This is a genomic window from Cellvibrio polysaccharolyticus, assembly GCF_015182315.1.
GTDB classification, from domain to species: Bacteria; Pseudomonadota; Gammaproteobacteria; order Pseudomonadales; family Cellvibrionaceae; genus Cellvibrio; species Cellvibrio polysaccharolyticus.
The window spans coordinates 3,742,501-3,857,843 of record NZ_PRDL01000001.1; the positions used below are offsets into that span (position 1 = coordinate 3,742,501).

Annotated in this window: 107 protein-coding genes and 1 riboswitch (2 of these 108 only partly in view); of the genes, 56 read left to right on the plus strand and 51 right to left on the minus strand. The window is 52.6% G+C overall.

What is annotated here, in order from left to right:
* Positions 1 to 379, minus strand: partial view of a CDP-diacylglycerol--serine O-phosphatidyltransferase gene (gene pssA / locus C4F51_RS15785; RefSeq protein WP_193911418.1) — the 5' portion only. The gene continues 458 nt to the left of window position 1, outside the view; 379 of the gene's 837 nt are visible here — the first part of the coding sequence; the start codon lies at positions 377 to 379; its stop codon lies beyond the left edge, outside the window.
* A gap of 134 nt (positions 380 to 513) precedes the next feature.
* Positions 514 to 1,530: a ketol-acid reductoisomerase gene (gene ilvC, locus C4F51_RS15790; RefSeq protein ID WP_193912631.1), complete on the minus strand. Its 1,017-nt coding sequence runs from the start codon at positions 1,528 to 1,530 to the stop codon at positions 514 to 516.
* 169 nt (positions 1,531 to 1,699) lie between these two features.
* Between ilvC and ilvY the strand changes: the two genes are divergently transcribed.
* Both ilvY and C4F51_RS15800 read left to right on the plus strand, forming a co-directional pair.
* Positions 1,700 to 2,602, plus strand: a complete 903-nt coding sequence (gene ilvY, locus C4F51_RS15795; protein WP_193911420.1) for an HTH-type transcriptional activator IlvY — start codon at positions 1,700 to 1,702, stop codon at positions 2,600 to 2,602.
* 211 nt (positions 2,603 to 2,813) lie between these two features.
* Positions 2,814 to 4,736 carry a polysaccharide biosynthesis protein gene (locus tag C4F51_RS15800; RefSeq protein WP_193911422.1) on the plus strand — a complete coding sequence of 641 codons (1,923 nt, stop codon included), beginning with the start codon at positions 2,814 to 2,816 and terminating at the stop codon, positions 4,734 to 4,736.
* Between the two features lie 49 nt (positions 4,737 to 4,785).
* On the opposite strand, the gene C4F51_RS15805 is transcribed toward C4F51_RS15800, so the two are convergent.
* The 4 genes from C4F51_RS15805 to C4F51_RS15820 form a co-directional block, all read right to left on the minus strand.
* On the minus strand, positions 4,786 to 5,796 hold the full coding sequence (locus tag C4F51_RS15805) for an MraY family glycosyltransferase (RefSeq protein ID WP_193911424.1): 1,011 nt from the start codon (positions 5,794 to 5,796) through the stop codon (positions 4,786 to 4,788).
* A complete protein-coding gene (locus C4F51_RS15810) occupies positions 5,797 to 6,765 on the minus strand; it encodes a UDP-glucose 4-epimerase family protein (protein ID WP_193911426.1) in 969 nt (322 codons plus the stop codon).
* A 279-nt stretch (positions 6,766 to 7,044) separates the two neighbouring features.
* On the minus strand, positions 7,045 to 7,536 hold the full coding sequence (gene ilvN / locus C4F51_RS15815) for an acetolactate synthase small subunit (RefSeq protein ID WP_193911427.1): 492 nt from the start codon (positions 7,534 to 7,536) through the stop codon (positions 7,045 to 7,047).
* A 1-nt stretch (position 7,537) separates the two neighbouring features.
* A complete protein-coding gene (locus C4F51_RS15820) occupies positions 7,538 to 9,271 on the minus strand; it encodes an acetolactate synthase 3 large subunit (protein WP_193911429.1) in 1,734 nt (577 codons plus the stop codon).
* Positions 9,272 to 9,860: 589 nt separating this feature from the next.
* Between C4F51_RS15820 and C4F51_RS15825 the strand changes: the two genes are divergently transcribed.
* Complete coding sequence (locus C4F51_RS15825) at positions 9,861 to 10,304, plus strand: DUF4124 domain-containing protein (RefSeq protein WP_193911431.1); 444 nt, start codon at positions 9,861 to 9,863, stop codon at positions 10,302 to 10,304.
* A 40-nt stretch (positions 10,305 to 10,344) separates the two neighbouring features.
* Here the strand turns inward: C4F51_RS15825 and clpB are convergent, their stop codons facing one another.
* Positions 10,345 to 13,020 carry an ATP-dependent chaperone ClpB gene (gene clpB, locus C4F51_RS15830; protein ID WP_193911433.1) on the minus strand — a complete coding sequence of 892 codons (2,676 nt, stop codon included), beginning with the start codon at positions 13,018 to 13,020 and terminating at the stop codon, positions 10,345 to 10,347.
* A gap of 245 nt (positions 13,021 to 13,265) precedes the next feature.
* Here clpB and C4F51_RS15835 point away from each other — a divergent pair, with 245 nt between their 5' ends.
* Positions 13,266 to 15,122, plus strand: a complete 1,857-nt coding sequence (locus C4F51_RS15835) for a hypothetical protein (RefSeq protein WP_193911435.1) — start codon at positions 13,266 to 13,268, stop codon at positions 15,120 to 15,122.
* A gap of 207 nt (positions 15,123 to 15,329) precedes the next feature.
* The gene (locus tag C4F51_RS15840; RefSeq protein ID WP_193911437.1) at positions 15,330 to 17,423 is read left to right on the plus strand and encodes an EAL domain-containing response regulator; all 2,094 of its coding nucleotides are present in this window, start codon (positions 15,330 to 15,332) and stop codon (positions 17,421 to 17,423) included.
* On the opposite strand, the gene murU is transcribed toward C4F51_RS15840, so the two are convergent.
* Both murU and C4F51_RS15850 read right to left on the minus strand, forming a co-directional pair.
* Positions 17,399 to 18,109 (minus strand): N-acetylmuramate alpha-1-phosphate uridylyltransferase MurU, encoded by a 711-nt coding sequence (murU, locus tag C4F51_RS15845; RefSeq protein WP_328701436.1) that lies wholly within the window; start codon positions 18,107 to 18,109, stop codon positions 17,399 to 17,401. The genes C4F51_RS15840 and murU overlap by 25 nt on opposite strands.
* Before the next feature lie 5 nt (positions 18,110 to 18,114).
* Positions 18,115 to 19,185, minus strand: a complete 1,071-nt coding sequence (locus C4F51_RS15850; protein ID WP_193911441.1) for an aminoglycoside phosphotransferase family protein — start codon at positions 19,183 to 19,185, stop codon at positions 18,115 to 18,117.
* Positions 19,186 to 19,422: 237 nt separating this feature from the next.
* Here C4F51_RS15850 and C4F51_RS15855 point away from each other — a divergent pair, with 237 nt between their 5' ends.
* The 8 genes from C4F51_RS15855 to C4F51_RS15890 all read left to right on the plus strand — a co-directional run bounded on the left by C4F51_RS15855 (position 19,423) and on the right by C4F51_RS15890 (position 28,687).
* Complete coding sequence (locus tag C4F51_RS15855; protein WP_193911443.1) at positions 19,423 to 21,987, plus strand: LPS-assembly protein LptD; 2,565 nt, start codon at positions 19,423 to 19,425, stop codon at positions 21,985 to 21,987.
* Between the two features lie 17 nt (positions 21,988 to 22,004).
* A complete protein-coding gene (locus C4F51_RS15860; protein WP_235992349.1) occupies positions 22,005 to 23,318 on the plus strand; it encodes a peptidylprolyl isomerase in 1,314 nt (437 codons plus the stop codon).
* Between the two features lie 172 nt (positions 23,319 to 23,490).
* Positions 23,491 to 24,498: a 4-hydroxythreonine-4-phosphate dehydrogenase PdxA gene (gene pdxA, locus C4F51_RS15865; RefSeq protein WP_193911445.1), complete on the plus strand. Its 1,008-nt coding sequence runs from the start codon at positions 23,491 to 23,493 to the stop codon at positions 24,496 to 24,498.
* A gap of 13 nt (positions 24,499 to 24,511) precedes the next feature.
* The gene (gene rsmA, locus C4F51_RS15870; RefSeq protein WP_193911447.1) at positions 24,512 to 25,354 is read left to right on the plus strand and encodes a 16S rRNA (adenine(1518)-N(6)/adenine(1519)-N(6))-dimethyltransferase RsmA; all 843 of its coding nucleotides are present in this window, start codon (positions 24,512 to 24,514) and stop codon (positions 25,352 to 25,354) included.
* 74 nt (positions 25,355 to 25,428) lie between these two features.
* A complete protein-coding gene (apaG, locus tag C4F51_RS15875; protein WP_202987706.1) occupies positions 25,429 to 25,800 on the plus strand; it encodes a Co2+/Mg2+ efflux protein ApaG in 372 nt (123 codons plus the stop codon).
* A gap of 38 nt (positions 25,801 to 25,838) precedes the next feature.
* A complete protein-coding gene (locus tag C4F51_RS15880; RefSeq protein ID WP_193911449.1) occupies positions 25,839 to 26,654 on the plus strand; it encodes a symmetrical bis(5'-nucleosyl)-tetraphosphatase in 816 nt (271 codons plus the stop codon).
* 312 nt (positions 26,655 to 26,966) lie between these two features.
* Positions 26,967 to 27,686 carry a putative porin gene (locus C4F51_RS15885; protein ID WP_193911451.1) on the plus strand — a complete coding sequence of 240 codons (720 nt, stop codon included), beginning with the start codon at positions 26,967 to 26,969 and terminating at the stop codon, positions 27,684 to 27,686.
* 182 nt (positions 27,687 to 27,868) lie between these two features.
* On the plus strand, positions 27,869 to 28,687 hold the full coding sequence (locus C4F51_RS15890; RefSeq protein ID WP_193911453.1) for a LysR family transcriptional regulator: 819 nt from the start codon (positions 27,869 to 27,871) through the stop codon (positions 28,685 to 28,687).
* Between the two features lie 71 nt (positions 28,688 to 28,758).
* Here C4F51_RS15890 and C4F51_RS15895 read toward each other — a convergent pair whose 3' ends face one another.
* Positions 28,759 to 28,959 (minus strand): PA3496 family putative envelope integrity protein, encoded by a 201-nt coding sequence (locus tag C4F51_RS15895; protein WP_193911455.1) that lies wholly within the window; start codon positions 28,957 to 28,959, stop codon positions 28,759 to 28,761.
* A 337-nt stretch (positions 28,960 to 29,296) separates the two neighbouring features.
* Here C4F51_RS15895 and C4F51_RS15900 point away from each other — a divergent pair, with 337 nt between their 5' ends.
* Together C4F51_RS15900 and rimK are read left to right on the plus strand one after the other, a co-directional pair.
* Complete coding sequence (locus C4F51_RS15900; protein WP_193911457.1) at positions 29,297 to 29,764, plus strand: ATP-dependent zinc protease family protein; 468 nt, start codon at positions 29,297 to 29,299, stop codon at positions 29,762 to 29,764.
* Positions 29,765 to 29,813: 49 nt separating this feature from the next.
* A complete protein-coding gene (gene rimK, locus C4F51_RS15905) occupies positions 29,814 to 30,719 on the plus strand; it encodes a 30S ribosomal protein S6--L-glutamate ligase (protein ID WP_193911459.1) in 906 nt (301 codons plus the stop codon).
* Between the two features lie 49 nt (positions 30,720 to 30,768).
* Here the strand turns inward: rimK and C4F51_RS15910 are convergent, their stop codons facing one another.
* Positions 30,769 to 33,069 carry a putative bifunctional diguanylate cyclase/phosphodiesterase gene (locus C4F51_RS15910; RefSeq protein ID WP_193911461.1) on the minus strand — a complete coding sequence of 767 codons (2,301 nt, stop codon included), beginning with the start codon at positions 33,067 to 33,069 and terminating at the stop codon, positions 30,769 to 30,771.
* Positions 33,070 to 33,554: 485 nt separating this feature from the next.
* Positions 33,555 to 34,613, minus strand: coding sequence for a histidinol-phosphate transaminase (gene hisC / locus C4F51_RS15915; RefSeq protein ID WP_193911462.1), 1,059 nt, complete (start codon positions 34,611 to 34,613; stop codon positions 33,555 to 33,557).
* Between the two features lie 238 nt (positions 34,614 to 34,851).
* Here hisC and C4F51_RS15920 point away from each other — a divergent pair, with 238 nt between their 5' ends.
* Together C4F51_RS15920 and hemL are read left to right on the plus strand one after the other, a co-directional pair.
* Positions 34,852 to 36,048, plus strand: a complete 1,197-nt coding sequence (locus C4F51_RS15920; protein ID WP_193911464.1) for an amino acid aminotransferase — start codon at positions 34,852 to 34,854, stop codon at positions 36,046 to 36,048.
* Between the two features lie 34 nt (positions 36,049 to 36,082).
* Positions 36,083 to 37,363, plus strand: a complete 1,281-nt coding sequence (gene hemL / locus C4F51_RS15925; protein WP_193911466.1) for a glutamate-1-semialdehyde 2,1-aminomutase — start codon at positions 36,083 to 36,085, stop codon at positions 37,361 to 37,363.
* A 95-nt stretch (positions 37,364 to 37,458) separates the two neighbouring features.
* On the opposite strand, the gene C4F51_RS15930 is transcribed toward hemL, so the two are convergent.
* From C4F51_RS15930 to C4F51_RS15955, 6 genes are all read right to left on the minus strand, one after another.
* Positions 37,459 to 37,923, minus strand: coding sequence for a hypothetical protein (locus C4F51_RS15930; protein ID WP_193911468.1), 465 nt, complete (start codon positions 37,921 to 37,923; stop codon positions 37,459 to 37,461).
* Positions 37,924 to 38,018: 95 nt separating this feature from the next.
* Positions 38,019 to 41,006: a response regulator gene (locus C4F51_RS15935; protein WP_193911470.1), complete on the minus strand. Its 2,988-nt coding sequence runs from the start codon at positions 41,004 to 41,006 to the stop codon at positions 38,019 to 38,021.
* A gap of 22 nt (positions 41,007 to 41,028) precedes the next feature.
* Positions 41,029 to 42,894, minus strand: coding sequence for a methyl-accepting chemotaxis protein (locus C4F51_RS15940; protein ID WP_193911472.1), 1,866 nt, complete (start codon positions 42,892 to 42,894; stop codon positions 41,029 to 41,031).
* Between the two features lie 71 nt (positions 42,895 to 42,965).
* Positions 42,966 to 43,556 (minus strand): chemotaxis protein CheW, encoded by a 591-nt coding sequence (locus C4F51_RS15945; protein WP_193911474.1) that lies wholly within the window; start codon positions 43,554 to 43,556, stop codon positions 42,966 to 42,968.
* A gap of 23 nt (positions 43,557 to 43,579) precedes the next feature.
* Complete coding sequence (locus C4F51_RS15950; RefSeq protein WP_193911476.1) at positions 43,580 to 43,951, minus strand: response regulator; 372 nt, start codon at positions 43,949 to 43,951, stop codon at positions 43,580 to 43,582.
* Positions 43,952 to 43,999: 48 nt separating this feature from the next.
* Positions 44,000 to 44,890, minus strand: coding sequence for a response regulator (locus C4F51_RS15955; protein WP_235992496.1), 891 nt, complete (start codon positions 44,888 to 44,890; stop codon positions 44,000 to 44,002).
* Between the two features lie 459 nt (positions 44,891 to 45,349).
* On the opposite strand from C4F51_RS15955, the gene C4F51_RS15960 reads away from it, so the two are divergent.
* Positions 45,350 to 46,129 carry an MHYT domain-containing protein gene (locus tag C4F51_RS15960; protein ID WP_193911480.1) on the plus strand — a complete coding sequence of 260 codons (780 nt, stop codon included), beginning with the start codon at positions 45,350 to 45,352 and terminating at the stop codon, positions 46,127 to 46,129.
* A 16-nt stretch (positions 46,130 to 46,145) separates the two neighbouring features.
* Here C4F51_RS15960 and C4F51_RS15965 read toward each other — a convergent pair whose 3' ends face one another.
* The 4 genes from C4F51_RS15965 to thiD all read right to left on the minus strand — a co-directional run bounded on the left by C4F51_RS15965 (position 46,146) and on the right by thiD (position 50,178).
* Positions 46,146 to 46,619: a DUF1249 domain-containing protein gene (locus C4F51_RS15965; RefSeq protein ID WP_193911482.1), complete on the minus strand. Its 474-nt coding sequence runs from the start codon at positions 46,617 to 46,619 to the stop codon at positions 46,146 to 46,148.
* A 21-nt stretch (positions 46,620 to 46,640) separates the two neighbouring features.
* Complete coding sequence (locus C4F51_RS15970) at positions 46,641 to 47,273, minus strand: NUDIX domain-containing protein (RefSeq protein WP_193911484.1); 633 nt, start codon at positions 47,271 to 47,273, stop codon at positions 46,641 to 46,643.
* Between the two features lie 93 nt (positions 47,274 to 47,366).
* The gene (thiC, locus tag C4F51_RS15975) at positions 47,367 to 49,277 is read right to left on the minus strand and encodes a phosphomethylpyrimidine synthase ThiC (protein ID WP_193912634.1); all 1,911 of its coding nucleotides are present in this window, start codon (positions 49,275 to 49,277) and stop codon (positions 47,367 to 47,369) included.
* Between the two features lie 55 nt (positions 49,278 to 49,332).
* Positions 49,333 to 50,178 carry a bifunctional hydroxymethylpyrimidine kinase/phosphomethylpyrimidine kinase gene (thiD, locus tag C4F51_RS15980; protein ID WP_202987707.1) on the minus strand — a complete coding sequence of 282 codons (846 nt, stop codon included), beginning with the start codon at positions 50,176 to 50,178 and terminating at the stop codon, positions 49,333 to 49,335.
* Between the two features lie 110 nt (positions 50,179 to 50,288).
* Positions 50,289 to 50,377, minus strand: a riboswitch (TPP riboswitch).
* A 483-nt stretch (positions 50,378 to 50,860) separates the two neighbouring features.
* On the opposite strand from thiD, the gene C4F51_RS15985 reads away from it, so the two are divergent.
* Positions 50,861 to 52,240, plus strand: coding sequence for a TolC family outer membrane protein (locus C4F51_RS15985; protein ID WP_193911485.1), 1,380 nt, complete (start codon positions 50,861 to 50,863; stop codon positions 52,238 to 52,240).
* A 166-nt stretch (positions 52,241 to 52,406) separates the two neighbouring features.
* On the opposite strand, the gene C4F51_RS15990 is transcribed toward C4F51_RS15985, so the two are convergent.
* From C4F51_RS15990 to C4F51_RS16000, 3 genes are all read right to left on the minus strand, one after another.
* A complete protein-coding gene (locus C4F51_RS15990) occupies positions 52,407 to 54,494 on the minus strand; it encodes a cation:proton antiporter (RefSeq protein WP_193911487.1) in 2,088 nt (695 codons plus the stop codon).
* Positions 54,495 to 54,831: 337 nt separating this feature from the next.
* The gene (gene waaA / locus C4F51_RS15995) at positions 54,832 to 56,121 is read right to left on the minus strand and encodes a lipid IV(A) 3-deoxy-D-manno-octulosonic acid transferase (protein WP_193911489.1); all 1,290 of its coding nucleotides are present in this window, start codon (positions 56,119 to 56,121) and stop codon (positions 54,832 to 54,834) included.
* Positions 56,122 to 56,131: 10 nt separating this feature from the next.
* Positions 56,132 to 57,220 carry an SGNH/GDSL hydrolase family protein gene (locus C4F51_RS16000; RefSeq protein ID WP_235992350.1) on the minus strand — a complete coding sequence of 363 codons (1,089 nt, stop codon included), beginning with the start codon at positions 57,218 to 57,220 and terminating at the stop codon, positions 56,132 to 56,134.
* Positions 57,221 to 57,527: 307 nt separating this feature from the next.
* On the opposite strand from C4F51_RS16000, the gene C4F51_RS16005 reads away from it, so the two are divergent.
* The 8 genes from C4F51_RS16005 to C4F51_RS16040 all read left to right on the plus strand — a co-directional run bounded on the left by C4F51_RS16005 (position 57,528) and on the right by C4F51_RS16040 (position 62,935).
* Positions 57,528 to 58,805, plus strand: a complete 1,278-nt coding sequence (locus C4F51_RS16005) for an NAD(P)/FAD-dependent oxidoreductase (RefSeq protein WP_193911491.1) — start codon at positions 57,528 to 57,530, stop codon at positions 58,803 to 58,805.
* Positions 58,792 to 59,601, plus strand: coding sequence for an aldo/keto reductase (locus C4F51_RS16010; RefSeq protein ID WP_193911493.1), 810 nt, complete (start codon positions 58,792 to 58,794; stop codon positions 59,599 to 59,601). The genes C4F51_RS16005 and C4F51_RS16010 overlap by 14 nt, the downstream gene beginning before the upstream one ends.
* A 17-nt stretch (positions 59,602 to 59,618) precedes the next feature.
* Positions 59,619 to 60,014 (plus strand): phosphoribosyl-AMP cyclohydrolase, encoded by a 396-nt coding sequence (hisI, locus tag C4F51_RS16015; protein WP_193911495.1) that lies wholly within the window; start codon positions 59,619 to 59,621, stop codon positions 60,012 to 60,014.
* Between the two features lie 25 nt (positions 60,015 to 60,039).
* Positions 60,040 to 60,378 carry a phosphoribosyl-ATP diphosphatase gene (locus tag C4F51_RS16020; protein ID WP_193911497.1) on the plus strand — a complete coding sequence of 113 codons (339 nt, stop codon included), beginning with the start codon at positions 60,040 to 60,042 and terminating at the stop codon, positions 60,376 to 60,378.
* Between the two features lie 32 nt (positions 60,379 to 60,410).
* A complete protein-coding gene (gene tatA, locus C4F51_RS16025; protein ID WP_193911499.1) occupies positions 60,411 to 60,647 on the plus strand; it encodes a twin-arginine translocase TatA/TatE family subunit in 237 nt (78 codons plus the stop codon).
* Positions 60,648 to 60,679: 32 nt separating this feature from the next.
* Positions 60,680 to 61,099 carry a Sec-independent protein translocase protein TatB gene (gene tatB, locus C4F51_RS16030; protein ID WP_193911501.1) on the plus strand — a complete coding sequence of 140 codons (420 nt, stop codon included), beginning with the start codon at positions 60,680 to 60,682 and terminating at the stop codon, positions 61,097 to 61,099.
* Complete coding sequence (gene tatC, locus C4F51_RS16035; RefSeq protein ID WP_193911503.1) at positions 61,096 to 61,851, plus strand: twin-arginine translocase subunit TatC; 756 nt, start codon at positions 61,096 to 61,098, stop codon at positions 61,849 to 61,851. The genes tatB and tatC overlap by 4 nt, the downstream gene beginning before the upstream one ends.
* Positions 61,852 to 62,293: 442 nt before the next feature.
* A complete protein-coding gene (locus tag C4F51_RS16040) occupies positions 62,294 to 62,935 on the plus strand; it encodes a peroxiredoxin (protein WP_193911505.1) in 642 nt (213 codons plus the stop codon).
* Positions 62,936 to 63,224: 289 nt separating this feature from the next.
* On the opposite strand, the gene C4F51_RS16045 is transcribed toward C4F51_RS16040, so the two are convergent.
* The 3 genes from C4F51_RS16045 to C4F51_RS16055 all read right to left on the minus strand — a co-directional run bounded on the left by C4F51_RS16045 (position 63,225) and on the right by C4F51_RS16055 (position 65,758).
* Positions 63,225 to 63,611: a nuclear transport factor 2 family protein gene (locus C4F51_RS16045; RefSeq protein WP_193911507.1), complete on the minus strand. Its 387-nt coding sequence runs from the start codon at positions 63,609 to 63,611 to the stop codon at positions 63,225 to 63,227.
* A 152-nt stretch (positions 63,612 to 63,763) separates the two neighbouring features.
* Positions 63,764 to 64,126 carry a PilZ domain-containing protein gene (locus C4F51_RS16050; protein WP_193911510.1) on the minus strand — a complete coding sequence of 121 codons (363 nt, stop codon included), beginning with the start codon at positions 64,124 to 64,126 and terminating at the stop codon, positions 63,764 to 63,766.
* A gap of 150 nt (positions 64,127 to 64,276) precedes the next feature.
* Positions 64,277 to 65,758, minus strand: a complete 1,482-nt coding sequence (locus tag C4F51_RS16055; RefSeq protein WP_193911512.1) for an AAA family ATPase — start codon at positions 65,756 to 65,758, stop codon at positions 64,277 to 64,279.
* Positions 65,759 to 65,941: 183 nt separating this feature from the next.
* On the opposite strand from C4F51_RS16055, the gene coq7 reads away from it, so the two are divergent.
* Positions 65,942 to 66,589 (plus strand): 2-polyprenyl-3-methyl-6-methoxy-1,4-benzoquinone monooxygenase, encoded by a 648-nt coding sequence (gene coq7, locus C4F51_RS16060; protein ID WP_193911514.1) that lies wholly within the window; start codon positions 65,942 to 65,944, stop codon positions 66,587 to 66,589.
* Between the two features lie 123 nt (positions 66,590 to 66,712).
* On the opposite strand, the gene C4F51_RS16065 is transcribed toward coq7, so the two are convergent.
* Positions 66,713 to 67,135, minus strand: coding sequence for an OsmC family protein (locus C4F51_RS16065; protein WP_193911516.1), 423 nt, complete (start codon positions 67,133 to 67,135; stop codon positions 66,713 to 66,715).
* A gap of 257 nt (positions 67,136 to 67,392) precedes the next feature.
* Between C4F51_RS16065 and crp the strand changes: the two genes are divergently transcribed.
* Entirely contained in the window at positions 67,393 to 68,028 is a 636-nt protein-coding gene (crp, locus tag C4F51_RS16070; RefSeq protein ID WP_193911518.1) for a cAMP-activated global transcriptional regulator CRP, read from the plus strand.
* A gap of 144 nt (positions 68,029 to 68,172) precedes the next feature.
* Here the strand turns inward: crp and trpC are convergent, their stop codons facing one another.
* From trpC to rpe, 5 genes are all read right to left on the minus strand, one after another.
* A complete protein-coding gene (gene trpC / locus C4F51_RS16075; protein ID WP_193911520.1) occupies positions 68,173 to 68,970 on the minus strand; it encodes an indole-3-glycerol phosphate synthase TrpC in 798 nt (265 codons plus the stop codon).
* Positions 68,971 to 69,041: 71 nt separating this feature from the next.
* Positions 69,042 to 70,073, minus strand: coding sequence for an anthranilate phosphoribosyltransferase (gene trpD / locus C4F51_RS16080; RefSeq protein ID WP_193911522.1), 1,032 nt, complete (start codon positions 70,071 to 70,073; stop codon positions 69,042 to 69,044).
* A 98-nt stretch (positions 70,074 to 70,171) separates the two neighbouring features.
* Positions 70,172 to 70,756, minus strand: coding sequence for an anthranilate synthase component II (locus C4F51_RS16085; protein WP_193911524.1), 585 nt, complete (start codon positions 70,754 to 70,756; stop codon positions 70,172 to 70,174).
* Positions 70,753 to 72,234, minus strand: coding sequence for an anthranilate synthase component I (gene trpE / locus C4F51_RS16090; protein WP_193911526.1), 1,482 nt, complete (start codon positions 72,232 to 72,234; stop codon positions 70,753 to 70,755). Before trpE ends, C4F51_RS16085 begins: the two co-directional genes overlap by 4 nt.
* A 300-nt stretch (positions 72,235 to 72,534) precedes the next feature.
* Positions 72,535 to 73,215 (minus strand): ribulose-phosphate 3-epimerase, encoded by a 681-nt coding sequence (gene rpe / locus C4F51_RS16095; protein WP_193911528.1) that lies wholly within the window; start codon positions 73,213 to 73,215, stop codon positions 72,535 to 72,537.
* 113 nt (positions 73,216 to 73,328) lie between these two features.
* On the opposite strand from rpe, the gene C4F51_RS16100 reads away from it, so the two are divergent.
* Positions 73,329 to 74,528, plus strand: coding sequence for a DUF3530 family protein (locus tag C4F51_RS16100; protein WP_193911530.1), 1,200 nt, complete (start codon positions 73,329 to 73,331; stop codon positions 74,526 to 74,528).
* 3 nt (positions 74,529 to 74,531) lie between these two features.
* Here C4F51_RS16100 and serB read toward each other — a convergent pair whose 3' ends face one another.
* Positions 74,532 to 75,746: a phosphoserine phosphatase SerB gene (serB, locus tag C4F51_RS16105; RefSeq protein WP_328701404.1), complete on the minus strand. Its 1,215-nt coding sequence runs from the start codon at positions 75,744 to 75,746 to the stop codon at positions 74,532 to 74,534.
* Between the two features lie 444 nt (positions 75,747 to 76,190).
* On the opposite strand from serB, the gene C4F51_RS16110 reads away from it, so the two are divergent.
* The 14 genes from C4F51_RS16110 to C4F51_RS16175 all read left to right on the plus strand — a co-directional run bounded on the left by C4F51_RS16110 (position 76,191) and on the right by C4F51_RS16175 (position 90,631).
* Entirely contained in the window at positions 76,191 to 77,360 is a 1,170-nt protein-coding gene (locus C4F51_RS16110; protein ID WP_193911534.1) for a hypothetical protein, read from the plus strand.
* A 116-nt stretch (positions 77,361 to 77,476) separates the two neighbouring features.
* Positions 77,477 to 79,252, plus strand: a complete 1,776-nt coding sequence (locus C4F51_RS16115) for a GNAT family N-acyltransferase (RefSeq protein WP_193911537.1) — start codon at positions 77,477 to 77,479, stop codon at positions 79,250 to 79,252.
* Positions 79,253 to 79,474: 222 nt separating this feature from the next.
* Positions 79,475 to 79,978, plus strand: a complete 504-nt coding sequence (locus C4F51_RS16120; RefSeq protein ID WP_193911539.1) for a sigma-70 family RNA polymerase sigma factor — start codon at positions 79,475 to 79,477, stop codon at positions 79,976 to 79,978.
* 3 nt (positions 79,979 to 79,981) lie between these two features.
* On the plus strand, positions 79,982 to 80,941 hold the full coding sequence (locus C4F51_RS16125) for a FecR domain-containing protein (RefSeq protein ID WP_193911541.1): 960 nt from the start codon (positions 79,982 to 79,984) through the stop codon (positions 80,939 to 80,941).
* Between the two features lie 111 nt (positions 80,942 to 81,052).
* Positions 81,053 to 83,521: a TonB-dependent receptor domain-containing protein gene (locus C4F51_RS16130; RefSeq protein WP_193911543.1), complete on the plus strand. Its 2,469-nt coding sequence runs from the start codon at positions 81,053 to 81,055 to the stop codon at positions 83,519 to 83,521.
* 8 nt (positions 83,522 to 83,529) lie between these two features.
* Positions 83,530 to 83,793 (plus strand): iron transporter, encoded by a 264-nt coding sequence (locus tag C4F51_RS16135; RefSeq protein WP_193911545.1) that lies wholly within the window; start codon positions 83,530 to 83,532, stop codon positions 83,791 to 83,793.
* Entirely contained in the window at positions 83,790 to 85,373 is a 1,584-nt protein-coding gene (locus tag C4F51_RS16140) for a PepSY-associated TM helix domain-containing protein (RefSeq protein WP_193911547.1), read from the plus strand. Before C4F51_RS16135 ends, C4F51_RS16140 begins: the two co-directional genes overlap by 4 nt.
* Positions 85,373 to 85,648 (plus strand): DUF3325 domain-containing protein, encoded by a 276-nt coding sequence (locus C4F51_RS16145; RefSeq protein WP_193911549.1) that lies wholly within the window; start codon positions 85,373 to 85,375, stop codon positions 85,646 to 85,648. Before C4F51_RS16140 ends, C4F51_RS16145 begins: the two co-directional genes overlap by 1 nt.
* Positions 85,649 to 85,837: 189 nt before the next feature.
* On the plus strand, positions 85,838 to 86,476 hold the full coding sequence (locus tag C4F51_RS16150) for an RpiB/LacA/LacB family sugar-phosphate isomerase (RefSeq protein ID WP_193911551.1): 639 nt from the start codon (positions 85,838 to 85,840) through the stop codon (positions 86,474 to 86,476).
* Between the two features lie 196 nt (positions 86,477 to 86,672).
* Positions 86,673 to 88,043: a UDP-N-acetylmuramate:L-alanyl-gamma-D-glutamyl-meso-diaminopimelate ligase gene (mpl, locus tag C4F51_RS16155; protein ID WP_193911553.1), complete on the plus strand. Its 1,371-nt coding sequence runs from the start codon at positions 86,673 to 86,675 to the stop codon at positions 88,041 to 88,043.
* A gap of 17 nt (positions 88,044 to 88,060) precedes the next feature.
* Positions 88,061 to 88,672, plus strand: coding sequence for a flavin prenyltransferase UbiX (locus tag C4F51_RS16160; protein WP_193911555.1), 612 nt, complete (start codon positions 88,061 to 88,063; stop codon positions 88,670 to 88,672).
* Positions 88,673 to 88,726: 54 nt separating this feature from the next.
* Entirely contained in the window at positions 88,727 to 89,026 is a 300-nt protein-coding gene (locus C4F51_RS16165) for a DUF2288 domain-containing protein (RefSeq protein WP_193911557.1), read from the plus strand.
* Positions 89,027 to 89,051: 25 nt separating this feature from the next.
* Entirely contained in the window at positions 89,052 to 89,471 is a 420-nt protein-coding gene (locus C4F51_RS16170) for a DUF6524 family protein (RefSeq protein ID WP_193911559.1), read from the plus strand.
* 71 nt (positions 89,472 to 89,542) lie between these two features.
* Positions 89,543 to 90,631, plus strand: a complete 1,089-nt coding sequence (locus tag C4F51_RS16175) for a glycoside hydrolase family 43 protein (protein WP_193911561.1) — start codon at positions 89,543 to 89,545, stop codon at positions 90,629 to 90,631.
* A 16-nt stretch (positions 90,632 to 90,647) separates the two neighbouring features.
* On the opposite strand, the gene C4F51_RS16180 is transcribed toward C4F51_RS16175, so the two are convergent.
* On the minus strand, positions 90,648 to 91,574 hold the full coding sequence (locus C4F51_RS16180; RefSeq protein ID WP_193911563.1) for a LysR family transcriptional regulator: 927 nt from the start codon (positions 91,572 to 91,574) through the stop codon (positions 90,648 to 90,650).
* A 130-nt stretch (positions 91,575 to 91,704) separates the two neighbouring features.
* Here C4F51_RS16180 and C4F51_RS16185 point away from each other — a divergent pair, with 130 nt between their 5' ends.
* The 3 genes from C4F51_RS16185 (at position 91,705) to C4F51_RS16195 (ending at position 93,521) form a co-directional block, all read left to right on the plus strand.
* Positions 91,705 to 92,121: a RidA family protein gene (locus C4F51_RS16185; RefSeq protein WP_193911565.1), complete on the plus strand. Its 417-nt coding sequence runs from the start codon at positions 91,705 to 91,707 to the stop codon at positions 92,119 to 92,121.
* Between the two features lie 161 nt (positions 92,122 to 92,282).
* On the plus strand, positions 92,283 to 92,447 hold the full coding sequence (locus C4F51_RS16190) for a hypothetical protein (protein ID WP_193911567.1): 165 nt from the start codon (positions 92,283 to 92,285) through the stop codon (positions 92,445 to 92,447).
* A 291-nt stretch (positions 92,448 to 92,738) separates the two neighbouring features.
* Complete coding sequence (locus C4F51_RS16195) at positions 92,739 to 93,521, plus strand: MerR family transcriptional regulator (protein ID WP_193911569.1); 783 nt, start codon at positions 92,739 to 92,741, stop codon at positions 93,519 to 93,521.
* A gap of 77 nt (positions 93,522 to 93,598) precedes the next feature.
* On the opposite strand, the gene C4F51_RS16200 is transcribed toward C4F51_RS16195, so the two are convergent.
* The 3 genes from C4F51_RS16200 to smrA form a co-directional block, all read right to left on the minus strand.
* Entirely contained in the window at positions 93,599 to 94,543 is a 945-nt protein-coding gene (locus C4F51_RS16200; RefSeq protein WP_193911571.1) for a general secretion pathway protein GspB, read from the minus strand.
* Positions 94,543 to 96,216 (minus strand): ExeA family protein, encoded by a 1,674-nt coding sequence (locus tag C4F51_RS16205; RefSeq protein WP_193911573.1) that lies wholly within the window; start codon positions 96,214 to 96,216, stop codon positions 94,543 to 94,545. The genes C4F51_RS16200 and C4F51_RS16205 overlap by 1 nt, the downstream gene beginning before the upstream one ends.
* A gap of 258 nt (positions 96,217 to 96,474) precedes the next feature.
* Positions 96,475 to 97,053 carry a DNA endonuclease SmrA gene (smrA, locus tag C4F51_RS16210; RefSeq protein WP_193911574.1) on the minus strand — a complete coding sequence of 193 codons (579 nt, stop codon included), beginning with the start codon at positions 97,051 to 97,053 and terminating at the stop codon, positions 96,475 to 96,477.
* A 291-nt stretch (positions 97,054 to 97,344) separates the two neighbouring features.
* On the opposite strand from smrA, the gene C4F51_RS16215 reads away from it, so the two are divergent.
* A complete protein-coding gene (locus C4F51_RS16215; protein WP_193911576.1) occupies positions 97,345 to 98,217 on the plus strand; it encodes a GGDEF domain-containing protein in 873 nt (290 codons plus the stop codon).
* Positions 98,218 to 98,321: 104 nt separating this feature from the next.
* On the opposite strand, the gene acs is transcribed toward C4F51_RS16215, so the two are convergent.
* From acs to panC, 4 genes are all read right to left on the minus strand, one after another.
* Entirely contained in the window at positions 98,322 to 100,259 is a 1,938-nt protein-coding gene (gene acs, locus C4F51_RS16220) for an acetate--CoA ligase (protein WP_193911578.1), read from the minus strand.
* Between the two features lie 227 nt (positions 100,260 to 100,486).
* Positions 100,487 to 100,696: a hypothetical protein gene (locus C4F51_RS16225; protein ID WP_193911580.1), complete on the minus strand. Its 210-nt coding sequence runs from the start codon at positions 100,694 to 100,696 to the stop codon at positions 100,487 to 100,489.
* A 305-nt stretch (positions 100,697 to 101,001) separates the two neighbouring features.
* The gene (gene panD / locus C4F51_RS16230) at positions 101,002 to 101,382 is read right to left on the minus strand and encodes an aspartate 1-decarboxylase (RefSeq protein ID WP_193911581.1); all 381 of its coding nucleotides are present in this window, start codon (positions 101,380 to 101,382) and stop codon (positions 101,002 to 101,004) included.
* Between the two features lie 32 nt (positions 101,383 to 101,414).
* Entirely contained in the window at positions 101,415 to 102,266 is an 852-nt protein-coding gene (gene panC, locus C4F51_RS16235; RefSeq protein ID WP_193911583.1) for a pantoate--beta-alanine ligase, read from the minus strand.
* 664 nt (positions 102,267 to 102,930) lie between these two features.
* On the opposite strand from panC, the gene C4F51_RS16240 reads away from it, so the two are divergent.
* The 5 genes from C4F51_RS16240 to C4F51_RS18040 all read left to right on the plus strand — a co-directional run bounded on the left by C4F51_RS16240 (position 102,931) and on the right by C4F51_RS18040 (position 108,212).
* Positions 102,931 to 104,082 carry an HlyD family secretion protein gene (locus C4F51_RS16240; protein WP_193911585.1) on the plus strand — a complete coding sequence of 384 codons (1,152 nt, stop codon included), beginning with the start codon at positions 102,931 to 102,933 and terminating at the stop codon, positions 104,080 to 104,082.
* A gap of 421 nt (positions 104,083 to 104,503) precedes the next feature.
* Positions 104,504 to 104,839: a hypothetical protein gene (locus tag C4F51_RS16245; RefSeq protein WP_193911587.1), complete on the plus strand. Its 336-nt coding sequence runs from the start codon at positions 104,504 to 104,506 to the stop codon at positions 104,837 to 104,839.
* Positions 104,840 to 104,898: 59 nt separating this feature from the next.
* A complete protein-coding gene (locus tag C4F51_RS16250) occupies positions 104,899 to 106,053 on the plus strand; it encodes a JmjC domain-containing protein (protein WP_193911589.1) in 1,155 nt (384 codons plus the stop codon).
* Positions 106,054 to 106,087: 34 nt separating this feature from the next.
* Positions 106,088 to 107,227: a peptidase domain-containing ABC transporter gene (locus C4F51_RS18035; RefSeq protein WP_202987708.1), complete on the plus strand. Its 1,140-nt coding sequence runs from the start codon at positions 106,088 to 106,090 to the stop codon at positions 107,225 to 107,227.
* Positions 107,193 to 108,212 (plus strand): peptidase domain-containing ABC transporter, encoded by a 1,020-nt coding sequence (locus C4F51_RS18040; protein WP_202987709.1) that lies wholly within the window; start codon positions 107,193 to 107,195, stop codon positions 108,210 to 108,212. The genes C4F51_RS18035 and C4F51_RS18040 overlap by 35 nt, the downstream gene beginning before the upstream one ends.
* Before the next feature lie 33 nt (positions 108,213 to 108,245).
* On the opposite strand, the gene dnaB is transcribed toward C4F51_RS18040, so the two are convergent.
* From dnaB to rpsF, 4 genes are all read right to left on the minus strand, one after another.
* Positions 108,246 to 109,640 carry a replicative DNA helicase gene (gene dnaB / locus C4F51_RS16260; protein WP_193911591.1) on the minus strand — a complete coding sequence of 465 codons (1,395 nt, stop codon included), beginning with the start codon at positions 109,638 to 109,640 and terminating at the stop codon, positions 108,246 to 108,248.
* A 129-nt stretch (positions 109,641 to 109,769) separates the two neighbouring features.
* Entirely contained in the window at positions 109,770 to 110,216 is a 447-nt protein-coding gene (gene rplI / locus C4F51_RS16265; RefSeq protein ID WP_193911593.1) for a 50S ribosomal protein L9, read from the minus strand.
* 67 nt (positions 110,217 to 110,283) lie between these two features.
* Positions 110,284 to 110,511 carry a 30S ribosomal protein S18 gene (gene rpsR / locus C4F51_RS16270; protein WP_007643439.1) on the minus strand — a complete coding sequence of 76 codons (228 nt, stop codon included), beginning with the start codon at positions 110,509 to 110,511 and terminating at the stop codon, positions 110,284 to 110,286.
* Between the two features lie 3 nt (positions 110,512 to 110,514).
* Positions 110,515 to 110,955 carry a 30S ribosomal protein S6 gene (rpsF, locus tag C4F51_RS16275; RefSeq protein ID WP_193911595.1) on the minus strand — a complete coding sequence of 147 codons (441 nt, stop codon included), beginning with the start codon at positions 110,953 to 110,955 and terminating at the stop codon, positions 110,515 to 110,517.
* A gap of 300 nt (positions 110,956 to 111,255) precedes the next feature.
* On the opposite strand from rpsF, the gene C4F51_RS16280 reads away from it, so the two are divergent.
* Positions 111,256 to 111,636, plus strand: coding sequence for a termination factor Rho (locus C4F51_RS16280; protein ID WP_193911597.1), 381 nt, complete (start codon positions 111,256 to 111,258; stop codon positions 111,634 to 111,636).
* A gap of 9 nt (positions 111,637 to 111,645) precedes the next feature.
* On the opposite strand, the gene C4F51_RS16285 is transcribed toward C4F51_RS16280, so the two are convergent.
* Entirely contained in the window at positions 111,646 to 112,383 is a 738-nt protein-coding gene (locus C4F51_RS16285; protein WP_193911598.1) for a nuclear transport factor 2 family protein, read from the minus strand.
* A gap of 176 nt (positions 112,384 to 112,559) precedes the next feature.
* Between C4F51_RS16285 and C4F51_RS16290 the strand changes: the two genes are divergently transcribed.
* Together C4F51_RS16290 and C4F51_RS16295 are read left to right on the plus strand one after the other, a co-directional pair.
* Positions 112,560 to 112,826, plus strand: coding sequence for a hypothetical protein (locus C4F51_RS16290; RefSeq protein WP_193911600.1), 267 nt, complete (start codon positions 112,560 to 112,562; stop codon positions 112,824 to 112,826).
* A 48-nt stretch (positions 112,827 to 112,874) separates the two neighbouring features.
* Complete coding sequence (locus C4F51_RS16295; protein WP_193911602.1) at positions 112,875 to 113,696, plus strand: DODA-type extradiol aromatic ring-opening family dioxygenase; 822 nt, start codon at positions 112,875 to 112,877, stop codon at positions 113,694 to 113,696.
* A 4-nt stretch (positions 113,697 to 113,700) separates the two neighbouring features.
* Here C4F51_RS16295 and C4F51_RS16300 read toward each other — a convergent pair whose 3' ends face one another.
* The 3 genes from C4F51_RS16300 to rnr form a co-directional block, all read right to left on the minus strand.
* Positions 113,701 to 113,871, minus strand: a complete 171-nt coding sequence (locus C4F51_RS16300) for a DUF3012 domain-containing protein (RefSeq protein ID WP_202987710.1) — start codon at positions 113,869 to 113,871, stop codon at positions 113,701 to 113,703.
* A 177-nt stretch (positions 113,872 to 114,048) separates the two neighbouring features.
* The gene (gene rlmB, locus C4F51_RS16305; RefSeq protein ID WP_193911604.1) at positions 114,049 to 114,795 is read right to left on the minus strand and encodes a 23S rRNA (guanosine(2251)-2'-O)-methyltransferase RlmB; all 747 of its coding nucleotides are present in this window, start codon (positions 114,793 to 114,795) and stop codon (positions 114,049 to 114,051) included.
* Between the two features lie 188 nt (positions 114,796 to 114,983).
* Positions 114,984 to 115,343 carry the final stretch of a ribonuclease R gene (rnr, locus tag C4F51_RS16310; protein ID WP_193911606.1) on the minus strand. 2,502 nt of this gene lie beyond the right edge of the window, so the window shows 360 of its 2,862 coding nt (coding positions 2,503-2,862); its start codon lies beyond the right edge, outside the window; the stop codon is at positions 114,984 to 114,986.

The window sequence follows — 115,343 nt, forward strand, 5'->3', positions numbered from 1 at the left end:
CAAGGTCATGCAGTGACCAACTGAATATCACCAGTGCAGGCGCCAACCCGAAAGACACCATGTCTGACAGACTGTCATATTGCTCGCCAAACGCCGAAGACGTATTGGTGAGACGCGCGACCCGCCCATCCAGACCATCGAGAATCATGGCCACGAAGATAGCAATAGCGGCACTTTCAAAACTGCCGTGCATGGCAGCGACGATCGCATAAAAGCCGGCGAACAAGGCGGCAGTGGTAAACAGGTTGGGCAGAAGATAGACGCCACGACGACGCACCTTTTCACCATTTTCGGAAACTTCCTCAATATGCTCGTCAAATGGCAGCAAACCATCATCCTCTGCAGGAGCGGTTTTCGGTGTTTCTGTGTCATTAGTCATATGCAACCTCATCTATTGGCAGGCGTCGATTGTACACGGTCATGCCTTTCTTTCATTCTAATAAAATCAGGGGCGCCCCACAGACAAAAAACGCGGCCGAGGCCGCGTTTTTCAGATCAAGTACAACAAAGGGATCAGTTTTTAGCTTTATCCACAATCTTGTTTGCTGCAATCCACGGCATCATGGTACGCAGCTTCTCACCTACCACTTCGATACCATGCGCTGCATTGTTACGACGATAAGCAGTCATTGACGGATAGTTGCCAGCACCTTCAGCGATAAACATTTTTGCGTATTCGCCATTCTGAATACGCTTCAGCGCATTGCGCATAGCTTTGCGCGACTCTTCGTTGATAACTTCCGGACCGGTTACGTACTCACCATACTCCGCATTGTTGGAGATGGAGTAGTTCATGTTGGCGATACCGCCTTCGAACATCAGGTCAACGATCAACTTCAGCTCGTGCAGACACTCAAAATAGGCCATCTCTGGTGCATAACCAGCTTCAACCAGAGTTTCAAAACCCGCTTTTACCAGTTCTACCGCACCACCACACAGCACTGCCTGCTCGCCGAACAGGTCGGTTTCAGTTTCGTCTTTAAAAGTGGTTTCGATGATACCGGTACGACCGCCGCCTACGCCTGAAGCGTAAGACAGCGCCAGATCTTTCGCCTTACCGGAAGCATCCTGATAGATAGCAATCAGATCAGGAATACCGCCGCCACGCACGAACTCTGAGCGCACAGTGTGACCAGGCGCTTTTGGCGCGATCATGATGACGTCAAGATCGGCACGCGGAACAACCTGGTTGTAATGCACAGCAAAGCCGTGAGCAAATGCCAGCGCAGCGCCTTTCTTGATGTTCGGCTCGATTTCTTCTTTATACAGCTTGGACTGGAATTCATCCGGGGTCAGAATCATAACCAGATCAGCAGAAGCTACTGCCGTTGCAACGTCGGCAACTTTCAGACCATGAGCTTCAGCTTTCTTTACAGTAGCAGAGCCTGCACGCAGACCAACCACCACATCAACACCGGAATCTTTCAGGTTGCACGCATGAGCATGACCTTGTGAACCGTAGCCGATGATGGCAACTTTTTTGGACTGAATAATGGAAAGATCACAATCTTTATCGTAATAAACGTGCATGGCAAACACCTGATTAATAGAGTTAAACAAACCTTTGCTCGCGCCTCCTGAAAAACGAACCGTACAGGAAACCACAAGCAGCCGAAAACAAAGGCCGGTAGTGTAAGAAAAAATCATCATCTCGTAAAATGATATATTCGCAACCTAATGATGCACATATGGCAATACCATGGATATCAACAAGCTCAAACTATTCTGCACTCTCGCCACTACGCTGCACTTTGGCAATACCGCCAGGCTTTGTCATGCCAGCCCCTCCACCATCAGCAGACGCATCAAACAACTAGAAGATGAGTTGGGCAAAACGCTGTTTGAGCGGGATAATAGATCAGTGGCACTTACCGGAGATGGCCAGAATTTTCTCTTGTTTGCCAAAGAGATATTGCAACAATGGGAGCTTTACCAGCAATCCTTGCATGCCGACGCCAATCAACTGACCGGCCAGCTCAGCATTTATTGCTCGGTCACTGCAAGCTACAGCTTTCTATTTGATATTCTTACGCGTTTTCGCAGCCACTACCCGGGCATCGCACTGAAAATTCACACCGGTGATCCGGCTCCTGCTATCGAGCGGGTACTGGCAGGCAATGAAGATATTGCGATTGCCGCAAAACCGCACAAACTCCCAGCGGGATTAGGCTTTAAAACGATTGCCAGATCCCCCCTCATATTTATTACCGCCAGAAACAGCGAAACGTTTGCACCGCCAATCGTTGCTCCCGCTGGCAAAGAGAGCACCCAGCGCTACTGGGCCGATATTCCCATGATCATTTCAGAGGAAGGCATCTCCCGCGAACGCATTGATCGCTGGTTTAAACGCCAGCAAATTAACCCTAACATTTATGCTGAAGTAAAAGGGCACGAAGCCATCGTTAGCATGGTTAGCCTGGGGTTTGGCATTGGAGTACTGCCCAGAATTGTGCTGGAAAACAGCCCACTGGCAGAAAAGGTAACGCCTTTCCACTTGCAGCCCGACCTTGGCCCCTACGAGCTCGGCGTTTGCGTCATGGAAAAACGCCTGAAAAGCCCTATTGTGGAGGCCTTCTGGCAACAATTGGCCGATCACACCTGACCGATAGCCGTTATTTCATCAATGTGTGACGCCATTTTGGCCCGATACGTATTTTTACAATGCCGCGCGCCTGTTATCGCTTATAATCACGCTCAATGGAACATCCGCAAGATCAAGCCACTTGTCGAGGACGAAAAGTGCACCATCTGTTTTATCGATCCAATACGTCTGGCGGCTGCGATATATCCCGCTCCTTATCTCGAGGTGGCAAATGCTGAAGGCCTTACTGGAGGCGCCCCGCTCAACCAAACGGGTAATTTCTCTCTGTTACGACACAGTTGCCATCACCCTGGCTTATTACGCGGCGACTTGCATGCGGCTGGGGAACTTCAGCATTCCGTTTACCGAGCGGGAGCTGACAGCACTGTCGATTACCATTGTGGTGAGCCTGTTTATTTTTATCCGCATGGGCATGTATCGCGCCATCCTGCGCTACATGACACTGCCCACCCTGCTAACCATCGCTATTTGCGTTTGCCTTTCAGGGTTGGTGCTGGCGTTGGCCGGCTTTTTTACCCACTCCCGAATACCTCGCTCGGTGCCCTTTATTTACATTACCACCGCCATTCTGCTGATAGGGGCACCGCGCCTTTTGATGCGTAACATTATCTTGCTTCTTAATCAGCCCGGGCTGCTGGGCAAAGAGATGATTCTGATTTATGGGGCAGGCTATACCGGCCACCAATTGGCGCTGGCACTGCCGCCCAACCAATACCATATCGCCGGGTTTATTGATGATAACCCTGCCTTGCATGGCACGGTGCTCGCCAACAAAAAAGTTTACTCGCCCGAGATGGTCGTTTCCCTGAAAGCCCAGGGAATCACCAAAGTGCTGCTGGCCTTGGGTGACGCGCCCAAGTCGCGTCGGGCACAGGTTATCAAGCGGCTTGAATCCCTGCTGATCTCCGTACAAACGGTGCCGGCAATTGATGATTTGATCAGCGGCAAGGCAAGTATTGATCATATTCGGGACATTGAAATTGAAGACCTGCTGGGAAGAGATCCGGTACAGCCCAACCTCGATTTATTGCACGCCGGAATTACGCGCAAAGTGGTCATGGTAACCGGTGCTGGCGGCTCCATAGGCAGCGAGCTTTGCAGACAAATACTGCAACAACTGCCATCCACTCTGGTTCTGTTTGAATTGAATGAATACAGCTTGTATCAGATTGAACAGGAATTATCTCTGGAGATAGCTCTGCATGATTTACCGGTACAGCTGGTCAGCCTGCTTGGCTCCGTACAAAAAGAGCACCGTCTTGAAACCATTATGCGCACCTACGGCGTTCAGACCATTTACCACGCCGCCGCCTACAAGCATGTGCCACTGGTTGAGCAAAATATCGTGGAAGGCGTACGCAACAATGTATTTGGAACATGGTATTGCGCAGAAGCGGCTATCAGGGCCAAAGTCGAGTCTTTCGTGCTGATTTCGACCGATAAGGCGGTTCGCTCTACCAATGTCATGGGTGCCTCAAAACGCATGGCAGAACTGGTCTTACAAGGATTATCCCAACGCCAGAACACCACGCGTTTTACCATGGTTCGTTTTGGTAACGTTCTGGGTTCATCCGGCTCAGTGGTGCCGTTATTCAGACAGCAAATTAAAAATGGCGGGCCGGTAACAGTAACTCATCCCGAAATCACTCGTTACTTCATGACCATTCCCGAAGCGGCAGAGCTGGTTATTCAGGCTGGCTCGATGGGCCAGGGAGGCGATGTTTTTGTACTTGATATGGGCGAACCGGTGAAAATCATCGATCTTGCTACCCGCATGATTCACTTGTCAGGGCTTGAAGTAAGAGATGATGCCAACCCGGAAGGAGATATCGAAATTGAATGTACCGGCTTGCGTCCCGGCGAAAAGCTTTATGAAGAATTATTGATTGGCGACAATGTGACCGGCACAGACCATGTGCGGATTATGCGGGCTGAAGAGCATCACTTGACCTGGCCGGAAACCCGACAAATATTGGACGAGCTGGATAAGGCCTGCCATCACTGGCGCTGTGATGAAGTGAAAGATCTGCTGATTCAAGCCCCGACAGAATTCCATTCGACTGAACCCTTGTGCGATTCCGTTTGGTTAAGAAAACAACACGCCATGAAAAAAGTGGTATCCATCGTTCAATAGACAGCGTCAGGCGGTGGCAATAAAACGGCCCACCGCCTGCTTGCACCCATTAAACAACCTCCTTCTGCCCTGCACGAAAATGCCAGGCAAGCACCGCAAGGGGAGCGTAGGCAATTAACAACGCAAGCGCCCCATCCAGCAGCTGAAACACCACGCCTAACGCCATTGGTAGCAACCAGAAAAGATTAATTGCCAGCACGGCCAACGAAACTCTTTTGTGCGATTGGTAGTGACGGGACGCCGACTGATAAGCATGACTTCGATGAGCCTGGTAGATTTTTTCACCGCGAGCCAACCTGACAAACAAGGTCAGTGTTGCATCCACCACAAACACTCCCAGTAAAATGAGCCAGCACCAGAACAAATCCTGCGAAAACCAGGCAGCCTGTACCAGGATGCCGCCTATCATCAACCCCAAAAATCCGCTCCCTGCATCGCCCATAAAAATTTTAGCCGGCGGGAAATTCCATATCAGGAAACCGGCCACAGCCACAGCCAGCAACAGAGGCATTATTATTCCGTGACTATAGCCAACCAGATAAGCAATCACAGCCCCCGCAAGACATACCGAAACTGCCTCGATACTGGCGATACCGTCAATGCCGTCCATAAAATTGTAGAGATTTAAAAGCCACACCAGACCAATGCATGCCAACACACCACCCACCAGCGACAAATCAACTACTACCCCAAAAAATTCCAGAGGTGGGAAACCGCCAAGACTTACCACCAACACAATTGCACTGCACAGATGACCCAGAAAGCGCCAACCAGCAGCAATATGTTGATGGTCATCGAAAAAACCCAGCGTTGCCACCAGTACCCCGGCGATACAAAACCCTAACCATTGTCGGGTTTCGACGTAGCCTGTTGTGCCAGCGATGACGAGAAGCAATAAAAATGAAACAACAATCGCTACGCCACCCCCACGAGGGGTTGGTATCGTATGCGAACTGCGTTCATTGGGAACATCAACAACCTGGTTGGAAATAGCGTACTTGCGGATAAAGATGGTAAGCAAAAAAGAAAGCGAAAAAGCCGACAGAAGAAAAAAAAGCATTTATTGATTTTCCAGAAAATGATCCGCAGTCTGCTGTAGCGCCATGCCGACCGGGCCATTTGGCCGCCACCCAAGCAGCTGATAATTTTTCGTAATATCGACCTGGAGGGAATCACACAAGCGTTGCGCCAGATGTTTCTTGCCGAATAAAGTCGCCAACCCCTTTACCATCCACTGAGGCAGCGGAATCAACCTTGCAGGACGGCCAAGCGCCATGCTCATTTTTTTCAACAACTGCGTAGTGGATAAATCTTCCCCGTCGCTGACCATAAAAATTTCGTTGGCCGCCGCCGGATGTTCGACGCAGGTAAAAATAAAGTCCACCAGATTATCCAGAGAAACCAAACTTCTTTTATTGTTAATCGCGCCGAATGGCAAAGGGAGCCCTTTATTCAACCAAAGCATCATATTATGAAAATTTGCTTTCACACCCGGGCCATACACCAGAACCGGCCGGATGATAACAACTTCCATACCCGTCTCTTTAGCGAGTCGCAACAATGCCTCTTCGGCTTCCATTTTTGACCGGGCATAAGAACCTGAAGGCGAAGGCGTGTCCAGGGATGAGAAGTGTTTCCCCGGCTCGGTTTTCTCACCGTTAACCTTTACTGTACTGATAAAGATGAACCGCTTGACGCCCGCGCCAGCAGCTTGCCGGGCAAGATTCAAGGACGCATCAAAATTAACTTTGCGATAGATGGAAGTTGCATTGTTGATATCGTCACTTAAGACGTGGACATGCGCAGCAGCATGGATCACCACATCAATGTCTGCCATGGCGGCGCCCCAGTCAGGCGTGCTGGTAAAATCCGGCATAAAAACAGCTGCCGGGTGAATATTCTGGCCGCCTTTCCTGCCACCCTTTCGGATACGGTAAACCGGACGAAAATTGATATGCTTTAAATTACGTGCATGACGCAAAATTGCACTACCGATAAATCCGCCACTTCCTGTTAATAAAATATTCATCAATTTAACCAGCTTTTGAAAAATATAAGCGTTTCAATCGAAAGATGTGCCAACAGCGCATCCTGCCCGATAGTGCTCAAACCCAGCGAAAGGCGCCATTGTAACTCTAAATTTTATACAGTTTATGTGTCAGTGTTGACATAGCACCGGATCCTTCAGCACAAAGGGAGAGATTAAAAAGTATAGATGGGAATTAAAGGAGTAATGCACGCGGAAGAATAAAGGAAAGGTGGCAGAAAAAGTCGGCCAATATCAAATATTGGCCGACTTTCAGGAGCATTACAAACTCAACACTTTTTCACCGCGGGAAATACCGCTTACGCCGGTTCTGACGACTTCAAGAATGGAGGCATCGCCAACGGCTTGAAGAAAGGCATCCAGTTTGTCGCTGGCACCCGAGATCTGGATGATATACAGCGAGCTGGTGACATCGACGATCTGGCCACGGAAGATATCGACACAGCGCTTGACTTCTGCGCGCTGCGCGCCGGCGGCTTTGACCTTGACCAGCATCAATTCACGCTCGATATGCGCACCTTCGGTAAGGTCCACCAACTTCACCACATCAATCAGCTTATTGAGGTGCTTGGTGATCTGTTCGATTTTGTGATCATCACCGAGGGTGGTCAACGTCAGACGCGACAAGGTCGGGTCTTCGGTGGCTGCAACGGTGAGACTCTCAATGTTGTAACCGCGCTGGGAGAACAAACCGACTACCCGGGACAGTGCGCCTGGAGCATTTTCCATTAATACAGAAATAATACGTCTCATATCAGGTGCGCTCCGTCTTGCTGAGCCACATATCTCGCATGGAGTGTGCAGCAATTTGCATGGGGTAAACGTGCTCGGATTGATCCACGTTGATATCCATAAATACCACGCGATCTTTCAGGGCAAAACATTCTTCCAGTTTGGCTTTCAGCTCTTCTTTTTTGGTCACTTTGATGCCCACGTGACCATAGGCTTCAGCCAGTTTGATGAAGTCCGGCAAGGAGTCTTCATAAAGACTTTCGGCATAACGACCGGAGTACTGCATATCCTGCCATTGACGAACCATACCGAGCGCCTGGTTGTTCAAACAAATGATTTTCACCGGCAGATGGTATTGGGTGCAGGTCGACAGCTCCTGAATACACATCTGAATACTGCCTTCACCGGTAACGCACACCACGGTTGCATCACGGTGAGCCACCTGCACGCCCATGGCGGCCGGCAAGCCGAACCCCATAGTGCCCAGACCGCCGGAGTTGATCCAGCGGCGCGGCTTGTCAAAGCCGTAGTATTGCGCAGCAAACATCTGATGCTGGCCTACGTCGGAGGTAACATAGGCATCACCGCCAGTAGCTTCCCAGATAGCTTTGATCACATCTTGCGGTTTGATTTTTTCAGAGGTGGTGTCGTAGCGTGGCTGGCTGTAAATGCCGTGATGATCACGCCATTCATTAACTTGTTGCCACCAATCGGCAATTGCCGCTGCATCCGGCTTTTCGTCTGCCTCATGAATCAGCGTCAGCATTTCTGACAGCACGCTGTCCACAGCACCGACGATGGGCACATCGGCAACGACCGTTTTGGAGATAGAGGCCGGATCAATATCAATGTGGATAATCTTCGCGTTAGGGCAAAATTTGGTCACCGCATTGGTTACGCGGTCATCAAAGCGGGCGCCTACCGCCAGAATCACATCACTGTGGTGCATCGCCATATTGGCTTCATAAGTACCGTGCATACCCAGCATGCCTAAAAAGCGCTTGTCGGTTGCCGGATAACCGCCCAGACCCATCAAGGTATTGGTACAAGGGAAGTCCAGTGTTTGCACCAGTTCGGTCAACAACTCGGAAGCATTGCCCTGCACCACACCGCCACCGCTGTAAATAACCGGGCGCTTGGCAGCCAGCAGCAATTGCACGGCTTTTTTGATTTGACCGGAATGACCACGGGTTGCCGGCGTGTAGGAACGCAGCTTCACCTTCTCCGGGTATTCGTAGGGGAAGGTTTGGTTGGGTGCAGTGATATCTTTAGGTACATCAATAACCACTGGCCCCGGACGACCGGTGGCAGCAATGTAATACGCCTTTTTAACGATTTCCGGAATTTCGCTGGCGTGCTTGACCATGAAACTGTGCTTCACCACCGGACGGGAAATCCCCACCATGTCCGTTTCCTGGAAAGCATCTTCACCAATCAGATGGCTCATCACCTGGCCGGAAATTACCACCATCGGGATCGAGTCCATGTACGCGGTCGCAATGCCGGTAATCGCATTGGTAGCACCCGGGCCGGAGGTTACCAGCACGGTACCGACGCGGCCGGTAGAGCGGGAATAGGCATCCGCTGCGTGGGTTGCCGCCTGCTCGTGACGCACCAGAATATGCTTGACGTCTTGTTGTCTGAAAATAGCATCGTAGATATGCAATGCAGCACCGCCCGGATAGCCGAAGATGTGCTCAACACCTTCGTCTCGTAACGCGCGGATTAACATATCTCCGCCTGAGAGCATTTCCACTTTGTGTCCCCTTTGTAATGTCGTATGGCGCAAGTGCGCGATAACAGAAATGGCAATGCACAGGAACCGACCAGTTCCCGATAAAAGGGAGTCGCCCTGTGCATCATCGACAGTGTGATTAACCAGAATCCTCTGCCGCCGCGCGGGTAGCGATTGCGGTGGCCCGAGGGCAGACGTCGTCGGTGGACGCGCCTTCGCGATTGCGAATGGTTCGATAAGCGGGTGACTTACCGGAAGCAGACTGTGTTGCCGAGGTTATCGACCGGATCTACAAGCCATCTTGCGAACTGACGATTTTGGCAAGATGACCGGTAAAGTCAAGGAGATATTTTAACCAACGAGGCGGCAAACATCCGTAAACAGCCTGAATATTGCACCTGCAGCAGCCATAAAAAACTTTTCAATTGATTGTTTTTAAAAGGGTTTTCAGAAAATTTTGGCAGCGATCTCTAGCAGAGGCACCACCTTTATCCGTCAGTAAAGCCATACCACCAAAAATCTGTGACCAAGGTATAGACGGAAATGTCGATCATTCCGCTATAGTAGTCGTCTATTTAATGAGGCAGATAAAAAGGAAGACCGGGATCTTATGATGAACAGACGCCTGAACGGACATCAACGCCTGCTGGCCATCGCGCTACTCACAACAGGGCTGACACTGCCGCTGACGGGCTCGGCGCAAATCTATAAATGGGTAGATGAAGACGGCATTACCCACTTCAGTGAGCGCCCGCCCAAAAACACGCCTGCCGCTTTGATCAAACCGAAAACCGGCCACAGCGAACCGGTCTTTTATGGCGGCGCATCCTCGTCAGCCAGTGAAACCGAACCGGAGATACCCGAAGGCATGGTGACAGAAGCCGCGTATCACCAGGAGCGCTGCGAGGTTGCTCGACAAAACCTGCAAGCACTGAAGAATTTTGGCCGGGTAAAAGTGCGCCGGGACGACGGCGAAATTCATTACCTGAGCGAACAGGAACAACAGGAGCGCGTCGCCACCAACCAGCAAATGGCCGACGAAAGCTGTCAGTGATAAATAAAACCATGGCCACCCGCAGGTGGCCATTATCCGTTTAGTGAACCGGGCTACCGATTACCGATTGATCCGCCGAAAAAACCAGCTTATTCCCGTCAATACCGACGTAAACCGTATTACCAGGAACGAACTTGCCAGCCAGAATCTCCTGTGCCAGCGGGTTTTCGATCTGTTGCTGAATCGCCCGTTTCAGCGGCCTTGCACCATACACCGGATCAAAACCGCTGGTCGCAAGACGACTCAGCACCGCATCGGCCAGCTCGAAACCGAGGTCGCGTTCGGCCAGTCGGCGGCGTAACAATTCCAGCTGGATATCGGCAATACCGCGAATCTGCTCACGCCCCAGCGGATGGAACACCACCACCTCATCAATGCGGTTGATAAACTCCGGACGGAAATGACCAGTCACCACATCCATTACCGCGGCTTTCATGGCTTCATAACGGTTTTCGTTGTTCAGTGAATGGTTGCTCTCTTCACCGAGCAGACCATCAAAACTGACCGTATCGAAGGATTTATCTTCTGCCAATTCCTGAATGCGATCGGAACCCAGGTTGGAGGTCATCACAATCACCGTATTACGAAAATCCACCGTTCTGCCCTGCCCGTCAGTCAACCGACCGTCTTCCAACACTTGCAGCAGAATATTGAAAACATCCGGGTGGGCTTTTTCTACCTCATCCAGCAGCAGCACCGAATAAGGTTTACGGCGCACCGCTTCGGTGAGGTAACCACCCTCTTCATAACCGACATAGCCCGGTGGCGCACCGATCAAGCGGGCCACGGAATGTTTTTCCATAAACTCCGACATGTCGATGCGAACCATTGCGTCGGAGGTATCAAACAAAAACTCCGCCAGCGCTTTACACAATTCGGTTTTACCTACGCCAGTGGGGCCGAGAAACAGGAAAGAGCCGTTGGGCCGATTGGCATCCGACAAACCGGCACGGGAACGGCGCACCGCATTAGCCACCGCAACCACCGCCTCGTGTTGACCAATCACACGTTTGTGCAGCACTTCTTCCATACGCAAGAGTTTTTCACGTTCACCTTCCAGCATTTTCGAGACCGGAATGCCGGTCCACTTGGAAACCACTTCAGCAATTTCTTCTTCAGTGACTTTATTGCGCAGCAGTTTCATCTCCATCATTTCCGCCTGGCTGGCCATGTCCAGCTGCTTTTCCAATTGCGGAATAACACCGTACTGCAATTCCGACATGCGGGTGAGGTCGCCTTTACGACGATTTTCATCCAGCTCGAAACGCGCCTGCTCCAGCTGGCTTTTAATATCCTGAGAGCCTTGCAGAGCGGCTTTTTCAGTACGCCAGATTTCATCGAGATGGGCAAATTCACGCTCCAGACGATCAATGTCCTGGTTGATTTTTTCCAGGCGTTTTTTGCTCGCCTCGTCTTCATCTTTTTTGACGGCTTCGCGCTCGATTTTCAATTGAATCAACCGGCGCTCAAGGCGATCCATCTCTTCCGGTTTGGAATCAATTTCCATACGGATGCGGCTGGCCGCTTCATCAATAAGATCAATTGCTTTGTCGGGCAGCTGACGGTCGGTGATGTAGCGCTGCGACAATTTTGCCGCGGCGATAATGGCCGAATCGGTAATATCCACGCCGTGGTGAACTTCGTAGCGCTCTTTCAAGCCGCGCAAAATAGCGATGGTATCTTCTTCGCTCGGCTCATCAACCTGCACTTTTTGAAAACGGCGCTCCAGTGCGGCATCCTTTTCAATGTATTTGCGGTATTCATCCAGCGTGGTGGCGCCCACGCAATGCAGCTCGCCACGCGCCAGCGCCGGTTTCAGCATATTACCGGCGTCCAGCGCGCCGTCTGCCTTACCGGCACCCACCATGGTGTGTAATTCGTCAATAAAAAGAATAACGCGGCCTTCCTGTTTGGAAAGTTCGTTGATGACCGACTTGAGGCGCTCTTCAAAGTCACCGCGAAATTTGGCACCGGCCAGCAGCCCGCCAAGATCCAGCGACAACAAGCGTTTGTTTTTCAAACCCTCCGGCACTTCACCATTAACGATGCGCTGCGCCAGGCCTTCAACGATAGCGGTTTTGCCCACACCCGGCTCGCCAATTAACACCGGATTATTTTTGGTGCGGCGTTGCAATACCTGAATGGTGCGGCGGATTTCATCGTCGCGACCGATAACCGGATCAAGCTTGCCGGCTTCGGCCCGGGCGGTTAAATCGACGGTGTATTTTTCCAACGCCTGACGGTTACCTTCAGCGTCGGCATCATCCACGGTTTCACCTCCACGCATGCGCGTTACCGCTTCTTCGAGACGGCGGGCATCGCCGAATTTTTTTAACAGACTTCCCGCCGGATTATCGCCATCATTCATCGCCGCCAGCAGCACCGCTTCGCTGGAGACAAATTTGTCACCGGCTTTTTGCGCGCGGCGATCGGCAAGGTTCAGCAACCGGCCCAGTTCCTGGGACATGGCAACATCGCCGGTGGGGTTGCTGATGCGCGGCAGGTTGTCCAGTGCGGCGGTTAATGCGGTGCGCAAACCGGTAACATCAAAACCGGCCTGGCCCAACAACAAACGCACCGAGCCGGCGCCTTTTTGTTCCAGCATCGCCAACAATAAATGCAGCACATCCAGTTGGCTATTGTCGCGGCCCACTGCCAGCGACTGGGCATCGGATAAAGCCAGTTGCAGTTGGTTGGTCAGGCGGTCAATTCGCATAGGTTCCTCGGCAATAATCCAGTGAAAATATCAGGTTTACAAACCTTCCAATGTCTGCAAATTTGGGGGCGGTGCGGGTTAAATCAAGCAAGGCGGCGGATTATTTGTTACGCAACATTTAACGTCAGCGACAAATTCAACTATAGTCCGGGGTTATAGAGTCCCCGCTATAGAGTTCCGGGTTATATTCCCGAGTGAAGTGCCCCTGATCCGGTCAGCGACTTTTATTGACGAAGAAGTATTCGATGTTTTCCGATAACGATAGCCTCAATTTGCTGCTTGCGCTGAAACTGCCCTCTCAGGAACAGGCACAACTGAGCTTTTGCCATAGCAACAAGCCGGCAGCATTGCAGGATTGGCTGGATCAACTTCCCCACACCCAGGCACGGGTAATCAGCACGCATTTTTACCGGGCTTTGCCAGAACTTGCCAGGCTGAAAATCCCGGTAACCCAGCGTATCGCCCTGCTCGATTCGGTGTGGGATCCGCTAACCTACTGCCTTACCGGGCTGGCGAAAGATTTTCTTAATCAACCGGTGATTTTGCCGGAAGCAGCCCGCAAGACCGCCACCCTTGCCCAAGCGCTGCAAAAACACGCAAGCCAGGGCTGGCTGGTGGCGCTACGCGAGTTGTGCAGCAACATCCTCAATGATGAAGCCCGATGCCGGGCGCTGATGGCACTATGTATCCACCGCGCGCTCACCAGCCATGCCGCGTTTATGTTGCGCAGCTGGCAATTGTATATTCCGGTACCGCCCTCGCTGTGGCAGGAAGCGCACCTGCTGTATCGCATTGCCGAAGCCGCTGGCATCGCCCGCAATAACGTCTCGCGACCGGACAGCGATCTACTGCTGGTCGGCAACATCGAACAAATCTATGTACGCATTCTCCTGCTCGCCAGTGCCCGGCCAAATCAGTTAAGGCAGGATGAGCTGGGCCAGGTGTGGCAGGCATTGATCGGGCTGGGCAATGAAATTGGCTTGCAGCCTTATGATGCGACGGACAACAACTCGCTCTTTGTGGCTGATATTTCAGGTGATCAACCTCCCGCCCATCCATCGCGCCAGCCGGGCGTGAAAAATACCTTTTGGCGGCAGCCGGCGATGGGAGCAATCCAGCGCTTTATTAGCGATATGCTGCCCGCCACCGCAGCCAGTGAAGCGCTGGCAGAGAATCCTTTACGCTCATTGCGGCCCCCCTTGTCGATCGCCTTGCTAAGACATCTGCACCAGGCCTGGTATGTGCTCGCCAAACGGCGGGATGATCGTCAGTCCACCCAGGGGCATATCGAAGTAACCATTGGCCTGAGCAACCTGCATTACCACCTGAGCAATAAAACCCCCTTCGATGTGTTTCTCGAACAGGTGGATATGATGGGGGGCAAAACCGGACAAAGCCGCAGCTTTCAACAGCGGGGCATTCAGCTGAAAACCGCCGCCCCAGCCCCGGCAGATGACCCCTGGAGTACAGCACTGGATGCGATTCCTTATGGCTCATCAGGGAAGGGGCCGGACACCAGCAAGATTGATGCGGCAATTCGGCAACACCATCAGGGCGAATATCAGGGGCATCACCCCACTTATCAGGTGCCGCTGCTGGACGCCAGCGAGAACGGCTACTGCCTGGAATGGCAAGGCGAGATTCCCGCTCAGGTAAAAGCCGGTGAACTGCTCGGGCTGAAACCTGACACGGCCAGGCATTGGCGCATTGGTGTTATTCGCTGGGTACAGCAAACACCGGGAGCCACCCAGCTCGGCATTCAGATTTTGGCGCCGCTGGCTCGCCCGGTTGCGCTGGCCACCATCCACAAAACCGGCGATTTCACGGAATATTTACGCGGCTTGCAGTTGCCGGCGCAGCGACTGTCCAACCAACCCGGCACGCTGATTACCAACGCGGTCTCTTTTCGTGAATCCTATAAAGTACGGCTGTTTGTACCTGCAACCAGCGGAGCCAATAATGGCAACACCGAAAAAGCAGCGATTGCGCAAAGCTTGCAGCTGGCGGAGCGGCTTTTCTCAACCGGCGCCTTCAGCCAGTTTACCTTTCGCCCCATTGCCACGCTGACCAGCGAGAGCAGCCAAACGCCTGTAAAAAAGTAAGCATTTACTCACTCAATTACCATGAGTAATTTTTTGCGCCAGATCACCAAAATTGCCCGGCAAGATTGAGCCTAAACCGGTTTCGCGTAATATACCGATGCAACAAAAGGAGCGATTATTGTGGGATACTCGATCTCTCCCGAGGGACGTCAGGCACAGTTTCAGGGACCCTGACCATCATTTGATTACTTGAGTGACGCACGTTTTATGAATCTGACAACCACTATTCGTCTGTTGATTCTCGATAATTCCCGTACCGAGGCCGAGCGCCTGATCAGCATGCTGCACAATGCAGGCTGTCCGAACCGCGCGCAACATGTCGATAGTGAAGAAATTCTGGTCAAGCTGTTACAGGAACAACCCTGGGATTTACTGATCGCCAATGACCAGACCACCAATGTCAGCCCATCCGCCGCGCTTAAACAAATCCGCCGCCTCAACAAAGATGTACCGGTCATTTTATTAAATGACGACGAATCTCCTTCAGCGGTGGTTGATGGCTTGAAGCTGGGCGCCGCCGATGTTATCCGCCTGGACGATGACCAGCACTTGCTGCTGGTGATTCAACGCGAACTGGCCAACCATGAAGCGCGCCAAAGCAAACGCAGTGCCGATCGCCGCTTCAAGGAAGCCGAGCGCCGCAGCCAGCAACTGCTCGACAGCTCCCGCGATGCCATTGCCTATGTGCAGGATGGCCTTTACTTATACGCCAACGAATCCTTTGCCGAACTTTTCGGTTACGCCGAAAAAGACGATATCGACTGCATGCCGATTATGGATATGGTCGCCGATAAGGATCAGGAAACGCTGCGGCATTTTCTCAAGGATTTCACTCTCAAGGGCGTGGATACCGAACAAACCCAGCTGGAATTTCAGGGCCTGAAGCAGGATGGCTCGGCAACGCGCATCCAGCTGGAAGTTTCTCATGTCACTTATGACGAAGAACCCTGCATCCAATTTCTTGCCCGCGCCCGCGCTACCGCACCGGCTGATAACGAAGCGCTTGAAGCTCGTATTAAAGAATTGAAATGGCAGGACGCGGCAACCGGTTTGTATAACCGCCAATACGCTATGGAGTTACTGGAAAAAACCATTGAGCATATTAGCGACCAGGATCATCTCAGCCTTATTTACGTTGACATCGACCAGTTTGCCGAGCGTATTCAAAATTCCGTTGGCGTTGCGCAGGGTGATCGCGTACTGGCAGATCTTGCCAAACTCTTGCAACAACACGCCAAACCGGAAGACACCCTGGCTCGCTTCAGTGACTCGGCTTTTGCCCTGATCACCGCCAATATCAATGTCGATGATGCCGTTGCCCGGGCCACAAAAATTCACAAAGCCATTGAACAGCGCATTATTGATATTGATGGCAAAACCTTGCAGGTGAGCGCCAGCATTGGCATCTCGCTGATCAATGAAAACTCTACCAGCATCGGAACCGTTATTGAGCAAGCGCTGAGCGCCATGGAGAAAGCGCGCAGCGAAGGCGGTAACCGCGCGCTGCTGTTTGAACCGGATATTTCCGGCGATCACTCTTCAGAAAAAGAAATAATTGCGGCGGTACAACACGCACTGGATAACGACCGCTTCCGCCTGCTGTTCCAGCCGATTATCAGCCTGCGCGGTTCGGCAGAGGAGTACTACGAAGTCTTTTTGCGGATGGTGAATGAGAAAAACGAGGAAATTTCTCCCAGTCGTTTTCTCGATAGCGCCGCCAGTATTGGTGCCACCGGCAAGATTGATCGCTGGGTGATTCTCGAATCCTTCAAGATGCTCTCGCAACACCGCGGCAAAGGCAATAAAACCCGTTTGATTATCAATTTGAGCAAACAATCGCTGTGCGATGAAACGCTGCTGCCGTGGCTTGGCGTGGCATTTAAAGCAGCAAAATTGCCGCCCGATGCGATGGTTTTTCAGGTGCACGAAGCGGACATTACCGACCACCTTAACGCCGCCAAAGCCTTTACCGCCGGGCTGCAAAAACTGAAAACCGGTTTTTCAATCAGCAATTTCGGCTGCTCGCTGAATCCTTTTAATACCCTGAAACATGTGCCCGCCGATCTGATCAAGGTCGATGGCTCCTTTACTCTGGATATTCAGAACAACAACGCCAACCCGGAAACCCTGATCAAGCTGATCGAACAGATTCACGAAGAAAACAAAATCACTATCGTGCCTTTTGTGGAAAACGCCAGCGTACTGTCCACCTTGTGGCAGGCCGGCGCCCATTACATTCAGGGTTTCTATCTGCAAGAACCGACCGGCAGCATGAGTTACGATTTCAATATGGAGTCCTGACCCCGGGACTGGGCCTGCAACGCACTTTCAAGTTGTTGCAGGCGCTCCGGCGTTCCCACATCACTCCACCCGCCGCGATATACCTCACCGGTCAATTGCCCCTGTTCGATAGCCAACCGCAGCACCTCAACCAATGGAAATTTGCGACGCCGCTGCGGATAGTTGGCAATTAATGACGGCGAAATAATGCTGATACCGGCAAAGGTGAAACGCCGCTCTGCCACACCTTGCGGCGTGATTAACGCCCCGTCTTGCGGAAGAAAGAAATCACCCGCCGGGTGAAACGATGGGTTGGGCACCAGCACCAGATGACCCGCACTCGCCTCTTCCGGCACACGGGAAGATAATTCCGCGATAGCGATATCGCTCCAGACATCGCCATTAATCAGCAATATCGGCTGCTCGCCCAATAGCGGCAGCGCATATAACAGGCCACCGCCAGTTTCCAGCGGCTCGCTTTCTTCCGAATAGGCCACGTTTAAACCCCAACGGCTGCCATCACCAACAAATTGCCGGATCTGGTCGCCGAGGTAGGCAAGGTTAATCACCAGCTCGCGAATACCGGCGGCCTGCAAATTCTCCAGGTGATATTGCAACAGGGGTTTACCGGCTACCGGAAGCAGCGGTTTTGGCAAGTGATCGGTGAGTGGGCGCATACGCTGGCCAAGGCCGGCAGCGAGAATCATGGCTTTCAACGAAAGACATCCTCTTCAGGCAAGTACCAGGCTTGCTGGCGAATCAGCGGCATGAGCTGCTGCTCAAACCAGAGCGAAAAATCATCCAGCTCGGCGTAACGCCCGGCAACGCCGGTGACATAACGGATCACTCGTGGCAGGTCAGCGAGGAAATGGGATTTGCCATCACGCAGATGCACGCGAGCGAAAATACCCAGCACTTTGATATGACGTTGCAAGCCCATCCAGTCAAACCAGCGCAACCAGGTTGCCTCGTCCACCGCGGGAATAATCCCCGCCGCCATCATCACCCGTCCGTACCCTGCCGCCCATTGATTAACCGCCTCGTCTGGCCAGTGCACATAACAGTCGCGCAACAACGATACCGGGTCATAGGTACACGGCCCCCACAAAGCACCCTGAAAATCGATCACACCGATGGTGCCATCGTTGCAGCTGATGAGATTGCGGGAATGGTAGTCGCGGTGCACCAGCACCTGAGGCTGCTCCAGCGCACTGCTTTCCAGCCGATGAAAAAGAGCCTGCAACATGTCCTGCTCACGGGCAGAGAGAGGCTTTTGCAATAAAGCCCCGACAAACCACTCGGTGAAAATTTCCAGCTCGCGCCGCAGCAAAGGTTGATCGTAACGGGGGATAAAATCCGGTTGATCCGGACATTGCTGCAATGCCAGTAGTGCGGTCAGTGCTTCACCGTAAATACCATTGGCGGTTGCCAGCGATGGCTCAATTTGAAACTGTCGGTAGAGCAAGTTATCACCAAAGTCCTCTACCACCAGAAAACCGAGGGCAGGATCAACCGCCTGAATAGCGGGGGTATGGATATTATTTTCACGCAGGTAAGCGGCTACACGTACAAACTGTGGCGTATCTTCGGTAGCCGGATTGGCGTCGACAACCAGCCAGTTGCGGCCTGCGACACTGACCCGGTAGTAGCGGCGGAAACCGGCTTCTTCTCCCAGCGGTTCGAGTTGTGTGGCATTCAGATCCGGTAAAAAATGCTGCTGGCACCAGTCCAGCAGCGCGCTAAAGCGGGGAGTGCGCAGGTGAGAAGCGCCGGCAAGGGTCATGCTTTTCCTCGGGTACAAACAGGATCGCAGCAGCGATCGGGACAACATCGCCAGCATTAACGGCGATATCAGCACAAAATGGCCATGATTCTAACCCGATAGGGGTCAGGTTCGTCAAAATGGCGATCCCATTCCGAGAGATTCATTCCAAGGCCGGGCGTATTGCAGTAGAATCCCCGCCAGTTATTTTTGTGCCTTTTTCATGCTGCATTGCCAGCCTATGTCCGAGATTGCTTAATGGTTGATGCTTCACCCGGTAACCTGTTGCGCTCATCCAAGCCTGCCCGCCAGATTTTACGCCGGGGTCAACCTGTGCCTGTGAAGCCGCTGGCGTTTGTCATCGCGGCGTCCATTTGCTCGCTGCTGCCACTGCATGCCATCGCCAGCGCTTGCAGCAATCCCGAAACAGCGCGCGACAGTGGCCTGGATTGGGTGCCCGTCGATCAGCTTACCGCCGCACAACGCGCCGCCATGCCCAATGCCTGTTGTGGTGCCTATATCGCGCCGCTGCGGACGGATGCAGACGCCAACGCCGCTCCGGAAATGACTGCTCTGCGCGCCACCGCCGACAGCTCCGACGCCCAGCTGCAGTCCCGCATTGCCATGCAGGGGAACGTCAGCATTACCCAGGGTTATCGCTCCATCCGTGCCGACAACGCTACCTACTCGCCCGAAACCCGCGACGCCAGCATCAGCGGCAACATTCAGTTGCGCGAGCCAGGCATGCTGTTGAAGGCAGACGAAGCCAGAGTAGATCTGGACCAGGGCAATTCCACCCTCGAAGGCACGGAGTTTGTGCTCTACCAAAGCCGGGTGCGTGGCATCGCAGACAAGCTGGAAAAATTTGGCGACCGGCTGATTCGCCTCGAAAACAGCCGTTTTACCAGCTGTGAGCCCGGTAGCAACTTATGGTCGGTGGCCGGTTCGGAAATCAAAATCCGCCCGGATGAGCATTACGGCACCGCCCGTCATATGCGACTGAACATCTTCGATGTTCCGGTACTTTACTCGCCTTACATGCGCTTCCCGGTGGGTGATGAACGCCTCACCGGCTTCCTGTTCCCGTCCATATCTTTTGATCGTAAAACAGGCATTGACGATATCGAGGTGCCTTTTTACTGGAACATCGCACCCAACTACGACATGACACTGATGCCGCGCTACATGAGCGAGCATGGCGTGGTGTTGAATGTTGAAGGTCGCCACCTTTCAAATCACTTTGAAAGTCTGGCCAATGTCAGCTACATGGCGGACGACAAAGGAAATTATGATGCCCGCACCCGGCAGAAAATAGAGCAAGGTCTGAAAGAGGATCACACTGGCGAAGAGCGCTGGATGCTGAACTTCAACCAGCTGGGTGGTCGTGGTGAACGATGGGGAACGCGGATTGACTACACCGACCTCAGCGATAATGATTACTTACTGGATCTCAACCGCAGCTCCATTGACTCCAACCGGCAGGCTTCCGTCACCCAGCGCATGGATGCCGACTATCGCACCGACAACTGGCTTTTTGGCGCGAAAGTTGAAGAGATTCGCCTGCTAACCAACTCGAACCTGCCCTACCGCGAACTGCCTCGTGTCAATGCCGATGGCCGCTACCGTTTTGGTAACTTCCAGCTCGAATTGGACAATGAATACGCTCGCTTTGACCGCAACAGTTTCTATCGCGGTAACCGGACGACGCTTATTACCGGTGAACGTTTCCGCTCGGACTACCAGTTGAGCTGGAATAAAAACATGGTGTGGGGCTTTTTCAAACCTGCGGTGGCATGGCGAACCCTGGGCTACCAACTTGAAGATGAATCCCTGGTCAACCCGGATCGTGACGCGCCATCCTTGCACGCGCCACAAGCCAGTATTGATATGGGCCTGTATTTTGAGCGTGACAAAAACTGGTTTGGCCAGAGTTTTACGCAGACCCTGGAACCGAGAGTTTTCTATCTTTATAGCGACCATGCCAACCACGATGATCTCTATAACCTGACCAGTGACAATCGCTATGTCAACTTCGACACCAGCCAGCTGACCTTTACCTACAGCCAGTTGTTTCGTGACACCCGGTTTGCCGGTGGCGACCGCCTCGACGATGCCAATCAGGTATCCGTCGGGCTTTCTTCTGCCTGGATTGAGCAGAAAACCGGTGTTGAGCGCCTGCGCATGAGCGTTGGCCAGATTTTGTATATCGATGATCGTCGGGTGAGCATTTTTAGCCGCGATACCGACCAGCCGGAAAATTACGCGCAAACCTCTCCCATCGCGGCCCGACTTAGCGGCCAGTTTGGCAAAAGCGTTCGGCTTAACAGTGATCTGGTTTACGATCACCGCGAAAACCACGTGGACAGCGCCAGCGTGACCATGCGCTACATGGATGATCAATACCGCATTCTTAACCTGGGTTATCGCTATCGACGCGATCCTATTATGGCCAGCCCGCTCAACCCGAACCCGGTTGCCACCGAGCCACAAAACCAGCTGGATGCATCCGTCATCTGGCCAGTGGTCGGTCAGTGGAGCGTTATCGCCCGTACCAACTACGACTTTGAATATCAGGTGGAACTCGACACCTTCGCCGGACTCGAATACAACGATTGTTGCTACCGCATCCGGCTAATGGCGCGTCGCTGGCTCGACTTCGACTACAGCGCCAATTTTCTGCAACGTGTGACCAGCAGCGATTATGATCGCGGCGTGTTCGTGGATATCCAGCTGAAAGGTCTCGGCAATATCAGCGAACGCGTCAGCAACCTGATGGACAAGGCTATCGTCAACTACAGTCGGCGCGAAAACGCCTTACGCTAAGATACAGTGAAAAAATTATGATGATAAAAAATCCGCTCAAATCCCGTGCTCACCTGCTGGCTTCAGCACTGCTGGGTAGCCTGCTGCTAATGGGCATGCAAGCAGCCCAGGCACAAACCGTGATGCTCGACCGGGTCGTAGCGATTGTTGATGACGATCTGGTGCTCGAAAGCGAACTGAACAACCGTACGCTCACTGTTGTAGAGCGGCTGCAAGCCCAATACGGACAACTCCCTCCACAAGAAGTACTGCAGCGTCAAATCCTCGAGCAGCTTGTTGTAGAGCGGGTGCAACTCCAATTGGCCAAGCGTTACGATATTGATCCGGGCGAGGCGGAAGTTGACCAGGCCATCCAACGTATTATGCAATCCAACGGCATTACCCTGGCGGAGCTGGAAGCCGATCTGCGCCGAGAAGGCATGAGCCTTGACGCGCTGCGCAAGCAAATCAAAACCGACCTGACCATCAACCAGCTGCAACAGGGCGTGGTCAACAGCCGCATCCGTGTCACCGATCAGGAAATTGATAACTTTCTTGCCTCTACCGACGGCAAATTTGCGACCTCGCCGGATTATCGTCTCGGCCATATTCTGATTGCCGTTTCCGGCGGTGCCGATCCGGACATGGTCAGCGCCTCGGAAAAAGAAGCGCAGGATATCTACCAACAACTGCAAAGCGGTGCTGACTTTTCGCAAATGGCCATCAGCCATTCCAACGATCAAAGCGCGCTTCAGGGCGGTGATATTGGCTGGCGCAAACTCGCCCAGCTGCCCGAGCTGTTCAGCCGTCAACTGGTCGATTTGCCGGTAGGTGGTGTATCCAAACCTTTCCGCAGTGGTGCCGGTTTTCATATCATCAAAAATATGGAGCAGCGCGGTGGTGGTGAGCAACTGGTTGAGCAAACCAAAGCCCGCCACATTCTGGTGAAAACGTCCGAAATCATGGATGACCAGCAAGCCCGTAACAAACTGCTGGCGCTGAGAACGCGCATCGAAAATGGCGAAGACTTTGCCACGCTGGCTCGCGAAAACTCCGAAGACACCGGCTCCATGCTGTCAGGCGGTGATCTGGGTTGGGCAATGCCCGGCATGTTTGTTCCCATCTTTGAAGAGACCATGGCGAACAGCAGTATCGGCCAAATCAGTGAGCCCTTCAAAAGCCAGTTTGGCTGGCACATCCTGCAAGTGCAGGAGCGCCGCAGCGAAGACATGAGCAACCAGATGAAACGCAACCAGGCCGCCAACCTGATTCGCTCACGCCGCTTTGATGAGGAATTCCAAATGTGGTTGACGCAAATCCGCGAAGAAGCCTACGTAGAAGTTAAAATTTGATACCACGGATCGGTGAGCGCCACGCAACGGCGCTCACCGATTCAACGACATCGAATCCCGCGCGCCGTTTTAAATCGCGCCCGCCAATACAAACTGCCATTCGATCGTCGCCTGCACCTTTCACACGCCAGACATCTTTAATTCCACAATCGCCTCTTTGGTCCCGACATTCATGAATACACCCTGCTTTCGACTTGCATTAACACCGGGCGAGCCGGCCGGCATTGGCCCCGACCTGGCCATTTTGTTGGCTCAGCAGGCGCAGGATCATGAAATTGTAGCCATTGCTGATCGGCAGCTATTAGAAGAGCGCGCTGCGCTGCTCAAGCTGCCGGTTCGCTTTCGGGAAATTAATCTTGCGGACGCGCCCCGCCCGCTGGCAGCTGGTGAATTGGCCATTTTGCCCATTGCACTCACCACCGCGGCAGAGCCTGGAAAATTAAATAAAGCCAATGCCGGCTACATTTTGAAAACGCTGGATGCGGCCATTGCCGGCTGCCAAAGTGGTGCCTTTGCGGCACTGGTCACCGGGCCGGTGCACAAAGGCGTGATCAACGAAGCCGGCATTCCTTTCAGCGGACATACGGAATATCTGGCAGAGCACACCGGTACCGACAAAGTCGTGATGATGCTCGCCACCGAAGGCCTGCGCGTTGCGCTAGCCACCACCCATTTGCCGCTTAAAGACGTTGCTGCTGCCATTAACAGCACGGAGCTTGAGCAGGTTATACGGATTTTACACAGCGATATGCAGCAGCAATTCGGTATCGCCAACCCGCGGATTCTGGTCTGCGGCCTGAACCCGCACGCTGGCGAAGGTGGCCACATGGGTCGCGAGGAAATTGACATCATCGAACCGCTGCTGGATCGCTTGCGCCTGGAGGGGATGTTACTCGAAGGCCCTTTGCCCGCCGATACGCTGTTCACCCCCAAATACCTCGACCACGCCGATGCGGTGCTGGCGATGTATCATGATCAGGGTTTGCCGGTATTAAAATACAAAGGTTTTGGCCAGGCCGTGAATATCACGCTGGGTTTACCGATTATTCGCACCTCGGTCGACCATGGCACTGCGCTCGATCTCGCCGCAACAGGCAAAGCAAATCCCGGCAGCCTTCATACGGCACTGGCGTATGCTTTAAACATGGCGCAGGCTCGTCATTTATCTTTTACACGCTAAACGGTTATTGCTCATGAAAAACCAAGGTAACGCAGAGTCCTCTCATCGCGCCCGCAAACGCTTCGGTCAAAACTTTCTTATTGATCAGGGCATTATCCGCGATATCGTCCGCGCTATTCACCCTCGCAATAGCGACCACCTGGTAGAAATTGGCCCGGGCAAAGGCGCTATTACTGAACAGCTGGCGGCGCAGTGCGATCACCTGAGCGTGATTGAGCTGGACCGGGATCTGGTACCCTGGCTGAAAGTAAAATTTGAAAAACATCCAGGCTTTCAATTGTTCCAGGCCGATGCCCTGGCTTTTGATTTTGCGCAACTGATTACTGACGACACACCGCTGCGTATTGTTGGCAACCTGCCTTACAACATTTCCACACCGTTGATTTTTCACTTGCTAAGTTACGCCGGCAAAGTGCAGGACATGCATTTTATGCTGCAAAAAGAAGTGGTAAAACGCATGGCGGCACTACCGGGCGAAAGCGCCTACGGCCGCCTCGGTATTATGGTGCAATATTTTTGCGAGGTGGAAGCGCTGTTCGAAGTGCCGCCAACCTCGTTTGACCCGGCACCCAAAGTCGATTCAGCCATCGTCCGGCTTACGCCCTACAAAACCTTGCCCTACCCGGCTAAAAATCTCAAAGTGTTTGAAAAGCTGGTCAATCTGTCTTTTCAACAGCGCCGCAAAACCCTGCGCAATTCACTAAAAAACGCATTGTCCACCGAGGTGATTGCAAGTCTGCCGGTCGACACCGGCGTCCGGGCTGAAACCTTATCCCTGGAAACGTTTGTCACCTTGAGCAACCTGCTTAGCGAAGAACATTTTTCGGGCGCCACGCCAAAAAGTGAAGCCAACTGAAGCAGTAAACAGCATTAACAGCACTGCCCGGTATGGCGCTAAAGCGGTACCGGATGTGTCAGGCAGGCAACATCATGAATTCAACCGTTTCTGTCGATATTAAAACTACCTTTATAAATACCCGTACGCAGCCGGAACAGCAGCGTTACGTGTACGCTTACACCATCACCATTACCAATCACGGAGAGGAGACGGCACAACTCATTAGCCGTCACTGGAAAATTCGCGATGAAAAAAACAACGTGCAGGAAGTTCAGGGGATGGGCGTTGTCGGTGAGCAACCTTCCATCCAGGCGGGCGACAGCTATACCTATACCAGCGGTGTCATTCTGGAAACTACCACCGGCATGATGGAAGGCACCTACCAGATGCGAAAAGATAATGGCGAAATGTTTGATGTAGCCATCCCCTTGTTCGCGCTGGTGCCACCTTACGCAATGCACTAAACCGCCCCGTCTGATTTCTGCTGGAACCGGAAATAATTATGAGTACCTATGCCATTGGCGATATTCAGGGTTGCTATGAACCCTTTCGCCGCCTGCTCGACAAAATTCATTTTGATCCGGTAAAAGATACCTTGTGGATTGCAGGTGACCTGGTCAATCGCGGACCCGGATCACTTGAGGTAATGCGATTTTTATTTTCAATTCGCGATTCGGTGATTGCGGTACTGGGCAATCACGATTTGCATTTGCTCGGTGTTGCCTACGCCAATCGCAAACCGGGCAAGCAGGATACCCTCACCGATATTTTACTCGCCGATGATCGCGAAGAATTACTGACCTGGTTGCGCCATCTGAAAATCATGCATAGCGATGCGAAGCTCGGTTACGCCATGACCCACGCCGGCATTCCTCCGCAATGGAGCCTCACCGAGGCGGCAGGTTACGCCCGCGAGTTGGAAGCGGCTTTGCGATCCGACCAGTTTCCTGTTTTTCTGAAAGACATGTATGGCAATCAGCCTGACTGCTGGCATGAATCGCTGAGCGGCACAGATCGCTTGAGGATCATTACCAATTACTTCACCCGCATGCGTTTTTGTCGTGCCGATGGCACGCTGGATTTGATCACCAAAGATTCTGCCAACGAAGCGCCGGAAGGCTTTATTCCCTGGTTCGCACACCCGCACCGTAAAACCGTCAACGATCAAATTTTATTCGGCCACTGGGCAGCATTGGAAGGAAAAACCGACACGCCACAGGTGTATGCACTGGATACCGGCTGTGTCTGGGGCGGGCAATTAACGGCGATGCGTCTTGAAGATAAACAAATTTTTTCTTGCGGGTGTGACGACGTCTGACATTCCCGGCATGTGGCACGTAAATTTATAAGACCGGCTTCGCAGAACTGTATTTTGCTCATAGCGTTTGAGATTTTATCATCTAGAATTATCCCATATGTGCATCACAGCGATCATTTTTTTGCCGTTATCCGGTCCGTGTTGATACACATTCTTCATGAAACAACACACTGGAAACAACGAATTTCCAAAAAACTGATTGCAATGATGCCCCACAAAAAACATTGCAAAACACGGCAAAAAGTCTGCGAATTCTATGACAGACGTCCCCGGGACAGTTGCCACACACAGTTTTATTCCAAGGAGAAGCTTATGAAAAAGAAAATTCTTGCCGCCAGCATGCTGGCGCTGTTGGGCTCAGGTGCCGCACTGGCACAGCCTTACCAAATCGAAGCGGGCGCGTCTTTAAACCATGTTGATGCGGATCACGCCAGTAGCGATACCCAATTCGGTGCTTACGGTATTTACCACTTCAACCAGGTGCAAACCGCCAATCGCCCACTGGCAGAAGCGGCCTTCCTGCAGCGTTCCAGCAACGCTTATGTGCGCAGCTCCCAGGATTTTGATCTGATTCAGGCCGGCGCCGAATTTTATATTCCTGACACCATTTTCTACGTAGCTGCTGAATTGCTGCGCACCGATTATGACAACAGCGACCACAACAACGATTGGGGCGTACGTGCCGGTGTAACGCCACTGGAAGGCCTGCTGGTTTTCACCCAGTACTATGATGAAGTCGGTTACGACTTTAACGTTCACGCCAAATATGTGATGGATCTGGGCTACAGCAACGCCCTGAACCTTGAAGCGGGTTATACCGATTTCGATCACCACAATGCGGTATACGTATACGGTGATTACTACTTCAATCGCAGCTTTAGCGCCGGTGTGGGCTATAACGATATTCATGACAACGATGCGTTTACTGTTCGTGCGCGCAACTTCTTCACCCCGGCAATTGCCGGTGAAGCAGCCTTCACCAAAGGTAACAATTTCGACCAGTTCACCATTGGCGCAAGCATCCGCTTCTAATGCACCACTGCGGGCCTGATTCACAGGCCTGCGACATGGCGGCCGGGTTAATACCCCGCCGCCATTGTTTTATCCCGCATCGCAAACTACATCCGCTCTTCTCACGATTTCTCACCCGACAGTGCTTGCCTGTTACCGCCACGAAAGGTATTTTGCCCCTTTCCTGCTATCGAATCTGAATTGTGGATATAGAGCTTCTTCGAACCTTCCTGACAGTTTCCCAGGCACGGCATTTTGGCCGGGCAGCGGATCAACTGTTTTTAACACCCGCCGCCGTGAGCGCCCGCATACGTCAACTGGAGCAAACGCTGGGGGTCAGCCTGTTTCATCGCACCCGTGGCAATATTCGCCTTACCGAAGAAGGAGAGCGGCTGCTGCCCCATGCGCAAAAGCTCCAAGACGCCTGGACCGCCGCGCAACGTGACCTGTCACTTAAGCCACAGTCAGCGCCGGCGATCCGCATCGGTTGCCCGCCGGGCTTATGGCATTGGCTGGAGCCCTTGCTGGAGAAACTGCGACAGATAGAAGATTTGCAATTAACGCTGGAAACCTGCTCCGCGCGCGACCTTCATCAACACATTGTGCAACAGCGGCTGGATGTAGGGCTGCTACTGGAAGCGCCGCTGCATGACGAGCTGCGCAGCAGTTCAGCCCGGCACAAAACGCTGCGCCTGTATCGTTCCGAAGTGAGCGACGATGTTGGTAAAACCGGTTTTATCCAATTGGACTGGGGTGCCATTATCTCCAGCCAGTTGCAACATATCGCCATGCCAGACAGCGATTACACCATCTATGCCAATGACCCGGCGGTAGCGCTGCAACGAATGCAAACCTCGCCTTGTATGGCCTGGTTACCGGAAGACCTGGCGCAACTGGCGGCCAGCCCGGCGCAAGTGGTAGAGACATTCGAACCACTGACCCTCCCCGTCTATATCGCTTATCGCTCGTCCGCGAGTAACAATCCGCTGCTGCAAGCCCTGCTGGAAAACAGCCCCACCTGACTTTGCCACCGCTAAAAAAAATGGCGCCCAAAGGCGCCATTTGCGGAGTACTGATCAGGTGCTGAAAAGACTCAAAAATCCAGGTCATCGAACCCCAATTGTTCTTTCAGACGGCGGCGCTCCAGCCGGTCTTCAATTTTTCGCCGCATTTCAAGCGTATGCTGACTGGCTTCTTTACCGCTCAGTTTCGGCTGCTCGTCATCGTCGACATCAATGCTCACATCATTCAACAAATCGGAATCGGATTGAGAATGCTCAACATCAACAGTCATAGAACTACTCCAGTATCGACTTGGGACAATAAGACACCGGCCTGCCGCCAACTACGTTATGCTACTTGCCCCTGATAAACAGGGTTGGGAGCACGAAAACTGGCAACCGAATAATCGGCCTGATGCTACAGGGTAAATGCTACAAATAATCAATCAGTGCCGGAGCAGACTAATCAATTTGTCCCGCGCTATTTATCACAGACAGCACCCCGCTCAAAGCAAAAAATATTTGTCGTCTCGATAAATATTTTTCGTTTTACCCTTGCGATAAAGCACAGTAAAAACCGCCCGAATTACAGCCGATTGGCAAGTTGGTAACGGGCACAAGGAGCAATGCATGACAAACACTGCCCTACCCCTCGTCGGCTGGCGAGAATGGGTTTTTCTGCACAGTTTTGATGGCACCCCTATCAAAGCCAAGGTAGACACAGGCGCTCGCACCAGCGCCCTGCACGCGTTTCAAATTGACACCTTCAGTAGAGATAATCAGCTCTGGGTGCGCTTTGGATTACACCCTCGCCAGCAAGACACCGACTACGTTGTGACGTGTGAAGCACCGGTAAAAGATCGCCGTCAGGTTACCGACTCGGGTGGTCACAAGGAAATGCGCTACGTCATTGAAACGCTGCTGTCACTTGATGGTCAAACCTTCGTCACAGAGGTGACATTGACTGATCGTGAAAATATGCGTTTCCGTATGTTGCTGGGGCGCACGGCACTGAAAAAACGCTATCTTGTCGATAGTGGCCGCTCATTTATTCTGGGCGGAGATCAACAACAGCCACCCCGAATACCAATCCGGTGATAGCAGCCTGCTGCTACGCTGAATTATCTGAACCTGTTCCGGAACCCCTATGAAAATCGCTATTTTGTCGCGCAATCGGCGCCTGTATTCCACGCGCCGCCTGGTTGAAGCAGGAACCCGACGCGGCCACGAAGTCCATGTTATTGATATTTTAAAATGCTACATGGACATCACCTCCTCCAGCCCGGCTATCTGGTACATGGGCAGCAAGCTGGAAGGCTTTGATGCGGTGATTCCCCGCATCGGCGCATCGGTTACCCATTATGGCCTGGCGGTTATTCGCCAGTTTGAAATGATGGGCGTGTATTGCCTCACCGAATCCGTCGCGCTGGGGCGCTCACGGGATAAACTGCGCGCCCTGCAACTGCTTTCAAGAAAAGGCTTGGGGCTGCCGAAAACCAGCTTTGCCTACAATGTTCACGACACCCGCGAGCTGATTAAACTGGTGGGCGGAACACCGCTGGTATTGAAGCTGTGCGAAGGCACCCAGGGGCGCGGCATAGTGCTGGCAGAAACGCCCAAAGCGGCAGAAAGCGTGATCGAAGCCTTTCGTGAGCTGCGCGCTGAATTTCTGGTACAGGAATTTATTAAAGAGGCGGGTGGCAGCGACATACGCTGCCTGGTCATCGGCAACAAGATCGTGGCATCCATGCAGCGCACCGCACAGGAAGGCGAGTTTCGCTCCAACCTTCACCGCGGCGGCAGCGCCTCGGTAACCCGCCTGAGTCCGGAAGAGCGCCGCACCGCCATTAAAGCCGCGAGCACTATGGGGCTGCATGTTGCGGGTGTAGATTTATTGCGCTCCCATCGCGGGCCGCTGGTGATGGAAGTCAATTCATCGCCAGGCCTGGAAGGTATTGAAGGAACAACAGGCAAAGATATCGCCGATGCGATCATCGCTTTTACGGAAGAACACGCTCGCCCGAATAACAACCGCACCCGCGGCCAGGGCTGACCGACCAATCGCCTGCACAGCAATCAATGCGGTGCAGGCGTTACCGCCATTAACGGGTGGCGCGCGCCACAGAATCCAGCGAGACAACATTGCCATCAAATGAAAATTTGCCGGCATGAAAATGTGCTTCTATCTGCAATGCGGTCAGCGGTTTCGCGTACAAAAAGCCCTGCCCCTGATCGCAACCATGCTGACGCAACCAGTCAGCCTGATACTCGGTTTCAATCCCTTCTGCGATAACCTTCAAATGCAAGTTACGAGCGAGGCCAATAATGGTGCGGGCGATAGCCGCATCGTTCTGATCATCGCGAATGTCATGAATAAAGCTGCTATCGATTTTTAATTTCTGAATGGGAAAACGCTGCAGATAGGCCAGTGAAGAATAGCCTGTGCCAAAATCATCAATCGCCAGATACAGACCCATTTGGTGCAATTGATTCAACTGGTTGATGGCCTCGCTGGCGTTTTCCATTGCACAACTTTCGGTAATTTCCAGCTCAAGGTAATCGGCACTTAAACGGGTTTCGCGCAAAATCGCTTCTACCTTGCCCGGGAAGTTTTTCTGGCGGAATTGGCGCGGCGACAGGTTAACCGCCATGCGGCCAATTTTCTTACCGGCATCCAGCCAGGCTTTTTGCTGACGACAGGCTTCACGCAACACCCACTCGCCAATCGGCACAATCAATCCGGTTTCTTCTGCCAGCGGAATAAACAGCGCTGGCGAAACCAGACCACGCTCCGGGTGCTGCCAGCGCACCAGCGCTTCCACGCCGGTAATCTCACCGGTTTGCAAATCAATCTGCGGCTGGTAATGCAAAATCAATTGCTGCTGTTCTACGGCGCGACGCAGGTCGTTTTCCAGCAGCAAATAATTTACCGCCGAAGCACTCATGCCACGGGTATAAAACTGACAATTATTTTTGCCGGCTTCTTTTGCCTTGTACATGGCAATATCGGCATTTTTTAACAGCTCGTCGGTATCCGCCCCGTCATCCGGAAAAACACTGACACCAATACTGACGGTGGTAGTAATTTCATGACCACTGATCTCAAGCGGGCGCGCCAGCGTAACCAGCAATTTATTCGCCACAAACACGACGTCATCCAGATCATGGATGCCTTCAAGAACCACCACAAATTCGTCGCCACCCAAACGGGCAACGGTATCCATATCGCGAACACCTTCGTTCAGGCGTGCTGCAATGGCTTTTAACAACTCATCGCCCGAGTCGTGCCCCAGGCTGTCATTAATAATTTTGAAGCGATCGATATCCAGCAACATCAAAGCAAGTTTACTGCTGCTGCGACGCGCCCGCGCCAAACCGTGAAAAATACGGTCATAAAACAGTGAGCGGTTAGGCAATGCGGTGAGTGAATCGTGAAAGGCCATGTAATTCAATCGCGATTGCTGTTCGCGCAACGCGTCTTCCGCCAGCTTGCGCTCGGAAATATCAGTCCCTATGGTACAAACGCCAAACACTTTATTTTCCTTGTTGCGCAAAGGAAACTTTACCAATAAATAGGTATGAACACTGCCGTCTTTATGGGTAAGCTCTACCTCGGTTTCAGAGGTTTGCGAATAATTTTGTGAGGTGTGGTCAATTTCCCAGATAGAGCGGGCGATGTCGACAGGGTAAATATCAAAAACATTTTTCCCGACAATGCCCTGTTCGCCCACTGTCGATATTTGTTTGAAATGTTCACTGGCCAGCACCACGTTGCCATCCAGATCTTTTACCGAAATCAGTGCCGGTGAGAAACTGAGGATGGCGTGCAGATAGGTTTCACTGGCCCAGAGTGCTTGCTCGGCGAGGCGAAAACGATCGCTTTGTTCCTGTTGACGCGACATATCATTGATTTGTCGCACCAGCAGTGAGCTGAATGCCCATACCGGATCCAGTTCAGCAACCAAATTTTTCAGCGTGGATTGGCAGGCACTGCTTTCGATATAAAAAACAGCAGTTACTTTTTCTTTTTCAAGAACCGGGTGCAAGCAAATAGCGCCCGGCTCGATATCGGTATTTTCACCAGCAGTTGCCAACCAATGGGCGGCATCGGGAAACTGTGTTTCAACTGCGGCGAAAGCGTCAACAATCAGTTGCGTGGGAAGATTGGATAAACGGCTGAGCGGCGTACTGATGCCGGTAACGAGGGCTTCCGGATGGCGCTGACAAGCAATGGCTTCAACATAAAACTGGTGATCGCGATGAACAATCAATACCACTCTGCTGATGGACGGTTTCATCACCACCAGCTTAACCAACCGCTCGGCAATTTGATGGTGATTCAAATCGCTGAACAGTTGCTGAAATTTTTTTATCAGCTCTACGGCATTATGACGAAGTGGCATAGCGTCCCGAAAAGGGTACCTTGTCAGAAAAATACAGGGGCCACTTGTTACGCGTTGCAGAAACCCTTATCACATTTATACCTCACGCGTGATTGGTATTAGCAAGACAAAAACAACCGGCATGAAACAGCGGCTCGCGAATTCGCGCCCGATCTGCCGCAAAACCAATCAATAATCCGGAGCTATATACAGGAGCACAGATGCCATGACACGTTGCAAATAATTTATTGTGTCATCGTCCGTGAAAGAAAAAGTGCAATGGCAAGGTTTAATCACCGGAAACCGGCATTTACTAACAATGCGAGCCAGTAAACATACCTGAATTTTCGTCACTAGCAAAGGATTTATGTGCCACAGCCGGGCGTATTAATGAAGAGCGAACAAAAAACAAACAAAACTTTACCTGGAGAAGCAACACGACTGCGATAACGCCAACAGCCGTGTTACATTTTGTGCGGATACATCAGGCAATGCAGTACATACGCTTACTTTTTCAACAATTGCTGTAACACGCTGATAAAGGTTTCCATCTGGGCATCGGTGCCAATGGTAATTCGCAAATAATCGCGAATGCGTGACGCCGTGAAATGGCGAACCAGAATACGATTTTCTCGCAACTGCGCCATCAGTGCCGCCGCATCGACTGGCGGCCTGGCGAATAAAAAGTTGGCCTGTGAAGGCAGCACCGAAAAGCCCAGCGCTTGCAGTTGTTGCCGGGTCCACTCACGGGTAGCAATGACCTTGTCACAGCAGGCTACAAAATACGCCTCGTCATCAAATGCGGCGATAGCGGCTGTTTCGGCAATACGGTCAATGGGATAGGAGTTAAATGAGTTTTTAACCCGATCAAGGCCGTGAATAAGTTCTGCCGCCCCCACCGCAAAGCCCAGTCGCAACCCGGCCAGCGCGCGCGATTTGGACAGGGTTTGCACCACCAGCAGATTCGGATAGCGATTCACCAGCGAAATAGCCGTCTCACCACCGAAGTCAATGTAGGCTTCATCCACCACCACCACCGAATCGCGATTACGCTCCAACAGCGCTTCAATCTCGGCGAGCGGTTTGCCAATCGCGGTAGGTGCGTTGGGGTTGGGGAAAATAATGCCGCCATTTTCCGGCGGATAATCATCCAGATTCAGGCTGAAGTCATCACGCAGGGGGATGGTTTGCGCGGTAATGCCAAACAGCTGGCAGTAAACTTTGTAAAACGAATAGGTGATATCCGGAAACAGCAGCGGTTTGTCCTGCTTGAAGAAGGCCATAAACAGCAGCGCCAGCACCTCGTCGGAGCCATTACCCACAAAAACCTGTTCAGGGTTTACGGAATAGTAACCGGCGATGGTGTGCTTGAGTCGGCGCGATTCCGGGTCCGGATACAGACGCAGGCGCTCAACCAGCTCTTCATTCAGCAACGCAGTAATCGTCGGTGAGGGCGGGAAAGGGCTTTCGTTGGTATTCAGTTTGATAAGCCCGTCTATTTGCGGCTGTTCACCCGGCACATAGGGCTCAAGCTGACGAACCATTTCACTCCAGTAACGCGACATAATCACTTCCGACTTCACTGATAGACAAGTTGTTGGTGGCCGGCGGAAAAGCCGACGACAAAGAAGCAGCGAGTATACCTGAAGCCGTCTGAGGCTCGAAGCCTGTCACCGGAAAAGCTGCATCTGGCGCGCGTACTCGCGTTGACCTTGGCGCAGGCAACCCAACGCGTATAATCACTGCCCTGTTCCCGATTCATCCACTGGCGGCCTGCCCGGTCGCCCTGCCGCCGGAGTTATTATGTTTTCCAGTTTGCCGCTGTTACCTGCCGACCCCATTCTCGGATTAAGTGTTGCTTACCAACAGGATACCAACCCCGCCAAAGTCGATTTGGGTGTAGGCATTTACAAAAATGATGCTGGCGAAACACCCGTGATGGCTGCGGTTGCAGCTGCAGAAGCCCTGCGCTTGCGCCAGGAAAACTCCAAAGCTTACACCCATCCGGCCGGTTATCCCGGCGCCAACGCTGCGGTAACGCGCCTTGCGTTTGGTAATAACCACCCCGCGGCAGACGCCGGGCGTATTCGCACCATCCAGACACCGGGCGGTTGTGGCGCCTTGCGGGTGGCCGCCGAGCTGATTCAGCGGGCGCGCCCTTCGGCCACTATCTGGGTCAGCACGCCCACCTGGGCCAATCATATTCCGCTGCTCGGTAATGCCGGCTTGCAGTTGCGCGAATACCCTTACTACGACTACCAGAGCCATAGCATTGATTTCCCCGCTATGCTCGATGCGCTGCGTAAAATTCCTGCGGGCGACCTGGTGTTGCTACACGCCGCCTGCCATAACCCGTCCGGCGCAGACCTCTCCCGTGAGCAGTGGCAGCAGGTTGCTGACGTAGCGCTGGAGCGCGGTTTTATCCCGTTTATTGATATGGCCTACCAGGGTTTTGGCGAAGGCCTCGAAGCCGACAGCTACGGCCCACGCCTGCTGGCCGAGCGCTTGCCCGAAGTGATTCTGGCGGTTTCCTTTTCCAAGAACTTTGGCCTCTACCGTGAACGTGCCGGTGCACTGAGCGTTGTCTTCCGCGATAGCAGCGAGGCTGACGCTGGCTTGTCGCAACTGCTGAGCGTTACCCGCGCACTCTATTCCATGCCGCCGGCCCATGGCAGTGCGATTATCGACATCATCCTGCACAGCGACGAACTCACCCGCCAGTGGCAGGAAGAACTGGACACCATGCGCAACCGCATCAGCGGATTACGGCAAAACCTGGTGACATCCCTCAATGCCATCCAGCAGCAGGTCGATTTTTCGTTTATCGCCCGCGAGCGCGGCATGTTCTCGTTCCTCGGGCTGAATCGCGACCAGGTATTGCAACTGCGCCGCGACTACAGCATCTACATGACCGACAACAGCCGTATCAGCATCGCCGGTTTGCGCAATGACAAGCTGGATTATGTCGCTCAGGCCATTAAATCCATACTGGCGTCCTGATCACCCCGACACTTATTTATTCGAGAATTTGCTCATGACTCGTTCTGAAGATTTATTTATTGAAGCGGGAAAAGTCATTCCCGGCGGTGTTAACTCACCGGTACGCGCCTTCAAAGCCGTTGGCGGTACACCGATATTTTTCGAAAAAGCGCTGGGTGCTTACACCTGGGATGTAGATGGCAACCGCTATATTGATTATGTGCAATCCTGGGGGCCGATGATTCTTGGCCACGCCCACCCGGAAGTGATTGAAGCGGTTATCGCCAAAGCGCGCTACGGTTTGAGTTTCGGCGCCCCTACCGAAGGTGAAACCACTTTGGCAGAGAAACTTTGCAAACGCATTCCCAATATGGAAATGGTGCGTTTTGTCAGCTCGGGCACCGAAGCGACCATGAGCGCGATCCGTCTCGCGCGCGCTTTTACCGGCCGCGATAACATCATTAAATTTGAAGGTTGTTACCATGGTCATTCGGATTCCCTGTTGATCAAGGCCGGCTCTGGCGCTTTGACTCTTGGTGTTCCCAGCTCACCTGGCGTACCTGCGGTATTAGCCGACCACACCATCACGCTGAACTACAACGACGCCGAGCAAATTCGCGAATGCTTTGCCAAACAGGGCGAAACCATCGCCTGTATTATTGTTGAGCCGGTAGCGGGCAACATGAATTGCGTGCCGCCAGTACCCGGTTTTCTGGAAACCTTGCGTGAGCTGTGTGACCAGTATGGCAGCCTGTTAATTTTTGACGAAGTGATGACCGGTTTCCGCGTACACCCGGGCGGGGCGCAGCAACATTACGGCGTTGATGCCGACCTGATTACCCTGGGCAAGGTGATTGGTGGCGGTATGCCTGTGGGTGCTTTTGGCGGCCGCCGTCCGATTATGGAAATGGTGGCGCCCTCCGGCCCGGTTTACCAGGCGGGCACGCTGTCCGGCAACCCGGTTGCCATGGCGGCGGGTTTGAAAACCCTGGAGTTGCTGGAACAACCCGACCTTTATGCGCGTGTATTTGCCCATACCACCCAACTGACACAAGGCTTGCAAACCCTGGCGGATGAATTCGGCATTCCGTTTACCACCAACCATGTTGGCAGTATGTTCGGTTTCTTTTTCAGCGAAGAAAAATCCATCACCAACTTCAAACAAGTAATGGCCTGCGATATTCCCCGCTTCAACCGTTTCTTCCACGAATTGCTGAAACGTGGTGTTTATCTGGCACCGGCATCTTACGAAGCCGGTTTTATGTCAGCCGCGCACACCGAAGCGGATATCAATGAAACCCTGAGCAAAGCGAGAGAAGCTTTCGCCCGCCTGTAAGGGTTTTTATTATCAGGAATGCAATAACAACGGGGCAGTGCGAATTTTTCGCACTGCCCCCTTTGCATAACAGCTAATGTGATAAAGAATAAAAATCAGTGCACCCGTTTTTTGGCACTCTGATCAACAAATAAAGCAGAAAGATTCAACACCGGATAATCCCGCTGTTGATGAAAAAAAGCGGCGTGGGCCAACTGCGGCCAGGGGCGTGACAACAACTCTACGGCCACATTTTGTGAAGGGTGGAGGTGTATCATCTGTGGAATATCCACCAGAAAGATAGCACCCATTAATAAATTGCCCGCGATATCTTCATAAGCAACAATCGCGACGATTCGCTCTTCTGCAACCGGTGGCAGCGTTTCAACCTCTGCCAGCGTGGCTACGTCAAGCACCGGAATATAACGGCCGCGCCAAAAAAAATCCCGCGCGCCTTTCAAGGACGCTTTTACGTCGCTGGCCGCAACATGCTCGATATATTTAAGTTCGTAGCGCCCTATTGCAATGGTTACATCATCTGCAACAGGCAACAGCCACGCATCCAACTGCTGATCACTCATACCTCAATCCCTTTCAAACAATCACCACCAGTATGTGAGCAGATAAAATGACTCCCTCATTACGCTGCGGTTATTTCCATGATGCCAAAATCCGTTCAATGGCGAATGGAATACTGTAAATACTCTACCAGCTCATCTTCAGAGAATGGTTTACTTAAATAATTACTCACCCCGGCAACCTCTGCGAGGTGACGATGTTTTCCGGTATTGCGCGACGTTATCATGACCACCGGCACGTGTCGTGTGGGTTCATTGGAACGTATATGAGCGGTAAGTTCAAGTCCGTTCATACGCGGCATCTCCATATCCAGCAATACGATATCAGGAACTTTGTCCCGCATAATATCCACCGCTTCAAAACCGTCTTTTGCCGTGTGAACCTCCATGCCAAAATCACTGACCACTTGTGCCAGTGCGCGCCGCGCACTTAATGAATCGTCTACCACCAACGCCAAAGGGCGCCTGGATTTTTGCGGCTGCTCGGCAGTGAGTTGTGTGAGGTATTCAGAAAAATTAACGTTGCGCGAGATGGCTTCAAGCAATAAGTGCGGCAAGTCCAGAACCGGCGCCACCTGCCCATCGCCCAGAATAGTTGCGCCGGTCACACCGGAAACCGGTGGTGTGTAGGGCGTTAAAGGTTTAACGACCATATCCTTGCGGGCCACTACCTGCTCAACCAGCACCGCCGCTCGCTGCCCGGGCCAGCTTTCAACCACTAACAAGGCACGGTGTTGCGCCAAAGGCAAAGTCGTGTTGAGTGCGGTTTTGGCGAGCGCTGAAATGGGATATACATTCAACCAGTCATTATCGAACCGGTAACGCCACCCCGCCGCTTGCTGCTCAAGTTGCCCGGCCTCCAAAAATAATACCTGTTCCACACCGCGCGCGGAGATTGCCCATTGTTGCTCGCCCTGCCGAACGACCAGGCCAGGTTCGGAAATAACCTTGACCGGCAACCGCACCGTAAAATGCGTGCCCTTTCCTCGCCAGCTGTTTACCGATACCTTGCCTTTAAGAGAAGCGATGCTATCGGCAACAATATCGAGCCCGATACCACGACCGGCAGTTTGGTCTATCGCTGCATAGGTAGAAAAGCCCGGCGAAAAAATTACCTGATTTAGCCAACGGTTTTTTTCCGACGACAAGGTATTTTCCGGCGGCAAAGTGATGCCCAGAGAAAGAGCCCGCTGCTCAATAGCCTCATAATCGAGACCGGCGCCATCATCAATGACATCAATCGCTATCGTTTGCCCCTGATTGTGAAACTGCAATTTAATGCAACCTTGCGATGTTTTACCTGCGGCCTCCCGCCCGGCGGTTGTTTCAATACCATGACTCACCGCGTTACGCAGTAAATGCATCAGGGGGTCGATAATATCGTGCAGCACCCGGCTGTCGATCATGGTATCGCCGCCCTCAATAACCAGCTGCGCCTGCTTGCCCGCCAAACGGCTCGCCTGCCGGACGCAACGCTGAAAACGCGGTTCCAGATTGCGGGCAGGAATCATGCGCATGCCCAGTAACAGATTTTCGGATTCGCGATGCACCCGCTGTTGATCCCACACTTGTTCATCCAGCGCCCGTAACCGCGCATTGGTCGCCTGGGTGGCATCCCTGGCATCGGCTACGACTTCCTGTAATTGTTGATAAAAATTATGCAAATCACTGTGGGGAATATGTCCGGCGGTTGCGCCAGAAAGTAATTCGGAATGGGCGTCCGCCAAACCGTCATGATCATCAACCAGACGGCCAAAATCGTCCGCAAGCGTTACTAATTTATTGTGCAGCTGCGCGATGGCTTGCAACTGCTGCTTTACGTCTTGCACCTGACTTTGCAGCCTGTTGTTGGCAATCGCGCTGCTACCGGCAAGGCGCAATAAATCCTGCGCCGTTTCTTCGTGAATACGTAATTGTGAAGCCGGTTTTTCGGTGCCTTTACCGCTATGACTGGAAGATGTTATTAACGAGGGGGATTCATCGGCTTTTTGCGAATTGGCATCAGGAGCGTTATTAACCTCAGTTGCGGTATTAAAAATATCCGCGCCCACGAGAGAAGTTTCCTGCGTCACAGATGCAGGCAAAGTAATACTTTCAGAGCGATGCAAAGCCGCACCGGAAGAAACGAATATATTACTGGCGTCACCGACTGACAGAGCAGTTTGCGGTTCGAGTTGCCGAAGCTCATGACAGGTATCCAGCACCGCCTGCATCACCCGCAGCGCTTCCTTGTCTGCTACATCGTCCAGTAACAGCGCATCAAGCAACGTAGCGAGGGTATCCACCATATCCATTAATAAGGTTCTAACCCGTACATTGGATTCCAACCCGCAACGGGCAATCTCTTCCAACAAGTCTTCACTGAAATGCATGAAATTCGCCAGCCCGATAATGCCGACGATATTGGCAGCGCCTTTTACCGTATGGGCAACGCGCTGTGCCACCAGTAAATCGTCCGGGTGACGCCGATCAAGATAACCTTCAATGGCTTCCGAAAATTGATTAACCTGCCCCGGCAGCTCGATCATCAAACCTTCGAACAAGTCGGCATTAAGATCATCCGGAAGCACCAATGACAACATCTCGACCGTAGCAAGCGTCGGTAACTTTGAAGCAGCCGTTTTATCATCAGGAGAAAAATCCGGTTGCATCAGTGCAGGTTGCAATTGTTGCCATACCACCGGTTCCATGGGCACCATCCACACAGCAGAACCGAGATAACTTGCCAGCGGTTGCAAGCTCTCATGACTAACAACGCCCTGTCGCAACTGCTGCAAATAATCCAGAAAGTAGGCAGACCAGGCATCCAGTAACAAGGTTTGCTCGGGGTCGGAAAAATGATTGTTTCTTAATAGCCGTTGAATATTATTGGCCAACCAATGCCAAATCGATTGCAACGCTTGCAAACCAATAATGTCTGCCGCCGCAGAGAGGTGCTTTAACTCAAGCAGCTGGTGCTGCAAAGCGCAACGATCATCCGCTGCGGTGAAGGGCGCATCCAGCGAGCTGGCGACTATTTGTTGCAACTCACCGATTAATAAATCAATGGCGTCCTGTTGATCCCGGGATAGACCTGTTTTATTCATGGCATACCTGCACTCAAATGGATTATGCGACTATCGGATCGGCTGAGGTTTTTTCATCATAAGAAGGGCGTTGTCGAGCGCTCACCAGCTCCGTTGTCCCGTCAGATCGTTGCGCAGGCAAGGTGAATACGCTGACGTGCTGCATTAAAGAACTGGCGCAGTGTTTCATATCTTCGGTGCACAGATGCTGTTCTTCCAGAGCGGTTCTGGTTTTATCAGTAGACTCGGTAATTAGCAGGGCTTTATCGCGCACCCGGCTGAGCGTGTTGGCCTGGTTAACCGAATTTACGGCGATGGATTTAACGTGATTGACCAGCTGCCGCGTGGCCGCTTCTGTTTGCTGCATTTTACTACCGGAGTCACCCGCAAGCCGGGTTCCCTCTGCGACCTGCGTAATCAGTTTGTTCAGAACATTCACCGCTTCCGATGTTTCTATACGAATATTATTCACCATCGCAGCAATCTCCAGCGTGGCCGCGCGTGAATTTTCTGCCAGCCGCTGAACCTCCTCGGCAACCACTACAAAACCTTTGCCCGCCTCACCGGCCGACGCGGCGTGCATACTGGCGTTCAATGCAAGAATGTGGGTGCGTTCGGCAATCGAGTTAATAAGGCTGACGATGCCGCTAATTTCCTGGGAGCGTTCACCAAGACGTTTTATCTTTTTCTCTGTTTCGAACAAGGTGCTGCGAATCAGCTGAATGCCCTCAACGGTTTGTGTTACCGATTCGCGAGCAATTGCTGTGAAATTAATAGCCGTTGAAGCAATACCATTAACCGTCCTCGCCTCGCGAGCAACATCGCCCATGGTTTTTGCCGACTGCTCAAGCGCGGTGATGGTTTCAACAACTTGCGAGTGCTCCTGCTGCGCCACCTCAATAACCCGTTGCGACCGGGATTCCAGTTGATTGGACAACTGCTTGACGCGCTCCGAAACATGACGCACCTGATGAAGGGTTTTTCCGGTTTCGGCGGTTAGCAAATTAACCGCATCTGACACCGCACCGGTAACATCTTCCGAAACAGGAACCTTGATGGTCAAATCTCTTTTGGCAATGCTATCCAGCGCACGAATCAGCCCGATGATGGAATTATTCAGGATTTCATTTTCCTGATATTTTTCCGTTAACACCTGCATCCGCTCATCGAGCAAACGGTTGAACGCAGCGCCCAAATTGCCCAGTTCATCATTGGCGGCAATACTGACTCTGGCTTTATCATCACCGCGATTCTGCCGCGCAATAACTGACTGCATTTGCCACAGCGGCAACACGATACTGCGATAAATCAAAAACAGCCCCAGCGTGGTGGCTATGGCGGTTACCAATAGCACCACGGCAAAAATCCATTGCGCAATATGCTTTTCTTCCAACCCAACCTGAATACGACGCTGGTGACTTTGCTGCATGGAATCCTGGTAGCTCGTTAACGCCTGACGCAGGCCGTCCCCGACAGTGGCCAGCGCAGCGCTGCCAATAAACCCGCTTTGCATCGACCGTTGTAGCAATTCATCGACGCTGGCAAGAAATTCGCCGGTCGCCGCAGTTACCGCTTCGTGTGCCGCTGGCGAAAAAAAACGGTAATCAATACGCGCCAGCTCACCGCCTGACTGCTGCATTCGCCGGGTAAAATGTTCCAGCGCCTCGCGGCGGGTTGCTTCAGGCTGTCCGGCGAGGCTCTGCAAGGAATTGGTGATGAACAATATATCGGCATTCATTTGCTCCAGCGGCTGTGCAGACTGCTGGTAGTTTTTATCCAGAGATTTTTGCTCGATATCTGAATTGATCTGCGCGTACCAGGCAACCCCCATCAGAATAAAGCCCACAATCAAGCCTGCCATCAGGCTGCTGATTTTGTGCGATATTCTGATTCCCGACAGTTTTTTCATAACCAGACTTCCGATGGCAACAAGCTACTTTCCGTAGGGGCGCGATCCGTATGGGCGATATCCGGCGCGGCTCAGTAAAAAACCGGCGCGCGAGTATGTTCGGCGCTAGCCGCTGGCAGTTTGAGCGAGAGCATCAGCAACTGCTCTGCCACCCGATCACCGTCAAGCAACAGATAATTTTTATTGTCTTGCTGCGCTTCCGCCAACACCAATGCTTTAACAAAGTCGGGCAGCGCATCTGTCAATTTTCCGGAGGCAATCTCAGGCAAGTTCACCGAGGATGGCAAATTGTCGGTGAGAATTCCCACCGTGTGTTCGCCTTTGCCGATACAAAAAACCGTTCGATGCGCAGGCACGTCATGTTGCAGCAAGCCGTGCAACTGATAGACCGGAACCAGAATGCCTCTGACATTGCACAGCCCCATTAACAGATCCGGGGCGTTGGGCAATGGTGTGATAGCAGGCTCAACAAAAACTTCACAAAAATGACTGGCGTTAATCGCGAAGGCGTAATTGGCTACATTAAAACTGAAATAACGCTCTCGCGGTGATGCGGCCAGAGCGCCAACCGCAATGCCGTCGAGGGTATCGGTGAATGTGACGCCCTGCAGACGGTTGAGCGCAGCAATCAGTTGCTGCTCTGCTTTTTTATTTTGCTTCATAGGCTCTCCCATCTGAAATAAAATCAGGAACTCTGGAGACCAGCGATAACATCAAGGATTTGCTCCGGGGTATAGGGTTTGCTGATCATCCCCCGACCACCTTGCAACTCACCCCATACTTTATCGGCGCGCTGGTTTTTACTGGTTACAAAAAAAACCGGAATATTTTCCAGCTCTTTATCCGATACAATATTACGGCATGCCTCAAAACCGTCCACACCATCCATGACCACATCCATAAAAATCAAATCCGGATGGCAGCTTCTTGCCTTGTTGTAGGCCTCCTGCCCATTGGCGGCAGTCACCACCTGATAACCGGCATCGGAAACAATTTGTTTCAAATTCATCAGGTCGACTGGTGAATCGTCAACGATCATCACACGAGCAGGTTTCATAACGCAGACTCCCTGACTGAACACATAAAATAACCACCAAACGATGGATCAGTTTTTTTCGCCGAGATGTTTTTCGGTAATATCCCTGAATTCCTGCTGATTGACCGGTTTTGTCAAATAGCTATCACACCCCGCCAACACACCTTTTAACTGGTCAAACCGTGAAGAACGGCTGGTCAACATAATAATGGGCGTTAGCCGATTGAATGCCGAGCGCTTTATCAAGCGGCAGGCGGCATAACCATCGAGACCAGGCATCACCACGTCCAGAAAAATCAAATCAAATGCCTGGCGGCCAGCGGCAGCCACAGCGGCATCACCATCGGCAACACACTCCAGCCCCACCTTGATACTGTCAAACTCCATTTTCAGCTGTCTGCGCACGGCAAGGCTGTCGTCAGCAACCAACACTCTTGATGGCGCTTTTCCGTAAATTGCCGGTGGCTCCTGAACACCATCAACCGGCGTTGTTACCAGCGCCTGCTGGTTGGCAATCGAGCGGTCAAGCACTGACCCTGTTTCCGGCCCCGGCGGATAGTCAAGATAGCGAATAATATAATTGTCCAGGGTTGCCAGCAGCGCTGCGGCATCCAGCGGCCAGTGAAGCGTGAACTCATTGGTTTGAAGGTTGGCCGATGGCTGCTGATTCAGTTGTAATACCGGCCTTCGCTTTTCAGACGGCAATTCAATTTGAAATCGACGCCACGCCAGTACTGCCTGAGGGTTGTTGATGTTAATCAGAAATATATCAGCGGCTCTTAACGACCCCATGGATTCGGGAGTACTGACATCGTTGATGGCAATCAATTCATAGCTGCGCGATTGATAGCGGGTTGTGTTGAAAACTCTTTGCAAAATTTCCAAACCCTTTTCACCAACGCCGATCACACCAACAGCAAAAATTTTGCCTGGCGCTTTTAAGGGAGACACCCGCATCATCACACTATTTATTCCTTGTCGTTTTAGCCTTCAAGTTTGACGATAGGATCGCCACTGTTGAGCGGTTCTCTTTCATTCTAGATGACCGCTGGCATCCGGCAATGTATTTAAGGCCGTTACATCAGGGAACCTGTGTTTTTCCACGCGCCAGCGACTGAGGTTATTCAGAAAAATTTATTTCCAACCGCTTTCGGCCTGAAGAAAAATACGGATTCCCTTTGCAATTCAAAACGCTAACGATGTTTAGCTGGATAAATTGAATGACTGCAATAAATAAAAACGCGCCATGTCCATAGCAAAATATCGGGTGATTGCGGAACCATATAAAAATTTAATCTAAATGCAGGAATAGCAGATAACTAGACTGATGGCTGCCTGCAAAGAAAACCTGGCGGATTTAATCGTTATAAAAATGCTGTGCAGTACACAAACCGGCGATGCGGATAGTGAGGAAAATCTATGGAAATGGATGCCAGTTACAACGGGTTTCTGGTTGGGCTCTCTTTTTTAATCGCCGTCTTTGGTTCCTTCACCGCGCTGCAATTAACCAACGGCATGAAATATTCCCGTAGCGGCCCGTCTACCGCGTGGATTATTGCCGCAGCGCTCTCATTGGGTGGTGGCGGCATCTGGACCATGCACTTTATTGGCATGCTCGCTTACCAGATTCCCTCCGATATTGGCTTCGATCCGTTGTTAACATTCCTGTCGCTGGTGGTAGCGGTGATTGCGGTTGGCGTGGGCATTACTATCGCGGTCAGCGGCAAGCTTTCTATGGTTCGGCTGATGGGGGCCGGCGTTTTTACCGGTGCCGGCGTAGCCTCCATGCACTACCTCGGCATGAAGGCCATGGTGATGCATGGCAGCATGCATTACGATTCGCTACTGGTGGGAATATCGGTTGCTATCGCGATTGTCGCCGCTACCATTGCGCTTTGGCTGGCGGTGAATTTGAAAGGCACGCTAACCATGCTGGGTGCGTCGGTGATTATGGCAATTGCGGTTTGCGGTATGCATTACACGGGAATGGCGGCGATGATTATGCACCATGACCACCTGATGGAACCCGCTATTATCGAAGGCTCCGTAAGCCCGATGACCATGGCACTTTTTATTTTCTGCGCGACCATGCTACTGTTGGTGATGTGCCTGATTATGTCACTCAGCCAATTGTCGATGCGAATGGAAGAAGAGTTTGTTGAAGAGCCATTAGCGCCCCGAAGCGGTCACCAGGGCTGAAAACACGGCTCATCCACTAACCGTTGCAGGAAAGCGTCAGCGGATTTTCCAGACTGTAACCCTGCTCAAGACACAGCGCCAGACACTCGCCAAGAAAGCAATTTATCTGCAACTTTTCATCACTCTGATACATTTGCCGATTGGGATACTCATAGCGCGGCCGCACACGCTTGTGGTTTTCCCATGCCAGCACTTCTGCCAACCGCGCATCGTGATACAAGCGCACCGTCAGTTTTGGCAGTTGTAACCAATCCACGGCGTTGGGTAAACGGATCGACAGTTGTTCAATTTGCACCGTGGTGGTGTAGCGGGATTTTTCAACAATACGAATTTGCAAACACTGATCCGCCATGCCGGCAGCCAGTGCGATTTGCCAGGTTTCGCGCAACGGTTGCCCGTGCATCAGTTTCAGCAAGCGATGGTAATTGGCTTCGCACTCTGCCATTTGCAGTGGAAAGTCTACCCGATAACGTGTTTTTACAAACCCCATACAACCTCTCTGTACACCGACTCAGGCGGCGCCGACTGCTTGTTGCAAACGCTGGCGGTTGAGACTCAACCACAATAAACAAATCAATACCGCGGCATTATTAAATTGACCGCCGGTTAATGCTGCCATCACCTGATCGGCGGGCAGCACATGAAAACGTATATCTTCATTTTCGTCATCAAGACCAAATACGCCTTCTCTATTTTGCAGATTACACTGTGCGCAAAAAAGATGCATGCGCTCATCGGTACCGCCGGGGCTTGGAAAATACTGACAGATAAACTCCAATGCCACATTTTCCACACCGGCTTCTTCTACCAGCTCCCGCAGCGCCACCGCCTCCGGGGTTTCTCCCGTTTCAACCATGCCGGCCACGACTTCCAGACACCAGGGAGAATTTTCAGCCAGCGCACCCACCCGGAATTGCTCAACCAAACCAACCAGATCATTCTCGGGGTCATATAACAGCACGCCCACCGCCGCACCGCGAATCACTACCTCACGGGTAAACGACCGGCTCCAACCGCCAGCAAACAGCCGGTGGCGCAGTGTCAGCTTTTCAATACGCAAAAAACCGCGGTACATGGACTCGCGGTTTTCCACTTCAACATCGGCCCCGGTAAAGGGCGCGCAAGGCAGGGAGATCAAAGACATAATGGTGTCGGCTTATGACAATACAAGGAAACAGAATGCAAAACGCCAGAACAGTGTCTGGCGTTTTGAGCGAAAAAACATCCGGCAGAAAGCTTATACCTTCCGGTAGATCTCCGCACCCTGTTCCACAAATTCACGCGCCTTTTGTTGCATCTCGGCTTCTACATCAATCATGCGAATCACCTTGTCTTCCGGAATGGCGGAAATATCGGTGCCGTGTTTGGCCGCATATTCACGCACTTCCTGGGTGATTTTCATTGAGCAGAACTTGGGGCCGCACATGGAGCAGAAATGCGCAACCTTGGCCGATTCCTTTGGCAAGGTTTCATCGTGGTAAGAGCGCGCCGTATCCGGGTCGAGGCCGAGGTTGAACTGGTCTTCCCAACGGAATTCAAAACGTGCTTTGGACAGTGCATTGTCACGCAGCTGCGCGCCCGGATGCCCTTTGGCCAGATCGGCCGCGTGGGCGGCAATTTTGTAGGTGATGATGCCTTCTTTCACATCGTCTTTGTTGGGCAAGCCGAGGTGTTCTTTCGGCGTCACATAACAAAGCATCGCGCAGCCGTACCAGCCAATCATCGCCGCACCAATACCGGAGGTGATGTGGTCGTAGCCGGGTGCAATATCGGTAGTCAATGGCCCAAGGGTATAGAAAGGCGCTTCATCACACACTTCCAGCTGCTTTTCCATATTCTCTTTGATCAGGTGCATCGGCACATGGCCGGGGCCTTCGATCATCACCTGGACATCGTGCTTCCAGGCGATTTTGGTCAGCTCACCGAGGGTTTCCAGCTCGCCAAACTGTGCTTCATCGTTGGCATCGGCAATAGAACCGGGGCGCAAGCCATCGCCCAGCGAGAAGGACACGTCGTAAGCCTTCATGATCTCGCAGATGTCTTCGAAATGGGTGTAAAGGAAATTTTCCCGGTGATGCGCCAGACACCATTTGGCCATGATGGAACCACCGCGAGACACAATGCCGGTAACGCGTTTGGCGGTGAGCGGTACATAGCGCAGCAAGACACCGGCGTGAATGGTGAAGTAATCCACGCCCTGCTCGGCTTGTTCAATCAGCGTATCACGGAAAATTTCCCAGGTCAGATCTTCCGCAACACCGTTTACTTTTTCCAGCGCCTGATAAATAGGCACGGTACCAATCGGCACATGGGAATTACGGATAATCCACTCACGGGTTTCGTGAATATTTTTACCGGTGGACAAATCCATCACCGTATCGGCTCCCCAACGGGCGCCCCAGGTGAGCTTTTCCACTTCTTCTTCAATAGAAGAACCCAGCGCAGAATTGCCGATATTACCGTTGATTTTGACCAGAAAATTACGGCCAATAATCATCGGCTCCAATTCGGGGTGGTTGATATTGGCAGGAATAATCGCGCGGCCACGGGCAACTTCTGCGCGCACAAACTCCGGGGTAATCTCTTCCGGGATGCTGGCACCGAAGCTCATGCCGGCGTGCTGCTCTTTTAAAATACCCAACTCACGGGCTTGCGCCAGCGCCATATTTTCGCGGATGGCGATGTATTCCATCTCCGGCGTGATAATACCCTGTTTGGCGTAATGCATTTGCGATACGTTTTTGCCCGGCAAAGCGCGACGAGCCTGACGGGTGAGGTTAAAACGCAAGTGCGCCAGCTTCGGATCGTCGAGGCGCTCTTTGGTGAAAATGGATTGGGTGTCGGTCAGTAATTCGGTATCGGCACGCTCTTTGATCCAGCCGGTACGAACATCCGGTAAACCGGTACGCAAATCAATGGTTACCTGCGGGTCGGTATAGGGGCCGGAGGTGTCGTAAACGCGCACCGGTGGATTTTTTTCGCCGCCGAAATCGGTGGGGGTATCGTCCAGCGTAATTTGACGCATCGGCACACGGATATCCGGGCGTGAGCCGGTCACATACATTTTGTGCGAGCCGGTAAACGGCTGCACCGAGGCTTTATCTACCTCTGCGCTCTGGCTGAGAATCTTTTCCGCCTTGGCATTCATCATTCATCTCCTCGGTTTTTTATCTTTAAATAATAGTTTTAATAAGCTGTGTTTTTTACGCCTGGTGCCAGCGATAAAAATGGTGCACCGGCCCCGAGCCGTTACCGATGTGTAATGCATCGGAATGGCGAATGGCCTCGTGGATATAATCTTTGGCTTCTGTCACGGCATCTTTCAAAGACAGGCCTTTCGCCAGACCTGCCGCCACCGCCGAAGCGAGTGTGCAACCGGTGCCGTGGGTATTGCGGGTTTGCAAACGGGGTTTACTCAACCAGCAGGCTTCGCCAGCCGCCGTGAGCAGCAAATCAGTCGCTTCCGGTTCCTGCACATCGTGCCCGCCCTTGAGTAGCACCGCTGTAACACCCAACGCCAGCAAACCTTCGGCCTGACGAAGCATGGCATCACGACCGCTCACCACCCCGGTGTTCAGCAGCGCAGCCGCTTCGGGCAAGTTGGGAGTAATCAGCGTGGCGCGGGCGAGTAATTTGCGCATTTGTTCCATGGCATCTTCGGCCAGTAAACGGTCGCCACTGGTAGCAACCATCACCGGGTCAACGATCAGCGGCAAGTGCGGGTAATTGGCGAGGGAGGACTGCACAGTGGCAATAATATCGGCGGTGGCCAGCATGCCGGTTTTAATGGCGCGCACCGGAATATCGCTCAGTACCGAGTGAATTTGCTGTGCAACAAAATCGGGAGGAATGGGCAAAACGCCTTGCACGCCCAGGGTGTTTTGCGCCGTCAGAGAGGCAATCACGCTACAGCCAAAAACGCCGAGCGCAGAGAAGGTTTTCAAATCAGCCTGAATACCCGCGCCGCCGCCGCTATCGCTACCCGCGATGGTGAGCGCAATCGGTGTAACAACCGAGGGATTACCGGAAAAATGTTGTGTGGATGTCAATGTCCGCTCCAGAATAACGATGGCGCAGGACAGACAGCAGGAGCGAGCGGCTCATTAAACAATCAATAAGTCCAGCTCAAATCAGACAGGATCTGACGTCGTAATAAAAGACGCTCGTGACTCTCGTTCCCTACGCCGGTACTAACCGGATCAGGTGTGCGGGTATTTCTCAGCCTAAATAGCACCCCGACAAGATGGCTGGCAGTCTAGAGAAGTCTGGCAAGGCTGTAAAGGCAGGCATGCGCGACAGCTTCTACTGACAGCCTGCGGCAGGCGCCGCTGTCATTATTGGTAGCCAGTTTCATGCTGGCGCGCTGAAGATGACACAAGGTTTTGCAGAGATGTCCGGGCTCTTTTCAGCCCGGACTTTTTTAGCCTGGGCTTTTTTCAGCCCCAGCTCTTTTCAACAAGGTGCATCCATTCACCGGGGTTCGGCGTCATAACCAAGGCTGCACCTTGATACAGGCGCGCCAGCACAGGGGTCGACAATAAAAACCGGGCTGCTGACGCGGCTTTTGCCCGAGCTGTGCGTCATAGGGGTAAACAACCCTGGTGAAGGTCATGACAATCATCATGTTTACTCTTTTTAACGGCTCAGGTTAGAGTGTCATCTCGACCCGCTATGGCCAAACCTTTACACTCGACCGATTGGACGATTTTATTAGCCGGATACGCCACCCACATGAAAATATTCTCTAAAAGAACCACATTTTTCCTGCTTGTCAGCAGTCTGGCGCTTGCGCCCATTACCGCTTCCGCTGAAACCCTGCTCGATATTTACGAGCTGGCTTTGACCAACGATTCGCAATTGAAAGCCGACCGGGCAGCCTTTGAAGCCGGCCAGGAATACCGCACTCTCGGGCGCGCCAACCTGCTGCCACAAGTTATTGGTAGCGCCAGCTATAGCGAAAGTGACTCCGACGTTCGCGACCGAATCGGCAACACCGTTACCCGCAGCAGTGATCGCACCCGCAGCGGCTGGACCGTTTCTCTGGATCAGCCCTTATTTAATATGGCCTCCTGGTACAGCTACCAGCAGGGCATCAAACTGTCCGAACAGGCAGAAGCCCAGTTCGGTGCCGATCAGCAAAGCCTGATTGTGCGGGTGGCCAATGCTTACTTTAACGTGCTGCGCTCGATTGATACGCTGGAAGCCACCATCGCCGAAGAAAATGCGCTGGAGCACCAGCTGGAACAAACCCAACAGCGTTTTGAAGTAGGCCTGACCGCCATTACCGAAGTGCATGAGGCCCAGGCCGCTTATGACAGCGCCACCGCCGCCACCTTCGAAGCTCGCGGTGCGCTGGGCATTGCTTATGAAGCGCTGGAAGTACTCACCGGCCGCAGCCACGACCAGGTTGCGCCACTGGCAGCGGATTTTCCGGTCGTTGCGCCGGTACCGGCTGACCGCCATCAGTGGGTAGAATTCTCGCTGAAAAATAACTACGGCCTTAAAGCAGCACGCCTCAGCGCCGATGCCGCCGGTGAAACCGCCAAAGGTGCTCGCTCCGGTCACCTGCCAACCGTTTCTGCATCGCTGTCTTACAGTGACAACCGTGAAGATGGCGACCAGTTCGGCGCGCCTTTTGATACCCGCACCGATGGCAGCACCATCGGTATCAATTTGAATGTTCCGCTGTACAGCGGCGGCGGCACCTCCAGCCGCACCCGCCAGGCCTATGCGCTGTTTACCCAGTCACAGGAAATTTACAACAACACCCAGCGCAATGTGATTCAGTCTGCCCGTGCGTTGCACCTGTCAGTTGAGACCGGCGTATCCCAGGTGTATGCCAGAAAGCAGGCCATTGTTTCCAGCCAAAGCGCTTTGGAAGCAACCCGCTCCGGTTATGAAGTGGGCACCCGCAACCTGGTAGAAGTACTGCAATCACAGCGTCAGCTGTACCAGGCGCGCCGCAACTATGCAACCGCGCTCTATGACTACATCATCAACACCATTCAGTTACGTGAAGTGGCCGGCATGTTGACCCCCGCCGATGTGCAGGAGATTGATCGCTGGCTGGAAGCCCAGGCACCGGTTAACCGCAACCAGTACATTCAGTAAGCCATATACTGACACCATAAAAAAACGCTGGCCTCCGCAAGGAGCCAGCGTTTTTTTATGGTCACTCCAACATCCGTTTAGTGTGTCCCCACCTTAAAGGTGACTTCTGCCAAGTGATACTTAATGAACTACTTTGTGTTTATGCCACCAAACAGGTCAACGCTATTTAACCAATGGTGAAACGATGCCGGATTTCGTCTTCATCGGCTTCGTTAATCAAACCATTTTCATGCAGATAGGTGAGCGCAATCGAACCGGATGCATCTAAAGAACATTCTGCCAACCGGATCAAATGAGGCTCCAGTTCATCGCGATACGAACCCAGCAGCGCGTCCATTTTCGACGAAGATTGCTCTTTGTAACGCCGATAACGCTCCAGAACCTCGTCACAAATGTTACTTATAAAAATAGGCCGGTCAAAAGAACCTTGCATGCTATCGACCGTCATCACAGCCTTGCGCGCCATGATCATTTGAGCACGATAATATTGCAGTTTTTCTTCCCGACTGAATTCATTGGATTTTTTGGAAAGCATTCTGCGAGAGAAGTTGACCAGCCGGTCAAAAACATCCCTCGAGTCGATATCCAGTTCAGGGTTGATAGCGTTATGTTGCGCACCTTCAATTTTCTCCAACTGCAACATTAATTTGCCATGAATTTTCCGATAAACATTTTCATTAACTTCACCGTTCACATATAAACGTTTCAGCGCCGTCAATTCAACACGAACCATAATAAAATGCAGCGATTGAACAAAAACGTTCGACCCGTAACGTTCGATAAGGCTGGCGCGCTCTGTCTCGGCGGTGGCTATTTTATGGTTCACCTGTGCCACCAACCGCACATAATGCTCGTAGCTGATAAATCCTTTTTTCAGATATTCCTGCAAGCGGGAACGTTCGGTTAACAAAAAGTAGACCCCCAGGTCTGACTTCTGTACCACCGAAAGCGGATTATGATCCTCAATGTGATAACGACGCATCATGGGTCCGATAAGAGGCGCCTTGACGAACAAAGTAGCCAGAATGCAACCAATCGTCAGCGCCAGCAAAAAGTCTCTCGGGGAATGCTCATAAGTCCAGCCTTCAATGGTAAAGCCTTCCGGAATCATCAATACGATAATGATGGATAGCGCTCCACGGAGGCTTGCCCATGACATCAACTTTTGCCAGCTGAGCGGGATTTTCTCTTCCACGCCGCTCATGTTCAGCGGCAGCACCACACAGTACACAGAAACCATTCTTGCAAAAGCAACAACCAGCACCCCGATCAAAATAGGCAACCAGAGATCGCTGAAGTCCACCCCCGAACTGGCAAAAAGCAAGCCGGCTAATAAAAACACCAGCGAGTTGACGATAAAAGCCATGTGCTCAATCAGTTTGCTCAGATATTCGTCTACCTTGGGGGCGAGAATATTGCGGGAATAATTGCCCATAAACAGCGAGGCGACCGACGTAGCAATAATCGAAGACACATGAAAGTATCCCAAATGATTGATCACCTCAGTCGTAATGAACACCAAATGCGCAGAAATGATTAATAAGGTTACCGTTACAAATTCGTTGCTGCGGGTTAATCGTAGAGCACGAGTGATCAATGCCGCCATTAAAAGCCCAATCGCAATACCGGACACGATCATGATGACAAAATCGGCTACGCCTTTTACAACCGTTTCCGAGCCTTGGAAGCCATAGGTTGCCACTCCCAGCAGAACGAAAAACAACGCGACTGCCGTACCATCATTGAAAAGACTTTCACCTTCAAAAATCATCCCCAGGCGCTTGGGAACTTTAAACTCCTTGAACAGGGAAAGCACCGCAACCGGGTCGGTAGGTGAGATCACTGCGCCAAATAGCAGAGCAATAATAAAGGGGATATTGATGCCAATCAGGGGAAGCAGCAGGTACAACAGTGAGGCGATAACCAGCGCAGAGACAAACAAGCCTGCAACCGACAAAAGCGAAATAGCCCAGGCACTTTCGAGCATTTTTCGAATGCTCATATTAAATCCCGATTCAAAAATCAATACGGGCAGGAATATGTAAAACAAAAGCTCCGGCGTCAGCACCAGATCGTTGAGGAAACCGAACACAACGCTTAAATACGGCAGGTTAACAATGGGCACCAGCAATACGCCCACCAGCACCAGCAAAACCGTATAAGGCAATTTGAAACGTTTGGCGGCGAAGAAAATAACCGTAGAGAGAGCAATCAACACAAATAAAGACAGCGTTGATGTAAGACTTAACACCATTGGACGATCCCTCAGCTATTCTGCGAGTTTTTATCAAATAACAGGGCAGACAGTTCATCAACAAACCGCCTGCACCCTGCTGCGGTTGCATTGTCTTGGGTGGAATAAATTGTCAGGCAGTCAGAGCCGATGATGCTGACCGTCCTGACAAACACCTTTTCAATCGTTGCCGAAAATCAACGATTTTGACCGGAAAATGGCGTTCCGCAATGCTGTGAGGCCGCGAAGTATACTGACAAGCGCGGATCGAGCATAGGGTTACAACAGTTGTGAGGTGGTACACCGGAAGAGGTAATCAAAAAAATACTGAAAAAACAGTAAATTGGGCTCACCACGGTTAATCCTTTTGTTTAACAATAAATTGTCGAATCAATTGCAGAGTGCGCTCCAGCGCACCGCGATTATTTTCTACCACCGCCAGCGCCGCCTCACCACGCTGCAAGCGCAATGCCGGTGCTTCAATAAGCTGCAAGGTATCAGCGGCCAGTGCAGCGGCATCTTCCGCCAACACCAGCGCGTTATTTGCCTGTAACAAGCGCGCCGATTCAGCAAAATTGAACACGTGCGGGCCACTGTTCAACGGTAACTGCCAGGCTGCCGGCTCCAGCATATTGTGGCCACCGTTGGGCACCAGGCTGCCGCCCACAAAAGCGATATCGCTGGCACCAAACAGCAATTGCAATTCGCCCATGGTGTCACCCACCAGAATATCGGCAGCAGCAGGAGTTACGCCCTGGCTACGGCGCACGATCGCAAAACCGCGCTTCTCGCACAGCTCGGCAACGTTATTGAAACGCTCCGGATGGCGCGGCACCAGCACCAGCAACAACGATTGCGCAGCGGCCGTGTTGGCATTTTTCAGTCGGGAAAAGGCATCCAGGATAATCTCATCTTCACCGGTGTGGGTGCTGGCCGCAATCCACACCAGCCGCTTGCCGTGATCTGTCCATTCTTCTTTCAGCTGCGCTGCGCGCTGGCGAAGCGCATCGGCCAGCTGGATATCAAACTTGATATTGCCGGTCACGCGTATACGTTCAGTCGGCAGTCCCAGCGCGGCAAAACGATCGGCATCATCACGGTGCTGAATACCGGCGGCGGTTAATTGAGCCAACATGGGCCGCGTCAGGGCAGAAAATTTTTGATAACCCCGGGCAGAGCGCGCCGATAAACGCCCATTGATCAACACCGCCGGTACAACGCGCTTGTGACACGCCGCCAGGGTGTTTGGCCACAATTCGGTTTCCATCATCAGCATCAGCGAGGGTTGTACCCGGCGCATAAATCGGGCGAGGCAATCCGGTAAATCGTAAGGGGCGTAGACGTGATAAACGCTATCCCCCAGCGCCGCTTTAACCCGCTCGGAACCGGTCGGTGTAGTGGTAGTAATCACCAGTTGCACCTCATCCTGCTGCAACTGACGAATCAACGGCAGCGCCGCCAGAAACTCCCCTACCGATACCGTGTGCAACCACACCACCGGCTTTTCACTACTCAACACTGGCACAAACCCGAAGCGCTCCCGCCAGCGCAAGGCGTAAGCCGGTGCTTTGCGCGCCCGCAGGCGCAACCGCAGCAAAATAAAAGGCAGGGCCAGGTAAAGTATCAGTGAATATAAAGCGCGCATCATTAATCCCTGATTACCACTGCATGGTGGTGCGAATAAAATCGGTCAGCGCCCTGGCATTTTCTTCGTGATGAATCACACGCGGGTGCTTGCCGTAGCCGGTAAACGGGAAGAAAAAGGTATAAATTTGCTGATCGTTGGAGGACTTTTTAAGGCGCGCAACCGCTTCCTCAATGTAACCCGGCCAGGGCGAGCCGTCCGCTGTCGCGTCCATACTGCCCAATGCACAAATCAACGTGGCCTCCGGATAAAGCGTGCGGATGCGGCTGACGAAATCAACATACGCCTGAATACGGGCTTCGGTATCCGGCACCGGCGTCAGGCGTTTCTCCACCAACCAGCTGTCATTTTGAAATAAGTTGATCACCACCACGTCCGGCGTCCACTGGGAGAAATCCCATGTGGAGTCGTTGTTACCCACCGCATTTAACTGGTCATAAAAATCCGGCATGGTGAAATCGAACCAGCTCACCATAATGCCAATGCCACTCTGGGAAATAGCATGGTGCTCGGCAGACAGCGCCCGCGCGGTGATCGCCGCGTAAGAGAGGAAATGGTTTTTATCCGCGAGGTCATCGTCCTTACCCTCCAAAGGCGCTTCGTTGCCCATACCGCTGGTAATGGAATCACCAAAGAATTCAATCTTGCGCACCAACGGACGATCCGGCGCTTCAAGCTGCTGGTCTTCTGCCAATAACAGCCCTTTAAATACCGTACTGCCCTCTTCCCCCTCAGTGCGCTTGAACAAGGTTAACTTGTGCGAACCAGCTGGCAAGCCGGACACCACCGGATAAGTGTGCTCACCGGCTTTGGCCTTGATCACTACCGGGTTTTTCCAATCTTCATTAATAAACACATTGAAGAAGTTTTTACCCAACTGATCATCCAGCACCACCGAAACCTCTGTGCCGGTAAATACGGTAGATACTGACGTGCCGGGCCAGGAAATAACCGGCGCAGCAGGGTCAGCAAAATCCACACGACCGGTGTATTGGTAATGCGGATTATCCGCTCCTACCAGCTTGTCTGCCGCCCACACTGGTGAAGCGAATGCCAGCAGTAACCCCAGCAGGCCGATAGTGTGTTTCATCAATAAGTTCATAAGCTTTGCCTTTATTTGGAAAAACCTGTTTCAAATGGCTGACAGCCAATGAACAGCACAATGCGAGCTTGTCATCAGGTTATTGGTTCCAAAACCGTCGAGTCAGGGACGACTCGACGGAGCTACAGGGATGTATCTATGCGTTTTTGGAACCAATAACCTGATGACAAACGGACAAAAGAACGCCGTCACTTGTCACAGACTCGGGAAATCCGCTTTTTACAGCTTGTTGCAACCAGCGGGATATTCAACCGCTATACTGTGCGGCTTTATACAGCCATCTCCGATTATGGTCAAAATGTACGACATGCCCTACTCCGCAGAATCGCCGCTTGTTATTGATCTGGACGTCGCCATCCTCGGCGGCGGCATTGCCGGCTTATGGCTGGCCAACCGCCTGCAACAGGATGGCTACCAGATCGCTCTTTTCGAAAAGTACGCGCTCGGTAGCGGCCAGACGATGGCCTCCCAGGGCATGATTCACGGCGGCATGAAATACACCCTTGCCGGTGCCCTCAGCGGCGCCTCGGAAGCCATTGCCGACATGCCGCAACATTGGCGAAAATGCCTCTGCGGCGAGGGCGATGTTGACATCAGTGCCACGCGCATTCTCAGCGATCATTTCTATCTCTGGTCCGGCGAAAATGTTACCTCGCGGCTCACCGGCTTCTTCGCCAGCAAACTGATTCGTGGCCGCGTTGACGCGGTCGCCGATGATCGCCGCCCGTCGCTACTGCGACACGCCGACTTTCGCGGCACCCTCTATAAAATTGGCGACATGGTGCTGGATGTACCTTCGCTGGTAGCCAACCTGGCCCGACCGCTGGAACATCACCTGTTTCAATACCCGGATCACACCCTGTTTCAACTCACCGCCGACGGTGCGCTGGAAATGACCATTCCAACGGCACAGGGCAAAGTGCGTATTCGCGCCCGGCGTTTTGTTTTTACCGCAGGCGAAGGCAATGAAGCCCTGATGCAGTCGTTGCAAATAGCAACACCGGCCATGCAACGCCGACCGCTGCAACAGGTGCTGGTCAAACACAAACACCTGCACCGCTTTTACGGTCACTGCCTCGGCACCGGGAGTACGCCACGCCTGACCATTTCCAGCCACAGCGCGGCCGATGGCAAAATGGTCTGGTATTTGGGCGGGCAACTGGCCGAAGAAGGCGCCGACCAAAGCCCGCAAGACGTGATTACGGCAGCGCGCGAAGAACTGGCAGCGCTGATGCCCTGGCTAGACTTTTCAGAGGCCGAATGGGCAACCCTGCCGGTCAACCGTGCCGAACCCCGACAGCAAGGCCTTGCTCGCCCGGACAACGCCTTTGCCAGCCGTACCGACAAGGCAAGCAATGTTATCGTCGGCTGGCCAACCAAACTGACACTGGCCCCCAACTTCGGCAATCAGATGCTGGCGCTGCTGCAGGAAGATGGCCTTCTTCCATCACAGGCAACGCCTGCCGCTGTTTTTCGCCAGCTGGCCGATCTGCTGCCGGCACCAGCTATTGCCATGGCCCCATGGGACATCGCTTTTCCCATGCCCGCTTATCAACCCGAAACCGCCGACGATGATGACGAATAACCCGCTGGGAAAAACCGGCATGCTGGTCAGCCCGCTGGGGCTGGGCACCGTAAAACTCGGGCGAAATCAGGATGTTAAATACCCCAACGCCTTCACCATCCCGGATGACCGACAGGCCAGCGCCTTAATTGCTTGCGCCCGCGAGGCCGGTATCAACCTGATTGATACCGCGCCCGCCTACGGCAACAGTGAAGAGCGCCTGGGTAAATTGCTGGCCGGGCAACGGCAGAACTGGATTATCTGCAGCAAGGCCGGCGAAGAATTTCACAATGGCAGGTCAGCGTTCAACTTTACGCCGGAGCATCTGCGCTATAGCATTGCCCGCAGCTTGCAGCGCCTCAATACCGACTATCTGGATTTGTTGCTGATCCACTCGGACGGTAACGATACTGACATCATTCACCGGTATGAAGTCTTCAACACATTGGCAACGCTGAAGCAGGCGGGCTGGATTCGCGCCTTTGGCTTCTCTGGCAAAACCTGCGAAGGTGGCTTGCTGGCATCTCGTTATGCCGATGTGCTCATGGTAACCTTCAACACCGGTTATCAGGATGAACGGCCCGTCATTGAAGCCTGCCATCAAAACGGCGTTGGCGTGCTGATCAAAAAAGCACTGGCCAGCGGCCATTTGACGTCCGCTCAGCCCCATGACGACCCGGTTCAACAGAGTATGAATCTGGTGCTCGGGCAAGCGGGCGTAAGCAGCGCCATTATCGGCACCATTAACCCGGCGCACCTGCTGGACAATGTACGTAATGCCTCTGCCGCACTGCATTTGAAACAAGCACGAAACTGAAACAAGGCTGAAACCTTATGTCTGAATCTGTACCAGTCTCCTGGCTGGAAGATGTTTACTGGAACCAGGATGGTCTGGTTCCCGCCATCGCTCAGGACGCCGCAACCGGGCGTATTCTGATGATGGCATGGATGAATCGCGAATCACTGCAACTGACCGCCACAGAAGGCCGCGCGGTTTACTGGTCGCGCTCACGCAACCGTTTGTGGCGCAAAGGCGAAGAGTCTGGCCACCTACAAACCGTGCGCGAAGTTCGTCTCGACTGCGACGCCGACGTGATTGTTCTGCAAGTGGAACAAATTGGTGGCATTGCATGCCATACCGGACGTGAATCCTGTTTTTATAGGGTGCTGCGAGATGGAAAATGGCATACTGTCGACCCGGTGATCAAAGATCCCGACCAGATTTATTAATGTGCCAGTTGCAGGAAATCGGAATATGAGCTCCAACGATGTGCTTCGCCAGTTGTCAGAGGTGCTGGAGGCACGTAAAAACCAGGCTTCCTCGGAATCGTCTTATGTAGCCAGCCTGCATCAAAAAGGACTGAACAAGATTCTGGAGAAAGTGGGGGAGGAATGTACCGAAACCCTGCTCGCCGCCAAGGACGCCAAAGTCAGTGGCGACAACAGTGATGTCATTTATGAAACCGCCGATTTGTGGTTTCACAGCATGGTGATGCTATCTCACCTGGGAACCGATGCTGAAGCGGTTCTGCAGGAGCTGGCTCGCCGTTTTAACTTATCCGGCCTCGACGAAAAAGCGTCGCGGCAGTCCTGAAATCCGGCCAACCGGTTTAGTGAGGAAGTATTATGGGTATCAACAGTCCCTGGCAATTATTACTGATTTTCGCCATCATTTTGCTGCTGTTCGGCACCAAACGCTTGCGCTCTCTGGGCAGCGATCTGGGCAGCGCCATCAAAGGTTTCAAAAAATCCATGGGTGACGAGGAAGCGGCCAATAAAACCGCCGAGCCACAGATTCTGGACGACAAAACCACTACCGAAACCCGCCAGACTGCGGCGCGTGAAACGCACGAGCAAAAATAAGACGCCCTTTCGTTTCTGCTACAGGTATTGATGTGCTGGATATCAGTTTCTTTGAGTTATTAGTGATCGCGGTGGTCGCTCTGGTCGTTATTGGCCCGGAGCGACTGCCCGAAGCTGTTCGCGGTGTCAGTTTGTGGATTGGCCGCTTCAAACGCAGTCTGCGCGAAACCCGCAGCGAGCTGGAACGTCAGATTGGCGCAGATGACATTCGCCGCCAATTGCATAACGAAGAAGTGATGCAAAGTCTGGAGAAAACCCGGCGCGAAATCGAAGCAGCCATGCGTCAGAATGAGGCGCAAATTGCTTCGCTAACGCAGGACACTGACGCTACCCATACGCAACCGGCGCTACCCGCTCCTGCAGAAAAAACCGACACGGCTGCAACAACCGATATCGCCACGTCTGTTGTTGCCCCAACTGAAACACCCGATAGCAATAAGCAACCATCATGAACAATACCGCTTCAGACCAGGAAATGCCGCTGGTTCAACACCTGGTCGAGTTGCGCCGCCGCCTGATGCACACCCTGATATTTGTGCTGGTGGTGTTCGGCTGCCTGTTTTCCTTCGCCAATGAAATTTATTACCTGATCTCGGCGCCACTGCAAAATCTGCTGCCGGAAAACACCAGCATGATTGCCACCGACGTGATCTCGCCGTTTTTAACGCCGCTGAAGCTGACCTTCTTTGCTGCGGTGCTGGTTTCCATTCCGTTTATTCTTTTTCAGGTCTGGGCATTTATTGCACCGGGCCTTTATCGTCATGAAAAGCGTTTGGCGATTCCGTTATTAATTTCCAGCGTGTTGCTGTTTTATGCCGGCATGGCCTTCGCTTATTTTGTGGTTTTCCCGCTGCTGTTTAATTTTATTACCAGTATCGGTTTGACCGGCGTTGCTACCATGACCGACATCACCAAGTATCTCGACTTTGTGTTGCAGATGTTTTTCGCGTTCGGTTTTGCGTTTGAAATTCCTATTGCAACCATCTTGCTGATTCATGCCGGCGTGGTGTCTGCTGATGGCCTGATTCAGAAAAGGCCTTACATTATCGTGGGCTGTTTTGTGATTGGCATGTTACTCACCCCGCCCGATGTGTTCTCACAAATTCTGCTGGCATTGCCGATGTGGGCGCTGTTTGAAGTAGGCGTTTTCTTCGGAAGAATGCTGGAAAAAAGCAAAGCCGAACGCGAAGCCGCGGAAGGCTGATTATCAAAAAGCGTACATAATCCGCGCCCTCAATAATTTCAGATCTGCACAATGCGAGTTTGGCGTTGGGGTATTTGTTCCAAAACCGTCGAGTCAGGGATGACTCGTCGGAGCTACAAGGATGTATTTATGCGTTTTTGGAACAAATACCCCAATGACAAACGGAAGAAATGAGAAAAACTACATCAGAATTTTTCAATTATCTGACCGCACTGATACGCATCCCCGCCCTGGTATTCCCGGATATATTTTTTATTGGTTTTTAAGTTGAGTTTAATAATTCAGCCAGCCGCAGATTTTTACATCGTCCAGAAAAATAAAACCGTACTATCAAGCTTTCTGCTTATCCGTTTTTGTTCCAAGCAAAGATCAAAACAATCCTTCCCACTCAGGGCGATTCTGCCTAGGATAGACGTCTTTCCATCAACAGAGGAGCAATAAGATGAGCCTACGTTTAGGTGATACCGCACCGGATTTTGTACAGGAATCAAGTGAAGGAGAAATCAAATTTCACCAGTGGCTGGGCGACCAATGGGGTGTGCTCTTCTCGCATCCGGCTGACTTTACGCCGGTGTGCACTACAGAACTCGGTTTGACTGCCAGCCTGAAAGATGAATTTGCCAAGCGTAATGTGAAGGCAATTGCCGTAAGCGTTGACCCGGTAGATTCGCACCACCGCTGGATTGAAGACATCAACGAAACCCAGAACACCCGCGTCAACTTTCCGATTCTGGCGGATGCCGACCGTAAAGTTGCCGAGCTGTATGACATGATTCACCCGAACGCCAATGCCACACTGACGGTGCGTTCCTTGTTTATTATTGATCCTGCGAAAAAAGTGCGTCTGATCATTACTTACCCGGCCAGTACCGGGCGTAACTTTGATGAAATTTTGCGGGTTATCGATTCACTGCAATTAACCGACAACCACAAAGTAGCAACGCCGGGTAACTGGAAGTCGGGTGATGATGTGGTAATTGTTCCGTCACTGCAGGACGAAGCAGAAATTCGTGAGCGCTTCCCGAAAGGTTACAAAGCCGTAAAACCCTACCTGCGCCTGACGCCGGATCCGCGTAAAAACTGAAGTCATAAAAAAAGGGGGCCGCAATTGGCCCCCTTTCTCCCCCCTTCCACAAACCACCCTGTGGAACCCTGCGCGATTAAAGCTCCTTTGAAAATCCTGAATACCTGTTTTTACAGGCTTGGCCAGAGAGTCGTAGCAGCTACGCAAATAACTTGTTGTCCATTGTGGCTGAAACTCACCGCAAAGCCTCTAAAAATGGACATTTCTTTACAGATCCTCGGATAACTTTCTTATTTCATGCGCAAATGTCGCCGAAATAATCCAACCCATCAATATCCAGCAGCGACCATCAGGGAATCATAAATGGCAGCTGGCCATCTACATTCAACATATTTTCCACCACCGCCGCATTGTAAAAACCTTCTACCTTGACGATTTTGTCATCTTTAACCATTAGCCAGATGGCGATACGCACATCGCCAATCGGTTCAAAGTAGGTTTTGTAATCCAGAGCAGCGAATACCGAATTGTCTTCTGCGGTAATTTGGCGAACAGCGATGTCTTTTTGAATGCCCGCCATACCGAACAAATAGCTCAGCATGTCTTCCGGGTCGGTGAAGCGCATATTGGGGCCGATATATTCAAAAGAATCCGTGGCCAGCAGCTCTTTGGCCTGATCAAACTGTTGCGCGCGGATCAGCGATATAAAACGGGTGACCAGTTCTTTGGGGCTCATAATGTCGCTCTATCCTGGATTGGCAACGATACCGACAAACCCGTCTGCGGAAATCCAAATCCCGCAGCCCCTCTTCGTCAGCACATCGATTAGCGGGGAATTCTACGACATTTCGGGTGGCTTTAGGAGACTGGTCGGAGCCGGCAGAGGGCTCAATCTGCCGGAGCGGCAAGGCGATCCATCAACTGCTGAATTTGCTCTCGCGCCTGAGGTGAAATATCGGAAATGATCAGTCCGGTCAGCACCCGTCCGTCAGCCGTCGGGCGGCGCCAGCTGCAGTCTGCGCCGAGATGAATGGATGGGCATTCTGCGGCGGCAAAAGGCAGGTGAAGATCCAGCTTGTAGCTTTTACCTGCTTCCAGCGCGACATCTCCGAGAAGCTGCAATTGCTGACAATCAATCGTCTGTAATTGCCCGAGGACAATATCGCGCAGGTTATCGACGACATCAATCGGCTCGCTGGCCAGCAGCGATGGCGATACAACCGGTTCGTTAACACGCTCTGTCGGGTTCATAATTCACCTCGCGCTGGTTGGTAAGTCATTGTTTTTATCCGAACACAGATTCAGTAAAGACCCTGCGGCGGCAAAGCACAAAACCCGCCTTCTTTTTGGAGCCCAGGGACAACAAAAGGTTTCCCGCCGAAGGCCCGCCTGACAGGAAAATCAGGCAGGAATTGTGCGTTCCTGCGCCCAGTGTCGCAAGCGGGCAATGTTCTCGGCCATCACTACCGACAGCGGGCTGGTCGAGGTGATTTCGGTTAGCAGGATATCGGTATTAAGAGAGACGTCATCGGCCGCCGCCCGGTAAAGCGCTGCCACAATCGCCTGCTCTATTTCCGAACCGGAGAACCCCTCGGCAGCATCAGCCAGCACCAGCAGATCAAATTGCTCCGGCAAACAATGCCGCTTGCCCAGGTGAATCGAGAAAATATCCTGCCGGGAGGTTTTGTCCGGCAAGTCGACGAAGAATATTTCGTCCAGCCGACCTTTACGGATCAATTCCGGCGGCAAGTGGCTAATGTCATTGCTGGTCGCCACGATAAACACCCGGCTGCGCCGCTCGGCCATCCAGGTGAGGAAGGTGCCTAATACGCGCTGAGAGGTGCCGTTATCGCTACTGCCCTGACTCATGCCCTTTTCAATTTCGTCCAGCCATAGCACGCAGGGCGACATGGCATCGGCCAGCTTGAGCGCTTCGCGCAGATTGCGCTCGGTTTCGCCGTGGTACTTATTGTAGAGCGCACCAATATCCAGCCGCAGCAGCGGCAGCCCCCACAATCCGGCCACGGCCTTGGCAGCCAGACTTTTGCCGCCGCCCTGCACGCCCAGTAAGAGAATACCTTTGGGGCGATCCAGTTTACTGTCTTCGCCATGAAAGGCGCTGCGGCGCGCCATCAACCAGCGCTTCAGCCCATGCAAGCCACCCACCTGAGCGAAGGTTTCGGTTTGCGTTTCAAAGCTCATGACGCCTTCCATATCCAGCAGGGCGAATTTGGCTTTGTTCATCATCGGCAGGTCGCTGTCGGTAATTTGCCCATCGTTCCAGATAGCGCTGCGCACCAAACGGCGAACATCACTCACACTCAAACCTTGCAGATTGCTGACCAGTTTTTTCAGGGTGAGATTGTCGGTTTTCACCCGCGTATTGCCGTGCCGCTCGGACCACAGCCGCGCTTCTTCACGGATAATTTCCATAATGCGTTCGTCAGCTGGCAACGACAGCGAATGGGAAATGCTGTAACGGGCAATTTCCGGCGGCAACTTTAATTGATAACTGAGAAACACCAGGGTGTGCGGCACCGCAAAATGATTCAGCGCTATGTCTTTTACCAGGCGCACCACATTCGGCTGATCATTCAGAAACGGATGCAAATCGCAGAGGATATAAATACCCGGCGTGGTTTGCGCCCGGATATGAGCCAGCGCCGCCTCCGGCTCGTTGAGGCTGGTGGATTGCGGCACCAGTTGCGGGCCAAAGCTCATTTGCACCAGGCCGTCGGTCAACGACCAGCGATGGCAATCCTTACCGTGCTTTTGTGCCACTTTCAGCAGCAGGTCGAGCGCTTTCTTTTCTTCAAACGTTTCAATCACCACCAGCGGAATACGAACATCCAGAAAGTGGTTTAAATCCCTGGCATCTTGCACGCAACGAACTCCTGTTGAATAACACCCGCCACCGGGCGACAAGCAGAGCAAAATACCCTATCGCCGGCACAATAAAAATCCCGTTTGATGCGATAAATCAACAATCAAATGAGAAAGGCTCTTACCGGCTTTTGGCTGAACAGCTACAATCCCTTAAGTCCACTCTTGTGCGGGAGACGCCTGATGTCCGGAACCCATTTAACCTTTTTAGACCGCTTGATCGTTCAGGCCGATAGAGCCGTTCGCACCCTTGCGGGTGCAGGCGATCTGGTTGCCGAGCGGCAGACACCGGCACACCTGATTAACGAACAGGAAATGACCGCCAGCGAGAAACAACACGCGGCGGCGCTGATGCGCGTTAACCACTCCGGTGAAGTGTGCGCGCAGGCGCTCTACCAGGGCCAGGCGCTGACGGCCCGCCTGCCCGATGTGCGCGAGGAAATGGAACACGCCGCCGAAGAAGAAATTGATCACCTGGTGTGGTGCCAGCAACGTATTGATGACCTGGGCAGCCATACCAGCTACCTGAATCCGGTGTGGTACGGGCTGTCATTTATGATTGGTGCCGGTGCGGGTCTGGTCAGCGACAAAGTCAGCCTGGGGTTTGTCGCAGCGACAGAGAATCAAGTGTGCCGTCACTTGCAAGATCACCTGACGCAATTGCCCGTGCAGGATTTAAAAAGCCGTGCGGTGGTTGAACAGATGCTGGAAGACGAAGCCCGTCATGCGGAAGCCGCACTTTCAGCCGGCGGCTATCGCTTTCCGTTTCCGGTGCGCCAGGCCATGACGCTGGTATCGAAAGCCATGACCGCAACCAGTTACCGTATTTAGGAAAACGGTCGGCAATTCATTGCCAGGGTTTATTTTAAAGCCGGAACGAGCGCCGGAGCGCCGCCTGCAACACAGCGGCCACAAAAAAACCTGCCCGGACAAACCGGGCAGGTTTTTTATAGATTATTCAGCCGCGCGAATTTCGTAATCGTGGGTCAGTTCAACGCCGGCAGCTTCGAGCATGATAGAGGCCGAGCAGTATTTGGTGGCTGACAACTCCACCGCTCTTTTCACCTGCGCTTCTTTGATGTCGGTGCCGGTAACCACAAAATGCATATGGATTTTAGTGAATGGCGAAGGTACGCCATCGGCGCGTTCTGCATCCAGCTCAACGTGACAGGCAGTAACCGCCTGGCGGGATTTGGTCAAAATGCTCATCACGTCGAACGAGGCACAACCGCCCAACCCGAGCAGAATCATCTCCATTGGACGAACGCCAAGATTCTGGCCGCCGTGATCCGGAGGGCCATCCATTGTTACCGCGTGACCACTTCCTGACTCACCAACAAAGCTGGCGTTACCCGCCCATCGCACAACTGCTTGCATAATCAATTACCTTAAAGAGACGAAACCGCACCGGGAAATGCCGGTCAGATTACCACAACCCGTAAAAAAATGGATTTGGCGCACAAAATCACATACTGGGTCTTATTTTGCATGGACAGGTTGCACTCAACATTCTATAACTATGTCACACAACATTTTGCCGTTCAGCAGTAAACTGACTGGCACGTCGTTTTTCAAGCATAATAGAACGCTAAAATTTTCTTACTCTTTATTAAAATTTGCGCAGGAGTTCCGCCTTGGTTGCCGTTTCATTAACACCTCATATTAAGAACGTGGATGAATTTTTAAGCCATTGTCACCGTCGTCGGTACCCCGCTAAAAGCACTATTATTTATGCGGGCGACAAAAGTGATTCGCTGTATTACATCGTTAAAGGTTCAGTCACGGTATTGATTGAAGATGACGAAGGCCGTGAGATGATCGTTGCCTACCTGAACGATGGCGACTTCTTTGGCGAGATGGGCCTGTTCGATGAACACGACTCCCGCAGTGCCTGGGTTCGAGCAAAGTCCGAATGTGAAGTTGCAGAAATCAGTTATGCAAAATTCCAGGAATTGTCAGAAACCTATCCGGCCTTCCTGTTTGCGCTGGGCATTCAAATGGCTCGCCGCCTGCGCGCTACCACCCGTAAAGTAGGCGACCTGGCATTCCTTGATGTGACCGGTCGTGTTGCTCGCACCCTGCTGGATTTGTGTAAGGAGCCGGATGCCATGACGCACCCGGACGGCATGCAAATTAAAATTACCCGTCAGGAAATCGGCCGTATTGTGGGCTGTTCGCGGGAGATGGTTGGCCGGGTATTGAAAACGCTTGAGGAACAGGGGTTGGTGCAGGTAAAAGGAAAAACCATGGTTGTTTACGGCACCCGTTAAACACCCTTTTCAATCCAATAAAAAAGTCGGCATCCGGTTAACCCCCGGTGCCGACTTTTTTATTGCTGTCTGATCCGCAGTAGCCTGCGCCGGGGCACATGGCTATCGCCCTTTTTACTGCTGCTGTGTCAGAATCAGCCGGTATTAACCAAAAAATGTTTTTAATGCAGTACCCGGGTCTTCCGCTCGCATAAAAGCTTCGCCCACCAGAAAGGCATGCACATGGCGTTCGCGCATGGCAGCCACATCTTCCGGGGCCAGAATGCCGCTTTCGGTAACGACGATGCGCTCATCCCCAATGCGATCCAGCAGGTCATAAGTGGTTTGCAGGGTTACGTCGAAGGTGTGCAAATTGCGGTTGTTAATACCGATCAATTTATTCGGCAGCGACAAAGCAATTTCCAGCTCGGCGGCATCGTGCACTTCTACCAGCACATCCATACCCAGCTCCAGCGCCAGCGTATTCAGTGCTTTTAATTTTTCCGGTTCCAGCGCGGCAACAATTAGCAACACGCAGTCGGCACCCAGCGCACGGGCTTCGTAAATCTGGTATTCATCAACCAGAAAGTCCTTACGAATAACCGGCAGGTTGGTCGCCTCGCGAGCCTGCTGCAAATAACGGTCAGCACCCTGAAAAAAATCAACATCGGTTAATACCGACAGGCAAGCGGCGCCACCAATTTCATAACTGCGCGCCAGTTCAGCGGGTACAAAATTTTCCCGAATCACACCTTTGCTGGGCGATGCTTTTTTAATTTCCGCAATCACGCCGCTTTTACCCTGGGCGATATTGTCGGCAATGGCTTGCACAAATCCACGCGCCGGCGTTTGTGCGAGGATGCGCTGTTGTAAATCGTCAATCGATACCGTTAATTTGCGCTCGGCAATTTCTTCCCACTTTCGCGCAATAATTTTACGCAGCACCGTTGGTGTATCAGACACGGGTTATTCCTCCAGCGCCCTGGCGCCGTTGTTGAGCGCCAGGGCTATAAACCATTTTAGAACTGCCCGCATCAACCCAGGTATTGGGTAAATGCTGCCAGCTCACGAATTTTTTCACCGGCCAGACTGCTGCCAATAGCGTCGCGCGCCATTTCTACACCGTCGGCCAAGGTTGAAGCCACGCCGCTAACGTAGATAGCAGCACCGGCATTCAGGGTAATAATGTCCGCCGCTTTTTCAGCGTATTGACCACGGCGATTGCCCAGCGCATCGCGAATTAACAGCAGCGAATCTTCCGCATTGGACACACTGAGGCCAATCAGACTTTTGCTTTGAATACCAAAATCTTCCGGCTTGATGGTGTACTCGCGAATTTCACCATCTTTCAATTCGGCGACGCGGGTTTCCGCAGCAAGGCTGATCTCATCAAGGCCGTCTTTGGCGTGAACCACCATCACGTGCTCGCTGCCCAAACGTGCCAGCACTTCAACCATCGGCTTGCAGAGTTCGCCGTTGAATACGCCGATCACCTGACGCTTCACATTGGCCGGGTTGGTCATCGGGCCGAGCATGTTAAAAATGGTGCGCAGGCCCAATTCCTTGCGCGGCCCAATGGCGTAACGCATAGCACTGTGGTGTGCCGGTGCGAACATAAAGCCAACGCCGATCTCACGAATACAACGGGCAACCTGCTCCGGTTCAATGTCCAGCTTGATGCCGGCCGCTTCCAGCACATCGGCGCTACCGGCCATACTGGAAACACCGCGATTTCCATGTTTGGCTACGTGTCCGCCGGCGGCGGCTACGACAAAAGCACTGGCGGTAGATACGTTAAACAGGTTGGCGCCATCGCCACCGGTGCCGCAAGTATCCACCAGATAGGGAACATCAATTTCAACGGCCGCAGCGAGGTCACGCATTACCAGCGCCGCGCCGGTAATTTCATCCAGCGTTTCACCTTTCATGCGCAAGGCCACCAGAAATGCGCCGATTTGCGCCGGTGTTGCCACACCGGTCATCACATCGCGCATCACGCTAATCATTTCTTCTGTATCCAGATCAATCCCTGAAACCAGCCTGTTTAATGCCTGTTTGATATCCATTGCCATGTCACCTTTTTTTGTTGCTGTTAGTCAGCTATCAAGCGCTCGATCATTCTCCTGAGAAAAGATGATAGAGCGCTTCCTGGTGTTTTTTGTGATTACCGAACGCCTTGCAAAAAGTTGTTCAGCAATTCGTGACCTTGTTCGGTCAGGATAGATTCGGGGTGGAACTGCACCCCCTCGACCGCGAGGGTTTTATGCCGTACACCCATAATTTCTGCCACGCTGCCGTCTTCGTGCTGCGTCCAGGCCGTTATTTCGAGGCAATCGGGCAGCGACTCTTTTTCAATAATCAGTGAGTGGTAACGGGTAACCTGCAACGGGTTATTGAGCCCGGTAAAAACGCCCACACCATGGTGATAAACCGGCGAGGTTTTACCGTGCATCACGTGCGCGGCGCGAACCACATTGCCGCCGAATACCTGACCAATACTCTGGTGCCCCAGACAAATGCCCAGCAGCGGAATACTGCCGGCAAAAGTGCTGATAGCCTGCATGGAAATACCGGCTTCGTTAGGTGTGCAAGGGCCGGGCGATACGACAATTTTTTGCGGCGCCAGCGCAGCGATTTCTTCCAGGGTGATTTCGTCGTTGCGCACCACTTTAACGTCAGCGCCCAATTCACCGAGGTATTGCACCACGTTGTAGGTAAACGAATCGTAATTATCGATCATCAGAATCATGACTGGACTCCCCCGGTCACCATGTCCACCGCGCGGAAAATAGCGCGCGCTTTGTTCATGGTTTCTTTCCACTCGAGCGCAGGGATGGAATCGGCAACAATACCGCCACCCGCCTGTACATACAATTTACCGTCTTTGATCACCGCGGTACGGATCGCAATGGCAGTGTCCATGTTACCGTTCCAGGCAATATAGCCAACCGCGCCACCATAAATACCGCGCTTTTCAGATTCCAGCTCGTCAATAATTTCCATGGCGCGAATTTTTGGCGCGCCGGAAAGGGTTCCGGCTGGCAGCGCTGCACGCAATACGTCCATCGCCTGCAACCCGGCTTTGAGTTTGCCGGTGACATTGGAGGTAATGTGCATAACATGAGAATAGCGCTCTACCACCATTTTATCGGTGAGCCGCACACTGCCGGTTTCAGCAACGCGACCTACGTCATTACGGCCCAGGTCAATCAGCATTAAATGCTCGGCAATTTCCTTGGGATCGTTCACCAGTTCATGCTCCAACGCCAGATCTTCCTCCGGCGTTCTGCCCCGGCGGCGCGTACCGGCGATGGGGCGAACGGTCATTTCCTGATTTTCCAGACGCGCCAGAATTTCCGGGCTGGAACCCACCACCTGGTGGTCGCCCATATCCAGGAAATACATATAAGGTGACGGATTCAACAACCGCAAGGCGCGATAAAGGTTGACCGGCTCGGCGGTGAAATCAATGGATAAACGCTGGGACGGCACCACCTGCATAATATCGCCGGAAAGTGTGTATTCCTTGATGCGATCAACCGCTGCCTTGTAGCCGGCTTCGCCCATGTGGGAAGTAAACACCTGTTCGGTGGCGCTGTCGCCGGTCATTTTCAGCGGCGGCAAGACCGGCGCCGGTTGTTTCAAACGGGCTTCCAGTTCATCCAGCCGCATATTGGCCAGATTCCAGGCATCATCAATCGCCGGGTTGGCGTGCACCACCAGAATCAGTTTGCCCGCGAGGTTATCAAACACCACCACTTCATCGGAAACGGCCAGCAGAATATCCGGCGTGCCGAGCACATCTTTCGGCGTACTGGCTTTCAAATGCGGCTCAACGTAGCGCACACAATCGTAGGCGAAGTAACCCACCAGACCACCGCTGAAACGCGGCAAGCCAGGCAACTCCGGGGCGCGGTAGCGCGCTTTGAATGCTTCAACAAAAGTGAGGGCATCGGCGGTTTCAACGGTTTCGATAACCTCGCCGTCGCGCTCAACCTGAACCCGGTCGCCATGGGCTCTGAGCAAGGTGCGCGCCGGTAAACCGATCATCGAATAGCGGCCCCATTTTTCGCCGCCTTGAACCGATTCAAACAGGTAGGAATAGGCACCCCGCGCCAACTTTAAATAGGTTGAAAGCGGCGTGTCCATATCGGCCAGCACTTCGCGCAATACCGGGATACGGTTGTAGCCTTGCCCGGCCAAATCTGCAAATAATTCAGGAGTCATATAGGTTTCCACAGGTGAACTGCCGTTACCCGGCAGGTCTCATTTTAGTGTCGATGTGCAACGTCGCAAAAAGTATCAGGACGCGCAGGAGGATGGCCTGGCGATGTCTGCGCGGGCAAACAGCAGGCAAAAGAGACTAGCGACGCCATCGGGCGTCGGGAGCAGCACACGCTTGTAGAAATAACCCTTGCATCAGCAAGCCTGACAGAGACACAGGACGTTTCCTCTTGGACATTGGCCGCAAGTTTACTCAAATAAAAGGAGACTGACCATACCCTCTGATCAGTCTTCTGTGCACACTTAAAGACCTTCCAATTGCTCGCGAAACGCGGCGATGGTTTGTACATAATCGTCGGTATTAAAGATGGCTGAACCGGCCACAAAGGTATCGGCACCGGCCTCGGCCAGAGCGCGCACATTGCCCAAACCGACACCGCCATCAACCTCCAGACGGGTTGCCACCCCATGGGCATCCAGCAGGGCGCGGGCATCGCGCACTTTATCCATAATGTAAGGGATAAACTTCTGGCCACCGAAGCCCGGGTTGACCGACATCAGCAACAGCATATCCAGTTGATCCACCACGTATTTGATGGAGTCCAGAGTGGCTGCCGGGTTCAGCACCAGGCCGGGTTTGCAACCGTGATCGCGAATCAGTTGCAGCGAGCGATCCACATGGCGGGAGGCTTCGGGATGAAAGGTAATGTAGGTGGCACCGGCTTCAGCGAACTGGACGATCATGTCATCCACCGGCTCGACCATCAAATGCACATCAATGGGCGCGGTGATGCCAAATTTACGCAAGGCTTTGCACACCATGGGGCCAATGGTCAGGTTGGGCACATAGTGATTGTCCATCACGTCGAAATGCACAATGTCGGCACCGGCGGCGAGAATGGCGTTAACCTCTTCGCCCAACCGGGCAAAATCGGCAGAAAGAATGGATGGGGCTATTTTGTAATCGCGTTTAAAGTTATTCATAAAACTCCCGATGACCTGAACAACAGGTTTGTCTGGCCGGTATGATACCAGGGAACCGCAAAAAATGTTTACTCTGGCGTGCACCGCCGAGCGAACCCATAACAGGATCAGGCATGCGCTACTTATCCCTCATATTGACCGGGCTGCTCTCGCCAGCGCTGTTGGCCCCCGCCGCGCTGGCGCAGCAAACGGCGCCTCAGCCAGCCCCGGCAACCGCCGAAACGCCTGCCGATGCCGCCCCGGAATATGCCGGGCAAACCGAAACCACTGACGAAGACAGCCCACCGGAAGCTGAGCCGGTTGTGGAAACGCCGCCCGAACCGGCCGTGCCAGTCAGTGTGCGGGACAACACCCTGCTGAAAAAAGAAAAGACCTTTGAAGCTATTCAACTCGGTGATGAAGCCAGCCTGATTGCGCTCTACCAACCGTCCGCGCAGGAAGAAACCCGTGGGCTGCTGGTGATTTTGCACCCGGCGGTAGCACCCGCAGGATTGCCGACCACGCTGGAAAGTTTGCGTCGGCATTTGCCTGCCTCCGGCTGGGCCAGCCTCGCCTTTGCCATTCCCGACCAGTTGCCGCCGGCACCGCCCGCCGGTGATCCGCGCCCGCAACCGGCACCGGTTAGCGAAACCGGCGATGCAGAAACCGCCGCCGATGATGAAGCGGCAAGCGAAGAAGAAACCACCGAAGAAACTACGCCTCCGGCTGCGGAAACCACCCAGGACGCAGCCGCCGAGGAAGCAAATAGCGAGGGCGCCGAAGGGGATACTCCGGCAGAAACACCAGCGGACAGCAGCGCAGAAGCGCCTGCCGTTGCGGAAGAAGAGCCGATCATATCACCCGAAGAAGCGAGAGCCGAAGCACTGCAACTGCGCCTTGCGGCATTAACCAGCTGGCTGCAACAACAGGAAGGCATTGCGCCGATCCTGGTTATCGAAAACCATCACGCCAGCGAAATACTGCCGTTACTCACCCAACAATTGATGATGCAACAACAAATCTTGCGCGCCCTGGTGCTGCTGAATACGTCACCGGCGGACAATCGCTCACCCGATGAGCGGGATGCGTTTTTTCGCGATTACACCTGGCCAGTGCTGGATGTATTTCTACAACCGGAAACCAGCCGCACGCGGGAAGTCCGGCGTTGGCAGCAAGCTTCGGCGAAACGTCAAAAACACCCGGCCTACCGGCAACTGCTATTGGCAGCGCCCGCCTTTACCGAGCTGGATGAGGAGCGTCATTACTGGGTGGAGAGAATCAGAGGATTTTTGACTCGCCTGCCCGCTGCCAACGGCAACGGACAGGCGCAATAGCCATTACAGACGGTCGCGATCGCGGAAGCCCATCAAATACAAAATAGCGTCCAGCCCGAGCAGGGAAATAGCGTGTTCGGCTGACGCTTTCACCAGCGGCTTGGCACGGAAGGCAATACCCAAACCGGCCACACTCAGCATCGGCAAGTCATTGGCACCATCGCCCACGGCGATAACCTGTTCCAGCGCGATGCCTTCTTTTTCTGCCAGCATCGCAAGTAACTCGGCTTTGCGCTGGCCGTCAACGACGGTGCCAACTACCTTGCCGGTGACCTTGCCATCGACAATATCCAGCTCGTTGGCATAGACATAATCAATACCGAGACGCTGTTGCAGATAACGACCAAAATAGTTGAACCCGCCGGAGAGAATGGCGGTTTTGTAGCCCAGTTTTTTCAAACTGAAAATCAGTTTTTCTGCCCCTTCGGTAAGGCGCAAATTAGCGGCGATGCCAGCCAGCACGGATTCGTCCAAACCTTCCAGCAACGCCATACGGCGGGCGAAACTTTGTTTGAAGTCCAGCTCGCCACGCATCGCCGCTTCGGTAATTTCCGACACCTGCTCGCCCACACCGGCCGCTTTGGCCAGCTCGTCAATCACTTCGGCTTCAATCAACGTGGAATCCATATCAAAACACACCAGACGGCGGTTACGGCGGTACACCGTATCGAGCTGGAAGGCGATATCAATTTCAAGGCGGGTAGACAACTCCATAAAATCGGCACGCAAGGCAGCGGTGTCCGATGGCAAACCGCGCACCGAAAACTCGATGCAGGCATTGCTGTGCGCTTGCAGCGCATTGAGCGGAATACGGCCGGAAAGACGGGTAATGGAATCAATGTTCAACCCGTGACGGGCGGTAATGGTGGTCAACTCGGCAATTTGCACGGCCGTTACCCGACGCGACAATAGGGTGACGATATGACGGGGCTTGCCCTGCTGGTCAACCCACTGCTCGTAACTGTCTTCGGTTACCGGCTTGAAGCGCACCTGAATATCCACCTCGGCCGCCGCCACACGAATGCGCTCCAGCAAGGCTTCACGGCCGGAGGCTTCAACATCCAGCTCTACCAGAATACCCAGCGCCAGGGTGGCGTGAATAACGGCTTGGCCAAGATCGAGAATATTGGCGCCCTGATCGGCAAGAATACGGGTAATGGCCGAGGTGATCCCGGGTTTGTCATCGCCAAAAGCATTGATTAAAAGAATTTCTCTCACAGTCATTCTCTGTTGGGCCGCAACGGGTAGCCGCCGCAGTCGGTGGCCAGGACAAGGAAGGGCGGCATTCTAGCCTAAACTGTGACAGGGCTGAACCTTGCTGGACGCTACAACGCACAATCTCCACAAAAGAACGCGATTCAAACGCCGCGAGCAGCCATTTTTGGATGCGGTTTGTTTTTTCAGCAACGCCTTAGGCTAGAATACGGATTACCCTGTGGTTCTTTGGCGCGACAGGACGGATTGTCTTTTACCGATCGGCATAATGCCCAACCGGACAGAAGGCAACCTGGAGGCTGTTGCAACGTGTAACCAGGCTCCACCGGACATCCTGCGCTCTCTGCGCCTTTCACCTTTTGATATTCCGCTGGCAGCCCCGGTGATAACCGGTCGGCTATCAGCAATCGTTACCCGGCTTTTTGAATGGACAATAACTAACTCCTTATGTCGTTATTACACCTTTACCGCAATTACCCCCAGTTGAGCCTGTGCACGTTATTAATTGCCGGGCTGGGTTTGCTTGGCAGCCTGTTGTACCTCACCCACAGCGCACGTCATCAGCAGCAATATATTCAACAGTACGGGCAAACTCTGGCCCAAAGCGCCGCCTCGCAAGCGGTAGACGCCACCCTGACCCAGGATCTGGTCAGCTTGCAGGCCATCTTGCAGGAAATCAGCCGCTACCCACGGGTGGTCGGCGCCACGGTGCACAACGTAGAAAATCAGCTGCTGGTACAAAACGGCCATCGCCCCGATCAGGGCGTGAACGGCAAACGCTACCATTTCACGGCTGCTATTGCGGTGCATAACAACGTTGCCGGTTATTTGCAGGTTACGCTGGAAGTGCCCCGCTATACGCCGATGGACAAACAATTTCTGGTGATCTGGCTGGTCGCGGTGCTGTTTGCGCTGATGATGATCTGGTGGTCCATTCAATTGCAATGGTGGAAAAATCTGCGCGACCAACTGCCGTCACCTGGCAACCTGATGCGCACTGTAGTCGATACACTGCCGACCATTCCGGAAGCGCCGCCAGAGCCGGAACCGGTGGTGGCAGAACCGCCGCCACCGCCCTTGCGAGCGGTGCGGTTAACCGTAAAACTGGTCAACATCAACCGCCTTTACCAGCAACTGAATAGCGAAGGTTTCAGCAATTTGCTACGCCGTTTTGACCGGCAATTGCAGGAAATTGTTCTGCTGCACGACGGCAAACGCCGCTGGTTTCAGGACGATACGCTGGTGATTGATTTCATCAGCGACCACCCGCTGGAGTGCACATTTCGCGCGCTCTGCTGTGCACGTTTGCTACACGGCGTTTGCGCCCGCTCCAACAGCCCGCGCTTGCAATTGACCGCAACGCTCACCCCCACTCAAACGCCGGAAGAAGCAGCCAAAGCCTCGCTATTTCAGGCATTTATTGCCGACCAGCAGCAAGGCTTGCAACCGGGTAAAGGCGAAACCTTGCTTGAGCACGGCCTGGTGACCGATGAGCTGCAAGAGCGGGTGGATGTAGAAATTACCAGCGGGAAATTGCTCACCTTTTTACCGCCCTACCACGACCTGTTACAGCGCCAGGAAAACCAGCTGTCAGGCCACCCGGCTGCCGGCCACTAAAAAACACCGCCTTTACCCGTCCGGTGAAAAAAGTTGCGCGCTTTGCTGCCAGCCTGTCACCGGATTGACATATTACAGCCATAACCTCTGCGGTAATCTCCGCAGAGGATTTCCCCATGCTAGACATTGAACGTGCGGTTACCAGCCGTTATCCGGCGCTTGCCAATCGCTCCCCGCTGATCCGCAAACCGGCACTCGCGCTGCTACGAAAATTATCCCGCGAAACCGAAATCAATCACTTCCTGCAAGAGCACGGACAGGCTCGCGGGCTTGATTTTATTGACCGCATTTTTGATTACTTTCATGTGAGCTACAGCGTATCGCGCCGCGAGCGGGACAATATTCCCGCCACCGGCAAAGTGGTCATTATTGCCAACCACCCCATCGGCTCACTGGATGGCCTGGCACTGCTGCGACTGGTTAGCGAAGTGCGACAGGACATCAAAATTATTGCCAACGATATGCTGCTGGCATTCGGGCAATTGGAAGATCTTTTTTTACCGCTGGATAACATGACCCGCACCGGTTATCTGCGCAGTTACAAACACATCTTGCAGGCGCTGGATCAACAGCAAGCGGTGATTGTATTCCCGGCTGGCGAAGTATCACGCGCCGGTACACGCGGCATTCGCGATGGCAAATGGCAATCCGGTTTTTTACGGCTGGCGCGCAAAAGCGCTGCGCCGGTATTGCCGGTTTTTATCGGCGCTCGCAATTCACTGCTCTTCTACAGCGCCTCGTTTATTTTCAAACCGCTCGCCACGGCACTGCTGGCTAACGAGATGTTTAACAAGCGCTCGGCGGATATTCGTTTTCGTATTGGCGAAGTGATTCCGGCGCAAGCACTGGCGTCGGATCATCTGTCAGACCCGGCGCTGATCAAGCGATTGAAAAAACACGTTTATAAAATTGGCAAAGGCAAACAGGCGCTATTTGTCAGCGAAAAAACCATCGCCCACCCGGAAGATTGCGGACAGCTGCGCAAGGAACTGAAAAGCGCGCAGCAACTCGGCAGCACCCGCGACAAGCACCGCATTTATTTATGCCAGTACGACCAGCACCCCACGGTCATGAAAGAAATTGGCCGCCTGCGCGAAATTGCCTTCCGCATGGTGGGTGAAGGCACCGGCAGCCGCCGCGATCTCGACAAGTACGATCACTACTATCAGCACCTGGTGTTGTGGGACGATGACAAACTGGCCATCGCCGGTGCTTACCGCCTCGGCGTGTGCGGTGACATTTTGCAACAGCGCGGTATGGATGCCCTCTACACCGCCAACCTGTTTCATTATCGCGAAGGCGCGCTGCAATTTTTACCGCAGGCAATTGAACTGGGGCGAAGTTTTGTAAACCCGGCTTACTGGGGCAAAGCCAGCCTTGAATATCTCTGGCAAGGGCTGGGCGCCTGGCTGCGGCATCACCCGCATATCCGCTACGTGATTGGCCCGGTAAGCATGAGCGCCAGCTACCCGATGGTGTTGCGCGATTTGCTGGTGTATTACTACCAGCGCTATTACCAACCCATGGACAGCCGCGTTACCGGTCGTCACCCGCATTTGATTTCCACGGAATTGCTGGCCAGCTTTAAAACCCGCTTCGCGCAACTGGAGCGGCACCAGGCCTTCGCAGAAATGCAGCGGCAGTTTCATGAAAAAGGCCACAAGGTACCGACCCTGTTCAAACAATATGCCGCGCTTTATGAAGACGGTGGTTATCAGTTGCTGGCGTTCAGTGTGGATTCCGATTTTGGTCAGTGCATTGATGGTTTGTTTATGGGTGACCTGACCATGATGAAAACCGAAAAGCGCCAACGTTACCTGAGCAGTACAGAAGACCAGCCGGTGCCTGCCCATCAACCGCCAGCGGTAATTGCACAAGCACTGCCGGTTTGACCCGGCATTTCGATCACCTGCGGTGAGATCCACACCGCAGGTTTGCCACCCTGCCCGCGCACTCCCTGCATAACCGCTCCCCCGCCTGCGCCACAACAAAGCGGTTTCCCGCTCACGTTAACCACAGCAAGATTGTCACCAGCACCTCGAAACCCGTAGAATAAAAACAATTCTCATTTCCTTTAAGCATCCTGCGATATCGGCGCCGACCGGAGGGCTACTGTGTCAGCCACTGACAGTGCAAACGGGCAAATCCACCTGCTGTACACCAACCACCACTCCTGGCTGTATTGCTGGCTACAGCGCAAACTGGGCAATGCCAGTGATGCTGCCGACCTTGCCCAGGATACCTTTGTGCGCCTGATTGGGCGCCGTGCTGCGCTGCGTGCCGGTGACGAGTCCCGCGCCCTGCTCACCCACATTGCCAAGGGACTGGTGATTGATCATTGGCGACGCCAGGACGTGGAGCGCGCCTGGCGGGAAACGCTGGCGCATCTGCCGGAGCCGGAAGTGCCCTCCCCCGAGACAGCCGCACTGGTACTGGAAAGCCTGTATCTCATCGAAGCCATGTTGCGCAATTTGCCGGTGCGCACCCGCCGGATTTTTTTGCTGGCACAGCTGGATGGCCTTACCTACCCGCAGATTGCCAAACAGACCGGCTGTTCACTGATTACCGTAAAGCGACATATGCGCAGTGCCTTCCTTGCCTGCCTCACCCTGGAGTGAACAATGACCCGGCGCTTGTCTGACAACAGTGATCTGGCCATCCTTCAGGAAGCCGCGGATTGGCTGGTTGCCCTGCAGTCCGGAGATGCCGACCTGCAGGCACTGGCAGAATGGCGACAGCGCAGCAGTATTCATGAAGCCGCCTGGCAACGGGCAGAGAAAATTCTCGACAGCTTCCGGCAACTCCCACCCCGAGCGGCATCGAGCGCTTTGGAACGGCTGGAAAACCCGGGCCGGCGACGCACGCTGCGCAACCTGTCACTACTGGCTTTGCTGGCGCCAGTAACCTGGTTGGGCTGGCGCTATGCGCCCTGGCAGGAATGGCGGGCCGATTTTCGTACCGGGGTTGGAGAGCAAAAAACGGTCGAGCTGGCCGACGGAACCCGGCTGGTATTGAATACCGCCAGCGCCGTGAATGTAAGATTTACCGCCAGCGAGCGACGGCTTGTTTTAATAGGTGGCGAGATATTGATCACCACCGGCCATGACAGTGGCCAGCAACCGCGCCCCTTTATTGTGCAAACCGCACAGGGCGACGTTCGCCCGGTCGGCACCCGGTTCAGTCTTTACCAGCAAAGCACAACCCTCACCCGGCTGGCCGTATTTGAGGGCGCGGTAGACATCTACCCGCACCAGGCAGAGCAATCTGCCCGCCTGCAAGCAGGCGAACAGGCATTGTTTTCAATGCACACCCTGCAAACGGTCATGCCGGTAGACAACCACACCGCCGCCTGGGAACAAGGGATGTTGCTCGCACGCGACATGCCGCTGGGTGTATTGGTGGCAGAGCTTTCGCGCTACCACCCCGGCCTGCTGCATTACGACCCGGCTATTGCCGGGTTGGTCGTATCCGGCGCGTTTTCCTTGCAAGACATTCCCGGCAGCCTGACATTGCTGGAGCAAAGTTTGCCGGTAGATGTGCAAACCCTGGGGCCTTACTGGATTCGCCTGCATCCGCGCTAAAAAAATTATTTTCGGTGATACCTTTTTTCCGCTCGTTCGGTATAGCGGTTGAATGCGTGCACAAGACACGCCCGCACACCCCCAACCACACCGAGCAAAAGGTACACACACATGGTATTCAGGCACCCGGGTTTCCTGCTGTTTGCCCGCGCAAAAAGCGTCAAATCCCTGTTACTCCGGCAGCGCCGTTCGGCGCCAGGCTTCAAACGTGGCCAGCTGGCGTTCGTTATCAGCTGTGTCCTTGTCGGCATCCCGGCTGCCACCTTGCTGCCCGCCCCGGTACTGGCCAATGAGGTCAGCTACCCGAGCGGCCAGCGCGATTACCATATTCCCGCAGGCAAATTGAGTGATGTACTGGCGCAGTTTGCGGCCACAGCTGGCATCCCTTTATCGTTTGATCCGGCGCCATTATCAGACGTTCGCAGCTCCGGCTTGCAAGGGCAATACAGCGTGCAACAGGGCTTTGACCGGTTGCTGGCCGACAGCGGTTATGTGCCGGTGAATGCCGGCAATGGTTATGCCCTGCGTCCGCAAGGTGCGGCACCGCGCCTGGCAGCCGTCAATATCAGCGCAACGCTCTACGGCGCCAAGGACACCAACTCACTGAATAACTCCAGCGCCTCGGTCGGCATTGTCACCGCCGAGGATATTGCCAAGGGGCAGATACGCAGTTTCCGCGAAGCCTTCCGGCAACTGGCCAATGTCAACGATAACGCCTACGCCGACAGCGGCTTTGTGATTCGGGGGCTAAGTTCGGAAGGTTTTGTTCCCGCCGGCCAGCCTATTTCCTCACTGTATATCGACGGAATTTTGCAATCGCGGGATGCCACACGGCGCGGAGCCAAAGGGCTTTGGGATGTGGAACAGGTTGAAGTCTATCGCGGCCCGCAATCCACCTTGAGCGGACGTGCGGCGATGGGCGGCGCTATTTATATCAAATCGAAAGACCCGGTGGCGCAACAGCAAGCCGAAGTGTCGCTGACCGGCGGTTCGCGAAATCTGCTGAACACCGCATTGATGGTCAACACCCCGATCAGCGAGCAACTGGCGATTCGCATTGCCGGCGAGTTTGAACGTCAGGACGCGCCGGTGAACTACCCCACCTTCCAGCAATACAAGCGCATTGATGACCTGGATACCGATGAGTATTACAACCTGCGCGGCAAGGCGCTGATCACCCCCACTGCACTACCGGATACCGCCATCTTGCTGAGCCACTCCTACGCCAGCGACCGCCCCAACCAGCGCATTATCGGCACCGGTGACGGCTTCGGCATGAAAGACCGCCGCGGCGACTGGAACATTCCCGAGTATGTGGAAATCCGCTCGATTCGCGTCAACAACACCGGCCTGGACATTACCCACGAATTTTCTCCCGCGCTGCGCTTTACCTCCCTCACCGGGGTCAACCGCTCCACCACCGAGCGCCCCTCGGTGAACGAGGGAACGCCCGGGGAAATTAATAAAATCGCCGGTGAAATTAAAAACCAATTGCTCACCCAGGAATTTCGCCTGAACTATGAAGCGGGTGATTTCCGCTGGGTGGCCGGGGTGTTCGCCAGCCGCGAGAAATACGACAACTGGGTAGATACCACGCTGATGAATTTGCGTAACCAGCGCGGTGATACCGGCCAGAAAAGTACCAACCTCGCCGTCTTTGGTGAAGTCACCTGGGAATTTCAACCGACCTGGAAAGCGACCCTGGGCGGCCGCCTGGATGATGCCGAAACCGAAGCCTGGGGGCTTAGCCTGCGCAGACAACCGCTCACCGCTGACCCGATCGTAATAGCCGATTACCGGGTCAAATTTGATGAATCCAACTTTGTTCCCAAAGTCGGCTTATCGAAAGATTTGAGTGAATATCATGTTGCCGGTATCACTTACTCCCAGGGGTTCCGTGCCGGCCACCATGGTTTGAACCCTTCCACCGGGCAGTACTACACCTACGATCCGGAAAGCGCCGACAGCTATGAGCTGTTTTACAAAGGCCAATTACCCGACCAGGGCGTACAGCTGAACGTTAATATTTTCCTCACCGAATTCAACGACCAGCAGGTAGAGATGCGGTTGCGCCCCGAAGATCCTTTCTACCGGGAAGTAACCAACGCAGCCTCTTCGCGCACCTGGGGTGTGGAGGTGGAGTCCCGCTGGCAAGTATCAGCACCGCTCTCGCTGTTCTCGTCACTCGGCTATCTCAACAGCGAGTTTCTGGACTTCAGCCACTTTCAGTATGGCGACCTGACCGGCAAACCCTTCCCGGATGCGCCGGAATGGAGCTTGTCGCTGGGTGGCGAGTATCTGTTCAGCAACGGCTTCCATATTAGTGCCGATGCCAAATACACCGCCAGCCGTTTGGCCAGCTTCGGTGTACCACCCCAGGAAAAACTGGACGCTTACATTATTGCCAACCTGCAAGCCGGCTACCGCACAGCGCGCTGGGAAATCAGCGCCTTTGCAGAAAACCTGTTCAATGAAGACTACTACCTGACCTACGATGAAAACGGTGGTGGTGCCGGTATTCATTACGGCAACCCGGGTGACGAGCGGAATGTCGGCGTTAATGTCAAAGTGATGTTCTGAGTCCGGCTATGAATCATCTGTCGTTACGACTGTTGGCCGCCCTTGTGGGCGGCTATGCACTCGCCAACCTGCTTCCCCTTGCGCTTACTCTGTGGCTGCCGCTGACGCGAATCAGCAATACCGTCACGGCGCTATTACTCAGCTTCGCCGTCTATGTTGCTGCAATTCTCTGGGCATTCGCAGCGCCGAATGGCTGGCGGGCGCTGGCCGGTATGTTATGGATTGGCATTCCCGCGGCGTTGCTGATTGCGGTACGGGAGCTGATATTTTGAAAAACAGTTTTCGTCAAAGTATGTCCTGGCTGCACACCTGGACCGGGCTTATATTCGGCAGCTTGCTGTACTTTATTTTTCTCACCGGCACGCCGGGTTATTTCGATATTGAAATTGACCGCTGGATGCAACCCGAATTGCCCCCGGCCACACGCAGCGGAACGCTCGACGCCACCTCGGCGGCCCTGCATTTTCTCAACCGCCAGGCGGCGGATGCCAACCAATGGTATATCGAACTGCCAACCCACCGGGATACCCCTTATCTGGATGTGGCCTGGCGAGCGGACGGCCCCTGGCAAGACCAATTGCTGAGCGTCAGCGATGGCACGCCACTGGTCACCCCCAGAGCAACCGGTGGCGGCCAGCTGCTGTACCGCATGCACTGGCGGTTGCATTATTTACCTTCGCTACCCGCAACCCTGCTGGTCGGCTTTGCCACCCTGGTGATGCTGATCGGGTTGGTCACCGGCATTATTGTGCACAAAAAAATCTTTGCTGATTTCTTCACCTTTCGCCCCGGCAAAGGCCAGCGCTCGTGGCTGGATGCGCATAATATTTCCGGGGTGATGGCACTCCCCTTTCACCTGATGATTACCTATTCCGGCCTGCTGTTTTTCGCCACCACCCTGATGCCATTCATCATTCATGCGCATTACGGTGAAGATGAAGGCGGCATCAATGGCTTTTACGAGGACTTTTTACAGCAGAGCGAAATGCCGGCGCGCAGCGGGCAACCTCAGCCATTAACCAACCTTGCACCCTTGCTGGAACAGGCAGAAGCGCGCTGGGGCGAAGGTAATATCCGCTCTATCGTGGTGTACTTGCCAGGCGATGCCAACGCAGAAGTTCACCTTGGCCAACTGGCCAATAGCCCTTTGCGCAGCAATGAATCGCTGCGTTTTTCCGGCACCAGCGGTGAGTTACTGGAATGGCAGCCAGCGAGCCGTTTTTATACCCAGGCTGTTTCGGAAGTGTTTCTCGGATTGCATGAAGGCCTGTTCGCCGGGCCGGTATTACGCTGGCTTTATTTTGGTTCCGGGTTGCTGGGCAGCGCCATGATTGCTACCGGGCTGGTGCTGTGGACTCGCAAACGCCAGCAAAAACTGGCACGAAAAGGCAGCGCCGACCACCACCGTGGATTGCACCTGGTAGAACACCTGAATGTGGGCATTATTCTCGGCTTGCCCTGTGCCATCGCCCTCTACTTCTGGGCCAATCGTTTGCTGCCGGTCGGCTTCGCTGGCAGGGCAGATTGGGAGGCGCACATCCTGTTTATCAGCTGGGCGGCCTTGCTGCTGCACCCGTTTGTACGTCCGCTACCGCGGGCCTGGATAGAGCAAACATGGCTGGCAGCTGCCGCCTTCGGTTTATTACCGCTGCTCAATGCCCTGACTACCGACCAACACTTGCTTTATGCATTGCCTGCAGGTGACCTTGCCATGGCCGGTTTTGACCTGACCGCGCTGGCGAGCGGTGGCGGTTTTGCCCTGCTGGCAATTTACCTTTCCCGAAAGGCAGCTTGCAAAGCCGCTCTGCTGCAAAATCCCACCCCGGACACCCGGTTGCGGGGTTTACCCTGATGCTGCTGTTGCTGATTTTTCTTCTGTGTTCTCTGGGTTTTATGGCGCTGGCAGCCGCGATGGAACGCCATCAGCGGCAACTGGGCATTACTCCCGTTAACGCATCTGCCAGCCACCTGTGGCGGTGCGCCGGGATTGGCTGCCTCGCCCTGGCACTGGCGTTGAGCATGTGGCGAGATGGCTGGGCCGTGGGCATGGTTGTCTGGACCGGGGCATTGACGCTGGCAGGAATGGTTACCGCACTGTTATTAACCTGGCGCAGCAATGCCGGGTAGGCAGGTGCAGCGTCACGGTTTTCCCGGAAAACCGGCCACTCCCTTCATTTACCGGTGCATGCCATGTATCATCCCTGTCCTGTCAAACCGGAGCCAGATTCCGGGGGCAACCTCTGAAAACAGCGCCAAAGAGCCTGTGAAAACGAGCACTACCGTTTTTCCCACCTTGTTGACTAGAGAGTATCAACCATGAAAATCGCATTAATGAACGAATTCAGCCAGGCGTCCAAAAACGCGATCGTGTTGCAGCAGTTGCAGGAAGTCGCTGCCGAGAAGCAACACAGCGTGTTTAACGTAGGCATGAGCGATGACAACGATCATTACCTCACCTACATTCACCTGGGCGTTATTGCCAGCTTGTTGCTGAACTCCAAAGCGGTCGATTTTGTTGTCAGTGGTTGTGGTACCGGCCAGGGCGCAATGATGTCCCTGAACGCACACCCGGGCGTATTCTGCGGTTACTGCATCGAGCCTACCGACGCTTACCTGTTCGCCCAGGTCAATAACGGTAACGCGCTGGCACTGCCCTTCGCCAAAGGTTTTGGTTGGGGTGCCGAGCTGAACATTCGCACCATTTTCGAAAAAGCCTTCACCGGCGTGCGCGGCCAGGGTTACCCGTCAGAGCGTCGTGAATCCCAGGTGCGTAACGCCGGCATTCTCACCCAGGTTAAAGAAGCCACTGCCAAAAACTATCTGGATGGTTTGCGTGCGATAGATCCGGAAATTGTAAAAACCGCCGTTTCCGGTGAGCGCTTCCAGGCCTGTTTCTTTGAAAACAGCCAGGACGCCAGCATCACCGCCTTTGTTAAAGAAGTTCTGGGCAAGTAAGCCTTGTTGCTGCCGGTTCCACCGGCAGCATCCCCCGCTTTTTGTATTTTCTTCGCCTTCGGTTATTTTCCCGCACACCATCGACTATTCTTCGCTATTCAGGCTTCGCCAACCTCGTCCCGGCCCGTTAAGCCATCGCTTTTGGCAAATCTGTTGAAGTGTTAAGCTCGCGCCCATTCTGTGAGGATTTTCTGTTATGCATATTCATATTCTGGGGATCTGCGGCACCTTTATGGGTAGCCTGGCGCAACTGGCCAAAGCACTCGGCCATCGGGTAACCGGCAGCGATACCAACGTTTATCCGCCCATGAGCACCCAGCTCGAACAAGCCGGTATTGAATTGATGCAGGGCTTTGCCCCGGCGCATTTGCAACCGGCACCGGACCTGGTGGTTATTGGCAATGCCATGAGCCGTGGCAACCCGGCGGTGGAATATGTGCTCGACAATAATATTCCCTACACCTCCGGCCCGCAGTGGCTGCGCGATCATGTATTACCTGGTCGCTGGGTATTGGCCGTTGCCGGTACGCACGGCAAAACCTCCACCGCGAGTATGCTGGCCTGGATTCTCGACTACGCCGGTATGGCGCCGGGTTATTTGATCGGCGGCGTTACCCGCAATTTTCCCACCTCGGCGCGCCTTGGCGATACGCCGTTTTTCGTGGTGGAAGCCGATGAATACGACAGTGCCTTTTTCGACAAGCGCTCCAAGTTTGTTCACTACCAGCCGCGCACGCTGATTCTCAACAACCTCGAATTTGACCACGCCGACATCTTCCCCGACCTGGCGGCGATTCAACGCCAGTTCCACCATCTGGTGCGCACGGTGCCGGGCAATGGTCTGATAGTCGCACCCGCCAATGACGAAGCGCTGCAGCAAGTGCTCGACCAGGGTTGCTGGACGCCCACACAGCGCTTTGGTGTGCAGGATGACAGCGGCGAGTGGGTGGCAGAATTATTAAGTGCCGATGGCTCATCCTTCCGGGTGCTGCACAACGGCGAACCGGCAGCCACGGTGCACTGGCAACAAACCGGCCACCACAACGTCAGTAACGGGCTGGCGGCGATGATTGCCGCGCGTCATGTGGGTGTAACGCCATCGATAACCGCTGATGCACTGGCCGCCTTTGAAGGCGTAAAACGGCGCATGGAATGCCTCGCCGATGTGCACGGCATTCGCGTTTACGATGATTTTGCCCACCACCCCACCGCCATCAAAACCACGCTCGCCGGGCTGCGCGCCAAAGTGGGCGGCGAAAAAATTATCGCCATCATCGAACCCCGCTCCAACACCATGCGCATGGGTGTACACAAAGACAACCTCGGCCTCGCGTGTACCGATGCCGATGCGGTGCTCTGGTTTCAACCGGCCAATGTTGACTGGGCGCTGGACGATGTGGTCAACCACAGCCCGGTGCCATCGAAACTGCTGCGCGACCTGGATGAACTGATTCACTGCGCCCTGGCGCTGGCCGAAGGCCCAACGCATATGGTGATCATGAGCAACGGCGGTTTTGGTGGTGTGCATCAAAAACTGATTCATCAGCTGCAAGTGCATTCACTCTAATGACCGGGAGACAAGCAATGCGTGACATTCGCACCATCACTCTGGCGATGACCGGCGCTTCCGGCGCGCAATACGGTTTGCGCCTGCTGCAATGTTTACTGGCGGCAGATTACCGGGTGTATTTACTGCTTTCTTCTGCCGCCGAAGTGGTGATTCGCACCGAGACCGATCTGGATTTGCCCGACACCCTCGAAGCGCAGCAAGCCATGTTATGCCAGCGCTACAGCGCATCGGATGAACAGCTGCAATTGTTTGGCCGCGATGACTGGTTCTCACCGGTCGCCTCCGGCTCCAGCTCGCCCTCGGCAATGGTGATATGCCCGGCCAGCGGCGGTTCGCTGTCTGCCATTGCGCACGGCGCCAGCAACAACCTGATTGAACGCGCCGCCGATGTTGCGCTGAAAGAGCGCCGCAAATTAATTGTGGTGCCACGAGAAACGCCTTATTCAGCCATTCACCTGGAAAATATGCTCAAGTTGACGCAAATGGGCGCTATCGTATTACCGGCCAGCCCCGGCTTTTATATGCAGCCACAAACCATTGAAGAGCTGGTCGATTTTGTAGTGGCCCGCATTCTTGATCAACTGGGTGTAGAACAGGATTTGCTCCCCCGCTGGGGCGAAGATTAATAACCGCGCCAGCCATTACTTTTTTATTTTTTAACGGATCCTCGATAAACCAACATGACCAACGCTGATTTGCAAACACAATTGTTACAGGAAACTGCACAAATTCCCTGGCGGGAACTGCAACGTTTTTTCGCCGCCGGCCAGGCCATTGCCGTGGATACTTCGCTGGATTTGCTGGACGTTGCCCACACCCTCGCGCAGGACGATGCCATTTGTCTGAAAGCCTGGATGGAAGCCGGCAAGGTTGATGTGGTAAGCGACCAGCAAGCCGCACAATGGTTTGAGCAGGATGCACTGGTATGGGCGGTGGTGATCAAGCCCTGGGTATTGGTACAACAACGTCAAACCCATTGACTGTTTTTTTGCTACGGAAACTTCTATGAAACACATCTCGCTGTCCGGAATTGCCCTGCGTTTTGTTTTTGCTTTGTTATTAATTCTCGCCACCTATAACCCTACCGGAAAATCCTATTACCACTGGGTTGCCGAAAACTGGTCAAACCTCACGCCCTACATTGCCATCGCCGGTTTGGGCTTGCTCATTGGCTGGGTGGTTTACCTCAACGCAACCCTGCGCTCACTCGGCTTTGCCGGTTTGCTATTAGCCGGTGCGTTTCTCGCGTGTTTTGTCTGGCTGCTGGTGTACTGGGGCTGGCTGGATATGGATCGCTACTCATCCATCGCCTGGGTTTCAGAAATTTTGCTGGCGATACTACTCACGGTAGGCATGTGCTGGTCCATTATCCGCCGCGCAATTTCCGGGCAAGTGGATATGGATGATGTGGATGACCGCACCTGATAGCGGTGCATTTCGCTGACCCGAATGGCGGGTCAGCAATCCGAATTTAATAATAAAACGGTGCCCGAACCATGCTCAAATTCAACCTCCTCGCGCTCGCCATTATTTTTTCTGCCAACGCGTATAGCGAACCGGCCATTGTGTTGCCGACCAACGTCCCGGCGTCGTCAGTACCGGAAAAAGACTTGCATCATGTGGATACGCTGAATATTCACGACCCGGCGGTGCTGGCCGACCCGGTTAGCAAAAAATATTACGTGTACGACAGCTTCCACTACGGTAACCCGCACGAAAAACTGCACTCACCGAATGGCAGAGCCGGGGTCGAAGTATTCTGGAGCGATGACCTGGTTAATTGGCAAGGGCCGGAGCTGGCTTACGATTACGAAGAAGATTCCTGGGCCAACACCCAACACGCGCCCTGGGCACCGGAAGTGGCCTTCTACAACGGCAAGTACTACCTCTTTCTCACCTTTCATAACTACGACGAAGAAATCGGCAACGCCGACGAAGGCCACCCACCGCTGGTACGCAGAGCCTCGCAAATTCTGGTCAGCGACAGCCCGCGCGGCCCCTTCAAACGTTTTGCCAACCAACCGCAAACCCCGGCGGGCGAAATGGCGCTGGACGGAACCCTGTGGATTGAAGACGGCCAGCCCTGGATGATTTATTGCCAGGAATGGATACAAACCGGCGACGGTTTGATAAAAGCCATTCGCCTCAGCGAAGACCTGTCAGAAAGCATCGGCGAACCGATTACCCTGATCAATGCCGGCGATGTGGATTGGACGGCAAAAACTACCCGCCACGAAGGCAAGGATATTCGCGCCGTAGTGACTGACGGCCCCTGGCCGTATCGCAGTAAAACCGGAAAATTAATGCTGCTCTGGTCAAGCTGGAACAAAGACAAAGCAAAAGCCTACACCACCTCCCTCGCCTTTTCCGACAACGGCAAATTAAACGGCAACTGGAGCCACCGCGAGCAGCCATTAATTTGGGGCGACCGCGGCCACGGTAATATCTTCCGCAGCTTCGATGGCCAACTGATGCTGTCGCTACACCGCTACTTCAACCAGCCACACACTCGCTTGCAAATATTCGAGCTTGAAGATCTGGGCGATGATTTGAAAATCGGTAAGCAATTGTTCGGGTATCCCTGATATAAAAAACGGGTCGCTATTGCCGGGCAATCACTTTGACCGGCATATGCGACTCGATCAACTCAGCTACCCAATCTACAAATACCCTTAGCCGGGCATTGATGTGCCTATTCGCAGGAAAGGCGATATAAAGCGGCATGGGTGCGATTTGCCACTCTTCAAACAACGGCACCAATTCACCCGAGGCAATATGAGCCGCTGCCATATAGTGCGGCAACCAGAGCATACCAAGCCCCGCCAAACCGGCCGCCAGATAAGCATTTCCATCATCAACAGATAAAATATATTGCCCTTGCACCGACACCTTTTCCTGACCACGATGCAAATCATAAGGTAATACCTTGCCCGCCCTCGCCCCACGAAAACCCACAATGCGGTGGTGGCTGTTTTCCAGTTCGCGCGGGTGCTCAATAGAACCGTACCGCTCAAGGTAGCCCTGCGTGGCATAAATACCGATAGGCAAATCACCTGCGTGTCGGGCGATCAATGACGAATCCGTCAGTGCACCACCGCGCACAACACAATCAATTTTTTCGTCGATCAAATCAATCATGCGATCACTGGCTCCCAAATCCAATTGAATATCCGGGTAACGCGCATGAAAATCCGGCAGCGCCGGAATCAGAAATAGACGAGCGAAAGGGCTCGGCACATCAATACGCAAACGACCGCGAGGCGCACCGGAAGCATTGGATAGCCCGCTCTCCAGGTCATCCATATCACTGAGCAATCCAACAACCCGCTCGTAATAAATGACACCATCAGCGGTGAGATTAACTTTACGGGTAGTGCGATTCAGCAGCTTGATACGCAAACGCGTTTCCAGTTGCTGTACAAGCTGGGTGACCGTGGTCTTACTCATATGCAAGGTACTGGCGGCCTTGGTGAAACTGCCGGTTTCTACCACTCGCACAAAAGCTCGCATTGCATCAAACCGATCCATTTTTTCTTCCCCCCACTCACGCCATTGTTTGGAAAACGCAAACAATGTTAACCGAATTTGCTCGTTTATCGGCAAGAGACTCAGGCTTACAGTAACGACATCATTGATGCGACACTTATAGAGGTAATGCATGACAACGCGTGATGTTGTTTTTCCGGAAGGGCGCCAGGCGCTATATGAACGTAATCGTTATTCACCGGCGATTAAATCCAACGGCTTTCTCTTCGTTTCCGGTCAGGTAGGAAGCCTGGAAGACGGCTCGCCAGAGCCTAATCTGGAAGCGCAAGTAAGACGGGCATTCGAAAACCTGAATGCCATATTGGCAAGCGCCGGCGCAACCTTCAATGACGTTATTGATGTAACGGTATTTATGGTTAACCCGGAATCAATATTTGAAACCGTTTGGAAAATCGTGCCGGAATACTGGGGCGAAGCACCCCATCCGACGCTCACCGGCGTGGGCGTGACATGGCTATATGGTTTCCAGTTTGAAATAAAGGTTATTGCGAAACTGCCGGATGCAGCAGACAGTCGGGTGGTTGTATAGGTCGGTTGCCAAGGCACACCGACGGACGGATGAAATATTGTTTGTCGGTGTAATTTTCAACGTAAATCCTGCGGTTCGCAGAAAACCTGCAAAATCCAACTCGCTGATTAAGGCAACGGAAAACCAATCGGCAACTGGAGCCACCGCGAGCAGTCATTAATTTGGAGCGACCGCGCCACGGCAATATCTTCCGCAGCTTCGACGGCCAACTCATGCTGTCGCTACACAGCTACTTCAACCAGCCACACACTCGCTTGCAAATATTCGAGTTGGAAGATCTGGGGAATGATTTGAAAATCGGCAAGCAGTTGTTCGGGCATCCTTGATAGAAGATGCCTTGGCCGGCTGTGAAATTTCAGCAGGATCAGAAGGCCGAATATTAAATCTTCCCCGTGCAGGCATAAATTGCCCGAGCGATGCTGCACGATTTGCTATGTATACCTCTCATAGACACCAAAACTCCACCACCCCCTGCCAACACTGATTCAGCAAAAAAATGAGCGTTAGCAGCCCTCCGCAAACATGCATTTTAATAAAACAAATTCTTGACCCTGACGCGACGTTATACTTGAGAATTCCGACTGTTCTCAACAACAGTCCAAATTTGGAGAAGCTATATGTGCAATGGTCAAGAGTACAGTGTCAGCGAATTAAGCAAATTGGCTGGCGTGTCCGTGCGCACACTTCATCATTACGATCAGATAGGGCTAATAACACCATACCGCAGGGATAACGGCTACAGGGAGTATGGTTACGAGCATCTGGTAAGGCTACAGCAGATTATTATTTACCGTGAACTGGATTTCTCACTCGCCGATATCGGACGATTGGTAAATGCCGACAACTATGATCTGCTATCAGCTTTGGAGTCCCAGAAAGCACTACTGTTGGAGAGACAAACCAAAACCAACGCAATGATCAACAGTATCGAGGTTACTATGGCCAGCACCAAAGCAGAAAAAAATATAGCAATAATGTTTGAAAATTTGCCAACAGGGAAATTGGAAACATGGGACAAGCTGACCGGGGATGCATATGGCATTAGTATTTCCGAGGCGCTTAAGAAACATTCTATTGCAAGCAACCTTACCGAGGAAGAGGCCTTGGCATGCAAAGAAGAAAACGAGGCATTTATCGACGAGTATGTGAAAGCTATAGATTTACCGATTGAATCCAAAATTATTCAAGACCTGGTGAAGCGATACCTCCATTTGGGGGAATCCATGCTTGGGCCGAATGTAAAGAAAAATCTCGACTACGAAACAATACTTTTACTCGCTGACAAAATGATTAATGACACTGCTATGCACGAACTTCACAGCTTCTACCACCCTGATCTATCCCGACACTTGGGAAAAGCAATGCAGCACTATGCCGAAGAAAACCTAAAGGATAAGTAGTCAATTTATTGAGGAAGTGCTCGATGACTTATGGGCCTTCCTCAATAATTTGAACAGTACTGCACATGGCCATGCTGCTACATATTAATCCAACTATTTAACGCACGGAGTTTAAAGCGTACTTGACGGAAGGACATGATTACGCCGTCGGTGTAGATTTCTTCGAGTTTTAAATCCGGGGCGATGAGGGCGCCGGTTTGCCAGGCGCGGCCGTTGATGAGTACGCTGGGCTGGCCGCCTTCATAGTTGTGGCGGGCGTAGTTAATGGAAGGAATTTCCTGACGCAGGCTCCAGGGCAAGTCGCCAATATCCGGCAGGTTGCGCAGGCTGTCGTAGTTGCGAATATCTTCCTGCACCGGCATGGCAGGCGGTAGCGAGGTGGATGCGGGTGGTGATGTTTCCTGTGCAGCAATAACCGGTAACGGCTCGGGTTCAGGCTCGTAGAGCGATTGTGGTTCGGTTGGCGCCGCTGTGGATTCCGATTCGTCAGCCGTAGCATAAAGTGCTGCCAGTTCGTCCACGGTTGTTTCGGTGTCGGATTCTGTTTCTGTAATTTCTACAGACGCAGCGGTTTCTGTTATTGCTGTTGGCTGAGGCTGAGGCTGAGGCTGAGGCTGAGGCTGAGGCTGAGGCTGAGGCTCAATGATTGTTGCAGGCGCTTGAGGAATAGCCTCTGGCACAGCAGGTGTGGCAGGTGTGGCAGGTGTGGCAGGTGTGGCAGGTGTGGCAGGTTCACGGTAAGTCACTTCGGGTGGAGAACGCTGTTCAGCCGGAGCGACTTCCTGTTGAACGACAACCGGCAAAGCAGCAGGCAATACATTGCCTTGTTGTTGCCAGAACCAGAAAGCCGCGAGAATGATGATTAACATCAGCGGCAGTAAAAAAATCCACACACTGGCGCGGCGTTTTTGCTGCGGTGGTTCAGCAGTGGGCACGTGAATGGTTTGCAAATCCGGTACGCGGCTGTCGGCATTGCGGCGTTCGCGTTCGGCGCGGTTCAGCGCATCAAGAATTAATGACATCAGTGTTGCTCCTCATCTGCCATTAATACCGCTGCGAATGCTTCTTCGTCGGTGAGCAGCGTTTTATCAAAACCCAGAACTTCATTTAATTTTCGTAAGGTTTGTGCACCGGCGATGCCGTCTGCATGCAAACCTTGTTTTGCCTGAAACATTTCAACGCGTTTTTTTAATACCGGGGTAAAGGTGTCGCGGGTCAAGGGCTGTTCCTGTCCATCCAGTTGTGCAAATTGCAAAGCCAGCCAGCGCACCGTAAGGCTGCGTTCACCGGGCACTACCGCGCGCTCATAGGCGGGCGGGCGCTGCCATACATAATTGACTTGTCCATTCCACAGCTGCGCCAGTTGCGACCAGGGCACAACAAACGCGCCGGTTTCATCGTGTAGTAAAGCCTGGTCATCGGACAAACCGACCAAAGTAACGTACACCTGTTTTCTATCAGCAGTGACCAGCGTCATCACCAGCGGGCGGTTAATTTCCCGCAGGTCATTCCAGGTTTGCAATCGCACCCGCTCACAAACATATCCGCCTTCTGCGATACAACCGTTATAGGTGTGTTCGCGCGAGGCGATGCCATTGAAAGAAACCAGCTGAGCAAATGCCTGATCTGCCTCATTGTAATAACGCGTTAATGCCGTGGCAGTTTCAATAGCAACTGCCGATGCGCTATGACTGGAAAATGCTTGCGAGCTGACGACAGCGCTTGAAGATTCAACCGGGGATGAAGAAGCCGGCACTGACGTTTGTGGGGCGGGCTGCCAGGCGAAAAAGCCAATAGCGCCCACCGTAGCCAACCCCAGCAAGGCGGCAACCGCAATGGGCGCCAGTTGTAGCGATTTTTCAGGGCGGGAAAATATTTCTACCGGCTTTCCGGAAACTTCGGCAGCGGCCAGGCGAAAAACTTCATCATCAATAGTGTGAGTATTTTTTCCGTAAGCGCCCAGTAACATGCGTTCACAAATCACGTTGATCAACCGGGGAATGCCGCCGCTGGATTCATGCACCCGGCGCACCAGCGCTGGCGTAAACGGGTTGCGATTATCGCGCAAACCGGCAACCTGTAAACGGTGCGCAATGTAAGCAGATGTTTCTTCCAGCGAGAGCGCTTCGAGATGAAAGCGTGCCGTAATACGTTGCGACAATTGCCGCAGCGATGCCCGCTCCAGCATTTTTTTCAGTTCCGGCTGACCGACCAGAATAATTTGCAGCAATTTTTCGGTGGTGGTTTCCAGGTTGGTGAGCAGGCGAATTTGCTCAAGCACTTTGGGGTGCAGCAGCTGGGCTTCATCAATTAATAAAACCGTTTTGCGACCACGCTCGTGACTGTCCAGCAAGTAACGATAGAGTGCATCTACCAGCGATTTTACCGAGTCGGTTTTGTGATTATGCTCAATACCCAGCTCGTCACAAATGGTCGATAGCAATTCCGGCGCACTGGCCATGGGGTTGAGAATAATCGCGATGTCGGTATCTTCCGGCAGCTGTTCCAGCAGGCAGCGGATGATGGTTGTTTTGCCGGTGCCGACTTCGCCGGTGAGCATAACAAAGCCACCCACCTGAATGCCGTAGAGCAAATGCGCCAGCGCTTCGCGGTGCTGGTCGCTCATGTAGAGGTAGCGGGGATTGACCGCTATCGAAAATGCTTTTTCCTGTAACCCGAAAAATTCCTGATACATAGGGGTATATTATTATGTCCATTGTGATGTATGAGTGACACGCTGTTTCTATCTTTCCAACAATCGGCTTTCCACAACCTCGCTTTCCAAAGACCCTGATGTTACAGGATCAACTGCGGCGTAGCGGATGAGGACCGTCTGCCGCAGGGATGCGGCAGTCGAGCCCCCAGGGATGGGTTCACGGCGAGTCCACATCTGCTACGCAGCAGTTGAGCCCTGCACCGCGCCTTCACCGTTTTAGTGACGATATTAACCACGTTACTTTTTATGGTGCTTTTCCCAGTTTTCCAATTTTTTGCGTTCGCTTTTTCGCAACAACACATAGGTGGCACCGGTTGCGCCATGGTGTTTTTGCGCCGAATGAAAAGCCAGCACTTCCGGAAACTCAGGCAACCAGTGTGCCACACAACTTTTCAGCAACGCCGGTTGCTCACGGCCTTCACCTTTGCCGTGGGTAATCAGCGCGCAGCGAATATCGTTGCTCATGCAATCGCGAATAAATTGGAATACCGCCGCGCGCGCCTGCTCAACGGTCATGCGATGCAAATCCAATCTCGCATCAATGGGGTATTTTCCCTGTCGAAGGCTACGATAAACACCGTGCTGAACCCCATCGCGTTTGAATTCCAGAACCGTGTTCGGGTCTTGCAATTCAATGTGGTACTCCGACAAAAAATTGCTATCACTCACCGGTTCGGCCACGGCGGCTTCGCGACGGCGCACGGCATTCAACTTATCGGCTGGCGAGGCCAGTAACACCCGATCATCGGCAGCGATCGGTTTGACATCGTGCATCGCCTGAAAAAAATCAACGGTGTCGGCTTGTTTGGAAGTCATGGTATCTACCTGTACCGGCAGCCTGCTGTAACCACACGGCAGACTCCGTTTAACCTGTCATTGCTCCTGCGTGCCAGGGCTGAATGAGACGATTATGCCACGCCGGGCGGCCTCTCTGTGACCCCGCGATACGGCCAATGTGCCGTCATTGTCAGGGCCGACTTGAATCGCATCATTATGCCCGACATAATCGGCCATCGACCATGCCTTAACCGCGGTTCAAAGGGCGGGTTTACCGGCACCAACCGATACCCCTGTCTGGCGGGCGACCCGAAAATATAAGGAAATCCCATGTCTCAATATTTTTCGCTGGCATTCTCAACCCTGATGTTGATATTGATCACGGTGTTCGTATGGTCAGTGGTAGTTTTTACCAGCGGCTACAACGTTCCGCGTGACGACATTGATACCCCGGCGTTAATACACAACCTGGCTTTCTCGCTCAGCGCTTTTTTGCTGTTGTGTGTAATCGCCTGGCTGCCCATACGCCGACCGATTGCGATACGCCTGATGACCGGTTTCAGCCTGGTCTTTGTAGGAGCCTGTCAGAAATGGCTGGGCAATCTGGTTGACCATGCCTGGCCCGTCACTCAGGTGGTGGATATGCTGGCCATTCCGGTGGGGTTGCTGATTGCTGCCAGCGGCTTGTTCGAGCTGGGCAAAGCTTACCGGTTGAACCGGTTGATGATTGGCAGTTACCGCAAAATTGAACAGAGCCTGGCGACGGTGGATCAAATTACCCAGCTACCCAACCGGCGCGTTTTTTTGAGTGAGGCGCCGCTTCGGCTCTCGCCGGATGAAGATGCACCGCACAGCGATGAATTGATTTGCCTGCGGATTAATAATTTGCGAGACATTAACCGCCAGTATGACTTCAACACCGGCGATGCCGTGCTGTCGCAAGTAGCAAGGCATATTACCCGCCACACCGACAGCCCGGCGCTGGCAGCCCGATTTAATGGCAGCGGCTTTTATATTTTGCTGCCGGCAACATCGCGCAGAGCAGCCGAAAGCCTTGCCGCCAAACTGATCAGCCACGGCAGCCAGCAGGCCATCAATGTGAAGCCCGGCGAAAAGCAGTTACTGAAAATTGAATTGACGGTGCAGCACAGCACCCGCATCAAAGGCGAAACCCTGGAAGCCTGGTTGCATCGCCTCGATTGACCGGAAAAGAAAAGCAGAATAGAAAGAGAAAAGAAGACAGCAGCGGAAAAAGAAAAACCGGATTAACCGCAAAGGATTAATCCGGTCCTATTCGCTGTTAACTATTAACGCCCGTGACGGTTGGCAATCAAGTCGTCAACCACTGCCGGGTCAGCCAGAGTGGTGGTGTCACCCAGGCTATCCAACTCATTGGCGGCAATCTTGCGCAGAATACGGCGCATGATTTTACCGGAACGGGTTTTCGGTAAACCTGGTGCCCACTGAATCACGTCCGGCTTGGCAATCGCACCAATTTCCCGCACACACAATGCCACCAGTTCTTTTTTGAGGTTGTCATCCGGCTCGGTGCCATCCATCAAGGTGACGTAGGCGTAAATGCCCTGCCCTTTGATGTCGTGTGGATAACCAACCACCGCCGCTTCCGCAACCGATTCGTGCAGCACCAGCGCGCTTTCTACTTCAGCGGTGCCCATACGGTGGCCGGATACGTTCAATACGTCATCTACACGGCCGGTAATCCAGTAATAGCCATCTTCATCGCGACGCGCGCCGTCACCGGTAAAGTAGTAACCCGGGTAGGTGCTGTAATAGGTATCAATGCAGCGTTGATGATCGCCATACACCGAGCGAATCTGGCTCGGCCAGGCGCGTTTGATACAGAGATTGCCTTCGCCGGCGCCTTGCACTTCATTGCCTTCGGCATCGACCAATACCGGCTCAACACCAAAGAAAGGAACGGTTGCCGAACCGGGCTTGAGATCAATGGCACCCGGCAGCGGCGCCAGCATGTGCGCACCGGTTTCGGTTTGCCACCAGGTATCAACAATCGGGCAACGGTTGTCGCCTACTACCCGGTAAAACCACTGCCAGGCTTCCGGATTGATCGGTTCGCCCACGGTGCCCAATACCCGCAAACTGGCGCGGGAAGTTTTGGTCACCCAGTCATCACCGGCGCCCATCAGTGCGCGAATAGCGGTAGGGGCGGTGTAGAAAATATTGACCTTGTGTTTGTCTACCACTTGCCAGCAGCGAGAAGCATCCGGCCAGGTAGGCACGCCTTCAAACATCAGCGTGGTTGCGCCGTTGGCCAGCGGGCCATAAACAATGTAACTGTGCCCGGTTACCCAGCCCACGTCGGCGGTACACCAGTAGACATCGCCTTCCTGATAATCGAAAACGTATTTGTGGGTCATCGCCGCTTGCAGCAAATAACCACCGGTGGTGTGCAACACACCTTTGGGTTTGCCGGTAGAACCGGAGGTGTAGAGAATAAACAAAGGGTCTTCGGCATCAACAATTTCCGGCTCACAGAACTCGGCCTGCTGCGCGACCAACTCGTGATACCAGACATCTTTGGCATCATTCCAGACAACATCGCCACCAGTGCGGCGCACTACGATATTGGTGTGCACCTCCGGGCAATGGGCCAGTGCTGCATCGGCATTCTTCTTCAGCGGCACACGCTTGCCACCGCGCAGGCCTTCATCGGCGGTTATCAAGACTTCGCAACCGGCATTTTGAATGCGGTCTTTAAGCGCGTCCGGCGAGAAACCGCCAAACACGATGGAATGCACCGCACCAATGCGGGTACACGCCAGCATGGCGTAGGTGGCTTCCGGAATCATCGGCATGTAAATACAAACCCGATCACCTTTTTTTACGCCGCGAGCGCGCAGCGCATTGGCCAGCTTGTTTACTTCGCGGTGCAGCTCGGCGTAGGTAATATGCTTGTCTTCAGCGGGGTTGTCGCCTTCCCAAATGATGGCAACCTGATTGGCGCGCGCCGGCAAATGGCGGTCAATACAGTTCACACTCACATTCAACTTGCCATCAATAAACCACTCGACCTTGCCTTTGCGCAGATCACTGCGGGTAACTTGCGTCCAGGGTTTTTGCCAGGTGAGAAATTGCCTGGCCTGCTCACTCCAGAATTCGTCGGGGTTATTGATCGACGCGTCATACATGCTTTTGTAGCGCTCATTGTCGATCAGGGTCTTTTTCTTGAAATCTTCCGGTACAGGATAACGAGGTACATCTGACACGGTGGTACTCCCTCTGCCTTGGTTGTTATTCACATATTATTGCAGCGCTTTACCGGCTGGTTTACAGCGCTTGTTGGCGGCGCCAGAAAAGTCCGCCGGTGGAACAAAGATAACGATAAGAAGGCGTTGCGAACAACCATCATTACGCAAAATGACAACGTTGTCCAACCCCTTTGGCGGCCTTGAAACAAAAAACCCCTGACGCATCCGACGGGAGTCGGGTGAAATCAGGGGTTTTTCAATTTCGGACCTTCACGATCCATGCGATCCAGCTCTTTTTTGTAGGCTTCCAACTCTTCCCAATCGAAGGGAGAGCCGACGTTCATGTCTTTAGGATGTTTTGCGCGCTCTTTGGCGTGAGCCTGCAAACTGGTGTCGTTTTCGCCTTCATCCTTGAGGTTTTCTGCACGTTTAATCGTTTCATCCACTTTTGACATAGATTTTCTCCCATCAATTCAGTCTGAATCGTTCCAGATACTACGCCGATCCGGCCGGGAAGGCAGCCTGTTTTGCGAAAAATTGCCCGCGCTACTGGCCGTATTGGCGATTGGAACTCCGTTAACCATAGTATTTTCGGCAACGGGCACAACAAAAAGTTTTATCGAGACGCAAGCCGAAGCAAAACTGTATGAATTTCAGCCAGCCAATAACGGAACGGGATGCAGGAAAGTAACCAACAGAGGGAAATCGCGAAGGGAAAACAAGGCCGGTGCAGCCTGGGCCACACCGGCAGACGCCCGAATCAGGCGCCTTGTACAGGAATAACGTTGGCTGTGCGCTCTACCCGGTTATTTTCATTCAGGTAAACCAGCTTCGGCTGGTAGCTTTGCAGCTCTTCTTCGCTGTAATCGGCATAGGTAGCGATGATCACGCGGTCACCCACTTGCGCCATACGGGCAGCGGCGCCATTCAGCGAAATAATGCCGGAACCGGCTTCGGCCAGAATAATGTAGGTGTGAAAGCGCTGGCCGTTATTGACGTTGTAAATATCAATTTGCTCAAACTCACGCAAACCCGCAAGCGCCACCAGATCAGAATCGATAGCACAGGAACCGTCATACCAGAGTTCGGCATGAGTAACGCGGGCCATATGCAGCTTGCCTTTAAGCATTTTTGAAAGCATGGGTATTCCTCCAACCGGGGATCTGAGCGCTGTCAGTTTAAAACCAGTGAAACGTTATCAATCAAGCGGGCGCCGGAGGTAAACATGGCGCCCAGTACCGTGATCTCCCGATCATCATGAGCCGCTGGCTCCAGGGTGCGACTATTACAAATGCTGAAATAATCTACTTTGAAACCGGCTTCGGCGATCTGTTCCTTCGCATTTGCCTCCAGTGCAGAAAAATCACTGCGCCCGGCAATAATGGCGTCACGAACCAGATTCAAAGCACGGTTCAATTGAGCGACACGAGGCCGCTCGTCGGCGGTGATAAAACCGTTCCGGGAGCTCATGGCCAGGCCATCGGCTTCACGGACGATATCACCGGCGATGATTTTAACCGGTAAACAGAGATCCTCAACCATGCGGCGAATAACCGCCAACTGCTGAAAATCCTTGATGCCAAACACGGCGGCATCCGGCTGCACGATGTTGAACAGCTTGGTCACTACCGTGGTAACACCTTCAAAGTGCCCCGGGCGGCTGGCTCCGCAAAGTACGTCAGTCATGCTCGGCACGATAACGCGGGTCTGCTCGGCCATTCCATTGGGGTAAATTTCTTTTTCATCGGGGCAAAACAGGTAATCGCAATTCACCGCTTCCAGCTTCAGCGAATCCGCCGCCAGGGTGCGCGGGTACTTGTCCCAATCTTCATTCAGGCCAAATTGCAGCGGGTTTACAAAGATACTGGTAACCACCACGTCGCAATGTTGACGGGCGATTTTTACCAATTCGATGTGGGCATTGTGAAGGTTGCCCATGGTCGGCACGAAGCCGATACGCTTGCCAGCAAGACGATCCGCCGCCAGCGCTTCACGCAGGGAATGAATGTGATGAAAAACCTGCATATCTCTTTACCTCACCCACCTGATCGCCTCATACCCCAAAACACGGGTATGGTTTTGGGCGCGCGATCATACACTTTCGGGATCAATAAGTACATTTTCTGATCAAAAAACAACCGAAGCTTCTTAAATATGGATAAGATTGCTTGAGATGATTTTCCCACAATGAGCGGCCTGAAGACAAAATAGCGGAAAGGTTGGTTGTGGCTACCGCAGAGCACAGCTAACGTGAGCGCTATATCTATCGAAAGCAATAAATTTTTTGAAACTGCAAATAATCAGAAATCAAAAGGCAAGTTCAAGATAAATCTAAGCCCACCCTATCTAACAGCCAGGGCAAATTTACTCTGAAATTTAACTGAAACCAGCTTCTTCCAGCGCTAATTCTGATCTCACGCCCACGAATAAGCAGCAGGCTTTCAAAAAAATTAAAAAAATTCTTTTTAAGAAAAGAAACATTGTTTACAATAATTCTCATTACCAATTAAAAGCATACGCAGGCAGTAGTAAATCACAAGGAAAGAAAGTTTAAAGGATTCTGAATGCCCACCGATAGTACCTCCCTATTCCGCAAGGAAGTTGTTTTTCGCGGCTCGTCCATCATTTAGGCCGTGTTCTTATACATCAACCTATAGGATATTCAATTTCTGCAATTATTGCGGCTGCGATGATACTAATCGTTGTTGCATTTTTTTATTTTGGAACCTATACGAGAAAATCTACAGCGGCTGGCCTTTTGATACCAGAACAAGGAGTGTTACGCATTGCATCAAGCGGAGCGGGCGTAATTTCTGAAATTCATACCGTAGAAGGAATGCAAGTTGAAGCCGGCGATACAATTTTTGTTATTTCAAATGAAAGGGCAAGTACGTCAGGTGCCACCCAGCATGTAATATCCGAACATCTAGCAGAGCGCGCTTCTTTACTAGAAAAAAACATTGCATTAATAGAAGAGAGATCATCTCAACAACTCCGCATACTGGAAAACCGAAAACGAGCAGCAACTGAAGAAAAATTGCGACTTCAGGAAGAATACATACTAATAAAAAGAAGGGTGGAACTAGCCAGCGCCAATTTAATACGCCACAAAGACTTAGCTTCAAAAAATTTTGTTTCAAAATCTCAGCTCCAACAAGCAGAAGCAGAGCTATTGACCCTTCAGGGACAACAACACACCTTAAGACGAGCCGAGGCTGCCCTTACAAGAGAAAAAGACGATATTCTTTTAGAGCAACAGCAAACACAGTTGCGCCGCCTAACTGAAATTTTTGAAACAAATAACAGTATCGCTTTGATCAAACAAGAGCAGGCTGAAAATGACATGCGCACAGAGCATGTTAATACAGCACCATTTAAAGGCACCATAACCGGAATAAGCGTACAACACGGCCAACAAGTGATGACAGGATCGTTGTTGGCAAGTTTAATTCCATACAGCACCGAATTAACAGCACATGTATATGTTGCACCAGCACAAGCAGGGTTTATAGAGCCTGGACAAGTAGCTTTAATGCGCTACGCAGCTTACCCATATCAAAAATCTGGAATGGCAAAAGGCAGAGTGCTTCACGTTGCACCAAGCCCCTATGCGATTCAAGAACTTCCTCCGCATATTGCTGGTGTACTAACAGGCCAGGGAGAAGAGTTATTTTATAGAGTAACAATCAAGCCTGAATCGCAGAGCCTATTAGTTTATGGAACACCCCAACCTTTGCGTGCGGGTTCTATATTAGAAGTGGATATTATTCAAGACAGGCGCCGTCTTTACGAGTGGGCGCTAGAACCAATTTATTCAATAACCGGAAAATCAATCAACTAATTGAAATCAGAAGAAACCGAAGAATGTAAAGTCATATCAACTTACTTATAAATTTGGTATGCATACGACTTAAAAAATATTAATTACCTCCCCCAGAAAGAAGGAACTCTAATGCATAATTTTTTTATCTCAAGCGATCAAATACATAGCTCATTAACCTCTGCGGAAGAGTGGAGCATTAATTTTCTTGGAGCAAAATTCACATTAGGTTCATGGTCTGATACCTACGAGACCATACTTGCGCTGATGATCTCTTATTTTATTATATTTGGCACCTTCCGATTAATTCTACTCATATCAAAAAAGACATACTCAAAAAATAGTATATCCATATTTTCACTCATATTAATTGCTCCTGCTACTTCACTAGGACTTATTTTGAAATCATTATTTTTTGGATAACCCACAAAGGAAATATGAAATGCGAGAACTCACAATTAAGGAAATGGAAATCACATCAGGGGCGTTCGGCCCACCTGGCGCAATTATTGGAGGAGCAATGGCTGCAGGAGGCTACATAGGGCATTCTGTAGTAACAGGGAGCGGTGATGTTAAAGGACTTATCGGAAGCATTGCACTTGGAGCAGCAACAGGCTTTTTCACTAGCCCCGTAGGGGTTACAGCTATGGAAACAGGAGCCGCAGCAATTGGAGCAACTCATCTTGGCTTTTACGGAGGGTTGTTCGGCGGCATGGTCGAGCGAGGCGTTGATGCCGCGGGAACCAATTACAACGAAGCAGGAACCAATTACAACTAAACAAGACTAGCTAAAAGTTGTGGCGGATAATTCAATATCCGCCATGACATGGAAAATTTATGAATATATCATCACTTATTTCACCTAACGACTTCATCAAAAACTACCAAGAGAAAAAGCCTTTACTATTAAAAGGCGCAGTCAATAAAGAAAATTTCTCATGGCAAGATGCAAACGAAATTTTCGAGCGCAGCGATGTCATTTCTGATGACTTCAAGATATCTTGTCAAGGAATAGTACAGAAGTCTGAATATGTAGAAAAATTTTTAGATATTGGCACTATTCGTCACCGCCTTATAAAACCCGTAGTTTATGAATACATGAAGAAAGGTGCGACGATTATCGCCAACAAAATAGCCAATGAACCAAAAGTTAATTATTTTTCTCGAAAAATCTCCGATCTAACGGGCAGGCAAGTAGTCAGTAGTGCATATGCTGCTTTCGGCAGCAAGGACTCATTTAGATGCCACTGGGATACAAGAGATGTTTTTGCAATTCAATTGATTGGCCGAAAACGCTGGATTGTGTATGAACCATCTTTTAAGGATCCGCTATTTACTCAGCAAAGTAAGGACTATGAGAAAAGCTATCCTTGCCCTGAAAAGCCCTATATGGATTTTATTTTAGAGGCTGGAGACGTTTTTTATCTTCCCCGCGGCTGGTGGCACAATCCACTCCCGCTAAACGAACCTACTTTTCATTTAGCATTAGGCACTTTCCCTGCATATGCAACCGACTACCTTTCATGGCTAATGAAACGCATCCCTAACTTTCCCGATGCAAGAAAATCCCTAAGCCATTGGGGAGATGATAAAAGCACTCTTCACTCAATAGGTAAACACCTCGACCTTCTGCTAAACAATGAAGAACTTTATCGCAACTTTCAAGACGAGTTTACTGGCGCTGTCAGGGTAGCATCTCCTTTAGCTCTCAATATTTTGGGGGATCCATCTGTGTCCGCAATTCCTTCAGAGTCAAGACTTCGCTTAAGCGCTCATCACGCAAGTGGCCTTGATAACCACTATTTAATAGCTAACGGAACCAAGATAAATTTAGATGAACGAGGTGCTCAACTTATAAGCCAAATAGTCGAAAAACCTGGCATTAGCTTTTCCGATTTATTGACTATCTTCTCTGAAGAAGATGAAGAAAAAATAGAACATTTAATAAAAAACCTTTGCAGCCAAGACATCCTTGAGCTTTCGAATAGCTAATTATTTCAAATAATATTGGGGTTTATTAAAAATAATGAAAGCTGTATTGCAAGCAGAAAATCAGGAGTGTGGGCTAGCTTGCCTAGTAATGATCGCTGGATTTCACGGTTTACATCTTGACTTAATGAGCCTTCGTCGACGCTTTTCTATTTCAATGAAAGGCACAACACTTGCTCAACTATCTCATTACTCACAACTTCTTAACTTTTCATGCCGCCCTCTGAGATTAGAACTCGATGAGCTGAGCAAGTTACGACTACCATGTATTTTACATTGGAATATGAATCATTTTGTGGTTCTTGAAAAAGTTCAGGGAAACCAGCTATATGTGCTCGACCCAGCCATAGGACGCAGAAAGTTATCAACGACAGAAGCATCGAATCACTTTACTGGTGTAGCATTAGAGTTGACACCAAATGCCACTTTTGAACCGGCGCAACAGAAGACAAGAATACGGCTGCGTGATCTGATCGGGAGGGCAGTGGGATTAAAACGAGCCTTGGCCAACATCTTCGCACTGGCTCTGGCATTAGAGGTTGTAGCTTTGTTAACTCCTCAAATAACACAATGGATAGTGGATGGTGCATTAGTTTCAGCAGATCGTGACCTTCTACTGATTGTGGTAGTTGGAGGATGCTTGCTGATTCTAATTGAATTTATTATTCGCATGGCACGAGGATGGATGGGCTTACGACTAAATCAACAGCTGGCATTACAGTGGTCAGGCAACTTGTTTTCTCACCTTCTTAAGCTTCCTTTAACTTTTTTCGAAAAACGTCAACTTGGCGACATTAGCGCTCGCTTTCAGTCTCTTGCTGCAATACGGAATGTTTTAACTAATGGTGCAATTATGATTGTACTGGATGGATTAGTAACATTTATTACACTAGGCATGATGATGCTCTACAGTTACGCTTTGACTGGTGTCGTATTAACAGCACTATTTTTATATGCCCTTCTTCGAGTGGCATTTTACCAGCCACTGCGCAGCGCTTCTGAAGAGCGAATTGTACTGGCAGCAAAGGAGAACTCTTACTTTTTGGAGTCCATACGAGCTGCGCAACCGCTAAAATTGTTTAATATAGCTCCATTACGATTAACAACTTGGCAGAATTTAAGCAGATGTTCAAAACCGAGATGTGACTACACAGAAGTTACTATTGGCTTTTGCTAGCTTCAATACATTAATCTTCGGATTGGAAGGTATGTTTTTGCTTTATATCGGCGGACTAGCTGTACTAAATCGAGAACTATCACTTGGTATGCTATTGGCATTCCTTGCCTATAAAAGCCAATTCACAGGACGTGCTAGCAAGTTAATTGACCTGGGAATAGAAATACGCATGCTTTCATTACATGCTGAGCGCCTTGCAGACATTGCACTGGAGCAGCCGGAGCAAGACAGCATAATAGAAACCGACCTTTCTCGAATCGAGCCAAAAATTGAACTTCGTAATGTATCTTTTCGGTATGCGGAAGGAGAACCATGGATATTACACAATCTTTCTTTAACCATAAACGCGGGAGATTCTCTCGCTATTATTGGTCGATCAGGATGCGGAAAAAGCACACTATTTAAATTGCTTCTAGGACTTCTGACCCCAACTGAAGGTGACATTCTGATTGGAGATATCTCGATTCGGCAGCTAGGACCACAAGCAGTTCGAAATATGGTTGCTGCTGTCATGCAGGAAGATCAGCTACTCGCAGGCTCACTAGCTGAAAATATTGCAAGTTTCTCCCCACAAGCAAGCCAGGACGGCGTAGAAGAAGCTGCTAACCTGGCACACATTCATAAAGCAATTATCAATATGCCAATGGGTTATCAAACCCTGGTTTCCGAGCTTGGCAACGGATTATCGGGAGGGCAAAAACAGAGAGTCTTATTAGCGCGTGCACTATATAAGAAACCACGCATTCTCGCCCTGGATGAAGCTACCAGTCATTTAGATCTGCATAGCGAGCAACATATCGTACAAGCCTTACACCAGATGCCCGTAACTCGCATCACGATTGCCCATCGCAGAGAAACTATTGCTTTTGCCAGTCGGCTGGTTAATTTGGATAAAGGAAAAATCATAGAAGATATATATATCAGTGATATGGCTACATCTCCTTCCACCAAATCTATTACTGAAAGAACTCTCGCCCAATCATGAATATGAGGAATAAATCGAGCTAAATACAACCTATCAATACTGATCCTGCTGGAAATACTCAGGTGCGAGGTTATCGAAGCGGGTGTATTTGCCGATAAAGGCGGCGCGGCAGGTACCGATTTCGCCGTTACGCTGTTTGCCGATAATCAGTTCGGCGATGCCTTTTTCGGCGCTGTCTTCGTTGTAGTATTCATCGCGGTAAATAAATAGGATCACATCGGCGTCCTGCTCGATCGCACCGGATTCCCGCAGGTCAGAGTTCATCGGACGTTTGTTGGGGCGCTGTTCCACACCACGGTTTAACTGCGAGAGCGCGATCATCGGGCATTCGAATTCTTTGGCGATACCTTTCAGCGAGCGGGAAATTTCAGAAATTTCCTGGGTACGCCCTTCACCACCACCCGCCACCGTCATCAGCTGCAGGTAGTCGACCATGATCATGCCAGGGTTGCCGTGTTCACGGGCAATACGGCGAACGCGGGCGCGCATCTCCTGCGGGTTCAAACCACCGGTGTCATCAATAAACAGCAGCTTGTCTTTCATCTTGGCTACCGCAGAAGAGAGTTTTGGCCAATCTTCTTCGGTGAGCTTGCCGTTACGCATCTTGCCCTGGTCAATACGGCCGATAGAGGACATCATCCGCATCACCAGCGCCGCCGAGGGCATTTCCATACTGAATACCAGCACCGGCTTGGGCTGGCTGAACAGCGCGCCTTCCACGAAGTTCAGCGCCAGCGCGGTTTTACCCATGGAAGGACGCGCCGCCAGAATAATCAGTTCGCCTGGCTGCCAGCCCGAGGTGCGCTGGTCGAGGTCATTGATGCCGGTAGGAATACCGGTGATATCGCTACCGGAGCGAAACAGCTCGTCAATACGCTGCACGGTTTGTTTGAGCAGGTCGTTAACACCGACCAGACCACCTTCTTTGGGGCGATCTTCGGCAATTTCGGCAACCCGCTTTTCTGCCATTTGCAGCAGGTCATCGGAATCCAGACCGGACGGATTAAACCCCGACTTGCTGATTTCCTGCGCGGCGAGAATCAGCTGGCGCAGCGTGGAGCGCTCACGCACGATACGCGCGTAAGCCACAATGTTGGCAGAGCTGGGGGTATTGGCGGCCATTTCTGCCAGATAGGCAAGGCCACCGGCATTTTCCAGCTCGTTATGTCGATCCAGTTCTTCGGAAAGGGTGATCACATCCAGCGGCTGGCTGGCTTCCTGCAAGCCCAGCATCATGCGGAAGATCAACTGGTGGTCGCCGCGGAAAAAGTCCGATTCGGAAACGATCTCAAGCACCGCATCGAGGCGCTTGTTGTCCAGCATCAGGCCACCCAGAACGGCCTGCTCAGCCTCAATGGAATGGGGCATGGCGGTATTGGCAGCGACAGAAGCTGTCGCGGATGAATAATCCATCGCACTTTCAGACATAAAACCGGAATATTCCTTGAATCAGCGGGCAAAAAAAATCGGGCACTATGATCAACCCCGAGGGGTCAACGATAGTGCCCGATTTTCGTTCGCTTGTCAGCCGCAGGTGCGACTGCCAGGCGCATTCAATTACTCGGCAACAACAACCAGCTTGATAGTCTGGGTTACTTCAGAGTGCAATTGAACGTCGATGTCGAACTCACCGGTTTCACGCAGAGCACCTTCCGGCAGACGTACTTCTGCCTTGGTTACTTCTACGCCAGCAGCAGTGATAGCGTCAGCGATGTCGCGAGTACCGATAGAACCGAACAGACGGCCTTCGTCGCCAGCGTTGGCAGCGATGGTTACAGTCAGTTCAGCCAGTTTGGCAGCGCGGCTCTCAGCTTCTGCTTTCTTGCCAGCAGCGGCAGCTTCCAGCGTAGCGCGACGCGCTTCGAAGTCAGCGATGTTTTTCTCGTTGGCAGCAACTGCTTTGCCTTGCGGCAACAGGAAGTTACGACCATAACCGGATTTAACGGTAACTTTGTCACCGATATTACCCAATTTACCTACTTTATCGAGCAGAATAACTTCCATCTCGTTGACCCTCTCTATGTTCGTTTATCCAGGTCGTACCTGCCGTGGCAGGTCACCCACGCCAGAATTACTCGTGGCTGTCAGTGTAAGGAATCAAAGCCAGGTAGCGGGCGCGCTTGATAGCAGTAGCCAGCTGACGCTGATATTTGGCTTTGGTGCCGGTAATACGACTTGGAACAATTTTGCCGGTTTCAGTGATGTAGGCTTTCAGCGTTTCAACATCTTTATAATCGATGCGCTTGGTGCCTTCAGCGGTAAAACGGCAGAACTTGCGACGACGGAAAAAACGTGCCATTGGTTATACCCCCTGCTCTTCTTCAATTTCATCCGCATCGGAATCAGCTTCGTCTTCATCAGACCCTTCAGCATCATCACGACGATCAGAACGCTGTGGACGCGCTTTGCGCTCACGGCCTTCTTTGTCAGCTTTGAGGATGAATGATTCTTCAGTGATGGCTTCGTCTTCACGAATAACCAGACTGCGCAGAACGGCATCGTTATAGCGGAAATTGGTGGTCAACTCTTCCAGAACAGCTTCGCTACATTCGATGTTCATCAGAATGTAATGCGCTTTGTGGATTTTGTTGATGGAGTAAGCCAGTTGGCGGCGGCCCCAGTCTTCCAGACGGTGAACATTACCACCGCTGTTTTTCACAGCTGAGGTATAACGCTCAACCATGCCTGAAACCTGCTCGCTCTGATCCGGGTGGACCATAAATACGATTTCGTAATGACGCATAATAGCTCCTTACGGGTGAAGCCTCCCGCGAACGTGCGGTGAGACAAGGAGAGGCCCATTAAACCCCGGGCCAAGTGAGGGCGCGCCATTCTAGAGAGATTGCCCCCGACTTGCAAGGACAAAAATTGTGCAGCAGCGCTGCCGGAAGCCCGGAAAATCGCCCTGGCACACAGGCCTTTTGCCACCTCCGCCACAATCAACCACCCCTGCTGCACGGGTGCTGCAGCGGTTATCTACACTCATAAGTGCGATATGTACGACAGACCATTAACCATGCACCGGCGCAAGCAGGAGGACAGGATGGCTCGCGGCAGTAAAAGCAAATACTCTGAAAAACAAAAACGCAAAGCCGAACAGATTGAAGAGGGCTATATCGAGCAAGGCAAAGCGCCGGATGAAGCCGCCGCGATTGCCTGGGCTACGGTGAACAAACAATCCGGTGGCGGTAATAAACCCGGCGGTAGCGGGCGGGATAAAAGCGCCGAAGAAAAAGCCTCGTCACGCCGCTCTTCCGCCCGCCGCGCAGCAGCCACCCGACAGGGCATTCCCCGCCGCGATTCACTGGGCAGTGAAACCAAAGTAGAACTGCTAAAGCTTGCCCGCGCCAACGCCATCAAAGGCCGCTCCACCATGAATAAGAATCAACTGGTAGAGGCACTGCGGCGCGCGGCTATTGAGTAATTGCCCTCACTATAAAAAAGTCATCCGGCGAATCAAACCGTCTTCAAGGGTATATATCACCGTAGAGCGGTCGGTAAATGCCTGACCATTAACCTGAAACTTCACTTCAACCTCGTCAATCACGTGGTTACCGCTAATAATCCGGGTAATAACGCGTTCATGGGGCGCCTTTTTGAAGGTTTCGGCAAAGGATTTTCCCAGCGCTGACACACCGCTTTTATCCAGACTATTGGGAAAGTTATACACCTCAACGTCCGGGTGGAAAAACGCTAAAAAAGCCTCCAGATCATGCGCATTGTAGGCAGCCAGATGGCCATCAATAATGTGGGCGGCTTTTGCGGCAGAGATCATTCCGGGAATTTCCAGCGGCTCGCGCCCCAGATAAAATTCATTGCGGTGGCTCCCCTGCCGGAACTCACCATGAATACGACCATCCATCAGACTGCCATCAAATACAGGATCACCCGGGATTCCCGGCAGGCTGAAACGCACGCGGGCATCCTCAACCACGACATTCGCCAACGGATAACCGGTCAACCCCTGCTGCGGAATATCAATGCGCCCCATCCAGCTCCCGGCGCTTTGCTGCAACGCCACCTGAATATGCAAAGCTTGCTCCGGCAGCGTGATGGTGCCGTACCAATTGCCTGATACATCTTTTTGCCCCGGGGAATCGGGCGCGGCGACACAGCCGAAAAGCAACAACAGGGCGACTACCAAAAAACCTTTCTTTACTGCATCGGGCATATCCATGACCTCTAATGTTTTTGTTTTGAGATACCTGCGGGCCGTAGCTGGCAGAGCAAATGTACAAATTAAACCTGTACGGATTCCAGATTGCCGATACCGCCTGACGGACACCATGCAAGTTTGACGTCAGTACCTTTGTTCCAAAACTGTTAGTCAGGGGCGCCCGACGAGGGATGACTCGACAGAACTACAGGGATGCATGCATACGTTTTTGGAACAAAGGTCCTGATGACAAACAGACAGAGTGGCAACTGCATAGCCCTGAAAAAGCAACGGATGTTGTAAACGACCTGAAATCCGAAACAGATTGGTTGGCTGATGTACAGACAGGGTTGGACGAGCAAATGTGGTTTTCGGGTTCACTGTCGGCAAATTTTTTCACACTCGGCCATTTGATCGTGCAAAGCGAGCTTGAAAAAAGCCGGGTTGGCGTCCATTAATGATGATATGCATATCATCACCATTTACGGTGATGATCAGGAGTTTTTATGTCTAACCGCCTTCCTCTTTATTTCATTCCCCACGGCGCTGGCCCCTGGCCGTTTATGGATTTATCCAGCGGCGTATTTGGCCCGCCGGATAATTGGCAAAAACTGGCCACTCATCTGAAAGAGATTGGCGAAACCTTGCTGCCTGCGCCCAAAGCTATTCTGGTGGTGACCGCGCATTGGGAAGCCCCCGTGCCGACCGTGAGTAGCCATCCGTCGCCGGGCATGCTGTATGACTATGGCGGCTTTCCGGCGCAAACCTATCAATTGAATTATCCGGCGCCCGGCTCCCCTGCGCTGGCGCAGCGGGTGCAAAGCTTGCTTGGCGAAGCGGGCATCGCCAACGCCGAAGACAAACAGCGCGGCTTTGATCACGGCACCTTTATCCCGCTGATGTTGATGTACCCGCAGGCGAATATTCCCGTGGTGCAATTATCATTACAACAACAGCAAGACCCGGGGCTGCACATTGCTATTGGCGAAGCCTTACAGCCGTTGCGTGATGAAGGGGTATTGATTATTGGCAGCGGCATGAGCGTACATAACATGTATGCCTTTCGCTCACCCGACCCGAGACACAAACAAAACGCCGAGCTGTTCGACGTCTGGTTGCAGGAAGCGCTGGCGCTACCCGAAGACGAGCGCAAGGCGCGGTTGAAACTGTGGCAAAAAGCACCGGGCGGTACCGCCTCTCATCAACCAACGCCGGAACACCTGACACCGCTGTTTGTGGTGGCCGGTGCAGCAGGCAACGACACTGCCAGACGCACGTTTGCCGAAGAGCTTATTGAACTGAAAGTGTCCGAGTACCGCTTTGGTTGATGACTCAGGAAGATTCATCAACGCAGTGGCGGGCGTAGTCAGCGGCATCACCTTCTGACCAGCTCGCCTTGGGTTTCGCCGCTACTTTTTCACACCATTCGTTGCTGCCAATTTCTGCGCCGCACCCCGTCATCATCACCAAAGCCAATATCCATACTGCCGTTTTTATATGCATAGCAAACCTTCCACTGATTGAATTGGTAAAAACAGTATTGGCAAGCCAGGCAGAAGACGCCAGTAATAATGGTGCTTTCAGGACACAAGACGTGGAAATAAGCAGGGAAGAAAAAAGCGGCGACATAAAAAACGCGAACACATCAAACAGACGTGTTCGCGTTTTTACTAACTGGAATTACAAACGGCGCTGGCGCACCGCTTCAAACAGACAAATACCGGTGGCAACAGAAACGTTCAGGCTGCTGACGGTTCCGGCCATGGGAATATTGATCAAATGATCGCAATGCTCCTGAGTGAGGCGGCGCAAGCCATCACCTTCTGCCCCCATCAACACCCCGACCGGGCCGGTAAGTTTGGCATCGTACAGCGACATGTCGGCATCGCCCGCTGCACCGAATAACCAGATGCCGGCGTCCTTCAATTTTTGCAGGGTACGCGCCAGATTGGTTACCGGAATAAACGGCAGCACTTCAGCGGCACCACAGGCAACTTTGCGAGCAACCGGCGTCATGCCTGCCGATTTGTCTTTGGGTGCAATCACCGCGTGAACGCCAGCCGCCTCGGCGGAGCGCATACAGGCCCCGAGATTATGCGGATCGGTCACACCGTCCAGAATCAACAGGAAAGGAGGTTCCTGCAAACCGGCCAGCAGCTCGAAAAGAAAGGCTTCATCGTGCAACTTGTCGGGCGTACAGACCGCGATAACACCCTGGTGATTTTCATCATCGGCCATGGCATCCAGCTTGGCACGAGCAATGGCGGTGAAGTGGATGCCGTTACTTTCTGCAGCGTGCAATATTTTTTGCAAACGCTGATCCTGGCGCCCTTGCAGAATAAAAATTTCTTTTACACGCTGCGGCGCACTTTTTAACAAGGCCTGCACCGCGTGCAGACCGAAAATATGTTGGTGTTTCTTTGACAAAGGATGCCTCTTTTTTCAACCGCTACCGTTTTAAACCGCTCTACCCACCCGAAGAGGTGTTGCCGGGAAATTACTGCTCGTCCGCAGCTACTTTTTCATGCGCGGTTAAACCGGAGCCAGCTTGCTCAGCCGGCTCCAGGAAACACACATGAGAAATAAAATAGCGCTCAACCATCATGACCCAATAATCATTTCTTCGGCGCTGGCTTATCCAGCGTTTTCGCACGAGACGCAGCCGGTGATGCACGGAGCGATTGTGCTTTTGTTGTTGCGCCTGCCTTAGGCGGTTGTACCGCAGCAGCCTTCGGTTTGCGCACCGCCTTTGCTGATTGTTCACTATTGCCTCCGACCACGGGATTGTTAACGGCTTTTTTGACGACTTTTTTCTTGCCTGCGACGACCGGCGCGGCGGTTTTGCTGGCCAGTGTTTTTTTAGCGGAGGCTTTAACAGCCGCCGGCTTTTTAGCCGCTTTTTTGGCTACCGGCGCGTCTGCATTCACTTTTTTGGCCGCAGAGCTTTTCGCAGGCTTCTTCGCCGCCGCAACAGC

Excerpts from the sequence above, each read along its gene's own strand:
- ilvC (WP_193912631.1), bottom strand. The coding sequence starts at position 1,530 with ATGCACGTTTATTACGATAAAGATTGTGATCTTTCCATTATTCAGTCC.
- ilvY (WP_193911420.1), top strand. The coding sequence starts at position 1,700 with ATGGATATCAACAAGCTCAAACTATTCTGCACTCTCGCCACTACGCTG.
- C4F51_RS15800 (WP_193911422.1), top strand. The coding sequence starts at position 2,814 with ATGCTGAAGGCCTTACTGGAGGCGCCCCGCTCAACCAAACGGGTAATT.
- C4F51_RS15805 (WP_193911424.1), bottom strand. The coding sequence starts at position 5,796 with ATGCTTTTTTTTCTTCTGTCGGCTTTTTCGCTTTCTTTTTTGCTTACC.
- C4F51_RS15810 (WP_193911426.1), bottom strand. The coding sequence starts at position 6,765 with ATGAATATTTTATTAACAGGAAGTGGCGGATTTATCGGTAGTGCAATT.
- ilvN (WP_193911427.1), bottom strand. The coding sequence starts at position 7,536 with ATGAGACGTATTATTTCTGTATTAATGGAAAATGCTCCAGGCGCACTG.
- C4F51_RS15825 (WP_193911431.1), top strand. The coding sequence starts at position 9,861 with ATGATGAACAGACGCCTGAACGGACATCAACGCCTGCTGGCCATCGCG.
- clpB (WP_193911433.1), bottom strand. The coding sequence starts at position 13,020 with ATGCGAATTGACCGCCTGACCAACCAACTGCAACTGGCTTTATCCGAT.
- C4F51_RS15835 (WP_193911435.1), top strand. The coding sequence starts at position 13,266 with ATGTTTTCCGATAACGATAGCCTCAATTTGCTGCTTGCGCTGAAACTG.
- C4F51_RS15840 (WP_193911437.1), top strand. The coding sequence starts at position 15,330 with ATGAATCTGACAACCACTATTCGTCTGTTGATTCTCGATAATTCCCGT.
- murU (WP_328701436.1), bottom strand. The coding sequence starts at position 18,109 with ATGATTCTCGCTGCCGGCCTTGGCCAGCGTATGCGCCCACTCACCGAT.
- C4F51_RS15850 (WP_193911441.1), bottom strand. The coding sequence starts at position 19,185 with ATGACCCTTGCCGGCGCTTCTCACCTGCGCACTCCCCGCTTTAGCGCG.
- C4F51_RS15855 (WP_193911443.1), top strand. The coding sequence starts at position 19,423 with ATGGTTGATGCTTCACCCGGTAACCTGTTGCGCTCATCCAAGCCTGCC.
- C4F51_RS15860 (WP_235992349.1), top strand. The coding sequence starts at position 22,005 with ATGATGATAAAAAATCCGCTCAAATCCCGTGCTCACCTGCTGGCTTCA.
- pdxA (WP_193911445.1), top strand. The coding sequence starts at position 23,491 with ATGAATACACCCTGCTTTCGACTTGCATTAACACCGGGCGAGCCGGCC.
- rsmA (WP_193911447.1), top strand. The coding sequence starts at position 24,512 with ATGAAAAACCAAGGTAACGCAGAGTCCTCTCATCGCGCCCGCAAACGC.
- apaG (WP_202987706.1), top strand. The coding sequence starts at position 25,429 with ATGAATTCAACCGTTTCTGTCGATATTAAAACTACCTTTATAAATACC.
- C4F51_RS15880 (WP_193911449.1), top strand. The coding sequence starts at position 25,839 with ATGAGTACCTATGCCATTGGCGATATTCAGGGTTGCTATGAACCCTTT.
- C4F51_RS15885 (WP_193911451.1), top strand. The coding sequence starts at position 26,967 with ATGAAAAAGAAAATTCTTGCCGCCAGCATGCTGGCGCTGTTGGGCTCA.
- C4F51_RS15895 (WP_193911455.1), bottom strand. The coding sequence starts at position 28,959 with ATGACTGTTGATGTTGAGCATTCTCAATCCGATTCCGATTTGTTGAAT.
- C4F51_RS15900 (WP_193911457.1), top strand. The coding sequence starts at position 29,297 with ATGACAAACACTGCCCTACCCCTCGTCGGCTGGCGAGAATGGGTTTTT.
- rimK (WP_193911459.1), top strand. The coding sequence starts at position 29,814 with ATGAAAATCGCTATTTTGTCGCGCAATCGGCGCCTGTATTCCACGCGC.
- C4F51_RS15910 (WP_193911461.1), bottom strand. The coding sequence starts at position 33,069 with ATGCCACTTCGTCATAATGCCGTAGAGCTGATAAAAAAATTTCAGCAA.
- hisC (WP_193911462.1), bottom strand. The coding sequence starts at position 34,613 with ATGTCGCGTTACTGGAGTGAAATGGTTCGTCAGCTTGAGCCCTATGTG.
- C4F51_RS15920 (WP_193911464.1), top strand. The coding sequence starts at position 34,852 with ATGTTTTCCAGTTTGCCGCTGTTACCTGCCGACCCCATTCTCGGATTA.
- hemL (WP_193911466.1), top strand. The coding sequence starts at position 36,083 with ATGACTCGTTCTGAAGATTTATTTATTGAAGCGGGAAAAGTCATTCCC.
- C4F51_RS15930 (WP_193911468.1), bottom strand. The coding sequence starts at position 37,923 with ATGAGTGATCAGCAGTTGGATGCGTGGCTGTTGCCTGTTGCAGATGAT.
- C4F51_RS15935 (WP_193911470.1), bottom strand. The coding sequence starts at position 41,006 with ATGAATAAAACAGGTCTATCCCGGGATCAACAGGACGCCATTGATTTA.
- C4F51_RS15940 (WP_193911472.1), bottom strand. The coding sequence starts at position 42,894 with ATGAAAAAACTGTCGGGAATCAGAATATCGCACAAAATCAGCAGCCTG.
- C4F51_RS15945 (WP_193911474.1), bottom strand. The coding sequence starts at position 43,556 with ATGAAGCAAAATAAAAAAGCAGAGCAGCAACTGATTGCTGCGCTCAAC.
- C4F51_RS15950 (WP_193911476.1), bottom strand. The coding sequence starts at position 43,951 with ATGAAACCTGCTCGTGTGATGATCGTTGACGATTCACCAGTCGACCTG.
- C4F51_RS15955 (WP_235992496.1), bottom strand. The coding sequence starts at position 44,890 with ATGATGCGGGTGTCTCCCTTAAAAGCGCCAGGCAAAATTTTTGCTGTT.
- C4F51_RS15960 (WP_193911480.1), top strand. The coding sequence starts at position 45,350 with ATGGAAATGGATGCCAGTTACAACGGGTTTCTGGTTGGGCTCTCTTTT.
- C4F51_RS15965 (WP_193911482.1), bottom strand. The coding sequence starts at position 46,619 with ATGGGGTTTGTAAAAACACGTTATCGGGTAGACTTTCCACTGCAAATG.
- C4F51_RS15970 (WP_193911484.1), bottom strand. The coding sequence starts at position 47,273 with ATGTCTTTGATCTCCCTGCCTTGCGCGCCCTTTACCGGGGCCGATGTT.
- thiC (WP_193912634.1), bottom strand. The coding sequence starts at position 49,277 with ATGAATGCCAAGGCGGAAAAGATTCTCAGCCAGAGCGCAGAGGTAGAT.
- C4F51_RS15985 (WP_193911485.1), top strand. The coding sequence starts at position 50,861 with ATGAAAATATTCTCTAAAAGAACCACATTTTTCCTGCTTGTCAGCAGT.
- C4F51_RS15990 (WP_193911487.1), bottom strand. The coding sequence starts at position 54,494 with ATGGTGTTAAGTCTTACATCAACGCTGTCTTTATTTGTGTTGATTGCT.
- waaA (WP_193911489.1), bottom strand. The coding sequence starts at position 56,121 with ATGATGCGCGCTTTATATTCACTGATACTTTACCTGGCCCTGCCTTTT.
- C4F51_RS16000 (WP_235992350.1), bottom strand. The coding sequence starts at position 57,220 with ATGAACTTATTGATGAAACACACTATCGGCCTGCTGGGGTTACTGCTG.
- C4F51_RS16005 (WP_193911491.1), top strand. The coding sequence starts at position 57,528 with ATGCCCTACTCCGCAGAATCGCCGCTTGTTATTGATCTGGACGTCGCC.
- C4F51_RS16010 (WP_193911493.1), top strand. The coding sequence starts at position 58,792 with ATGATGACGAATAACCCGCTGGGAAAAACCGGCATGCTGGTCAGCCCG.
- hisI (WP_193911495.1), top strand. The coding sequence starts at position 59,619 with ATGTCTGAATCTGTACCAGTCTCCTGGCTGGAAGATGTTTACTGGAAC.
- C4F51_RS16020 (WP_193911497.1), top strand. The coding sequence starts at position 60,040 with ATGAGCTCCAACGATGTGCTTCGCCAGTTGTCAGAGGTGCTGGAGGCA.
- tatA (WP_193911499.1), top strand. The coding sequence starts at position 60,411 with ATGGGTATCAACAGTCCCTGGCAATTATTACTGATTTTCGCCATCATT.
- tatC (WP_193911503.1), top strand. The coding sequence starts at position 61,096 with ATGAACAATACCGCTTCAGACCAGGAAATGCCGCTGGTTCAACACCTG.
- C4F51_RS16040 (WP_193911505.1), top strand. The coding sequence starts at position 62,294 with ATGAGCCTACGTTTAGGTGATACCGCACCGGATTTTGTACAGGAATCA.
- C4F51_RS16045 (WP_193911507.1), bottom strand. The coding sequence starts at position 63,611 with ATGAGCCCCAAAGAACTGGTCACCCGTTTTATATCGCTGATCCGCGCG.
- C4F51_RS16050 (WP_193911510.1), bottom strand. The coding sequence starts at position 64,126 with ATGAACCCGACAGAGCGTGTTAACGAACCGGTTGTATCGCCATCGCTG.
- coq7 (WP_193911514.1), top strand. The coding sequence starts at position 65,942 with ATGTCCGGAACCCATTTAACCTTTTTAGACCGCTTGATCGTTCAGGCC.
- C4F51_RS16065 (WP_193911516.1), bottom strand. The coding sequence starts at position 67,135 with ATGCAAGCAGTTGTGCGATGGGCGGGTAACGCCAGCTTTGTTGGTGAG.
- trpD (WP_193911522.1), bottom strand. The coding sequence starts at position 70,073 with ATGGATATCAAACAGGCATTAAACAGGCTGGTTTCAGGGATTGATCTG.
- C4F51_RS16085 (WP_193911524.1), bottom strand. The coding sequence starts at position 70,756 with ATGATTCTGATGATCGATAATTACGATTCGTTTACCTACAACGTGGTG.
- trpE (WP_193911526.1), bottom strand. The coding sequence starts at position 72,234 with ATGACTCCTGAATTATTTGCAGATTTGGCCGGGCAAGGCTACAACCGT.
- rpe (WP_193911528.1), bottom strand. The coding sequence starts at position 73,215 with ATGAATAACTTTAAACGCGATTACAAAATAGCCCCATCCATTCTTTCT.
- C4F51_RS16100 (WP_193911530.1), top strand. The coding sequence starts at position 73,329 with ATGCGCTACTTATCCCTCATATTGACCGGGCTGCTCTCGCCAGCGCTG.
- C4F51_RS16110 (WP_193911534.1), top strand. The coding sequence starts at position 76,191 with ATGTCGTTATTACACCTTTACCGCAATTACCCCCAGTTGAGCCTGTGC.
- C4F51_RS16115 (WP_193911537.1), top strand. The coding sequence starts at position 77,477 with ATGCTAGACATTGAACGTGCGGTTACCAGCCGTTATCCGGCGCTTGCC.
- C4F51_RS16125 (WP_193911541.1), top strand. The coding sequence starts at position 79,982 with ATGACCCGGCGCTTGTCTGACAACAGTGATCTGGCCATCCTTCAGGAA.
- C4F51_RS16130 (WP_193911543.1), top strand. The coding sequence starts at position 81,053 with ATGGTATTCAGGCACCCGGGTTTCCTGCTGTTTGCCCGCGCAAAAAGC.
- C4F51_RS16135 (WP_193911545.1), top strand. The coding sequence starts at position 83,530 with ATGAATCATCTGTCGTTACGACTGTTGGCCGCCCTTGTGGGCGGCTAT.
- C4F51_RS16145 (WP_193911549.1), top strand. The coding sequence starts at position 85,373 with ATGCTGCTGTTGCTGATTTTTCTTCTGTGTTCTCTGGGTTTTATGGCG.
- C4F51_RS16150 (WP_193911551.1), top strand. The coding sequence starts at position 85,838 with ATGAAAATCGCATTAATGAACGAATTCAGCCAGGCGTCCAAAAACGCG.
- mpl (WP_193911553.1), top strand. The coding sequence starts at position 86,673 with ATGCATATTCATATTCTGGGGATCTGCGGCACCTTTATGGGTAGCCTG.
- C4F51_RS16160 (WP_193911555.1), top strand. The coding sequence starts at position 88,061 with ATGCGTGACATTCGCACCATCACTCTGGCGATGACCGGCGCTTCCGGC.
- C4F51_RS16165 (WP_193911557.1), top strand. The coding sequence starts at position 88,727 with ATGACCAACGCTGATTTGCAAACACAATTGTTACAGGAAACTGCACAA.
- C4F51_RS16170 (WP_193911559.1), top strand. The coding sequence starts at position 89,052 with ATGAAACACATCTCGCTGTCCGGAATTGCCCTGCGTTTTGTTTTTGCT.
- C4F51_RS16175 (WP_193911561.1), top strand. The coding sequence starts at position 89,543 with ATGCTCAAATTCAACCTCCTCGCGCTCGCCATTATTTTTTCTGCCAAC.
- C4F51_RS16180 (WP_193911563.1), bottom strand. The coding sequence starts at position 91,574 with ATGGATCGGTTTGATGCAATGCGAGCTTTTGTGCGAGTGGTAGAAACC.
- C4F51_RS16185 (WP_193911565.1), top strand. The coding sequence starts at position 91,705 with ATGACAACGCGTGATGTTGTTTTTCCGGAAGGGCGCCAGGCGCTATAT.
- C4F51_RS16195 (WP_193911569.1), top strand. The coding sequence starts at position 92,739 with ATGTGCAATGGTCAAGAGTACAGTGTCAGCGAATTAAGCAAATTGGCT.
- C4F51_RS16200 (WP_193911571.1), bottom strand. The coding sequence starts at position 94,543 with ATGTCATTAATTCTTGATGCGCTGAACCGCGCCGAACGCGAACGCCGC.
- C4F51_RS16205 (WP_193911573.1), bottom strand. The coding sequence starts at position 96,216 with ATGTATCAGGAATTTTTCGGGTTACAGGAAAAAGCATTTTCGATAGCG.
- smrA (WP_193911574.1), bottom strand. The coding sequence starts at position 97,053 with ATGACTTCCAAACAAGCCGACACCGTTGATTTTTTTCAGGCGATGCAC.
- C4F51_RS16215 (WP_193911576.1), top strand. The coding sequence starts at position 97,345 with ATGTCTCAATATTTTTCGCTGGCATTCTCAACCCTGATGTTGATATTG.
- C4F51_RS16225 (WP_193911580.1), bottom strand. The coding sequence starts at position 100,696 with ATGTCAAAAGTGGATGAAACGATTAAACGTGCAGAAAACCTCAAGGAT.
- panD (WP_193911581.1), bottom strand. The coding sequence starts at position 101,382 with ATGCTTTCAAAAATGCTTAAAGGCAAGCTGCATATGGCCCGCGTTACT.
- panC (WP_193911583.1), bottom strand. The coding sequence starts at position 102,266 with ATGCAGGTTTTTCATCACATTCATTCCCTGCGTGAAGCGCTGGCGGCG.
- C4F51_RS16240 (WP_193911585.1), top strand. The coding sequence starts at position 102,931 with ATGATACTAATCGTTGTTGCATTTTTTTATTTTGGAACCTATACGAGA.
- C4F51_RS16245 (WP_193911587.1), top strand. The coding sequence starts at position 104,504 with ATGCGAGAACTCACAATTAAGGAAATGGAAATCACATCAGGGGCGTTC.
- C4F51_RS16250 (WP_193911589.1), top strand. The coding sequence starts at position 104,899 with ATGAATATATCATCACTTATTTCACCTAACGACTTCATCAAAAACTAC.
- C4F51_RS18035 (WP_202987708.1), top strand. The coding sequence starts at position 106,088 with ATGAAAGCTGTATTGCAAGCAGAAAATCAGGAGTGTGGGCTAGCTTGC.
- dnaB (WP_193911591.1), bottom strand. The coding sequence starts at position 109,640 with ATGTCTGAAAGTGCGATGGATTATTCATCCGCGACAGCTTCTGTCGCT.
- rplI (WP_193911593.1), bottom strand. The coding sequence starts at position 110,216 with ATGGAAGTTATTCTGCTCGATAAAGTAGGTAAATTGGGTAATATCGGT.
- rpsR (WP_007643439.1), bottom strand. The coding sequence starts at position 110,511 with ATGGCACGTTTTTTCCGTCGTCGCAAGTTCTGCCGTTTTACCGCTGAA.
- rpsF (WP_193911595.1), bottom strand. The coding sequence starts at position 110,955 with ATGCGTCATTACGAAATCGTATTTATGGTCCACCCGGATCAGAGCGAG.
- C4F51_RS16280 (WP_193911597.1), top strand. The coding sequence starts at position 111,256 with ATGGCTCGCGGCAGTAAAAGCAAATACTCTGAAAAACAAAAACGCAAA.
- C4F51_RS16285 (WP_193911598.1), bottom strand. The coding sequence starts at position 112,383 with ATGCCCGATGCAGTAAAGAAAGGTTTTTTGGTAGTCGCCCTGTTGTTG.
- C4F51_RS16290 (WP_193911600.1), top strand. The coding sequence starts at position 112,560 with ATGACTCGACAGAACTACAGGGATGCATGCATACGTTTTTGGAACAAA.
- C4F51_RS16295 (WP_193911602.1), top strand. The coding sequence starts at position 112,875 with ATGTCTAACCGCCTTCCTCTTTATTTCATTCCCCACGGCGCTGGCCCC.
- C4F51_RS16300 (WP_202987710.1), bottom strand. The coding sequence starts at position 113,871 with ATGCATATAAAAACGGCAGTATGGATATTGGCTTTGGTGATGATGACG.